This is a genomic window from Dietzia natronolimnaea (genome assembly GCF_002289575.1).
GTDB classification, from domain to species: domain Bacteria; phylum Actinomycetota; class Actinomycetes; order Mycobacteriales; family Mycobacteriaceae; genus Dietzia; species Dietzia natronolimnaea_A.
The window spans coordinates 57,672-169,954 of record NZ_NTGA01000001.1; the positions used below are offsets into that span (position 1 = coordinate 57,672).

A 112,283-nucleotide genomic window follows, 5' to 3' on the forward strand; every position below is an offset into this window, starting at 1 on the left:
CGAACCGGACCGCATAGACGAGCGCGGGGTCCACCGGTGCAACCTCGAGGGAATGCGCCGCGCGGTGGCAGCCCTCGACCCGCCGCCGGGCTTCGTCCTGACCGACGGGTTCGCCGTGGACGGGCTCGGATGCCAGTCCACCGCGGTGATCGGGGGCGACGAGGTCGTCGCATCGATCGCCGCCGCGAGTGTCCTCGCAAAGGTCACCCGGGATCGGATTATGGTGGACCTCGACCCGAGGTACCCGGGCTACGGTTTCGCCGCCCACAAGGGGTACAGCACCCCGGGTCACGCCAGGGCGATCGAGCAGCTCGGTCCCAGCGACATCCACCGGATGTCGTACGCCAACGTCCGTCGCGCCGCCCAGGCGCATTCGAGGAGCAGCACTAGATGAGCGCCGAGGATCTGGAGAACTACGAGACCGAGATGGAGCTCTCGCTGTACCGCGAGTACCGCGACATCGTCGGCCAGTTCACCTATGTCGTCGAGACGGAGCGGCGCTTCTATCTCGCCAACGCGGTCGAACTGATCCCGAGGTCCGCGGACGGCGAGGTCTACTTCGACGTCCGGATGTCCGACGCCTGGGTGTGGGATATGTACCGGCCTGCACGTTTCGTCAAGTACGTGCGGGTCCTGACCTTCAAGGACGTCAACATCGAGGAGCTGGACAAGCCCGAACTCCGCCTCCCGGAGTAGGGCTCGACAGCTCGTCCTCCACACCCTCCCGCGCCTCCACAAGCAGCGCCCGGCCCGGTCCGTGTCCAGCGGATCGGGCCGGAGTCGTCCGGCATGGTGAGCCGCGGTGGCCCGGATGGGCCGGGCTGCCGGGGAGGGGCTCGCGATGGCGGGGGACAGGGCGGGATCGGTCGCCGGCACGCACGGGGGCGACGGTCGCCGGCGGACCGGGGCGATCGGGGAGGCGCACGCCGCGGGGCTGATCGAGGCGCGTGGGGGCGCGGTGATCAGCCGGAACTGGCGGAGCCGGACGGGGGAACTCGACCTGGTCGCCCTGGACGCAGGGGGCCGGTTGCGTTTCGTAGAGGTCCGCACGCGGACCGGCACCGGGTTCGGGACACCGGCCGAATCGGTGACGGCCGCAAAGCGGCGCCGTCTGCGCCAGTTGGCGGGGGAGTGGCTGGCGGCCAATCCGGGTCCCTGGCGGCAGGTCTGCTTTGACGTGATCGGAGTAGACCTGGCCGACTCCTCCCGTCCACGCCTCGAGCTGTTCGAGGACGTGTTCTGAGATGGCGCTCGGACGGACGTGGGCGGTGACTCTCTCGGGGATCGGCGGCCAGCTCGTCGAGGTCGAGGCCGACGTCGGGCGCGGGCTTCCCGGCGTGAGCATCGTGGGGATGGGTGACGGCGCGGTCATGCAGTCCAGGGAGCGGATGCGGGCGGCGGTGGTCAACTCGGGCCTGTCCTGGCCGAAGGGAAAGGTGGTGCTCTCGCTGTCGCCGGCGGCCCTGCCCAAGCGCGGGTCGGGGTTCGACGTGGCACTCGCGGTCGGGGCGCTCACCGCGTCCGGAGAGCTCCCGGCCGGCGGGTTCGAGGGCACACTCCTGGTCGGCGAGCTGGCGCTCGACGGGCGCATCCGGCCGGTCCGCGGAGTACTCCCGGCGGTGCTCGCGGCGCGAGAGGCGGGTCTGCGACGGGCGATCGTCCCGGCGTGCAACCTGGCCGAGGCGAGGCTGGTGGGCGGCATCGACACGGCGGGGGTGGAGTGCCTGGCCATGTTGGCGACGTGGAGCCGGGGTGCGGGTGACCTGGTCACCGTGGCCCCGGAGCCGTCCGCCGCAGATGCGGACGACGGAATGGACCTGGCGGAGGTGCACGGCCAGGACGACTGCCGTCGCGCCGTCGAGGTGGCGGCGGCCGGTGGGCACGCGATGCTGCTGCGGGGTGCGCCCGGGACGGGCAAGACCATGTTGGCCCGACGTCTGCCTGGTCTACTCCCGGATCTCGGTGAGCGGGACGCGCTCGAGGCCACGGCGATCCACTCGGTGATGGGCCGTCTGTCGGATAATGACCCGCTCCTCCGGCGCCCACCGTTCGTCGCCCCGCATCACACCGCCTCGGCGGCGTCGCTCGTCGGCGGTGGGACCAACACCGCCACGCCCGGAGCCGTGACTCTCGCGCACCGGGGGGTGCTCTTCCTGGACGAGTGCGCCGAGTTCTCCGGAAGGGTCCTCGACAGCCTGCGGACCCCACTCGAGGACGGGGAGGTCCGGATCGCGCGTCGGGACGGGGTGTCGGTGTTCCCCGCCCGATTCCAGCTGGTGATGGCGGCGAACGACTGCCCGTGCGGCTCACCGCGACCCTCGGACTGTTCGTGCACTCCGGACGCACGGCGCCGCTACGGAAGGGCCCTGACCGGCCCGCTGCGCGACCGGGTGGACATCCTGGCCCGGACGATGCCCGTGGGGTCGGGGCTGTTCGCGGTCGGCGAGGAGGAGGACAGCGCCGCGGTGCGGGACCGGGTGGCGGCGGCGAGAAGGGCCGCCGCCGAGAGGTGGGCGGCGTGCCCGGGCGCCGCGGGTGCGCGGACCAACGCCGGAGTCCCCGGAAGGGTACTGCGGGCCGGGCGTGGATTGGATCCGCGCGCACTTCGCCCCCTGAACCGCTCTCTCGCACTCGGGGTGTTGTCTCCCCGCGGTGTGGACCGCTGCCTGCGGTTGGCGTGGACGGTCGCGGATCTCGACGGTGCCGGGGTGCCCGGGGAGGCACACGTGTCCGAAGCGCTGGTCTTGAGGGGGGAGGACTGATGGTCGGTGAGGACGACATGGTGGTGGCGCCGGAGGTTCGGAGGGCGTACGCGTACCTGGGGGCGGTGACCGAACGCCCGACGGCGGAACTGTGGGATCTGGTGGACCGGGTCGGGCCGGTGGAGGCCGGTGACCGCATCCGGTCCGGCCGGGTGCCGGCCAGGCTGGCTGAGCAGTCGGAGTCCCGCCGTGACCGGGTGGACGGTGCGGCGCTCATGGAGGCCGCCGGCGAGGTCGGCGCACGCCTGGTGGTTCCCGGGGACCCGGGGTGGCCCGCGCAGGCCCTCGAACCGTTGGACAGGCCGAGGTGGCTGCGGACCGGCGGCCGGGGCGGGGTGGCCACGGCGCTGCGCCCACTGGGCCTGTGGTGGCGGGGTGCCGCGGATCCCTTGCGGACGCTCGGGAGATCCGTCGCCGTGGTGGGTACCCGTGCCCCCACCTCGTATGGGAGAGCGGTCACCGCCGACCTCGCCTCCGGCGTCTGCGCGGAGGGGTTCACGGTGGTCTCCGGCGGCGCGTTCGGGATCGACGCGGCAGCCCATCGTGCGGTCCTCGGTGCGGGCGGGAGCACGATCGCGGTCCTCGCCGGGGGAGTGGACCGGTTCTATCCCCGCGGCAACGACGGAATGCTGCAGGCGGTCGCGGAGTCCGGCGCGGTGGTCTCGGCTCAGGCTCCGGGTACCGGGGTGACCCGGTACCGGTTCCTCGACCGGAACAGGCTCATCGCGGCTCTGGGCAGGGCGACGGTGGTGGTCGAGGCGGCCGCCCGCAGCGGCGCGCTGAGCACCGCGGCGTGGGCGGCTGCCCTGGACCGTCCTGTGGGCGTCGTTCCGGGCCCGGTCACCTCGGTCGCGTCGGTGGGGTGCCATCTGCTCGCGCGGGACAGGGGAGCGGTGCTGGTCACCAGGACGGCGGACGTGGTCGAGCTGGCCGGCGACATGGGGGAGACCGCCGACCCGCCCCACGGGCGTTCGAGCACCTGGGACGGGTTGGACGACGTGACCAGGCGGGTCCTGGAGGCGCTGCCCATCACCGGTGGGTCCGCACCGGCCGAGGTCGCGGCATCCGCGGGGACGGCGCCGAGTGTCACCCGCGCCGTACTGGGCCGGCTACTGTCCGCGGGCGCGGCGGTCCGCGGTCCCGAAGGGTGGCGCAGATCCGGGGACGGCGGCGTCCAGCTGACGATCCCGGTGGCGTGAGAACCCTCATGCCGGCATTATTCTTGCGCGCCACGGTGGCGGGCGTGACAATTGTTTCTCATGGGGCACACGCATGGCGCGACAGGCGGTCACGGCCCGCTCCCGCTCGCCCTCGAGGACGTCGTCGACGACTACGTCACTGATCTCAGAACCGGACGATCGCGCTCCGAGGCCACCGCCCGCTCGTATCGCTCCGATGTGCGGGCACTGCTCACTCATCTCGGATCCGACGGCGACGGCCCGGACACCGCGGCCGACCTCGCCGGATCGCTCACCCTGCCCGCGCTGAGGGGGTGGCTGGCCGCGCAGGTCGGCGCCGGGGCTGCCCGGTCGACCATTGCGCGGCGCGTGGCCGCCGCCCGGTCGTTCAGTACGTGGGCCTTCCGCAGGGGTGTCCTTTCCATGGATGTCGCGGCCCGGCTGGAGGCGCCGCGGGCTCGGCGTCATCTGCCTCAGATCCTCGATCGGGTCCAGGCCTCCGAGACGATCCGGACCGCCGACCTCGGGGCCGCGGAGGGCGACCCGATCGCCCTTCGGGATCGGCTGGTCGTGGAGTTGCTCTATTCGTGCGGAATCCGCGTGGCCGAGCTGTGCGGACTGGACGTGGACGATCTCGACACCGAGCGGCGACTGTTGAGGGTGGTCGGCAAGGGGGACCGGGAGCGCGCGGTCCCCTACGGCCCGCCCGCCGACCGGGCACTGCGCGCCTGGCTCGAGGGAGGACGACCCGCGCTGGCCACCCCCGCCTCCGGACCGGCCCTGCTCCTGGGGGCACGCGGGGGCCGCCTCGACCCCCGGGCGGCGCGGCGGGCGGTCAACGAGGTCACGGCCGCCACCCCCGGGTCACCCCAGGTCTCGCCCCACGCACTGAGGCACAGCAGCGCGACCCATCTGCTCGAGGGTGGCGCGGACCTCCGCCACGTCCAGGAACTCCTGGGCCACTCGACCCCGGCGACCACCCAGGTGTACACACACGTCTCAGCGGAGCGGCTCCGCGCCGCCTACCGGGGCGCCCACCCGAGGGCCTGACCGGGTCGGCTCTGCCTGGGTCGGATCTGCGCGGTCGGCTCTGCGTGGGTCAACTCAGCATGGGTCAGCCCAGCCTGGGTCAGCTCGGTGCGGGTCAGGCGGCCCCGTCGCCGGGCAGTGTCGGCTTGAGGCGGATCGGCCGGTCGTGGACCGAGAGAAGGCTCAGCGGGTCGATGTAGTCGTCGTCACCCGGCGGCCCTCCCGACGCGAGGCGCGCACCCCAGTGCAGACACGCCTGAACGGGACACCCGGCGTGGCCGGCGACAAGATGTCCCACCGTGTCCCCGGTGGTGACGCCATCCCCGGTGCGCACGGTGGCCCGGACCGGTTCGTAGGTCGTGCGGAGCCCCCCGCCGTGATCGATCGAGAGCACCGGACGACCGCCCACGGCGCCCGCGAACACCACGGTGCCGGCGGCAGGTGCGCGGATGACCACGAGGGGAGGCGCCGCCAGGTCGACACCACGGTGCCCCGACAGCCAACGCTGCGCGGGAGGGTCGAAGGGCCTCACCGCCGACACCGGCCCGGGAAGCGGCCCCCGCAGGTCCCGGCGCGGAGGTTCCGGGACCGCCGCGGCCTGAGGCGCCACCGCCAGGATCCCGACTACTGCCACCAACGCCGCTGCGGACACGACAGTGGACGCCCTGGTCGGGCGTGAGGGCGTCGTCGCGGTGGCCGGTCTCGTGGATCCCATGGTGTGAGTACACCCGTCGGACCAGGGTGAAGCCCGCCCTCAGGCCGAAGCTGTGGAAGGGGCGGACGACGATCCACAGAAGGGCCGGCTGGTGAGGCGTGTTGGAGCGCGGGCGCAGGCGGGTTATGATTTTCGACGCGGTCGACTGACGTCGATTGACTTCGCGTGTCCTGCGCCCTTCACGCAAGGGGGCATCCGGACCCGGGGCGAGCAGCCCCGGCTTCACCGGACAGCGGACCTGTAGGTGCCCCTGCTCGTCGGGGGTTCGGTCCGCTGCGGACACCAGGGCCCGAGACCACCCGGTCTCACGGGCGTAACCCGATACACAGAAAGCGAGGACGAGGGCCTCGCGGTCCGGCTGCTTCCAAGCCGGACGAGCCCTCAACCCATCATGGCAGTCATCTCCATGAAGCAGCTGCTCGACGCAGGTGCCCACTTCGGCCACCAGACCCGTCGCTGGAACCCGAAGATGCGGCGGTTCATCTTCACCGACCGCAACGGCATCTACATCATCGACCTGCAGCAGACCCTGACGTACATCGACCAGGCGTACGAGTTCGTCAAGGAGACCGTCGCCCACGGCGGCACCGTCCTGTTCGTCGGCACCAAGAAGCAGGCCCAGGAGGCCATCGCCGAGGAGGCCGCCAAGGTCGGTATGCCGTACGTCAACCAGCGGTGGCTGGGCGGCATGCTCACCAACTTCCAGACCGTGCACCAGCGCCTCATCCGCCTCAAGGAACTCGAGGCGATGGAGCAGTCGGGCGGGTTCGAGGGTCGCACCAAGAAGGAGATTCTCATGCTCACGCGTGAGATGACCAAGCTGGCGCGCACGCTCGGCGGTATGCGCGACATGACCAAGGTGCCGTCCGTGGTGTGGATCGTCGACACCAACAAGGAGCACATCGCGGTCGGCGAGGCTCGCAAGCTCAACATCCCGGTCGTCGCCCTGCTCGACACCAACTGCGATCCCGACCTGGTGGACTACCCGATCCCGGCCAACGACGACGCGATCCGTTCGGTCAGCGTCCTGACCCGGGTCATCGCCTCCGCCGTCGCCGAGGGGCTCAAGGCCCGCTCCCAGGCCGGCAAGGCCACCGGCGAGGAGGCCGAGCCGCTCGCCGAGTGGGAGGCCGAGCAGCTCGACCAGGTGACCGGCTCCGCCGCGGCCGAGGGCGCCGAGACGCCCGCCCAGGTCACCGGCACGGAGTCGCCCGTCGCCGACGCCCCCGAGGCCGATGCGCAGGAGATCGCCGCCGCCACCTCCGAGGCGCCGGCCCCCGAGGCCTGACCTCCGAACGCTCGAACACCTCGGGCCCGGCCGCCCACGATCCCTGCGGGGATCTCCCGGGGCGCCGGGCCCGAGGTGTCGGTGAAGGCGGGCGAGGGGTCCACCGGCGCCACGGCGTCTAGGGTGGAGTCGATCGCGCCCGCCGGCCGACGCCAACAACTTCCGATACATCACGAAACTCTTTTAGGAGGGTCGCCCCACCATGGCGAACTACACCGCTGCCGACGTCAAGCGTCTGCGTGAGCTCACCGGCTCCGGGATGATGGACTGCAAGAAGGCACTCGAGGAGACCGACGGCGACTTCGACAAGGCCGTCGAGGTCCTGCGCATCAAGGGCGCCAAGGATGTGGGCAAGCGTGCGGAGCGCACCACCGCCGAGGGCCTGGTCGCCGTCAAGGACGGCGTCATGATCGAGCTCAACTCCGAGACCGACTTCGTCGCGAAGAGCGCCGAGTTCATCGCGCTGGCCGACAGGATCGTCGCCGTCGCCGCCGCGCAGGGCATCTCCGATCTCGACGCGCTCAACAACGCCGACCTCGACGGCTCGCCGGTCGCCGACGCGGTGGTCTCGTTCTCCGCGAAGTCGGGCGAGAAGCTGGTCCTGCGTCGCGTGGGCAAGCTCGACGGCCCGGTCGCCGTCTACCTCCACAAGCGCTCCTCCGACCTCCCGCCGGCGGTCGGCGTCCTGGTGGCCTACGAGGGCCAGGGTGAGGCCGCCGAGGCGGCCGCCCGCTCGGCCGCCATGCAGATCGCCGCGCTCAAGGCGCAGTACGTCTCGCGCGACGAGGTCCCCGCCGACATCGTGGCCAAGGAGCGCGAGATCGCCGAGGCCACCGCCCGCGAGGAGGGCAAGCCGGAGCAGGCTCTGCAGAAGATCGTCGAGGGTCGTCTCAACGGCTTCTACAAGGACGTCGTCCTGCTGGACCAGCCGTCCGTCACCGACAGCAAGAAGACTGTCGGCGCTCTCCTCACCGAGGCCGGCGCCACGGTGACGGCCTTCCTCCGTTTCGAGGTCGGCCAGGCCTGATCCACCCCTGGTATCCGCGGTGGCGGATCCTTGTCCGACGGCGGCACCCGGCTCCCGGGTGCCGCCGTCGGCGTATGTCGGACGGCTGCCGTCTCCGAACGCGCGGGGTGCGGTGTGGCGCCCTGGGCGATAGGGCAGAATAGACGAGGTCCCACCAAGGGCCGTACGGCCTCTCGACGACGGCGTCGGGGGCGTTGACGCACGAGACGGGCGTGATCCGTCCGGGACGAGGAGAGCGATGACCGACCCGCGGGACGGCTACAAGCGTGTGATGCTCAAGCTGGGCGGAGAGATGTTCGGCGGGGGCGGCGTGGGGATCGACCCCGATGTGGTCCAGTCGGTCGCCAGGCAGATCGCCGAGGTGTCCCGCACCGGCGCGCAGATCGCGATCGTCATCGGCGGCGGGAACTTCTTCCGCGGCGCCCAGTTGCAGCAGCGTGGCCTCGACCGCGCACGAAGCGACTACATGGGGATGCTCGGCACCGTCATGAACTGTCTGGCGCTGCAGGACTTCCTCGAGCAGGAGGGCGTGTCCACGCGGGTGCAGACCGCCATCCACATGGGTCAGGTCGCGGAACCGTACATCCCCCTTCGTGCTGAGAGGCATCTGGAGAAGGGGCGTGTGGTGATCTTCGGCGCCGGCATGGGAATGCCCTACTTCTCCACGGACACGACAGCCGCCCAACGGGCGCTCGAGATCAAGGCCGAGGTGCTGTTGATGGCCAAGGCCGTCGACGGGGTCTACTCCGACGACCCGCGGACCAACCCCGAGGCCGAACTCTTCGCACGGATCGAGCACCGCGAGTGCCTGGAACGGGGACTGAAGGTCGCCGACACGACCGCGTTCAGCCTCTGCATGGACAACAAGATGCCCATCCTGGTCTTCAACCTCCTCACCGAGGGCAACATCGCGCGCGCCGTCGCCGGTGAGGAGATCGGAACCCTCGTCAGCAGCCCGGCCTGAGGCGCAGGGCCCGCCCACCTCACTCACGTAGAGAACGGAAGACACCACATGATCGACGACACCCTGCTCGAGGCCGAGGAGAAGATGGAGAAGGCAGTCGAGCACGTCCGTGACGAGCTCGCCGGCATCCGCACCGGTCGCGCCAACCCCGGCATGTTCAACCGGGTGCTGTGCGAGTACTACGGGACCCTGACCCCCATCACCCAGATGGCGAGTATCTCGGTACCCGAACCCCGGATGCTCATCATCAAGCCGTACGAGATGTCCCAGATCGGTCCGATCGAGAACGCCATCCGCAATTCCGATCTCGGCGTCAATCCGACCAACGACGGCCAGGTCCTCCGCGTGACGGTTCCGCAGCTCACCGAGGAGCGGCGCCGCGACCTGGTCAAGCAGGCCAAGTCGAAGGCGGAGGACGGCCGCATCGCACTGCGCGGTGTCCGTCGCAAGGCGATGGATGAACTCAAGCGCATCGTCAAGGACGGCGAGGCCGGCGAGGACGAGGTCAACGCCGCCGAGAAGGAGCTCGACAAGCTCACCCATCGGTACGTGGCCGACGTGGACGAGCTCGTCAAGGGCAAGGAAGGCGAGCTCATGGAGGTGTGACCACCGACGCACCCGCCGACCGACCACCGAGATCCGAGGAGAATGCCGTGGACACCGCCCCGCCCGGCCCACCCGGGCCCACAGCCGCGGCCGCTGCTCCGCCGTCGCGGGCGGGAAGGGACCTGACCCGCGCCATCCCGGTGGGCGTCGGGCTCGGGGCTCTGGTGATCGCGAGCATCGCGTTCAACCCCCGGGCCTGGTACCTGGTCGCCGCAGGCGCGGTGGCCATCGGGACCTGGGAGGTGTTCAAGCGGCTGCGGCAAGCCCAGTTCCGGCTCCCGCTCGTGCCTCTGCTCCTGGGCGGGCAGGCGATGGTCTGGGCCGGGTTCTTCGCCGGGGCCAGGGGTGCCTTCGCGGCGTTCGCCGCCACGACGGTTCTGGTCCTGGTCTGGCGGCTGTTGATGGCGGGCCTTACCACGGCGCCGCAGAACTATCTCCGTGACGTCTCGGTCGCCGTCTTCGTCCTCGTGTGGATCGCGGTCCCGGGCTCTCTCGGGGCCATGCTCGCGGATGGCGACTTCGGGGCCCAGCGGGTCGTCGCCCTGATCCTGTTGGTCGTGTGTTCGGACGTCGGGGGATACGTCACCGGCGTGCTGTTCGGCAAGCATCCGATGGCGCCCGCGGTGAGCCCCAAGAAGTCGTGGGAGGGCTTCGCCGGCTCGATGGTGTTCGCCATCGTCGGTGGTGCGCTCGTCGTGGTGTTGTTGTTCGACGACAACGTCTTCAAGGGCGTTCTGTTGGGCGTCCTCACCGTGTTCACCGCGACCCTGGGCGACCTCATCGAATCGCAGGTCAAGCGGGACCTCGGGATCAAGGACATGGGTACCATGCTGCCGGGTCACGGCGGGTTCATGGACCGCCTGGACTCGGTCCTGCCCACCGCCGTCGTGGTGTGGATCATCTTCACCTTCGTCGTCCCGACCTGACCGCACCCGGCACCGCGGGCAGGTCAGTGCCCCCGGGCGCCGACCTTTCGCGCCCGGCGGGCACGCATCCGCAGCTGAAGGATGCGGAACCCGGCGAACAGGGCCATGATCAGCGCCCCGGCGATCGCGGCGAACAGGATCAGCACCCCCAACGGGAGGCTGAACTCGAGGCCGAGGTAGCGGACGTCCGTGGACGTGGTGTTCTGCGCGATGAAGATCAACAACAGGATCGTCACCAGGGCGCCGAGGACCAGTCCCACCCAGGCCGACCCCAGCTTGCCGCCGTGGGTGTCCATGACGTCGTCGTGGGTCCCGCGACCGCCGCGTGGGTCCTCGGCGGGGACCGTCGCAGGAGCCGAGGCGTGGGTGTCCTCGACCGGCGCGATCTCCCCCGCTCCGGCGGTGTGCTCGGTGTGCTGGGGATCAACTGGTTCGTGCGAACGCGTGGGCATGCCAGGACTCTATTCCCTCCGCCCGGCCCGCGGCATCCGCTGGCGGTGTGTCGTGCAGACCGGTTTCTGACACAATGGCACCCATCATGGTTGAGCCACTACCCCTCGTCTTCGACGCCCCCCGGCGGGGTCTTCCCCCTCGTCACTTCGCAGATCTCGACGCCGCGGGCCGGGCCGAGGCGATGGGCGAACTCGGGGTCCCCGCGTTCCGGGGCAAGCAGCTCGCCAACCAGTACTTCGGTCGCCTCGAGGCAGATCCGGGTGCGATGACAGATCTGCCGGCCGGTCTGCGCGAGCAGATCGGTTCGGAGCTGTTCCCGCGCCTGGCCTCCTCCGTCCGGCACATCGAGGCGGACGGGGGCACCACGCGCAAGACGCTGTGGAAACTCCACGACGGCTCACTGGTCGAGAGCGTCCTCATGCGTTACCCCGATCGCGCCACGCTGTGTATCTCGAGCCAGGCCGGGTGTGGAATGGCGTGCCCGTTCTGTGCAACCGGGCAGGCCGGCCTCCAGCGCAATCTCTCGGCCGCCGAGATCCTCGAACAGGTCAGGGAAGCGGCCCGGGCCATGCGGGACGGTGAGGTCCCCGGGGGGCCGGGCCGACTGTCCAACGTGGTGTTCATGGGGATGGGGGAGCCGCTGGCCAACTACAAGCGGGTTCTCACCGCGGTCCGGGGGATCGTCTCCCCGCCGCCATCCGGGTTCGGACTGTCTCAGCGGTCGGTCACGGTGTCGACCGTGGGAGTGGTGCCCGCCATCCACCGGCTCGCGGAGGAGGGGCTGCACGTCACCCTGGCGGTGTCCCTGCACACTCCCGACGACGAACTGCGCGACACCCTGGTCCCCGTCAACAACAGGTGGCCCGTCACCGAGGTCATGGACGCCGCGCGGCACTACGCCGACGCCACGGGTCGTCGCGTGTCGATCGAATACGCGCTCATCCGCGACGTCAACGACCAGACCTGGCGCGGGGAGATGTTGGGTCGGCTGCTCACCCAGCGGCTCGGGCCCATGGCTCATGTGAACCTGATCCCGCTCAACCCGACTCCGGGCAGTGAGTGGGACGCCAGCCCGAAGCACCAGCAGGACGCGTTCGTGGCGGCGGTTCGGCAGTCCGGGGTGTCCTGCACCGTCAGGGACACCCGGGGGCAGGAGATCGCGGCCGCCTGCGGCCAACTCGCCGCTGAGGAATGAACGCTGAGCAGTGAGAGCCCGGGGGTGAGGCTCGCGAGGTGAGGCCAGCCGGCCCAGACCACAGACGAGGCCGCCGCCCGCGGACAATGCGGGCGGCGGCCTCGTCGTGCAGGTGCTCTCAGCGCTTGGCGGGAGCGGTCCCGACCGCGCCGGACGCCGCGGCGCCGACTACAGAGTAGTGATCGGCGGGCACCTCGTACACCTTGGACTTCTTCAGGCTGTCGTCCTTCTTCGGGCGCAGCGAGTGGAACATCCAGGCGGCGAGGAAGAGCGCGATGGCGACCACCCAGATGTCCTCGACCCGGCCGATGTGGTTGCCGAAGAGCATGGCCAGGAGGAACAGCACGAAGAAGCCGCCCACGGCGAGGCCGACCTTCCTGCTGTGCTGGTGCCAGCCCCATTCGACGGAGGGCTCGTCCAGCGAGCTGATGCCCCCCACGACGATTTCCTTGCTGGTGTGGTGCCCGTCCGCGCTCATGCTCCCCGGTTCTCCTCACGGCTCGCTGGCAGCCCCGCGGGCCGCCGACATCGCGTCCAGTCTGGCACACGCCCGGTGCGGGACTGTGGGTAACCCGCCCGCATCTGGGCAGGACCGGACCACGCGATGCGGCGCCGGGGGCTCCGGACGTGGACAATGACGAGGTGACCACGCGCGTTCTCATCCTCGGAAGCACCGGTTCGATCGGTACCCAGGCACTGGAGGTGACCTCCGGGGCCGGTCCCGGCCGGTTCGACGTGGTGGGCCTGGCCGCGGGCGGCGGTCGGGTGGGGCTGCTCGGCGACCAGATCGCCGCCACGGGCGTCGGACACGTCGCCGTCTCCGATCCCGCCGGAGCCGCGCGTATCCGGGCGGAGTTCCCGGAGCTGGCAGTCTTCGAGGGACCGGGGGCCGCGACCGAGCTGGTCGGGGCGGTGGAGGCGGACGTCGTGCTCAACGGCATCGACGGCTCGATCGGCCTCGGCCCCACCCTCGCGGCGCTGGGGACCGGCGCCCGTCTGGCGTTGGCCAACAAGGAGTCCCTCGTCGCCGGCGGTGCGCTGGTCACCGGCGCCGCTGCTCCGGGGCAGCTGGTGCCCGTTGACTCCGAGCACTCGGCCATGGCGCAGTGCCTGCGCTCGGGCACGGCGGACGAGGTCGCGGGACTGGTGCTCACCGCGTCGGGAGGTCCGTTCCGCGGCAGGACGCGCGCTCAGCTCGCGGACGTCACCGCCGAGCAGGCACTACAGCACCCCACCTGGGCGATGGGGCGGATGATCACGCTCAACTCGGCCACCCTGGTCAACAAGGCGCTCGAGCTCATCGAGGCGCATCTGCTGTTCGGGGTGCCCTACGACAGGATCGAGGTGACCGTCCACCCGCAGTCGGTGGTGCATTCGGCCGTGACCTTCGTCGACGGCGCCACGATCGCCAAGGCTTCTCCTCCTTCGATGAAATTGCCCATCGCGCTGGCCCTCGGGTGGCCGGACCGGATCCCCGGTGCCACGACCCCCCTGGACTTCTCCGCCTCCCACACCTGGACGTTCGAGCCCGTGGACGAGCAGACGTTCCCGGCGATCTCCGTGGCCCGCGGGGCGGGATCGGCGGGGGGGCTGCGGACGGCGGTGTTCAACGCCGCCAACGAGGAGGCCGCGCCGGCCTTCCTCGACGGCAGGATCGGCTTCACCGAGATCGTCGACGTGGTGGCGGAGACGGTCGGGGCGGCGGACGAGTGGTCGTCCGATCCCCGCGATCTGGACGACGTGACGGCGGCGGAATCCTGGGCGCGACGGCACGCCGCCGCCCTCGTCGCGGGTCGGGAGGGCTGAGCCGTGATGGTGCTCGGGATCGTGCTCTTCGCACTCGGGATCATGGTGTCGATCGTGCTCCACGAGTACGGGCACATGAGAGTGGCGCAGTGGTCGGGCATGAAGGTCCGTCGATTCTTCGTCGGTTTCGGGCCGACACTGTGGTCGGTGCGGCGCGGCGGGATCGAGTACGGCCTCAAGGCGGTCCCGCTGGGCGGGTTCTGCGACATCGCCGGGATGACCGCGTACGACGAACTGGCCCCGGAGGACGAACCGAAGGCCATGTGGCGTCAGGCGTGGTGGAAGCGCGTGGCGGTCCTGCTGGCCGGCCCCTTCATGAACATCGTCCTGGCGATCGCGCTCTTCTACACGGTGGCCCTGGGGTGGGGGCTGGTCAACAGGGATGTCCAGCCGATCCCGACCGATCAGGTCGCGGCGGTGGTGGGCGACACCTGCGCGTCGGCGGACCGGTGTGGGGTCGGGCTCGGCCCCGCGGGCGAGGCGGGGATCCTGCCCGGCGACCGGATCACGTCCGTGGACGGACAGCCCGTGAACTCCTGGTCCGACCTGTCCGAGGTGGTCTCCGCGCGTCCCGGCCAGACCGTGCCGGTGACGGTGGACAGGGCGGGGGACACCCTGACGACGACGGCGAGCCTGACCTCGTCCTCCGAGGGGGGCCAGGCGAGGGGTGCGCTGGGGGTGCGACTGTCCGAGGACGGCATCCCCGCGGAGATCCTCGACGATCCCGCCTATCAGTCGGTCCACACCTACGATGCGCTCGGAGCCGTCCCGGCGACCTTCGTCTTCACCGGGGAGATGATCGAGGCCACGATCGAGGGGCTCATCTCGTTCCCGTCCAAGATCCCGGCGGTGGCGGCGTCGATCTTCGGTGCCGAGCGGGCCGAGGACTCGCCCGTCTCGGTTGTGGGCGCGAGCCACATCGGCGGCCAGGCGGCAGAACAGGGAGCATGGTGGCTCTTCCTGCTTTTCCTCGCCGGGCTGAACCTGTTCCTCGGGGCGTTCAACCTGGTCCCGCTCACCCCGTTCGACGGTGGACACATCGCGGTGGTGTTCTACGAGAAGATCCGGGACGCACTGAGACGACTCCGCGGCCTGGCGCCGGGCGGGCCGGCCGACTACGAGAAGCTCGCGCCGCTCACGATCGGCGTGTTCGTGCTGTTGATCGGCGTGTCCGCCATCGTCATCACCGCGGACTTCGTCAACCCCATATTGCTGACGGGATGAGCACGCGGACTCCGGTTCTCGCCCCCGCGCCCCGGAACGCGGATAATGGCGGACGCCGATCAGCGTGCACCCGGCTGTGACTCCTACGGAAGGCCCTGTTGTGAACGACTCCTCCTCCATCCCCGTCGGTCTGGGTATGCCAGACGGTCCGCCGCCGGTGCTCGCGCCGCGTCGCAGGACGCGTCAACTGGCCGTGGGCCCGGTCGGTGTGGGCAGCGATCATCCGGTGTCGGTCCAGTCCATGACCACCACCAAGACCCACGACGTCAACGCCACGCTTCAACAGATCGCCGAACTCACGGCGTCGGGCTGTGACATCGTCCGCGTGGCATGCCCCCGCCAGGAGGACGCCGACGCCCTGTCGACGATCGCCCGCAAGTCGCCGATCCCCGTCATCGCGGACATCCACTTCCAGCCCAAGTACATCTTCGCCGCGATCGACGCCGGATGTGCGGCGGTGCGGGTCAACCCGGGGAACATCAAGGAGTTCGACGGGCGGGTCGCGGAGGTCGCGAAAGCGGCCGGTGCGGCCGGCATACCCATCCGGATCGGGGTGAACGCGGGGTCCCTCGACCCACGACTGCTCGCCAAGTACGGCAAGGCCACCCCGGAGGCCCTCGTGGAATCCGCGCTGTGGGAGGCCTCTCTCTTCGAGGAGCACGGGTTCGGGGACATCAAGATCTCGGTCAAGCACAACGATCCCGTGATCATGGTGGAGGCCTACCGTCAGCTCGCGTCGAAGAGCGACTACCCACTCCACCTCGGGGTCACCGAGGCCGGGCCCGCGTTCCAGGGCACCATCAAGTCCGCTGTCGCGTTCGGGGCACTGCTGTCGGAGGGGATCGGCGACACCATCCGGGTCTCCCTCTCCGCGCCGCCGGTGGAGGAGATCAAGGTCGGTTCGCAGATCCTGCAGTCCCTGAACCTGCGTCCCCGCAAGCTCGAGATCGTCTCCTGTCCGTCGTGTGGGCGCGCCCAGGTGGACGTCTACAAGCTCGCCGACGAGGTCACCGCCGGACTCGAGGGGATGAGCGTCCCGCTGCGGGTCGCGGTCATGGGGTGCGTGGTCAACGGGCCCGGTGAGGCGCGTGAGGCGGATCTGGGTGTGGCCTCGGGTAACGGGAAGGGCCAGATCTTCGTCAAGGGCGAGGTCATCAAGACCGTCCCGGAGGCGGTGATCGTCGAGACCCTCATCGAGGAGGCCATGCGGATCGCGGAGGAGATGGGCGAGCCCGTCGGGGAGGCCGTCGCCGGACAGGGCCCCCAGGTCAAGGTCACGCGATAGGCCATGACCGATACGGCCGCGCCCGCGGCAGCGACCGGCGGATGCCGCGGGGTGGGCCCAGGAGAGGCCCGCGCACTCCTCGCTGTCCTCGAGTCCGATCCGCTGGTGTCGTGTCCCGCGGCGGAGAAGTTCGCCACCTCCGGTGCGGTCCCCGGGCCGGAGGGCAGGTTCCTCACCCTGGGCGGCCCCGAGAGGTCGTTGGTGTTCGTGGGGAGCTCGGTCCTGCCCCTGCGCGGTGACGCACACGATCACCGCGCGCTCGGAGCCGCCGTGGCGGGGCTGGGTGTCGGTCCGATGTCCGTCCACGGGCGACGGGAGCAGGTCTCCGCACTGTGGGATGCCCTCGGCGTCTGCTGGGGTCCGCACAGGGACTACCGGGATGCGCAGCACCTGATGTCCCTACGCCGCCCGGTGGACCGGGCCCTCGTGCTCGGCGGCGTCCGGGCCGCGACCCTGGTCGAGTTCGAGCCGGTCCTCGCCGCCGCGGCGGCGATGTACCGCGAGGAGCTGGGTTCCGATCCGTTCGCGGTGGGTTCGGGGATCCCGTTCCGGCGCCGGGTAGCGCGTTCCCTGGCCAGGGGTAGGACGTGGATCGGGGTCGACCGCGGCGAGGTGTTCTTCAAGGCCGACGTCGCGGCGGTCTCGTCGTGGTCGGCGCAGATCCAGGGGGTCTGGGTCCGACCCGAGCGCAGGGGAGCAGGGCTCGGAACCGGGGGTATCGCCGCGGTGTGTTCCGCCCTCCAGGCCCGCCGGCTGACCCCGTCGCTCGTCGTCAACGGATCCAACACCGCCGCCCGAGCGACCTACCGCCGGGTCGGGATGACCGACGCCGTCGACTACGCGACGGTCCTGCTGTGACCTCCCGGACCACTCCGGTCGCGCGAGCGGCCCTATCCTGGAGACCATGACCACCCCGACCCGCCAGCCCCTCGTCCCCGGTGAACCCACCCCGATCCGGACGGTGCCCGAGTCGATCCCACGGCCGGAGTACGTCTGGCGCGACCGCGTCGACGAGGCGAACGGTGAGCCGTGGGTGCAGACCCCTGAGGTGATCGAGTCGATGCGCACCGCGTGCACCATAGCGGCCGACGCCCTCGCCGTGGCGGGACGAGCGGTGGCGCCCGGCGTCACCACCGACGAGATCGACCGGATCGCCCACGAGTACATGTGCGATCACGGCGCCTACCCGTCGACCCTGGGGTACAAGGCCTTCCCCAAGTCCAGCTGCGTCTCTCTCAACGAGGTGATCTGCCACGGCATCCCGGACACCACGGTGATCATGGACGGTGACATCGTCAACATCGACGTCACCGCCTTCATCGACGGGGTGCACGGTGACACCAACGCCACGTTCCTGGCCGGCGACGTCTCGGAGGAGAACAGGCTGTTGGTCGAGCGGACCAGGGAGGCCATGGACCGGGGGATCAGGGCCATCCGGCCCGGCCGGGAGGTCAACGTGATCGGGCGCGTCATCGAGTCCTACGCACGTCGGTTCGACTACACGGTCGTCCGGGAGTTCACCGGCCACGGGGTGGGGCCGACGTTCCACAACGGCCTGGTGGTGCTCCACTACGACGACCCGTCGCGGACCGAGGTCCTCGAGCCCGGTATGACCCTGACCGTGGAGCCGATGATCTCCCTGGGTGGTCCCGGGTTCGACGTCTGGGACGACGACTGGACCGTCACCACGGCGGACAAGGCGTGGACCGCTCAGTTCGAACACACCGTGCTGGTCACGCAGGACGGCGTCGAGGTGCTGACGGTGCCGAGCGGGGGCTGACTCCGCGTGGTCAGGGCCGTGGCCCTGACGTCGGCTCAGAAGCCCCGGTCCGGGAAGTCCAGACCCAGCAGTGCGTTCTCGACCACCTCGGCCATCGCGGGGTGGATCCAGTACTGACGACGCGCGAGCTCGGGGACGGTGATCTCGAACTCCATGGCCTGGATGAGGATCTGGATGAGGGACGGCGCGTGGGCGCCCATGATGTGGGCGCCCACGAGTAGTCCGGTTGCCCGGTCAGCGATGAGCTTGCAGCAGCCGACCGAGTCCTCCATGGCCCAGCCGTACGCCACGTCGCCGTAGTCCTGGACCTTCACCGTGATGTCGAATCCCGCCTCCCGGGCCTCGGCCTCCGTCAGACCCACCGAGGCGATCTGCGGCCAGGTGAACACCGCCCAGGGGACGTGTCGGTGGTTCACGGGATGGAGGTCGTCCGGGTTTCGCAGGTTGTGCCCGACCACCCGCTGCTCGTGATTGGCCACGTGCTTGAGCTGGTACGGCGAACTCACGTCCCCGAGGGCCCACACGCCGTCGGCGGTGGTGCGGCCGTACTCGTCGACCCGGACCCGCTCGATGTCCATCTCCACACCGGCCGCCTCGAGTCCCAGGAGGTCGCCGTTGGGGATCCGGCCGGTCGCCACCAGGAGCGCGTCGCCGGAGCAGGTCGACCCGTCCTCGAAGGTGACCTCGACGCCGCGCCGGTCCGCGCCGGTCGCGGTCATCGTGGTGATCTGCTGTCCGAGCCGGACGTCCCACCTCCGTCGGGCCTGGTCGGTGAACCGCTCCGCCAGTTCCCGGTCCACGTGCTTGAGCAGGACGTCCGACCGGCCGATCACGGTCACCTCGACGCCGAGAGCCGAGAACACGTGCGCGAACTCGCACGCGATGAAGCCGGAGCCCTGGATCACCATCGACCTGGGAAGCTCGGGGATCCTCATGACGTCGTCGCTGGTGTAGTAGTCGACACCGGCGTCGGTGACGATCCGGGGGATCAGGGGTCGGGCCCCCGCGGCGATCACCACGGAGTCGGCCGTGATGATCTCCCCGGTCCCCGTGTCGATGGTGCGCGGACCCACGAACCTCGCGTGACCGTCGTACACCGTGACGTTGTCGCACCGGTTCCGCCGGTAGTCCTCACCGCTCGAGGCGATGGGGTCGATCCGACGATCGAACACCCGCGAGACGATGTCGGGCCACCGGACGCCGTCGAGGGTGGAGTCGATCCCGTACGTGCTCGAGTGGGTGATCGAGACGGCGGTGTCCGCGGCGTAGACGAACATCTTCGTGGGGATACAGCCCACGTTGAGACACGTCCCGCCGAAGGTTCCCTTCTCGCAGATCGCCACGGACTTGTCCGCGAACGACTCGTCGATCAGCGAGTTCCCGCTGCCGGTACCGATCACGACGAGGTCGAAGTGACGGGAGGGGGTCTGGGTCATTGTCGTCAGGACTCCTTGGTGTGGGGTGCGAGGGTCTGGTCCAACCAGTCGCCGAGGTGTCGGAAGACCACCTCGAGCACGTCCGCGCGGGAGAGGAACACGTCGTGTCGGGCGCCGTCGACGGGGATGTCCGTGACCTGGTGCGAGACCCGGTCGGCGAACCGCTCCATCGAGCGCACGTCCAGGATCAGGTCGGTGTCGACGTCGAGCACCCCGTCGCCGCGGTGGGTGCCCACTGAGGAGGCCGTGGACCGTAGCAGGAGGACCGGCAGCGGAAGATCGACCCCTGCCTGCAGGCGCTTCTGCGCGCGGCGGACGGCCGCGAGCCAGCCGGCCCGGACCCCCACCCCACCCGGGGGTTTGAGCTCGGTGTCGAAGTGGAAGTCCCCGTCGTGGTCGATATGGGTGCTCACCACGTACCGGTCCGAGGTCTTCAGCGGGAGCCGATAATAGGGCCTGGCGGAACCGAGGGCACGGATGACCGGGTCCACCAGCCGGCGCGCGCGGTCGGGCAGGTCGAGTTGGAACCAGGGAGAGTTCAGGACCAGCCCCACGACGGGATCGAGCGCGCCCCTGTCCCGGCGTCGGGCGAGCCACAACGGCACCACGAGCCCCCCGGTCGAGTGCGCGGCCACGAGGACCGGCAGGCCCGGGTGGTCGGCGGTGATCACGTCCAGCGCCTGGTCGAGTTCCTCGTCGTATCTCTCGAGGTCGGTGATGAAGTGCGGCGTCAGTCCGTCCCGCCTGGAGCGACCGCACTTGCGCAGGTCCACCCCATAGGTGGCGATCCCCCGGTCGGCGAGGAACTCGGCGAGGTGGGTGTGGAAGAAGTAGTCGGACAGTCCGTGGACCACCAGCAGCGCCGCGACAGGCTGATCCGGTGAGTCCTCGTGCCGGACCAGGGTGGCGGAGATGGGTCCCTCACCGTCCGGATCGGTCCCGAGCGGCAGCTCGAGTCGCCGGTAGGACGGCCCCAGCAGGTCCGGGATCCACCGCGCATCGGATCCGGTGGGGGCGACGGCATCGGGGGAGGGCGGAGACACGACGACCACCCTAGTCCGGTGTGCCGAGGGGGCGGCCCGGTGAGTAGTCTTGGGACCCGGTGGACGCGGGGTCCCAGGACGGGCCCGTGACGTGTCCGATTCGGGTCCACGACCAAATAGCGAGGGTAGCCGGTGACTTCAGACCAGGTGGCAAAGCACGGAACGACTGATGTGGCGCTCATCGGCGCGGGCACCATGAGCGCGACGCTCGGTGCTCTCCTGCGTCGCCTCCAGCCCGACTGGCAGATCGAGATCTTCGAGCGACTCGAGGGCCCCGCGCTGGAGTCGTCCGATGCGTGGAACAACGCCGGCACCGGTCACTCCGCGCTCTGCGAGCTCAACTACTCGCCCAAGACCGCCGACGGCGACGTGGACATCTCCAAGGCCGTCAGCGTCAACGAGAAGTTCCAGGTCTCCCGGCAGTTCTGGTCCTATGCCGTGGAGAACACGATCCTCGGTGACCCGACGGAGTGGATCCGCCCGGTCCCGCACATGAGTTTCGTCTCCGGCGAGGCCGGCCAGGCGTACCTGCAGAAGCGGTACGACAAGCTCGCGGGTCACCCCCTGTTCCCCGGGATGGGCCACACCACGGACTTCGGAGAGCTCGAACGTCGCGTCCCCCTCATGGCCAGGGGCCGTTCCCCGGAGCAACCCTTCGCCCTCAGCTATTTCGACAACGGCACCGATGTGAACTTCGGCGCCCTCACCCGGCAGTTCGTCAAGTATCTGACCAGGACCGGCACCGAGGTCCACTACCAGAACCAGGTCAAGGACCTCGAGCGCAACACCGACGGGACCTGGCGGCTGACCGTGGCCAACCGCCACACCGGGGACGAGCGCACGGTGGACGCGAAGTTCGTCTTCGTCGGTGCGGGCGGCGGGGCGCTGCACCTGCTGCAGAAGTCAGGGATCCCGGAGATCAAGGGCATCGGCGGGTTCCCCGTCGGTGGCCAGTGGCTCCGCTGCACCAATCCCGACCTCGTCGATCAGCACCAGGCCAAGGTCTACAGTCAGGCGTCGGTCGGTGCGCCTCCGATGTCGGTGCCGCACCTCGACACCCGCGTCATCGACGGCAAGAAGGGCCTGCTCTTCGGCCCGTTCGCTGGATGGACCCCGAAGTTCCTCAAGATGGGCAGTTGGCTGGACCTGCCCTCGAGCGTCCGGCCGGGCAATCTGTTGCCCATGGCCAACATCGGACTCACGGAGATGGGTCTGGTCAAGTACCTCATCACCGAGTTGGCCAAGAATCACGGCGCGCGCGTCGACGCGCTCCGCGACTTCGTCCCGTCCGCGCAGGACGGTGAGTGGGAGAAGGTCGTCGCCGGGCAGCGCGTCCAGGTGATCAAGCCCAACGGTCGCGGTGGCACCCTCGAGTTCGGGACCGCGGTGGTCAACGCGGCCGACGGATCGATCGCCGGTCTGCTGGGCGCGTCCCCCGGTGCCTCCACGGCGGTCGACGCGATGGTCGACGTGCTCCAGCGTTGCTTCCCGAGCCGGTTCGCCGACTGGAAGCCCGCGCTCGAGGAGATGATCCCGTCGCTCGGGCGCGACCTGGCCGCCGAACCGAGTCTGTTCGCCGAGCAGTTCGAGCGGTCGACCCGCACACTCAAGCTCGACCAGAAGGTCTGACGCCGGGCCGGACCCGCCACGAACGACCCCGCCATCCCCCGGTCGCCGCGCCATCGCGGCCGGGGGATCGCCTGTTCGGGCCCCCGGGGGCGAGGCGGTCCCGGCCACCGGTGGCCGATAGGATCGGCGGCATGATCCGGCCCGTGAACCCGTACCCCGTCGGCCTGGACCTCGAAGGCCGCCGGGTCGTGGTGATCGGCGGTGGATCGGTGGCCCAGCGGCGGATTCCCGTGCTCCTGGACTCCGGTGCCGTCGTCCACCTGGTGAGTCCTGAGATCACACCGACGCTGCAGGGGCTGGTCGACTCCGGGCGGATCCGCTGGGAGGCCCGCGAGTTCCGCTCGGGCGACCTCGACGGTGCCTGGTACGTGGTGGCGGCCACCAAGGACTCGCTGGTCAACGCGAGAGTCGCGGCGGAGGCGGAACAGGACCGCACCTTCTGCGTGCGGTCGGACGCCGTCCACTCCGGCACCGCGGTGACGCCTGCGGTCGTCCGCCGCGACGAGATGCTGGTCGCGGTGCTCACCGGCGACCGGGCGCGTACCGCAGAGGCCCGCGACGTCGTGGCCCGCGCGCTGGACGGCGCGAGCGCCGGGACGCCGGACGCCGAGGAGGAGCTGCGGGGCACGGTCGCGCTGGTCGGCGGTGGCCCGGGAGCAGACGACCTCATGACGGTGCGCGGCAGAAATCTGCTCTCGCGCGCCGACGTCGTGGTGGCCGACCGGCTCGCGCCCCAGCGGCCGCTGGGGGAGCTGCGTCCGAACGTGGAGATCGTCGACGCGGCCAAGATCCCGTACGGCAGGTCCATGGCCCAGGACGCCATCAACCAGGTGCTCGTGGACCGGGCGCGGGAGGGCAAGTTCGTCGTCCGGCTCAAGGGCGGCGACCCGTTCCTCTACGGGCGGGGATACGAGGAGGCACAGGCCTGCGCGGAGGCCGGGATCCCCTGCAGCGTCGTCCCCGGGGTGTCCAGCGCGCTCAGCGTCCCCGCTCTGGCGGGGATCCCCGTGAGCAACCGCGGCATGACCCATGAGGTCACCATCGTCTCGGGTCATCTACCGCCGGGCCACCCGGGCTCTCTGATCGACTGGGAGGCCCTGGCACGGATGCGGGGGACGCTGGTCATCCTCATGGGGGTCAAGAACTCCCCGGCCATTGCGGAGTCGCTCATGGCCGGTGGGCGGTCGGCGGACACGCCCGCCGCGATCATCGTGGACGGAAGCCTCGACGGTCAGATGACGCACCGGTGCACCCTCGGGACCATGGCGGACACCCTGGCCGGCCGTGACGTACGGCCACCGGCGATCGTCGTGGTCGGCGCGGTCGCCGGGCTCCCACAGTTCCTGACCCGGGCCTGAGGTGGCTCTCTAGGGGAGGGTCACCATCGTCAGGGTGGTGGCCGAGTCGTGCTCGAGGGTGTGCCCCGCGCGCCTGGCCACCCGCAGTAGCGCCGGTATGTCCGTCATCTCCGCGCGTGAGGTCGCGAGCGATCGGGCGAGGAGCCCCTTGTGGTGCTTGGAGAAGTGGGAGACCACCTTGCGGGTGCCGTCCGGATACTGGGTGACGACATCGACCGTGACGGCGCCCGGAACCGGCCCCAGCTGCTGGTAACCCCCTGACCGGAGATCGATCACGAGGTCGTCCGCCCACTCGGAGGTGGCGGCGGTGAGCGAGGGCTTCCACACGGAACGGAGCGTGCCGAGTCCGGGTAGTCGGGTCCCCGCGGAGAGTCGGTAGTGGGGGATGGGGTCGCCGGCGGCGAGCAGTCCGAACAGCGCCGACCCGATCCACAACCGCGATTCGGCGCGCGACCGGGTGGCCCGGGTGAAGGAGGACTGGTCCAGCGCGTCGTAGAGCACCCCGGTGTACCGGCTGAGCGCGGGCGCGGTGGGTGAGGACCACAGGTGCGCGTCGTACGTCACCTCGGCGGCGAGCGAGTCGCCCAGGCCGAGGGTGGCTCGTGCGCCGTCCGGATCGTCGACGCACATCGCAACCAGGGCTCCGGCCACCGTTCGCCGGGTGTCGGTGAGCGCGGGGAGCGACAGTGCCGCCAGATCCAGGGGGGCGCCCGACCCGCCGACGGACTTGGTCTCGGAGGGCGAGAGGAGGATGCGCACCCGGCCGAGGCTACCGTCGCGCCGGAGGCGGGCCCCCGGGCGGCTAGGCTTGGCCACCGTGATCACGCGTCTGTCCCACCTCTTCCTGCGTACGCTCCGCGACGACCCGGCCGATGCCGAGGTCCTGAGCCACAAGCTGCTGGTCCGTGCCGGCTACGTCCGGCGCGTCGCGCCCGGCGTGTACTCGTGGCTCCCCCTCGGTCTGCGCACCCTCCGGCGGATCGAGCAGGTCGTACGAGAGGAGATGAACGCCTCCGGCGCCCAGGAGATCAGCCTGCCCGCGCTCCTGCCCCGCGAGCCCTACGAGGCGACGGGCCGGTGGGCCGAGTACGGGCCGGCGCTGTTCCGTCTCAAAGACCGCAAGGGCAACGACATGCTTCTCGGCCCCACCCACGAGGAGTTGTTCACGCTCACGGTGCAGGGTGAGTACTCCTCGTACAAGGACCTGCCCGTCACCCTGTACCAGATCCAGTCCAAGTACCGGGACGAGGAGCGGCCCCGCGCGGGAATCCTCCGGGGGCGTGAGTTCACCATGAAGGACTCGTACTCCTTCGACCTGGACGACGCCGGTCTCGAGCGCTCCTACCAGGTGCACCGGGAGACCTACCAGCGCATCTTCGACCGTCTGGGAATCGAGTACGTGATCTGCGCCGCCACCTCGGGGGCGATGGGCGGTTCGGCGTCCGAGGAGTTCCTGGCGATCTCCCCGGCGGGTGAGGACACCTTCGTCAGGTCGACGGACGGGCGTTATGCGGCCAACGTCGAGGCCGTTGTGACCCCGGCTCCGCCCGCCCGCCCGCTCGATGGACTACCCGCCGCCGTCGTCCACGACACCCCGGGGACGCCGACGATCGCGTCCCTGGTCGACTGGGCCAACGGAGCGGGGCTCGGCCGCGAGGTGACCGCGGCGGACACGCTCAAGAACGTGATGCTCAAGGTCCGCGCCCCGGGTGCGGACTGGGAACTGTTGGGCGTGGGCCTGCCCGGGGACCGCGAGGTCGACATGAAGCGCCTCGAGGCGGCGCTCGAACCCGCCGAGGTCGCGGTGCTGGACGAGGCCGACTTCACCGCCAACCCGTTCCTCGTCAAGGGGTACATCGGCCCCGGGGCCCTGGCCGCCAACGAGGTCCGGTACCTGGTGGACCCCAGGGTGGTCGAGGGGACCGCGTGGATCACCGGTGCGGATGAGCCCGGCAGGCACGTGGTGGACCTGGTCTGCGGCCGCGACTTCACCCCCGACGGCACGATCGAGGCCGCGGAGGTCAGGGAGGGTGACGAGGCACCCGACGGCCACGGCACGCTCACCCTCGCACGGGGGATCGAGATCGGCCACATCTTCCAACTCGGTCGCAAGTACACGGACGCCTTCGGATTCGACGTTCTCGGGGAGAACGGCAAGCCCGCGCGGGTGACGATGGGCTCGTACGGCATCGGGGTGTCCCGGCTGGTGGCCGTGCTGGCGGAGCAGTACGCGGACGAGAAGGGTCTGGTCTGGCCGGCCGCCGCGGCGCCGGCAGACGTCCACGTGGTGATCGCCAACAAGGACGAGGCGGCGATCAGCGGGGCCGCGACGCTCGTCGAGGCGTTCGACCGGGCCCGCCTCGAAGTGATCTTCGACGACCGCAAGGCCTCGCCGGGAGTGAAGTTCAAGGACGCCGAGCTGATCGGTGTCCCGTGGGTCGTCGTGGTGGGCCGTGGCTGGTCGGAGGGGACGGTCGAGCTCCGCGAACGCGCGACGGGGGAGGTCACCCAGGTCCCGGTGGACGGCGCCGCCGAGGAGATCGTCCGCCTGATCGGGGCCGGGCGCTAGCCGGCCGGGACCGGGCGCTGCCCGGTCAGGCCTGGGGCGGGAAGCCGGGTAGCGCCTCGAACGGGGCGCCCGGGACCAGCGTCCGCCACCGCTGGAGCTGGATCGACGCGGCCGTGAGGGCGTCGAGACAGAACCTCCGGATCTCCGGCGACCGCGCGGTGCCGATCTCCGCCCGCCACGCCTCGCAGCAATCGGACTCGAGACGGATGGCGAGGAGCACGGGCGAGGTCGGGGTGTCGGTGGTCGTCAGATAGCCGACCGGGGCGGCGGGGGCCCCGGGCCAGAGTTCCTCCGCGGCGTCCCGCCGGGCGCGGTGGGCGGCGAGTTCACGCAGGACCGCGGCGCGGATGGAGCCGTCGGCAGCGGCCAGGACGAGGCCGTAGCCGTAGACGGCGGCGTCCTCGGCCGCCAGGCCGGGTGGAGTCGTCATGCCAGCACCACCTCGACCGCGGTGGTGCAGGCGGCGGACACCGAGGCCGCGAGTTCGGACCGGTATCCGCGGGAGTCCACGGCGACCTCGCCGGCGCGACGCGCGTCCTCGCGTAGACGCTCCCGGACCTCCCCGATGGGGGGACAGACCGCTGGTGACCCGGCCCCGGGTACGTCCGCAGTGTCGATGGGCTCCGCTGTGTCGCCGGGCTCCACCTCGGCGGCGTCGATCTCAGAGGCCCCGATCTCGGCGTAGAGCCGCTCGGCGTGGATGCGGCGGGCATCGGCGATCCTGCGCAGCCTGGGGGCGTCGTCACCGTGCGAGGCGTCCGCGGCGGCGAGCTCCCGGGCGTCCCGGGCGGCGGCCACGGCCAACGCCAGCAGGGGATCCGGTTCGTCGTCGGCCGGGGGTAGGGCACACCCTCCGGCGAGCGCCATCCCGGTGGCGACCGCGGTCACGGCGACGAACCGTCGGCGCGACACGGGGGCGGTGAAGGAATCGGGCACCCCGACATCCTGCCAGGGCCCGTCGGTAGCCGGGCCCGGGGGCGGTACAGTGATCCGGCCCGTCTGCAATTCGGATCGGCACCCACCAGCCGCGACGCCAGGAGCACAGTGATCGTCCCCGAGCCCGACAGGGCGCACATCCGCAGAGCGGTCGTCGACCGCGGACTCGAACTCGAGGAGATCCGGGAGGACTCCCGGGCGGCCGCCTGGCACGTCACCGTCGTCGTCGACGGCGACTCCGGTGTGACCCTGGACGATCTCGCGAGCCTGTCGACCGATCTCGATGCGGTCGCCGAGCAGTGGGGGGCACCCGACCGGGCGGTGACGTTCGAGGTGACGAGCCGCGGTGTGGACGCCCCTCTGGAGGCTCCCCGGCACTGGAGACGGGCTCGCGGACGCCAGGTCGACCTGACCTACGTCGAGGGTGTGGGCGGTCCGGCCCGTGGGCGGATCGGTGACCTCGACGAGGAGAACGGGATCGTCCGGCTGGTCTCGAGGTCGGGTCGTGGGATGCGTGTGGACTCGGTACCGTTGGACGGCGTGGCACGCGCTGTGATCCGGGTCGAGTTCCGTCCCGCTCCGGAGGACGAACTCGCCCTCCTGTCGGAGCCCGCGAACCCCGGACGTGGCGGGCGAGAAGGAGAAGACAGTTGAACATCGACATGGCGGCGCTGAACATGTTGTCCCAGGAGCGGGAGATCCCGTTGGACGACCTGGTGCGGACCCTCGAGAACGCCCTGCTCACCGCGTACAAGCGCACTGAGGATGCGCACCGCGTCGCGAGGATCCAACTCGACCGGAAGGCCGGGACCGTCACCGTGATGGCCGCCGAGGTCGACGAGGAGGGCAACCGGATCGGCGAGTTCGACGCCACGCCCTCCGATTTCGGCCGGGTGGCGGCGGCGACGGCCCGGCAGATCATCCTCCAACGCCTGCGGGAAGCCGAGACCGAGCGGGTCTACGGCGACCTCGTGGCCCGCGAGGGCGAGGTGGTCAGCGGGGTCATCCAGTCGGACTCACGCGCGAACGCCCGAGGGATCGTCGTCGTGCACATCGGGCCCGAGAACGGAGGGACCGAGGGCACCATCGCGCCGGCCGAACAGGTTCCGGGCGAGACCTACGAGCACGGTGCGCGCATCAAGTGCCACGTGGTGGGGGTCCACAAGGGCCCGCACGGTGCCTCGGTGTCGCTGTCCCGTACCCACCCCGACCTCGTCCGTGGCCTGTTCGCCCTGGAGGTGCCCGAGATCGGCGACGGCTCGGTCCGCATCTCGGCGATCGCGCGCGAGGCCGGCCACCGGACCAAGATCGCGGTGGAGACCACCGTGTCGGGGCTCAACGCCAAGGGCGCGTGCATCGGGCCCAACGGCGCCCGCGTACGGGCGGTGATGGCGGAACTGAACGGCGAGAAGATCGACATCGTCGACTTCGACGAGGACCCGACGGTCTTCGTCGGCAACGCGCTGTCGCCTGCCAAGGTCATCTCCGTGACCGTGGCGGACGCCGAGACCAGGGCGGCGCGGGTCGTGGTCCCCGACTACCAGCTCTCGCTCGCGATCGGCAAGGAGGGCCAGAACGCTCGCCTGGCCCACCGCCTGACGCAGTGGCGGATCGACATCCACAGCGACGCGGAGTGACCTCCGGCGCGTGCGCGGTCCACGCGGTCGGGCGCGCCGTTAGTCTCGATGGTCAACGACCTGTAGACTCATCTGATGTCACAGTGACTTCACGTTCACCCACTCGCGTGGGGGAGCGGTGAGAAACCGAGGCGGCCTCATGCGGGTGCGACACGACCAGCAGCAGAGCGCGGCCGAGGTGCGGGGTCCGGTTCGGACCTGCGTCGGCTGTCGCCGTCGGGATTCAGATTCCCGGCTCCTGCGGATCGTCCTCGATCCACGGGCGGCGGCCCTCTCACCGGACCCCGGCCGGCGAGCGGTCGGACGGGGAGCCTGGGTGCACCGTGACCAGCGGTGCATCACGACAGCACTCGACCGCAAGGCCTTCACCAGGTCGCTGCGGATCACCGGGAACGTGTCCCACGACGCGATCTCGGAGGTGCTCGAGACGCTATCGTCGTGAGCACGAGACCACCCGTCGGCCGCATGGGCCGATCGGGGGAGCACATGAGAAGGAACGGACCAGACACGATGAGCACACCGTGAAGCTCCAGCGATGAACGTCCATCGAATGTAGACCGAGGTCGCGCGGCCAGCCCTGCCGTGGAGACCTCGCAGTGAGGAGAGCAGTGGCAGGCAAGCCCCGGGTACACGAACTGGCAAAAGAGTTCGGTATCACCAGTAAAGAACTTCTGACGAAACTCCGCGATCAGGGGGAGTTCGTCAAATCCGCATCCTCGACCCTCGAGGCGCCGGTCGTCCGTCGCCTCCGTGAGTCGCACGCACCGGCGGCCGGAGGATCCGACGCCGCGACCGCGACGCCCGGCACGGGTGGGTCGACCGCACCCAAGCCCGGCGGGGCCTCCAAGCCCTCGCCGGGACCCCGTCCGGGTGCGGATCCCCGCAAGGCCGCTCCCAAGCCCGCGGCGGACCGGCCCACCCCCGGTGCCAGGCCCGCGGCCCCGGGTCCCAAGCCCGCGGCGGACCGGCCCACTCCCGGTGCCAGGCCCGCGGCACCGGTGCCCGGACCCGCGCCCGAGCGCACGGCACCGAGCGCCCCCGAGGCGCCGGCTGCCTCGCGTCCGGCACCCGGACCACGTCCGGCCGGACCGAAGCCGGGCCCCAAGGCCCCGCGCGTCGGAAACAACCCGTTCTCGAGCGGCACCACCCCGCCGCCGCGACCGCAGGGCGGTGCACGGCCGACCCCCGGCCAGGGCGGTCCCCGTCCGGGCGGCCAGCGTCCGGCTCCGGGGCAGGGCGGCCCCCGTCCGGCTCCCGGCCAGGGCGGTCCCCGTCCGGCGCAGCGTCCGGGCGCAGCGGGTCCGGGTGGTCCCCGTCCCAGCCCCGGCCAGATGCCCGGGCAGGTCGCACGTCCCGCCGCGGGCCGTGGCAGGCCGGGCGGCCCGGGCGGTCGTCCGGGTGGCGGAGGTTTCCGCCCCGGTGGCGGCGGTGCCGGTGCCCCAGCGGCGGGAGGCGGCGGTTTCCGCGGTCGCCCCGGCGGTGGAGGCAACCGTGGCCGCAGCGGTGCGGCCGGTGCGTTCGGTCGGCCCGGAGGCGCGCCCCGCAGGGGACGCAAGTCCAAGCGGCAGAAGCGTCAGGAATACGACTCGATGCGGGCCCCCGAGGTCGGCGGCGTGCGGCTCCCCGACGGTCGTGGGCAGGTCCTGCGGCTGGCACAGGGTGCCTCGCTGAGCGATTTCGCGGACAAGATCGACGTCAACCCGTCACAGCTGGTCCAGGCGCTGTTCAACCTCGGCGAGATGGTCACTGCCACGCAGTCCGTCACGCCGGAGACCCTGCAGCTCCTCGGCGAGGAGATGGGCTTCAAGGTCCAGGTCGTCAGCCCCGAGGACGAGGACCGCGAGCTGCTCGACTCGTTCGATCTGTCCTTCGGTGAGGATGAGGGCGGCGAGGACGATCTCGAGATCCGTCCCGCGGTCGTCACCGTCATGGGTCACGTCGACCACGGCAAGACCCGCCTGCTCGACAGCATCCGGTCGGCGAAGGTCGGCGAGGGCGAGGCCGGTGGCATCACCCAGCACATCGGTGCGTACCAGATCACAGTGCCGGTCGACGAGGTCGACCGGACGATCACCTTCATCGACACCCCGGGTCACGAGGCGTTCACCGCCATGCGCGCCCGGGGCGCCAAGTCGACGGACATCGCGATCATCGTGGTCGCGGCGGACGACGGTGTGATGCCGCAGACGGTCGAGGCGATCAACCACGCGCAGGCGGCCGACGTGCCGATCGTCGTGGCGGTCAACAAGATCGACAAGGAGGGCGCGCAGCCCGACAAGATCCGCGGCCAGATGACCGAGTACGGGCTCGTGCCGGAGGAGTACGGCGGCGACACGATGTTCGTCGACATCTCCGCCAAGCAGGGGCTCAACATCGACTCGCTGCTCGAGGCGGTCGTCCTGACCGCGGACGCGTCGCTCGATCTGCGTGCCAACCCGGACATGGACGCGCAGGGCGTGGCCATCGAGGCGCACCTCGACCGCGGACGCGGTCCGGTCGCCACGGTGCTCATCCAGCGTGGAACGCTCAGGGTCGGCGACTCGATCGTCGCGGGCGACGCGTACGGGCGGGTCCGCCGCATGGTCGACGAGCACGGGGAGGACGTCGAGGAGGCGACCCCGTCCCGTCCGGTCCAGGTGATCGGTCTGACCAGCGTCTGTGGCGCGGGTGACACCCTGATGGTGGTCGACGAAGACCGCACCGCACGGCAGATCGCCGACAAGCGCAACGCGCGCAAGCGCAACGCGCTCGCCGCTCGGTCCCGCCGCCGGATCAGCCTCGAGGACCTGGACTCGCATCTCAAGGAGACGAGCCAGCTCAACCTCATCATCAAGGGCGACAACGCCGGTACGGTCGAGGCCCTCGAAGAGGCCCTCATGGGTATCGAGATCGACGACGAGGTGCAGTTGCGGGTCATCGACCGCGGTGTCGGTGCGGTCACCGAGACCAACGTCAACCTGGCTGCCGCATCCGACGCCGTCATCATCGGGTTCAACGTCCGCGCGGAGGGCAAGTCGACCGAGTTGGCGAACCGCGAGGGCGTCGACATCCGGTACTACTCGATCATCTACCAGGCGATCGACGAGATCGAGAGCGCGCTCAAGGGCATGCTCAAGCCGATCTACGAGGAGAAGAAGCTCGGGCAGGCGGAGATCCGCCAGTTGTTCCGTTCCTCCAAGCTCGGCAACATCGCGGGCTGCATGGTCCTCGACGGGATCATCCGACGCAACGCCAAGGCCCGGCTCATCCGCGACGGCAAGGTCGTCGTGGAGGAGATGACGGTCTCCTCGCTGCGCCGCGAGAAGGACGACGTGACCGAGGTCCGCGAGGGCTTCGAGTGTGGTCTCACCGTGACGTACTCCGACATCAAGATCGGTGACGTCATCGAGACCTACGAGCTCGTCGAGAAGCCGCGCGACTGACGTCGACGGCGACACCCCTGGGGGCAGGTTCCGTGGTCTGCGGGCCTGCCCCCACGGCATTCTGGGAATCGAACGGCCGCCCGGCGGCCGCATCACGTCAAGGAGGATCGCCATGGCCGGAAAGGGACGGGCCGGACGGCTCGGCAAGCGGATCGGGGAGATCGTCGCAACGGCGATCGAGCACGAGATCAAGGACCCGCGTCTGGAGTTCATCACCATCACGGACTCCCGGATCACCGCGGATCTTCGGGTGGCCACCCTCTACTACACGGTCCGGGGCGAGACGCTGGACGAGGACCCGGACCTCGAGGCCGCGGAGGACGCGCTGGCCACGGCCCGGGGTCGCCTCCGGACGATGGTCGGTAAGCAGACCGGAGTGAAGTTCACCCCCGAGTTGACCTTCGTCCTGGACTCCGTGCCGGACGCCGCGCGTCAGATGGAGGAGTTGCTCGCCCGGGCACGGGCGCAGGACGAGGAGGTCCGACGCGTGGCGCAGGGCGCACGTCCCGCCGGCGACGAGGACCCCTACCGCAGGGACGACGAGGTGGAACGGCCGGAGGACGACGACCGGTGATCACCCTGGTGGACGCGGCCGGCGCGGCGGGCGTCCTGGCCCGGCACCGCGAGGTGACCGTGCTGTGCCACGTCCGCCCCGACGCCGACGCCCTCGGCAGTTCCGCGGGTCTCGCCCGCGCTCTGCGCGCGGACGGCGTCGTTGTCCACCACTCGTTCGACCCCGGGGCCGTGCCGGACCCGCTCCGGGTCATTCCGGGCACGGACCGTGTGGTACCGATCGACGAGGTACCGGAACACGACGGCCTCGTGGTGGCACTGGACTGTGCCAGCCCGGATCGGGTGGGCGACTGGGATCGGCTGACCCGATCGGCGTCCGAGGTGCTGGTGGTGGATCATCACCGTTCCAACCCCGGCTTCGGGACGCACCTGTTCCTGGATCCCGGGGCGGCCTCGACCGCGAGCATGGTCCTCGATGTACTCGATGCTGGTCGCTATCCGGTCGACCCCGAGTTGGCGACCAGCCTCTACGCGGGTCTCGTCACCGATACCGGGTCTTTCCGGTGGGGTGGCGCGGGGTCGCACGACACGGCCCGGAGACTACTCGCCGCGGGTGCGGAGTCCAGGGCGGTCGGTTTCGCGCTGCTCGACGCGCACTCCTTCCCCTGGCTCCGCGTGCTGGGGCAGCTCCTGAGCACGGCCCGACTCGACCCCGGCGCGGTCGGGGGACGAGGAGTGGTCTGGCTGACGGTCCCGCACGAGGTCGTGGCGTCCGCGGACGAGGCCGACGTCGAGTCGCTCGTGTCCCACCTGCAGGGGGTGAGAGAGGCGCAGGTCGCGGTTCTCGTCAAGGAGATCCGGCCGGGAGAGTGCGCGGTATCACTCCGTTCCCGTCCCGGTGTCGGCGGCGACGGCATCGATGTCTCGGCCGTCGCCTCGGCGCTCGGCGGGGGAGGGCACCCTGCAGCGGCCGGTTGTACCGTACGCGGAGACATCGCACACGTCACGGCGAGGCTCAGTGAACTCCTCGTCTGACCCGGAGCCGCGGCCCACCGCTCCGGAGACGGGCGTGGGGGAGCTCGGCCGCCGGCTGTGGTCGATCGCGCTACCGGTCCTCCCGGTGCTGGCCGCCGAACCGATCTACCTGCTCGTCGACGGGATCGTCGTGGGCCGACAGGGCCCCGAGGACCTCGCCGCGCTGGGTGTCGGCGCCCTGGTGTTGCTAGTGCTCGGCACCCAGATGAACTTCCTCTCGTACGGGACGACAGCCCGGGCCGCCCGACTCCACGGAGCCGGACGGCGGTCGGACGCGGTGGCGGAAGGGGTCCAGGCCACCTGGATCGCGCTCTCGGTCGGTGTGGTCGTGGTGGCCGGCGTCCACGCGTTCCTCGGCCCGTTGACGCGTGTGCTCGCGGCCGACGCCGAGGTGGCCGCCAGCGCCGCGGACTGGCTGAGGGTGGCGGTGTGGGGTATCCCGTGCATCCTGGTCGCGTCCGCCGGGCACGGGTGGATGCGGGGAGTCCAGCGTGTCAGGACGCCCCTCGCGCTGGTCGCGGTGGGGATAGGGGTCTCCACGATCGGCTGCGTGGTGCTCGTGCCCGGTCTGGGACCCGCGCCCGCGCTGGGTCTGGTGGGCAGTGCGTGGTCCAACCTGGCGGGGCAGCTGATCATGGCCGGTGGATTCCTCGGAGCCCTGGTGCTCGAGCACCGCGGGTTTCGGGAGCACAGCGGGTTTGAGGAACACAGTGGATCGCTGCGTCCGCGGTGGAGCGTGATAGTCGGGCAGCTCCGTCTGGGAGTGAACCTGGTCATCCGTACCGCGTCCTTCCAGGTGACCTTCGCCGTGGCCACCACGGCCGCCGCGGCGGCGGGCGTCGACTCACTCGCCGCACATCACCTCGCGCAGCAACTGTGGGCCCTGTACACCCTGGTACTCGACTCGGTGGCGATCGCGGCGCAGTCACTCGTCGGTGCCGCGTTGGGCGCCGGCCTGGCCTCCCAGGGCCGCGCCCTGGCCCGCGCGGTGGTCGTGTGGTCGGTGGGGCTCGGCGTCGGGCTCGCCGTGATCACGGTGCTCTTCCGGGACCCGATGTCGACCCTCCTGTCGGGAGACACGGAGGTCGCCGGCCGACTCGTCGTGGCGTTGACCGGCATGGCCCTCGTGGTGATCCCGGCCGCCCTGGTGTTCGGGCTCGACGGCGTCCTGCTGGGCGCGGGTGACGCCGCGTACCTGCGCACGAGCACCGTGATCGCGGCCCTGTGCGGCTTCCTCCCCGTGCTCTTGGCCACGAGACACTTCGGCTGGGGGCTCGCGGGCATCTGGTGGGGTATGGGCGTGTTCGTGGCGATGCGACTCATCGCGGTCGTCGCCCGGGTCCGCGGTGACCGCTGGCTGGTCCTGGGAGCACAGACTCCAGCCGGTCGACCGTCGGAGGAGGCCAGGGCATGACCCGTGACCCGAGCCTGCGCGCGGTGTCCGACCTGCACGTCGGCCACCGTGGCAACGCCGGCGTCCTCGACGACATCCAGCCGGCCCACCCGGGGGACTGGCTGATCGTGGCCGGAGACGTGGCGGAGAAGGCCGATCACGTGATCGGCGCACTGGAGCGTCTCGTGGACCGGTTCGAGCGAGTGATCTGGGTGCCGGGCAACCACGAGTTGTGGATCGGCTCCGACGACGACGGGATCAGCTCCACCACCAAGTACGACCGGCTGGTCTCCGCATGCCGCTCGATCGGGGTCGACACCCCCGAGGACCCCTACCCGCTGTGGACCGGCCCGGGGGGACCGGCGTGGGTCGTGCCGATGTTCCTGCTCTACGACTACTCATGGACCCGATCCCCCGGCCAGTCGCGGCAATCGGCTCTCCAGGGCGCCCGGGAACGACGGGTGGTGGCGACGGACGAGTTCCTCATCGACCCGGCCCCGTACCCGGATGTCGCTGCCTGGTGTGCCGCTCGCCTGGTCGCCACGACGACCAGACTCGCGGCCCTGGACCCGGCGCACCCCACCGTGCTGGTGAACCACTGGCCACTGCTACGCGCCCCGACGGAGGTCCTGCGCCACCCGGATTTCGCGCTGTGGTGCGGCACCGGGCAGACCGCGGACTGGCACCGTCGATATCGGGCCTCGGCGTGTGTCTACGGACACCTGCACATCCCGCGCAGCACCGTCCACGACTCGGTGCGCTTCGAGGAGGTCTCGCTGGGATACCCGCGTGAGTGGGCGGCCCGTGGCCGACCCGATCCTCTGGCCCGCCAGGTCCTCCCGGTCCCGGCCCTCCGTCAGGTGCGGTGGATCCGGGGAGAGATGGGTATGCCGAGAATCGCGCGACCCGGTGAGACCGGACCCGACCTGGAGGAGGAACGGTGATCAGGGACCTGCTGCCCGACGACGTGGTGGCCGTCGCGTTCGACGAGCTCGGCATGACCGACGAGGCGGCGTTGGCCGCCATGTACCCGGTCGAGGCCGAGCAGATCGCCCGGGCCGTCGAGAGCCGGCGGATCGAGTTCGCCGCGGTCCGGGCCTGCGCGCGGGAGGCGATGAGCAGGCTGGACGTTCCCCCCGGCCCGATCACGCGAGGCGGCAGGGGGATGCCTATCTGGCCCGCGGGGGTGGTGGGCACCCTGACCCACACCGGAGGCCTGCGGGCCGCGGCGGTGGGGCCGGTGGCCCGGATCCGCTCCCTCGGACTGGACGTCGAACCCCACGGGCCGCTGCCCGAGGGGGTCCTCGAGGCGATCTCGTTACCCGAGGAGGCCGCCTGGGTGACCGCGGCGCGGGAGGAGGAGGGGACGGTCCACTGGGACCGCCTGCTGTTCACGGCCAAGGAGGCGACCTACAAGACCTGGTATCCGCTCACCCGGAGATGGCTGGGATTCGCCGACGCACACATCACCCTGACGCCCACCCACGTCGACGGCCGGTCCGCCTCGGGTGAGTTGCGGTCGAGGATCCTCGTCGACCCGCGCGCGGTCGACGGGGGACCCGACCTGGGGGAGTTCCACGGCCGGTGGGCGCTGCGGGACGGTCACATCGCCTCGGCGATCGTGCTCCGGCCGGGCGGTGGGGGATAGCGTGTCCGGCGTGACCCCGCGCAGACCCGACCCCCGCCCCGCTCCCGCCCCCGGACTCGTCGTGGTCGACAAACCGGGCGGCATGACCAGTCACGACGTGGTCGGGCGCATGCGCCGGTACTTCGGCACCCGCAAGGTGGGGCACGCCGGAACACTCGACCCCATGGCCACCGGCGTCCTGGTGGTGGGGATAGAACGCGCCACCAAGCTCCTGGGGCTGCTCGCGCTGGAGACCAAGTCCTATCGGGCCACGATCCGACTCGGGGAATCCACCACCACCGACGACGCGGAGGGCGAGACCACGGCGCGGGTCGACGCCTCGGCGGTGACCGTCGAGGCGATCGACGCCGCGGTCGCGGCACTCACGGGAGAGATCGAGCAGGTGCCGTCCTCGGTGAGCGCGATCAAGGTGGCCGGCCGACGTGCCTACGACCGGGTCCGGGCGGGGGAGGACGTCCGGCTCGACGCGCGCACCGTGACGGTGTCGCGATTCGAGATCCTCGAGCGCATTCCTTCCGGAGCGGTGGTGGACCTCGTCGTCGTCGTCGACTGCTCCACCGGCACCTACATCCGCGCACTGGCCCGCGACCTCGGTGCCGCGCTCGGGGTGGGCGGGCATCTCATTGCACTGCGCCGGACGTGCGTCGGACCGTTCGGACTGGACGTCGCCCGCACGCTCGGAGAGCTCGAGGAGGAGCCGCGGTTGTCCCTGGACCTCGACACCGCCGCGTTGACCGCCTTCCCCCGCCGCGACGTCGACGCGGACGAGGCGGAAGGACTGCGACACGGGCGGTGGCTGGAGGCCAGGGGTGACGACGGGGTGGTCGCGGCAGTGGGTCCGGACGGACGGGTCGCCGCCCTGGTCTCCGAGTCCGGAAAGCGCGCCGCTCCGGTCGTCGTCATGCGACCGGCGGGCCTGTGACGCCCGGGCGTAAGGTGGTCGCCGTGCAGCTGTGGCGGACGTTCGACGAGATCGTGATCCCCGACGGCGGGACCTCCGTCGCACTCGGGGTGTTCGACGGACTCCACCGGGGCCACCGGAGCCTGGTGGACCACGCGGTGGCGGCCGGGCGCGAGTCGGGGGCGAGCCCGGTGTTGGTGACGTTCGATCCGCACCCGGTCGAGGTGATCCGACCCGGCACCCATCCCCTCGTCCTGACGCCGCTTCGCAGACGCGCCGAACTGGCCGGTGGTCTCGGTGTCGACGCGGTCTTCGCCCTGCCCTTCGACACCGACATGGCCTCGTGGGACCCCGAGGAGTTCGTCGACCGCGTTCTGGTCCGGGGGTTGCGCAGTCGCTCCATCACCGTGGGGAGCAACTTCTCCTTCGGTCGACGAGCCGCGGGAACACCGGAGACGCTGCGTGAGCTGGGTTCCGAGCGGGGGATCGACGTGCGCGTGATGGACCTGCTGGAACTCGGTGGGGAACCGGTCTCCTCCTCCCGGATACGTCGACTGCTCGCGGAGTCGGACGTGGCCGGCGCGGCGACGATCCTCGGTCGTCCCCACCGCGTGTCCGGCACCGTCGTGCACGGGGCCGGACGCGGTGGACGCGACCTGGGGTACCCGACGGCGAACCTGGACCTGCCGGAGTACACGGCCGTACCCGTCGACGGCGTCTACGCCGGGTGGTTCACCCTTCTCGACGACCACGACGTCGACGGGACGATCCTCCCCGGCCGGCGCTATCCCGCCGCGATCTCCGTGGGCACCAATCCGACCTTCGGGGAGGCGGCGCGCAGTGTCGAGGCGTTCGTGCTCGACGAGTCGGCGGACCTCTACGGTCGGGTGGCCGCCGTCGACTTCGTGGACCACGTCCGCGACATGGAGAAGTTCTCCTCGGTCGACGACCTGCTGGTGGCGATGGACCGTGACGTCGCCAGGACCAGAGTCGTCCTCGACGTGGGGGCCGCGCGCCACTGACGCCGATTGGGGTGTCGGCTCCGGGCGCTGGTAACGTCTTCTCTCGGCCCTCCTGCGGTCCGCGGCGGCGGGGTCACTCATTTTCGCGGACTGGAACAACCAGGAGTCACCCATGGCGTTGAGCACCGAAGAGAAGAAGGCCGTCCTGGCCGAGTACGGGATCCACGAGACCGACACCGGTTCGCCCGAGGCCCAGGTCGCGCTGCTCACCAAGCGGATCAGCCAGCTGACCGAGCACCTCAAGACCCACCAGCACGACCACCACTCCCGTCGCGGCCTCCTCCTGATGGTGGGCCGTCGTCGTCGACTGCTCAAGTACATCGCGAAGGTCGACATCGCGCGCTACCGCTCGCTCATCGAGCGCCTCGGCCTGCGTCGCTGAGCGGACTCCGCCCGCACCGCCACCGTTCCCCGTCCTCGTCGAGGGCGGGGAACAGTGCTGTGTGGGGGCGGTGCCCGGAGTGTCAGCGATGACCCGGGGGAGTTGCCACTGGTAGCCTGATCACGGCCGGTGCGCGTGCACCGGGTGTCGACAGGTCCGATTGACGGTCCTCGGTAGTGGCTGCCGGAACCGCGGGTGCCCCGGGAGGGGGCGCCGGCTCCGGCCGCTTCGATCGAAGACCGGAATCGCCACCGGGACACCCTGACGCGTGATCCGGCGGGCCCGGCGGGGACGTCTCCGCCGTGAGGCCCCAGTCACCGACAGAACAGGACTACACATGCCAGAAATCACGGCCGTCGAGGTCGAAGACGGGGTCTTCGAGACCGTCGCGACCATCGACAACGGCGACTTCGGTCGCCGCGAGGTGCGATTCGAGACCGGGCGCCTTGCCAAGCAGGCCGCCGGGTCGGTCGTCGCGTACCTCGACGACGACACCATGCTGCTGTCCGCCACGACGGCGGGAAAGCATCCCAAGGAGCATTTCGACTTCTTCCCCCTGACGGTGGACGTCGAGGAGCGGATGTACGCCGCGGGGCGCATCCCGGGCTCGTTCTTCCGCCGTGAGGGCCGGCCCAGCACCGACGCCATCCTCACGTGTCGCCTCATCGACCGCCCGCTGCGGCCCACCTTCGCGGACGGCGTCCGCAACGAGGTCCAGGTCGTCGTGACCGTCATGAGCCTGGACCCCAAGGACCTCTACGACGTCGTGGCGATCAACGCCGCCTCGGCCTCCACGCAGCTGTCCGGCCTCCCGTTCTCGGGGCCGGTCGGTGGCGTGCGGATCGCCCTCATCCCCACCGCCGCCCGTCCCGAGGGGCAGTGGGTCGCCTTCCCGACCGTCGAACAGCTCTCCGAGGCGGTCTTCGACATGGTCGTCGCCGGCCGTGTCGTGGGCTCCGGTGACAGTGCCGACGTCGCCATCATGATGGTCGAGGCCGAGGCCACCGAGACCGTCATCGAGAAGATCGCGGGAGGCGCGCAGGCGCCCACCGAGGACGTGGTGGCGCAGGGTCTCGAGGCGGCCAAGCCGTTCATCTCCGAGCTGTGTGCCGCGCAGCAGGCGCTGGCCACCGCGGCACCCGCCGAGGCCCGTGAGTTCCCCCTCTTCCCGCCCTACCAGGAGGATGCGCTCGCCGCGGTCTCCGAGGTGGCCGAGGCCAAGCTCGGCGAGATCATGTCGATCGCCGACAAGCAGGAGCGCGACGGCGCGACCGATCAGCTCAAGGCCGAGGTCCTGGCGTCGCTGGAGGAGAAGTTCTCCGGGCGTGTCGGGGAGCTGGGTGCCGCGTTCAAGTCGCTCACCAAGAAGATCGTGCGGAAGCGGATCCTCACCGACCACTTCCGTATCGACGGCCGCGGCGTCAGGGACATCCGCGCGCTGTCCGCCGAGGTCGAGGTCATCCCGCGGGCCCATGGTTCCGCCCTGTTCGAGCGCGGTGAGACGCAGATCCTCGGCGTCACCACATTGGACATGGTCAAGATGGCCCAGCAGATCGACTCGCTCGGTCCGGAGACCAGCAAGCGCTACATGCACCACTACAACTTCCCGCCGTACTCCACCGGTGAGACCGGCCGGGTCGGCTCCCCCAAGCGACGCGAGATCGGCCACGGAGCCCTCGCGGAGCGTGCGCTCGTGCCGGTGCTGCCCAGCGTCGAGGAGTTCCCGTACGCCATCCGCCAGGTCTCCGAGGCGTTGAGCTCCAACGGTTCCACCTCGATGGGCTCCGTCTGCGCCTCCACCCTGTCCCTGCTCAACGCCGGTGTCCCGCTGCGGGCGCCGGTGGCGGGCATCGCGATGGGCCTGGTCTCCGACGAGGTCGACGGCGAGACCCGCTACGTCGCCCTGACCGACATCCTCGGTGCCGAGGACGCGTTCGGGGACATGGACTTCAAGGTCGCCGGCACGGGCATGTTCGTCACCGCTCTACAGCTCGACACCAAGCTCGACGGCATCCCGTCCGAGGTCCTGGCCGGCGCGCTCACCCAGGCCCGCGAGGCCCGCCTGACCATCCTCGACGTGATGGCCGAGGCGATCGACGAGCCCGACGAGCTGAGCCCGTTCGCTCCCCGCATCATCGCGATCAAGGTCCCGGTCGACAAGATCGGCGAGGTGATCGGGCCCAAGGGCAAGATGATCAACTCGATCACCGAGGAGACCGGTGCGTCCGTCTCGATCGAGGACGACGGCACCGTCTACATCGGTGCCACCGACGGGGAGTCGGCCCAGGCCGCGATCGACAAGATCAACGCCATCGCCAACCCGCAGCTGCCCAAGGTCGGCGAGCGGTTCCTCGGAACCGTCGTCAAGACCGCCCCGTTCGGCGCCTTCCTGTCGCTGCTGCCGGGTCGCGACGGCCTGGTGCACATCTCGAAGCTCGGCCAGGGCAAGCGCGTCGGCAAGGTCGAGGACGTCGTGAACGTCGGCGACAAGATGCAGGTCGAGATCGCGGACATCGACAACCGCGGCAAGATCAGCCTCGTGCCCGTGGGCGACGAGTCCGCCGCGTCCGAGGCATCCTCCGACGCCGAGGGCGACGACAACTGATCCACCGCCGGGGTCGGCTCGCGCGCCCCGGCACCCAGCGAGGCACGTACCCCGGATCCCGGGGTGCGTGCCTCGCATCGCTGGAAGGGAGAGCCATCGTGGACCCCACGATCAGGGTGGACAGGTCGATCCCCGGGCTGCGTGTCGTCACCGAGGACCTCCCGTGGTGCCACACGGCGGCGGTCGGGGTGTGGATCGCGGCGGGATCCGCGAACGAGGCGCCAGGGGAGCACGGCGCCGCGCACTTTCTCGAACACGTCCTGTTCAAGCGGACGGCCACGACATCGGGCCGGGAGCTCTCCGAGCGGATCGATCTCCTCGGGGGCGACCTCAACGCCTACACCGGTCGTGAGCACACCTGCTATCACGTGCACGTCCCGGCCGAGGGCCTGGGGACGGCGGTCGACGTGCTGGTCGACGTGGTGGCGAACGGGTCCTGCGCGGCGGACGACGTGGAGATCGAGCGGGACGTGGTGCTCGACGAGCTCGCGGGCCGGGCCGACGACCCTGAAGATCTCGCCTGTGAGCTGGTCACGGAGGCAGTCCTCGGTGACGACCCGTTGGCCCGCCCGATCATCGGTACCGAGGAGTCGGTGGCGGCACTGGACGCCGACACCCTGCAGTCCTTCCACCGGAGGGTTCTCCGCGCAGGTGATGTCGTGGTGGCCGCGGCGGGTCGCGTCGACCACGAGGAACTGGTCCGGCGCATCGCCGACGGACCGCTGGCCGCCGTGATCGCCGACGGGTCCGACGGCGCGGCATCCGCACGGCCTGACCCGCCCTCCGGCCCGGCGACCGGGCACGAGGGGTGGGCGCCGACGTCGGTTCTCGTGGGGGAGGACGACGACTCCGAACAGGTCCTCCTGGCGCTGGCCAGGCGAACCCCGTCGCGTGATCACCGGGACCGCGCGTCGGCGCAGGTGGCAACTGCCGTGCTCGGCGGCGGGCTGAGCTCCAGACTGTTCCAGCGGGTCCGCGAGGAGCTCGGGCTGGCCTACACGGTGTACGCGTCGATGGATCAGTTCCGCACCACCGGCCTCGTGTCGGTCGTCGCCGGCAGCCCGGTCGGTCGGGTGGACGCCCTGGGCGATGCTCTGGCCGAGGTCGTGTCCGGGATGGTCCGACGCCCCCCGTCCGTCGACGAGGTCGACCGGGCGATCGGGCACCTCACCGGGTCGATCAGGCTGGGGTTGGACGATCCGTTGTCGCGGATGACGCGGATCGGCCGCCACCTGTTGGACCGCGACGCGGTGGTGACCGTCGCCGACTCGCTGTCCCGCCTGCGCGCCGTGCGCCGCGACGACGTCGCAGACTACTGGACGGGCGAGATCGCGCCGTGGTGTCTGGCGGCCGTGGGTCCGGGCATGCCCGGCGCCGACGGTGCGGCTGGTCTCCTGGCCCGGGTGGGCGGATAGGCTGGTGGACGGTTCGCCTGATGGGCGGCTCGTCTGGCGGGCGGCTCGGCGACCGGTGAGGAGACTGGGGAGACGATGACGGTGACGAAGGTCGGAGTGCTCGGTGCACGCGGCAAGGTGGGCACGGCGATATGTGAGGCGGTCCGCGCGGCGGAGGACCTCGAACTCGTCGCCGAGGTGGACCACGGTGACCCGCTGGGGATGCTCACCGACGCCGGAGCGGAGGTTGTCGTCGACTTCACCCACCCCGACGTGGTGATGGACAACCTCGAGTTCTGCATCACGCACGGCATCCACGCGGTGGTCGGCACGACCGGATTCACCGACGAACGTCTGGAGACCCTGCGGGGGTTGCTCTCGTCCCATGCCGAGACCGGGGTCCTCGTGGCACCCAACTTCGCCATAGGAGCGATCCTCATGATGCGTTTCGCCGTCCAGGCCGCCAGGTACTTCCCCTCGGCCGAGATCGTGGAACTCCATCACCCGAACAAGGCCGATGCCCCGTCGGGAACGGCACACCGCACCGCCGAGATGATGGCCACCGCCCGCACCGCAGCCGGGATGGGCCCCTGCCCGGACGCCACCTCCACCGAGCTGGAGGGGGCGCGGGGCGCCGACGTCGGTGGGGTGAGGGTGCACTCGGTCCGCGTGACCGGCCTGGTCGCGCACCAGGAGGTGATCCTGGGGACCCAGGGAGAGACCCTGACGATCCGTCACGATTCCCTCGACCGCTCCTCCTTCGCGCCCGGTGTCCTCCTGGGAGTGCGCTCGATCTCGCGTGCGCCCGGGCTCACCGTGGGGCTCGACGCCTTCATGGATCTGTAGGCCGACCGTGGACAGAGTCGTCAAGCCCCTGGTCATGGCCCTCACGGCGGCCGGTCTGGTGGTGGCGTTCGCTTACCTGGTGTACCTCGGATGGTCCATGATCAGCCGATCCGAGTACCTCGCCATGCGTGGGTTCGGAGTCGGGATCATCCTGCTGACCGCCGTCGGGGCATGGGCGACGTGGGCGATCCTGCGGAACGGGTTCGAACTCCAGAAGATCTCCGCCGCCGCCGCCGCGGAGGGGATAGAGCTCGACGTCTCCACCCTGGACCACCGTCCCTCCGGCCGTCTCGAGCACGCCGCGGCGGACGAGCTGTTCGACCGGGTCAGTGCCGAGTACCAGGCGACCCCGGACGACTGGCGCGCCAACTATCGCCTGGCCCGGGCGTACGACCACGCGGGCGACCGCGCCCGCGCCCGGGAGATCATGCGCGTGGCCATCACCCTGCGCGAGGCGGACACCTCCGGTGCCCGGGATCAGCGATGAGCACCGTTCTCCTGGTGCACCACGCACCGTCCCCGAGGCTCCGCCGCATCCTGGAAGCCCTGGAGCGCGGGCTCGCGCATCCCGAACTCGAGGGCGTCGAGGTGGAGTCGGTACCCGCTCTGGCCACGACCGACGACCACGTACTCCGGGCGGACGGATACGTCCTGCTCACCCCGGCCAACTTCGGCTACATGTCCGGTGCGCTCAAGCACTTCTTCGACCGCACCTACTACACGTGCGAGGGCGCCGTGGCCGGTCGGCCCTTCGCACTGTGCGTGCACGGGGACGACGACACCTCGGGGGCCGTCACCTCGGTCGAGCGGATCACCACCGGGTGGGATTTGCGACCGGTGGTGCCGGCCCTGCATCTGACCGGCGAGCCCGGCGGCGAGGATCTCGACGCCGCGTCCGAGATCGCCGCGACGGTGGCCGCACACCTTCTCGGCTGACCCGCCGGGCGACACGACACCACGAGGAGTCCACCATGTCCGAGCTCGTCCGGCGGCAGGTCCGCTTGGTCGCGCACACCGCGTTCACGCCACCCGACGAGATCGGGTGGGAGACGGACGCCGACGGCGGATCCGCACTGGCCGAGTTCGCGGGCCGGGCCTGTTATCAGAGCTGGGACAAGCCCAATCCGCGCACGGCGTCGAACGCCGGTTACCTGAGGCACATTCTCGAGGTGGGGCACCTATCGGTGTTCGAGCACGCGAGTGTGACGTTCTACATCACCGGCATCTCCAGATCGTGCACCCACGAACTCATCAGGCACCGCCACTTCTCCTACAGTCAGCTGTCGCAGCGGTTCGTCCCGGAGCACGATTCGAAGGTGGTGCCCCCGCCGGCGATCGCGGACGATCCGGAACTGGTGGAGATCTTCCGCCGGGCGACCGACGCGTCCCGGGAGGCGTACGCCGAGATGCTCTCCAAGCTCGAGGAGAGATTCGCCGACGTTCCCAACCCGATGTTGCGGCACAAGCAGGCGCGACAGGCCGCGCGTTCGGTGCTGCCCAACGCGACCGAGACCCGGATCGTGGTCACCGGCAACTACCGCTCGTGGCGCCACTTCATCGGGATGCGGGCGACCGAGCACGCGGACACCGAGATCCGTGGGCTGGCCATCGACGTCCTGCGGCAACTACGGGAGGCCGCGCCGGCGGTGTTCGCGGACTTCGAGATCACCTCGCTCGAGGACGGTTCGGAGATCGCGGTGAGTCCCTACGTCCTGGAGGGCTGAACCGGAACGCCGGGTCGGAATCGGGACTTCCCGTGGTCTGAGGGTAGTCTGGGAGGCCATGACACACGTGACCACAGGGGGCCCGACGTCGGCGGCCGGTCGACAGGCACTCTCCCCACCCGGGCGCCCCACGCCGTTCGGCACGGTGCTCACGGCGATGGTCACCCCGTTCGGGTCCGACGGTTACGTCGACCTGAGCGCGGTCGCGTGTGTCGCACAGCACCTCGTGGACTCCGGGTGCGACGGTCTCGTCGTCTCCGGGACCACGGGAGAGTCACCCACCACCACGGACGCGGAGAAGATCGCGGTTCTCGAGGCCGTTCTGGCCGCGGTGGGGGACAGGGCGTTCGTGGTCGCCGGGGTCGGGACATACGACACCGCGCATTCCGTGCATCTCGCGCGGCAGGCGGCGTCAGTCGGTGCCCACGGCATGCTCGTGGTGACGCCGTATTACTCCAAACCCACCCAGGCCGGCCTCGACGCCCATTTCCGGGCGGTCGCCGACGCCACCGATCGACCGGTGATGCTCTACGACATCCCGCCGAGATCGGTGGTCCCGATACAGGCGGATACGCTCATCGGACTGTCGTCCCACCCGAACATCGTCGCCGTCAAGGACGCCAAGGGTGACTTCCATGACGCGGCCACCGTGATGTCCCACTGTGACCTCGTCTACTACTCGGGAGACGACCAGCTCAACCTCCCGTGGTTGGCCGTGGGAGCGAGCGGTTTCGTCAGCGTGATCGGCCACGTGGCCGCCGCGCATCTCGTCGAACTGCGCCGTGCGTTCCTCGCGGGCGACATCGAGACCGCGCGTCACATCAACCTCGGACTCCTCCCGCTCTTCGACGCCCAACGGGCACTCGGTGGCGTGTCGATGTCCAAAGCAGCACTAGAACTTCTCGGGATCCCGGCCGGAGTGCCGCGACTCCCGCAGTTACCACCGACCACCGAGCAACAGGACGCGTTGGCGTCGCTGTTGCACAGAGCAGGAGTCACCAGATGACAGAAGAACCGACCACCAACCGGGGACGCGGCCGCACACGGCGCGCCGCCGGCCGCCCCACCGGCGAACCCGCCCCCGCGACCGCCGTGCAGTTCACCGAGCCCACGGCCACCTCGACCGCGCCGTCCACGAGTGGCGCCGACGACCGCCCGACGCAGGACCAGAACCGTCAGGGGCAGGGGAAGCAGAGCAAGTCCCAGCAGAGCGGCTCCCAGAAGAGCAGGGGACAGCAGGGCAAGGGACAGCAGGACCAGAAGCAGCAGGACCAGAAGCAGGATTCGCCCAAGGGCGGTTCGCGCGGTCGCGGGCGTGGGTCCTCGACCGGTAGGAACCAGGGCGGCGGCAACCAGTCCGGAAGTCAGGGTCGTGGCCGCGGAGGCCGGGGCCGTGGGCGCGGCAACGGCAACACCTCCACGGCCGAGTTCGGCGGGGTCAAGACCATGCAGGGCGGCGACATGACCGTGCGTCTGCCCAGCCCGCCCAAGCCCCGCAAGGGAGCGCTGCGGATGGTGGCCCTCGGTGGTGTGACCGAGATCGGCCGCAACATGATGACCTTCGAGTACGACTCGAAGCTGCTCATCGTCGACTGTGGCGTGTTGTTCCCGAGCTCGACCGAGCCGGGAGTGGACCTGATCCTCCCCGATTTCGGGCACATCGAGGACCGCCTCGACCAGGTCGAGGCCCTCGTGTTGACCCACGCCCACGAGGACCACATCGGGGCGATCCCGTTCCTGCTCAAGCTCCGACCGGACATCCCGGTCCTGGGGTCCCGCTTCACGCTCGCGCTGGTCGCGGCCAAGTGCCGTGAGCACCGCATCAAGCCCGTCTTCCGCGAGGTCGACGAGTCCAGCGTGAGCACCCTCGGCAAGTTCGAGGTGCGCTACTTCGACGTCAACCACTCGATCCCGGAGTGCCTCGGCCTGGTCATCCGCGCCGGTGGCCAGTCGGTGATGATGACGGGCGACATCAAGCTGGACCAGCTGCCGACGGACAAGCGCCCCACCGACCTGCCCAAGATGGGCAGGTTCGGTGACGAGGGCATCGACCTCCTGCTGATGGACTCGACCAACGCGACCACTCCGGGGGTCAGTCGGTCGGAGTCGGAGATCGGTCCCGCTCTCCAGCGGCTCATCTCGGATGCCCGTCAGCTCGTAGTGGTGGCGTGCTTCGCCTCCAACGTCTACCGCGTCCAGTCGGTCATCGAGGCGGCTGCCGCGAGCGGACGCAAGGTCGCCCTCACCGGTCGGTCGATGATCCGGAACATGGAGATCGCGCTCGAGATGGGGCTGCTCTCCGATCCCAAGAACGTGATCGTGGACATGGATACGGCGGCGAAGCTCCCGTCCGAGAAGGTCGTCGTGATGACCACCGGCACGCAGGGCGAGTCGATGGCGGGACTGTCCCGGATGGCGCGCCGTGAGCACCGCCAGATCAACCTCTCCGAGGGCGACACCGTGATCTTCTCCTCGTCCATCGTCCCGGGCAACGAGGAGCCCGTCTTCGGTGTCCAGAACAGCCTGTCCCAGATGGGCGTGAACGTGGTCACCAGCCGCGACGCGAACGTCCACGTGTCGGGTCACGGCGACGCGGGGGAGTTGCTCTTCGTCTACAACGCCGTGCGACCCAAGAACGCGATGCCGGTTCACGGCGAGTGGCGCCACCTGCGTGCCAACAAGGCACTGGCGATCGCCACCGGGGTACCGGAGGAGAACGTGGTGCTGGCCCAGAACGGCGTCGTGGTGGAGTTGGTGGACGGGAAGGCCTCGGTGGTCGGCCAGGTCCAGGTGGGCAATCTCTACGTCGACGGCCTGTCGACCGGCGACATCGGTGACACCGTCCTGGCTGACCGCACCGCGCTCGCCGAGGACGGCTTCATCGTCGCGACCGTGGTGGTGGATCCCCGCACCGGGCGGCCGGTGAGCAAGCCCCAGATCATCGGGAAGGGTTTCACCGACGAGCCGGGGGCTCTGGACCCTGTGGTCGAACTCGTCGAGAACGCATTGTGGGACCTGGCGGGGGAGGGTGAGACCGATCCCTACCGCCTCGCGCAGTCGGTGCGCCGCACGGTCGGTTCCTGGGTGTCCGAGAAGTGGCGCCGCAAGCCGATGATCGTGCCCACCGTCATCACCTCCGTGGCGGCGGAGGACTGAGCCCGGTGGACTCCGACCGGCGGACGCTGGCGCAACGGGAGCGAAGCGCTCTCGTCGAGACGATGCGTGCCGCCGGTCCGGAGGCGCCGACACTGTGCGACGGGTGGACGACCCGGGACCTCGCCGCGCACCTGGTGGTGAGAGAGGCGCGCCCCGACGTCGCCGCGGGGATCGTCCTGCCGGTGCTCGCCTCGCGCATGGAGGATCTGCGCCTCCGGGAGACCGAGACCCCGTGGGACGAACTGCTGGAGAAGATCGCCGCGGGGGCCCCGTGGTACTCACCGCTCCGCTACGCGGACCGTGTGGCCAACGCGGCGGAGTACCTCGTGCACCACGAGGACGTCCGGAGGGCCGACGGGCAGTGGACGGCGCGGGAGTTCGGCATCGAGGACCTCGATCGCATCTGGGCGCTCGGGACGACCGTGGCGAAGACGTTCCTGCGACGGGTGACCGCGCGCGTCGATCTGCGGACCCCTCCGGGGATGAGCCTGAGCAAGCCCGGTGCGGTGTCCACCGGGGCCGCGCTCGCCCCACTCGTCAGCGTGACGGCCGCCCCCGTGGAGCTCCTCCTGTGGGCGTTCGGCCGGGGTGCGGTCGACGTGGACATCTCCGGTTCGCAACAGGGGATCGCCGCGCTGGAGGCGGTGCCGAGGGGCATCTGACCCACCGTCCCCCCGTGTGGCTGCTGTTACCAATGGGGTGCGAGAAGATAGAGTGACCCCCATGGCACCCAGCTCGAACACGCGATCCACCCGTGCCCCCGGTGGACGGCGCCCGGCTTCGAAGTCCGGCGGACAGCGAACCACCGCGTCCACCTCGTCGTCGTCCCGCGGGGGTGGTTCCCGGCGCGGTGCCGTCGTCTCCACACCGAAGACCGGTAGCCGCTCACGGTCCCGCGCGGCCACCCCCGCCCCGGAACGGACGTCCGGGGCGTTCGGGGCGGTCGGGCGCGGCCTGAGGGGTGGATGGGCCGGGATGGCGAAGGGCCTCGGTCACGGCGTCCGCGGTCTGCGGGGTGACGCCGACGAGGACCGTGTGGCACCGCCCCACAGGCGGGACGGGCTCGGCCTGACCCTGCTCGGTATCGCGATCGTGTTCGCCGGAGCGGTGTGGTTCGGCGCGGCCGGTCCGGTCGGGGAGTGGGTCGACACGGGCATCCGGACGGTCGTCGGAACCCCCGGCGCGCTCCTGCCCCTGGTCCTCGGCGTCTGGGGCGTCCTCGTGATGGCCCGGGAGCCACGGCCCGACGTCCAGTCCAGGTGGGTGGTGGGGACCACCGTGACCACACTCGGTGTGCTGGGTCTGTGGCACCTGGGATCGGGTTCACCCGCAGACCCTGAAGGCGTCCGTGGCGGGGCCGGCGTCCTGGGGAGGATCGTCGGGGGCACGCTCGAGGCGGGCCTGTCCGTCTTCGTCGCCGTCCCACTGTTGGTGCTGCTCGTGGCGTTCGGCGTCCTGGTGCTGGTGGGTCGACCGGCCAGGGAGATCCCGGGAGTCGTGCGCGGGTTCTTCGGCTGGGACGGAAGCGGGGACATCGTCGATCACGAGAGCCCGGGAATCGACTGGGACGGCCCCGACCCCGACGCCACGACCGCGTACCCGATCTCCGAGAACGGGATCCCGGACGACCGCGAACGTCCCGCACCACGACGTCCGGCGCGCCGCAGGGTGGCCGCGTGGTCGGATACGCCGAGCACCGGGGAGACGGTCGAGATGCCGGCGGCCGCCGGTGCGGCAGAGGGTGCCGGCGCAGCAGGCGAGTCGGTCGCCGAGGACGACGAGTCCCCGGGGGCCGTACCCCGGCGCCGGCCCCGGAAATCGGACGCTCGCACCGCCGTACTGCCCTCGACCGACCCCGACGTCGTCGCCGGAGCAGCCGACACAGCGGTGGTGCCGCAGACCAATTCCCCGTCCACCCACACCGCGGCGGACAGCGACGTCGACAGGCTCGATTCTCAGAAGCAGTTGCTGAGCGGTGTCGAGTACACCCTCCCGCCTGTGAGCCTGCTCACCGCGGGAGACCCGCCCAAGGAACGCAGCGAGTCCAACGACCAGATGATCGAGGCCATCCAGGGCGTCCTCGAGCAGTTCAAGATCGATGCCGCGGTCACCGGCTTCACGCGCGGGCCGACGGTCACACGGTACGAGGTCGAGCTGGGCCCCGGCGTGAAGGTGGAGAAGATCACCGCGTTGCACCGGAACATCGCCTATGCGGTGGCCACAGACAACGTCCGGCTCCTCGCCCCGATCCCTGGGAAGTCCGCCGTGGGTATCGAGGTCCCCAACCTCGATCGCGAGCTCGTCAGACTCGCAGACGTGCTCACCGATCCCAAGACCGCCACCAAGCACAACCCGATGCTCATCGGGCTGGGGAAGGACATCGAGGGCGATTTCGTCACCGCCGACCTGGCCAAGATGCCGCACCTGTTGGTCGCGGGTTCGACGGGCTCGGGCAAGTCCAGTTTCGTCAACTCGATGCTCGTGTCGTTGCTCACCCGGGCCACCCCGGACGAGGTGCGGCTGATCCTCGTGGACCCCAAGATGGTCGAACTGACGCCGTACGAGGGCATCCCGCACCTGATCACCCCCATCATCACCCAGCCCAAGAAGGCGGCAGCGGCGCTGGCATGGCTCGTCGAGGAGATGGAGCAGCGCTATCAGGACATGAAGTCGACCCGGGTGCGCCACATCACCGACTTCAACGATCGCGTGAAATCGGGCGCCATCACCACCCCGCCCGGCAGCGAGCGCGTCTACCGCCCGTACCCGTACATCGTCGCCGTCGTGGACGAGCTCGCCGATCTCATGATGACCGCGCCGCGGGACATCGAGGACGCGATCGTACGGATCACGCAGAAAGCCCGTGCCGCCGGCATCCACCTCGTACTGGCCACCCAGCGTCCGTCGGTCGACGTGGTGACGGGTCTGATCAAGACGAACGTGCCGTCGCGCCTGGCCTTCGCGACCTCCTCGCTCACCGACTCCCGGGTCATCCTGGACCAGGCGGGGGCCGAGAAGCTGATCGGTATGGGCGACGGGCTGTTCATCCCCATGGGTGCGTCCCGGCCGATCCGTATGCAGGGCGCCTTCATCACCGACGAGGAGATCCACGAGGTCGTCGACTACGCCAAGAACCAGGCGGAGCCCGACTACGACGACACCGTCACCGCCGCCAAGGAGGAGTCCACGAAGGAGATCGACGGGGACATCGGAGACGACCTGGACGACCTGCTCGCCGCCGTCGAACTCGTGGTCTCCAGCCAGTTCGGGTCCACCTCGATGCTCCAGCGCAAACTCCGCGTCGGATTCGCCAAGGCCGGGCGCCTCATGGACCTGATGGAGTCCCGCGACATCGTCGGCCCCTCGGAGGGCTCCAAGGCCCGTGACGTCCTGGTCAAGCCGGAGGAGTTGGCGTCGGTCATCTGGATGATCAAGGGGGGCACACCTCCCGACGAGGACGCCGGCGATGTGGGGGCCGCGAGCGAGACCCTCGACGAGGCGCCGGTGGGCTGAACCGGCGAGGGTCAGGCCAGCGCACCATAGACGGGCATCCACCCCCGGACTGTGACGTCGGATACCAACCCACGCAGACAGTGGGGGTCCTCGGCGACCAGTGTCCTGGCGGCGCCGGCCTCGGAGGCTTCCACGACGAGAAGAGCCCCGGAGCCGTCGGTATACGGTCCCACGGTTCGGATCGTCCCCGCCTCGACCTGGGCGGACAGCCACTCGCGGTGCGCGGGCTTGTTGGCCTCCCGGTCCTCCGTCTGCGCTGGTTCGTACCGGTAGCTGACTGCGAAGAGCGGCATCGGTGATGTCCTTCCCGATCATGGTGAGAGCGTTTTCGGATCCAGGGTATTGGCCCGGGTCTCGCTAAGGTGTGGGGGTGACACTTCCCTTCACCGACGACGGCCGCCCCGGTGCCGAGGTCCCCCTGCTCAACATTGCCAACGTGCTCACCGTCCTGCGGATCCTGCTGGTCCCGGTGTTCGTGGTTCTGTTCTTCGTCTCCGACGCCCAGGATCCGTGGTGGCGGGTCGGCGCGTTCGTGGTCTTCGCTCTCGCGATGGCGACCGACTACGTGGACGGGTACCTCGCCCGGCGACTGGGCCTGGTCACCGACTTCGGCAAGATCGCCGACCCGATCGCGGACAAGGCCCTCATGGCCGCGGCCATGATCTCGCTGTCCCTGGTCGACGAGTTGTTCTGGTGGGTGACGATCGTGATCCTCGTCCGAGAGGTGGGGATCACCCTCTGGCGACTGTTCGGTGTGGACCACGTGGTGGCGGCCAGCAAGGGTGGGAAGCTCAAGACCGTCACCCAGACCCTGGGGGTGGGGATGTTGATCCTGCCGCTGCCGTACTGGTTCTGGCCGGTCGAGTGGGCGGTGATCGGCGTGGCGCTGGTGCTGACCGTTTACACGGGTCTCGATTATCTGGTCAAGGCGCGTCAGGCCGCGCGGGCCGGGAGCTGAGGGGCCGGACCCGTGTCCGACACGACATCCCCCGTGCTCAGCGGGGCAGAGCCCGGTCCCGATCCCTCAGCCGCGGCCGCGGTGGCCGCGCTCGCCGGCCGAGGGTGGACGCTGGCGACCGCGGAGTCGCTGACCGCGGGGCTGCTCGCGGCCACGGTGGCCGGGGTCCCGGGCGCGAGCGCGGTCCTGCGGGGCGGCCTGGTGGTCTACGCCACGGACCTCAAACACGACCTCGCCGGGGTTCCCGAGGACGTGCTCCAGAGGCACGGGGCGGTGTCGGGGGAGACGGCTCGCGCCCTCGCCGCGGGCGCGGCCCGCCGGTGCGGGGCCGACGTCGGGGTGGGGCTGACCGGCGTAGCGGGGCCCGACCGGCAGGATGGGCGTCCGGTAGGGACCGTCTACCTGGGGTTCTGTGCACCGGGAGTCGCTCCGTGGTCGATGGAGCTGGCACTGCGAGGGGGCCGCGACGCGATCCGCCGGGCCGCCTGTCAAGCGGCCCTCGACCGGCTGGTGGGGATCGTCGGCCACCGCGGGAACGAATCGGGTGGATGGGGCGTTGTACCCCGTGATGCCGAACATCCAGATGACCACGCTGCCCCACCCGGACCACCGGAGTGGCCCCCCGCTGCTCCGGGAGACCCTCGGGACGGTGCTCCGCGGGCTGAGGGGCGAGACCGGACGGACCCTGAGGGACGTCGCCGACGCGGCCCGGGTGAGCCCCGGGTACCTCTCCGAGATCGAGCGCGGACGCAAAGAGGCCTCGAGTGAGCTCCTCGCGTCGATCTCGGGTGCGCTCGACGTGTCCCTCGGCGAGATCCTGATCAGGGCCGCCTTTGAGGTCTCACCCCCGGGCACCGTCTCGCCCCCCTGCACTGACTCATCCAAAGGCACCGACTCATCCCCTGGCTCCGTGTCGGCGCGGGAGCCGGTACTCGCGGCCTGAGCACAGCCGCGGCAACGCCCGGTGGTCGCCCCCCGGCGTAGTTCGGTACCGTGGTGAAGACCCGTCGTCCGAATCGGCAGAAGGACACTACGCAGCGATGGCCAATCCGTTCACCAAGGCATGGCGCTACCTGATGGCGTTGTTCGATTCGAAGATCGACGAGAATGCGGACCCCAAGGTCCAGATCCAGCAGGCGATCTCGGACGCACAGCGGCAGCACCAGCAGCTGTCCCAGCAGGCGGCCGCCGTGATCGGCAACCAGCGGCAGCTCGAGATGAAGCTCAACCGACAGCTGGCCGACATCGAGAAGCTGCAGGGCTCCACGCGGCAGGCGCTCCAGATGTCCGAGCAGGCCCGCCAGAACGGCGACGCCCAGAAGGCGACGGAGTACGAGAACGCCGCGGAAGCGTTCGCCGCCCAGCTCGTCACCGCCGAGCAGAACGTCGAGGACCTCAAGGGCCTGCACGACCAGTCGCTCCAGGCCGCGGCCCAGGCCAAGAAGGCCGTGGAGCAGAATGCGATGGTCCTCCAGCAGAAGGTGGCCGAGCGGACCAAGCTGCTCAGCCAGCTGGAGCAGGCCAAGATGCAGGAGCAGGTCAGCGCGTCGCTGCAGTCGATGTCCGAGGTCTCCTCCGGTGGCAACACCCCGAACCTCGACCAGGTGCGGGACAAGATCGAGCGACGGTACGCCAACGCCCTCGGATCGGCCGAGCTCGCCCAGAACTCCGTTCAGGGCCGGATGCTCGAGGTCGAGCAGGCGTCCACGCAGATGGCCGGGCACAGCCGTCTCGAGCAGATCCGCGCGTCGATGAAGGCGGAGGGTGGCCAGCTCGGGCAGGGCACCGGTTCGGCGTCCCAGCTTCCTCAGGGGCAGCCCCAGGCCGCGACGCCGCCGGAACAGCAGGCGCAGACCGAACAGCAGTGAATCGTCCGAGGACGGGCCGCCGGCGAGGACGCCGACGGCCCGTCCTCGTCCGTCGTGAAAGGGTGGGCACGTGACTCTGACCGAGTTCAGGGCCCGGGCAGTCGAGGCCTTCGGGGACCTACGAGCCGATCATCTCGTACGGTCCCACCACCTCGGGGCGTTCGACGGACGCACGGCGGAGGAGGCCATCGACGCGGGCGCCCCGGTCAAGCAGGTCTGGATGGCCCTGTGTGCGGAGTTCGAGGTTCCCGACTCGTTACGTTGACACCCGTGCGGCGTGTCGTTACTCCTCGAACACGCGTTCGCCTATAGTCGGGGCATGTGCTGACGGGAGAGCCCGTCCACAGGGCGCCGTCCCTCCACAGCGACGGGGTGCCGGGCTCGCGCGAGGCGTTCGTGTCGTACCCGACCCGTAGCGTCCGCGAGAGAGCAGACCACACAGACCATCCGGCACGACACCGGTGGTCGAGCACGAACGGAGAACATCATGGCCCCCAAGAACACCGCCAAGTCGGGAACCCGGACCGGCGTCGCCCCGAATCGCGAGCAGGCACTGGAGCTGGCGCTCGCCCAGATCGACAAGGCCTATGGCAAGGGGTCGGTCATGAGGCTCGGGGACGACACCCGCCCGCCGGTCCAGGTGATCCCCACCGGCGCCCTGTCGCTCGACGTCGCACTCGGGGTCGGCGGGTTTCCCCGCGGGCGTGTCGTGGAGGTCTACGGTCCGGAGTCGTCGGGTAAGACCACGGTCGCACTGCACGCCGTGGCCAACGCGCAGGCCGCCGGCGGTATCGCCGCGTTCATCGACGCGGAGCACGCGCTGGATCCCGAGTACGCCCGCAAGCTCGGCGTGGACACGGACAACCTCATCGTCTCCCAGCCGGACACCGGCGAGCAGGCGCTCGAGATCGCGGACATGCTGGTCCGGTCGGGGTCCATCGACATCCTGGTCGTCGACTCCGTCGCGGCGCTGGTGCCGCGGGCCGAGATCGAGGGCGAGATGGGCGACAGCCACGTGGGTCTCCAGGCGCGGTTGATGAGCCAGGCTCTCCGGAAGATGACAGGTGCGTTGCACAACACCAACACCACCGCCATCTTCATCAACCAGCTGCGCGAGAAGATCGGGGTGATGTTCGGCTCGCCCGAGACCACCACCGGCGGTAAAGCGCTCAAGTTCTACGCGTCGGTCCGCCTGGACGTGCGCAGGATCGAGACCCTGAAGGACGGCGCGGACGCGGTGGGTAACCGCACCAAGGTCAAGGTGGTCAAGAACAAGATCGCCCCGCCGTTCAAGATCGCGGAGTTCGACATCCTCTACGGAGAAGGAATCAGCCGTGAGGGTTCGCTGATCGACATGGGCGTGGAGAACGGGTTCGTCAAGAAGTCGGGTTCCTGGTTCACCTACGGTGCCGACCAGCTGGGGCAGGGCAAGGAGAATGCCCGCCGGTATCTGAAGGAGAACCCCTCGGTTCGCGACGAGATCGAGCGGAAGATTCTCGACAAGCTCAACATCGGGGCTGGTGCGGAGCTCGCGGAGATCGAGGCGGAGGCGGATGAGGACGCACCGATCGACGTGGTGCCTGTCGAGTTCTGATGAGTGTTCAGGGCCCGGATCCCCACGAGGGGGGGCGGCGGATCACGTCGGAGCGGTTACGTACGGCGGTCGCCGCGGTGGAGGCGAGGTCGTCGGGGAGCTCGGATCTGCCGCCTCTGGCTCCCGAGGCCCACGACGCGGCGACTGCGGCCCTCCGTCTCCTGCGCCACCGTCCCCGTAGCGAGCACGAGCTCCGGGAGAGGCTTCTGGGTAAGGACCACACACCGGACGCTGTGGACGAAGCGTTGGGCAGGGTTCGCGTCTGGGGCCTTCTCGACGACGCCGACTTCGCGTCGGAGTGGGTCAGAGGCCGCCGACGCCGACGCGGACGCTCGCGTGGCGCCCTCGAGCGGGAGCTCCGCGAGAAGGGTGTCGCCGAGGTCCACATCGCCGGGGCGGTGTCCGACATCGACGAATCCGACGAGCACGAACACGCCACCGAGTTGGTGCGGGCGCGGCTCGCGCGCCGGACGGCCGCCTCCCGCCGCGACGCCGACCTCCAGGGGGAGCGGCGCAGGTTGGTGGCGTTCCTCGGACGACGGGGTTATCCCACGGGGTTGGCGATGACGGTGGTCGATGCCGAGTTGGCGGCCCAGGTGTCGCCCTGAGTACCCTGGCCTGCGTGGATACTCTCGTGACCGACCAGCAGACGACAGCCGGAGACGCCGGTGTCGAGCGTGTCGAGCGTGTGGAGGGGCGCACCTACCAGGTGCGGACCTTCGGATGCCAGATGAACGTCCACGACTCGGAGCGGCTCTCGGGTGTGCTCGACGAAGCGGGATACGTCCCGTTCGAGGGAGAGGCGGATCCCGCACGGGGCGCGCTGCCGGACCTCGTCGTGTTCAACACCTGCGCCGTCCGTGAGAACGCCGACAACCGCCTCTACGGCACGCTCGGCCATCTGCGCCCGTGGAAAGACGCCAACCCGCGAATGCAGATCGCGGTCGGGGGTTGCCTCGCGCAGAAGGACAAGGACGTCGTGGTCTCGCGGGCGCCGTGGGTCGACGTCGTCTTCGGCACCCACAACCTCGGTCACCTCCCCACCCTGCTCCAGCGGTCGCGCCACAACGAACGTGCCGAGGTGGAGATAGCCGACTCGCTCCAACACTTCCCGTCAGCCCTCCCCGCCACGCGCGAGTCCGCCTACGCCGGCTGGGTCTCCGTGTCGGTCGGCTGCAACAACACCTGCACGTTCTGCATCGTCCCCTCCCTCCGCGGCAAGGAGGTGGACCGGCGTCCCGGCGAGGTACTCGCAGAGTTGCGGGCACTGGCGGACGAGGGTGTCCTGGAGGTCACCCTCCTGGGCCAGAACGTCAACGCCTACGGGCGCTCGTTCCACGACCCTTCCGAGCCGTCCGACAGGGGAGCCTTCGCGAAGCTGCTGCGCGCTGCCGGTCGGGTCGAGGGAATCGAGCGGATCCGGTTCACCTCGCCCCATCCGGCGGAGTTCACCGACGACGTCATCGAGGCGATGGCCGACACCCCCGCCGTGTGCCCGCAGCTGCACATGCCCCTGCAGTCGGGCTCGGATCGTGTCCTCCGGGCGATGCGACGTTCGTACAGGTCGGAGCGCTTCCTCGGCATCCTGGACAGGGTGCGTGCCGCGATGCCGCACGCGGCCATCACCACGGACATCATCGTCGGGTTTCCCGGTGAGACCGAGGAGGACTTCCAGGCCACTCTCGACGTCGTCGAGAAAGCCCGGTTCACCAGCGCTTTCACGTTTCAGTACTCGCCGCGACCGGGGACGCCGGCGGCGACGATGGACGACCAGATCCCCAAGTCCGTCGTGCAGGAGCGCTACGAGAGACTGATCGCGCTGCAGGAGCGGATCACCCTCGAGGAGAACGAGAAGCAGGTCGGTCGTGAGGTCGAGCTGCTCGTCACGGCGGACGAAGGGCGGAAGGACGCCGCCACCGCCCGGATGACCGGACGGGCCCGCGACGGCCGCCTGGTGCATTTCGCCCCGGTGGGGGAGCACGCCGGGCGGATCCGTCCCGGCGACGTGGTCACCACCCGTGTCACCTCGGCGGCACCACACCACCTGCTCGCTGACGACGGAGTACTGACCGTTCGGGCGACCAGGGCGGGCGACAGGCACGAAGCCGGTGAGAAGCCGGAGACGCCACCGATCGGGGTGGGGCTCGGACTGCCCACCCTGCGGAGAGCCGCCGACACCCCCGACACCACCCCGAAGGGATGCCCTACGTGAACACCGCTGACCGCCCCGACCCGATCGAAGGGATCCTGGAGTCCAGCACCGTGAACTCGGAGCTCCGGCAGAAGGACAGGGTCCTGGGCCACACTCTCGTCATCGGCAAGGCCTATCTGGCGTCGGCTCTCCTGATCGTGCTGCTCGCGGCCGCGCTGGTGTTGCCCCACAGTGACGGGGTGCGTGGCCTCGATGTGTTGTTCTTCACCGAGGCGGCCAGGGCCCAGGAGACGTCGCTGCCGTCCCACGTGTTCGTCCTGATCTATTCGGTCGGTGCCATCCTGTTCGGCGCGGTCATGATCATCACCCAGAAGTGGTGGGCGGCGGGCGTCGCGTGGGGTGCGAGTTGTGTGGCCGCCGTCTACGGGATGCTCGCGATCTGGCTGCGTCAGTCCGGACGAGGGCCCGACCCCGACTTCCGGGACTTCGGCGCCCCCGGGATCGGGATGTACGTCAGTGTCATCTTGGTGCTCCTGCTGGTGATGACACTGGCCGGGGTGCTGTGGGCGCGAACGCCGGAGCAACAAGAGCTCGAGGACTCGCTCCGCCACCGCGAGTGAACCGGGGCCCCACCGTGCGGGGCCGGGACCCTGCCATGCAGAGGCTCCCGCCCACCTCTCCGGCCCCGTCGGTCGGGCTTGACTGACGACCGGCGTGGTCAGCGGGTGTCGACCGCGTTCTCGGCGGCCTCGGCCCACTCCCTCCACTGCATAGCCTGCGCGCGGGCCTTCTCCGCATCCTTGGACCTGCCCGCGGCCTCGGCCTTCGCCGCCTGCTCCTCGAAATCGTCCACGCGCACCCAGAACTGGGCGGCGCGGGCCTTGGCCTCGGGGTCGGTCCGTCGCCACTCCGCGTCCGCCGCATCGGACACGGACTTCTCCAGGGCCCGGATCCGTCCCTCGAGGTCTCCCATCCGCTCCCGGGGGACCTTGCCGATCTCCTCCCAGCGGGTCTGGAGCTCCCGCAGGGCCGTGCGCGCTGCGGTGAGGTCCTTCTGAGGGTCGATCCGGCCCGCATAGGCGGCGAGCAGCGCCTCCTTCGCGTCCGCGTTGCCCGCGAACTCGGCGTCCCTCTCGGCGGCCGCGGCGTGGCGGGCGTCGAAGAACGTGTCCTGGGCAGCCTTGAACCGCTTCCACAGCGCGTCATCGGCCTCGCGCGGGGCGCGGCCGGCGGCCTTCCACTCGTCCATGAGCCGTCTGAAGGCGGTCGCCGTGTCGTTCCAGTCGGTCGAGCCCGAGATCGCCTCGGCGCGCTCGACCAGCTCCTCCTTGACCCGCTTCACCGATGCCCGAGTGCGGTCGAGTTCCGCGAAGTGCGAACCCCGGCGTCGATTGAACGCCTCGCGCGCCTTGGAGAAGCGCTTCCACAGGGCGTCGTCGGTCTTGCGATCGATACCACGAATGGTCTTCCACTCGTCGAGGATCTCCCGTAGGCGATCGCCGGCGGCCTTCCACTGGGTGGACGCCTCCCCGATCTCCTCGGCCTCGACGGCCAGCGCCTCTTTGCGTGCGATCGAGGTCGCGCGCTCCTCGTCCTTGCGGTGGCGCGCCTCGGCCTCCACGTCGCCGGACCGTTCGATCACTGTCGCGAGCCGGGCCGCGAGGGAGTCGAGATCGCCCACCGCGGCCGCGGTGGGGAGCTGTTCGGCGAGCGTTTCGGCGGACGCGCGCGTCTTGCGTGCGTCCTGCGGGTGAGACTCGAGACGGGCCTCGAGGAGCGTGACCTCGGCTACTAGGGCGTCGTACCTGAGGCCGAAATGTGCCAGACCCTCTTCGGGAGCTCCGGCCTGCCAGGATCCCACCTGCCGCTCGCCATCGGAGGTCCTCACGAACACCGCGCCGGAGTCGTCGACCCGTCCCCACTCGGATGGATCCGACGCCCGGATGATCCTCGTGTCGGGGGTCGCCGACGCCCTCGGGGCAGCTTTGCGGGCGAGGGCGGCGGGGGAGGGCGCACCGGGACGTGGGCCCGGCGTCGGCGTGCGGCCCGGGTTGGGGGTCGGTGCGGCCGTTCCGGGGTTCGCCACGCCAGGGCTGGTCGGTGACTGGTCGCTCATCTGGTCCTCATCTCGTCCCGCCGCGTGACACGGCACCATCGCCGGAAAATCCCACCGGTCGTCGCCTCGCCGGCCCTGTGAGGGGATGGCATCCCCCTAGTGTGTACCAAGCTCCGCCCGGGCGCCGGGGTATCTTCCGCGAGTCCGGCAGAGTCCTGGGTCCGGGCTCCGGTGGTGGTCAGTAAGGTTCTCGGTGTGAGCACCTCTGTCGTAGTGGTACCCGGAGCGCCGGTCCTGGTGCCCGAGCTGTCAGGGGGAGCGGCCGCGGAGTCGGCCGAGCAGGTCGACGCGGTGGTGGCGATGCTCCGGGCTGCCGGGAGCGGCGTCGACAGTGTGCTGGTGTGGGGAGCGGATACCGCGGGCCGCACGATCGGTGACGTGAGTTCGTCCCTGGCGCGATGGGGTGCGGCGGCGCCGGTCGGGCGCCCCGGGGCACCGGAGGCCGATCATGAGGAGGTCCCCGACGCCGCGCTGATCGCCTGGTGGCTGCTCGACCGCGCCGGGATCGACCTGCCCCGGTCCTTCGTGGCAGTCACCGGTGCCGGGCGACTGCCACGGTGCGCGAGCCCGAGCACCCTCGTCGTCGTCGTGGCCGACGGCCCCGCCTCACTCTCCCCCCGCGCGCCCGTCCCCGAGGACCCGCGCGGCGTCGCCCTCGACGCCGACCTGACCGGGTGGCTACGGAACGGCGGCCCGCTCCCGGATCCCGGGGAGGCGGTGGCGCAGGCAGTGGGGTGGTGGAGCAGGCCGGCGTGGCTCGAGCTCTCCGGGCTGGTCGGGGAACGGGCGGCGGTGGAGTCGATCTCGTGGGCCCCCTTCGGGGTGGGATACCACGGTGCTCGATGGTCGGGGGACCACGAGTGAGCGGCCCAGTGCCGATCGCCGTGGTGGGGCCGACCGGGACCGGGAAGTCCGAGCTCGCCCTCGATCTTGCGGAGCGGCTGGGCGGGGAGGTGATCAACTGCGATGCCATGCAGCAGTACCGGGGCATGGACATCGGCACGGCCAAGCTCCCGCTGGCCCTGCGGCGCGGCATCCCACACCACAGGCTCGACGTGCTCGACGTGACACAGACCGCGAGCGTCGCCGACTTCCGTCGCGAGGCCGAACGCGAGGTCGCCGAGATCCGGCGACGCGGGCGAGTGCCGATCCTGTGCGGGGGGTCGATGATGTACATCCAGGCACTGGTCGACGACTGGGCCATCCCGGACACCGACCCGCAGGTCCGGGCGTCTTACGAAAGGCGCCTCGAGGAGATCGGGGTACAGGCGTTGCACGCCGAGCTCGCCCGCGTGGACCCCGAGGCCGCGCAGACCATCCTGCCCACCGATCCCCGCCGGACGGTGCGGGCACTGGAGGTGATCGAACTGACCGGGAAGCCGTTCTCCGCCTCCAGGCCGACGATCGGTGACCCCCGCTGGGGTACACGCCTGCTGGGCCTGCGCTGCGGGCTCGCAGAACTCGATGAACGGCTGGAGGCGCGTACCGGGCGGATGTTCGATGACGGACTGGTCGCGGAGGTGCGGGGGCTCGTCGGACTAGGACTGCTCGAGGGCGTGACGGCCCGTCGGGCGATCGGGTATGCGCAGGTACTCGACGAGATGGACGATGACCTGGCGATCGACGAGGGGGCAATGGCCCGTGCCCGCGAACGCACGGTGGTCGGAACCCGCCGGTACGTCCGCAGGCAGCGCTCCTGGTTCGGGCGTGATCACCGCATCAGGTGGATCGATACCGACACCCGCCCGGTCGGCGGGGCGCCCGCCGGTGGCCGGACGCCCCTGGACGTCGCGCTCGAGATTCTGGACGGGGTACAGCGGTGAGCTCCTCGAACGGTAATCGGGGCCGCGTCCAGTCGGTGGACCGGGCGTTCGCCCTGCTCGAGTCGCTGGCCCGCCGAGGCGGTCGCGCCTCTCTCGGCGAGTTGTGCGCCGATACCGGCCTGGCCGCGGCGACCGTCCACCGACTCTGCGGGACCCTCGCCGAGACGGGTCACCTCCGTCGGGACACGCGCCGCGACTATCTCCTCGGCCCCCGGCTACAGCGGATCGGTGAGGTGGCGGGACGGGCGACGTGGTCGTGGGCGACACCGGTCCTCGAGGCCGTGGTCGAGGGGACCGGCGAGACCGCCAACCTCGCCGTTCGCGACGGGGACGGCGTGGTGTATCTCGCCCAGGTCCCGTCACCGCATTCGATGCGGATGTTCACCGAGGTGGGACGCCGGGTACACGTGCACTGCACGGCGGTAGGCAAGGCGTTGGCCGCCCTGGACCACGACGACGAGGTCCGCGCGATGCTGGCCAGGACCGGTATGCCCGGGTACACGGACTCCACGATCGTCGAGCCGGACACGCTGATCCAGGAACTCGAGCGCATCCGCCGCGTGGGATTCGCCACCGACGAGTCGGAACAGGAAGAGGGGGTCCGCTGCGTCGCGATCACGGTGGGGGCGGGGGCCGCCGCGGTCGCCGTGTCCGCGTCGGGTCCCGAGGCGAGGTTCACCGAGGAGCGTCGCGACGCCGCGGTGGACGTCCTGAGGGCCGCTGTGGCCCATCTGCACCCCTGATCGGCCGGCCGGACCGCCTGATCGGCCGGACAGACCGACCGCCTGCGGGACCCGCTATCCGGGGGTGCGGACAGCGGGTCCCGCGGGGTGCGTGGTCGGAACCGATTACAGCCCGTTGGCCGCCTTGAACTCGCGACGGCGGCGATGCAGGATCGGCTCGGTGTACCCCGACGGCTGGCGGGTTCCCTCGAGGATGAGTTCGCGGGCCGCCTGCCACGCGATCGAGGACTCGACGTCCGGTGCCATGTTCCGGTACGCCTCGTCACCGGCGTTCTGCCCGTCGACGATCTCCGCCATCCGTCGGAGCGAGTCCTCGACGTCGTCGGCCGTGATGACGTCATGGCGGATCCAGTTGGCCAGCATCTGCGAGGAGATCCGCAGGGTGGCGCGGTCCTCCATGAGGTTGACGTCGTGGATGTCCGGGACCTTGGAGACACCGATTCCCTGCTCGACCCACCGGACCACGTACCCGAGGATGGTCTGGCACGAGTTGTCGACCTCCTCCTTCTTCTCGGCGTCCGACCAGTCGGTGTCCGGTGCGAGCGGCACGGTGAGGATGTCGTCGACACTCGCGCGGGCGCCGCCGGCGAGCAGTTCCTCCTGGCGGGTCATCACGTTGACCCGGTGGTAGTGGGTGGCGTGCAGCGTGGCGCCGGTCGGGGAGGGGACCCATGCGGTGTTCGCGCCGGCGCGGGGCTGTCCGATCTTCTCGGCGAGCATCTCCGCCATGAGGTCGGTCTTGGCCCACATGCCCTTGCCGATCTGCGCTCGGCCGCGGAGTCCGCACGCGAGACCGGTGTCGACGTTGAAGTCCTCGTAGGCGGTCATCCACCGGGCGGACTTCATCTCACCCTTGCGGATCATCGGCCCGGCCTCCATGGAGGTGTGGATCTCGTCGCCCGTCCGGTCGAGGAACCCGGTGTTGATAAAGACGACGCGTTCCGTCGCCTCGGCGATGCAGGCCGCGAGATTGACCGAGGTGCGGCGCTCCTCGTCCATGATCCCCACCTTGAGGGTGTTCGCCGGCAGGCCGAGGAGCTGCTCGACCCTGCTGAACAGCTCGGTGGTGAACGCGACCTCCTCGGGCCCGTGCTGCTTGGGCTTGACGATGTAGATCGAACCGTGCCGGCTGTTGCCGCGCTCATTGCCCTCGGCGATACCGTGCATCCCCGCCAGCGAGGTGATCACAGCGTCCAGGATCCCCTCCGGGAGCTCATCGCCGTTCGCGTCGAGAACCGCCGGGTTGGTCATCAGGTGGCCGACGTTGCGCACGAAGAGCATGGAGCGGCCGTGGAGCCGGACCTCGCCCGCGCCGTCGGGAGCGGTGAAGACCCGGTCGTCGTTCAGGACGCGGGTGAAGGTCTTGTCGCCCTTCGTGATCTCCTCAGACAGGTCACCCTTCATGAGACCCAACCAGTTGCGGTACCCCTGGGTCTTGTCCCGGGCGTCGACGGCGGCGACGGAGTCCTCGAAGTCCATGATGGTGGAGACGGCGGACTCCAGGACGACGTCCTTGACGCCCGCGGCGTCCGTGGAACCGATCGGGGAGTCCGGATCGATCTGGATCTCGATGTGCAGCCCGTTGTTGCAGAGCAGGACGGACGACGGGGAGGAGGCCTGGCCGAGGTACCCCACGAACTTCTCCGGAGCCTTCAGGCCGGTGGTCGATCCGTCGGCCACGGTCACCTGGAGACTGCCGTCGACGACGGCGTACCCGGTGGACCCCACATGGCTGCCCGACGCCAACGGAGCGGCGTCGTCGAGGAATCCGCGGGCCCAGGCGATGACCTTGTCGCCGCGGACCTTGTTGTACGACGAGCCCTGCTCCGCCCCGTCCGACTCCGGGATCGCGTCGGTCCCGTAGAGCGCGTCGTAGAGCGATCCCCACCGGGCGTTGCCGGCGTTGATCGCGAAGCGGGCGTTCATGACCGGGACGACGAGCTGCGGTCCGGCGACGGTCGCGATCTCCGCGTCGACGTTCTCCGTGGTGACGGAGACGGAATCCGGCTCGGGCACCAGGTATCCGATGTCCCGCAGGAACTGCGTGTAGGCGCCCTGGTCGATCGGAGCCGGGTTCTCGTGATGCCAGGCGTCGATCTTGGACTGCAACGCGTCGCGGGTCTCGAGCAGTTCACGGTTGCGGGGGGCCAGATCCGTGAAGATCTCGGAGACACCCGCCCAGAACGCGTCGGGATCGACCCCGGTGCCGGGGATCGCCTCGGTGTTGACGAAGTCGTAGAGGACCTCGTCGACCTGGATACCGCCGACTGTGATGCGTTCGGACATCGATGCTCTCCTCACATAGGGACCGTTCCTCCTCGTCGACTCTAGTGCTCGCACGCCCTGTGATCATCCGGCTTTTCCGCAGGGTGGAACGGGGTGGCGGGGTCGCTAGACTCGGGAGCCATGACCTCCACGCCCGTGACCGAATCGCCCGAGGGCCTGATGTTCCTCAAGGGTCACGGAACTCTCAACGACTTCGTGATCCTGCCCGATGACCGCGCGGACGTGGAACTCCACGACGACCTGGTGAGGGCGCTGTGCGACAGGCGGGGCGGGATCGGCGCGGACGGCGTACTCCGGATCGCCACGGCCGGTGCCCTGGTCGACCGGGGTGTCCTTGCCGCGCTGCCGGACGGCGTCGGTGCCGCGGACTGGTTCATGGACTACCGGAATGCGGACGGGTCGATCGCCGAGATGTGCGGCAACGGGGTGAGGGTGTTCGCCCACGCCCTCGTCTCGACCGGCCGTGCCGGGGTCGGCCGGATCGCCGTCGGGACCCGCTCCGGTCCTCGACCCGCCGACATCCTTCACCACGACGGCACCCACGCCGTGGTCCGTGTCGACATGGGTGAGCCCGTACTCCTCGGGGTCTCCTCGGCGGAACTCTCCGGACGCGTGTACGCGGGCCTCGCGGTGGACATGGGCAACCCCCACCTCGCGTGCGTGGTCCCGGGGTTGGGGCCAGCGGAGTTGCGCGACCTGCCGGTGCACGAGGCGCCGGTGTACGACACCGGGTTCTTCAGCGAGGGTGTCAACGTGGAGATCGCCACCCCGCTGGTGGACGGACGGGTCTTCATGCGCGTCCACGAGCGAGGATCGGGGGAGACGATGTCCTGCGGCACCGGCATCGTCGCCACCGCCGTCGCGGCTCTGGCCGACGCAGGAGAGGCCACGGGCGAGGTCCTGGTGTCCGTGCCGGGGGGCGAGGTCGGGGTGGCCCTGACTGATTCCGGTTCCACTCTCACCGGACCGTCCGAGCTCGTCGCGCACGGGTGGTACACGCATTGACGCCCGGCTCCACTCGCGGAGGCGTCGTGACCGTTTCTGTGAGATGATGCAGGTGAATGACTATCGATGACGCCGCCCCTGACCGGGCTACACGAGACCATGACCCTTCGGTCGGAGACTTCCAGCTCGAGGAGCGCTCGTCGCTGCGCCGAGTCGTCGGTCTGTCGACCGAGCTCCAGGATGTCAACGACGCCGAGTACCGCAAGCTCCGTCTGGAGCGCGTCGTCCTGGTCGGGGTCTGGACCGAAGGCACGTCAGCGCAGGCCGAGGCCGCCATGGCCGAGCTGGCCCAGCTCGCCGAGACCGCGGGCTCCGAGGTCTGCGATGCGCTGATCCAGCGCCGCGACAAGCCGGACCCCGCCACCTACATCGGTTCCGGTAAGGCCAAGACCCTCAAGGATGTCATCGTCGCGACGGGCGCGGACACGGTGATCTGCGACGGTGAACTGACACCCGGTCAGCTCATCGCCCTCGAGAAGGTGGTCAACGTCAAGGTGATCGACCGCACCGCCTTGATCCTCGACATCTTCGCCCAGCATGCGACCAGTCGTGAGGGCAAGGCCCAGGTCTCTCTCGCGCAGATGGAGTACATGCTCCCGCGGCTGCGCGGCTGGGGCGAGGCGCTCTCCCGGCAGGCCGGCGGCAGGGCGGGGAGCAACGGTGGCGTCGGGCTCCGTGGTCCCGGTGAGACGAAGATCGAGACCGACCGCCGTCGGATCAGGGAGCGCACCGCCAGACTCCGCCGGGAGATCAAGGGGATGAAGCAGGCCCGCGACACCAAGCGGCACCGACGACGCGCCACCCCGGTCCCGTCGATCGCCATCGCCGGGTACACCAACGCCGGCAAGTCGAGTCTGCTCAACCGACTGACCGGCGCGGGAGTACTGGTCCAGAACGCGCTGTTCGCGACCCTGGACCCGACGACTCGGCGCGCCGAGCTCCCCGATGGGCGTGTGGTGGTCTTCACCGACACCGTCGGATTCGTCCGACACCTCCCTACCCAGCTCGTCGAGGCGTTCCGGTCGACGTTGGAAGAGGTCGTTGATTCCGAGCTCCTCCTGCACGTGGTGGACGGATCGGACACCTTCCCGTTACGCCAGATCGAGGCTGTCCGGACAGTCATCAACGACGTCGTGGAGGAGCAGCACGCCCAGAGACCGCGCGAACTGGTGGTGATCAACAAGATCGATGCGGCCGACCCCGTCGTCCTTACGGAATTGCACCACGCGCTACCGGACGCGGTGTTCGTGTCGGCGGCGACGGGCCAGGGTTTCGATGAACTCCTCGAGCGGATCATGGAGGTGGTCGCCTCGGGGGACACCCGGGTCACGCTCGAGATCCCCTTCACGAGGGGCGACGTGGTCGCCCGTGTCCACGCGGAGGGCGCCGTGATCGCCGAGGATCACACGACGGACGGTACCCGGATAGAGGTTCGGCTTCCCGCCTCAGTGGCGGGAGAGCTCGGCGAGTATCGCGTCGCCGACCAGCGTGACGGGGTCGCCTGACCAGAGCGCCGTGCGGGTCGGAACCGCCCCGGCTCTCGTGGTGATGGTGGCGCCCGCCTCGGTCGGGTGAGGTCAGGCGACGCACCATCGGCACAGGCTCAGAGCTTGCGGAAGACGGTCACGACCTTTCCGAGGATCGTCGCGTGCTCACCGGGGATCGGGCGGAACGACGGGTTGTGGGGTAGGAGCCACACCCCGGTCGAATCCCTGCGGAACGTCTTGACCGTGGCCTCGCCGTCGATCATCGCCGCCACGATCTCGCCGTTATCGGCGACATTCTGCCGACGGACCACTACATAGTCGCCGTCACAGATCGCGGCGTCGATCATCGATTCGCCGACAACCCTGAGCATGAACAGGTCCCCGGATCCCACCAGGTCGGAGGGGAGGGGGAAGACCTCCTCCACAGCCTGTTCGGCGAGGATCGGACCGCCCGCCGCGATCCGCCCCAGGACCGGGACGTAGACCGGTTCGACGGCTCCGCCGGGCCGCACGTCCTCCTGCGCGGGTGCACGTCGCCCCCGCGATCGCTGACCAGGGACACCGTGAACGTCGACCGCCCGCGGCTTGTGGGGGTCGCGGGTCAGGAAGCCCTTCTTCTCCAGGGTCCGCAGCTGATGCGCCACGGAGGAGGTCGACTGTAGGCCGACCGCATCACCGATCTCCCGGATGCTCGGCGGATACCCCCTCTCCTTGACGGTGTCGTGGATGTGCAACAGCACGCTCTTCTGGCGTGTGGTCAGGGCCTCGAAGTCTGGTTTGGGCATGCGGCGGTCCCTTCAGCGAATGGGTGTTCGACGTCTTCTGTCTGTGTATACCCTACGTCGCACCGGGCGGGTGCGCCACACAGGTGTTCGAAAAATGTGCTCGCGAGTGTCGACTCTGTCGGACCCGCGTGATACAACTCTAGTCACGTTCGAGTTCGAACAGATGTGCACAATAAGGCACACGCGTGTGCGAATAGGGTTCGCACATCGTATCGAGTGGGGAGTTGTCATGACCGTCCTGGAGATGCAGCAACGATCGCGGACGTCCATCCCGTGGACAGAGGTCTGCCTGGCCGCGCACGACCGGTTCGATCCGCCTAGGGTAGGGACCCGCGTCCACGCCGAGGTCCCGTCCGTCACCCGCACCCTCGACCGTGGCCGGAAGGTGCCCACGCGGTCGGTGGCGCCCGGTCGCCGGGTGAGCGTGCGGCCGGCGTCCACGGGTCAGGTCAGGGCGTGCGGAGTGGAGGCGCGATCGGTCGCACCGGTGGTGGACGACGTGCCGACCTGGGCACTGGTGGTCGGGGGCATCGTCTTCGGAATCCTGATGTTGTTGGCGTTGGCCCTCGTGGGTGGGCCCGCCTACGCGTGACCCACGGCATCGCCTTCTAGAATGGTCCCGGGACGGCGGCCCGTCGCCCTCGCACCGCCGTCGGCTCCGGCCGGTGGACAGGTTCGGACCAGGTCGACGAATGGCGAAGCTGGAATGTACTGCCCCATATGTCACCACGAGGACTCTCGGGTGATCGACTCGCGGTCGGTCGACGAAGGGCAGGCGATACGGCGTCGACGCGAGTGCCCCGATTGCGGTCACCGGTTCACCACCCTTGAGACGCCGCTGTTGACCGTCCTCAAACGCAACGGCGTGACGGAGCGTTTCAGCCGCGACAAAGTGGTCCGCGGCGTCCGCCGTGCGTGCCAGGGCAGGTCGGTCGACGAGGACGCGCTCCGGCGGCTCGCTCAGCAGGTCGAGGACGCCGTCCGGGCCGGCGGGGCTTCCGAGGTCCCGGCTCATGAGATCGGGCTTGCCATCCTCGGACCTCTCCAGGACCTAGACGAGGTCGCCTATCTGCGTTTCGCCTCCGTGTACAAGCAGTTCAGTTCTGCCGCGGACTTCGAGAGGGAGATCATCGCTCTTCGAGAGCGACACGCCGCCCACCGGTGATCGAGCATTCGTCGCCGTAGCGTCGAGCGCGGGTGCGCCGCGCTGAGCCCCGTTTCGCGGCCCTGTTCTACTCTCAGACCATGCTCCGCGTGGTTGCGAGCGCCGTGCTGTCGGTGCTGTTCGTCGTGAGCGCCTGGCTTGTCATCGGGCCTCACCACCCGGTATTCCCGTGGGCGTTCTCGGCCGGAGTCTTCGGGATCCTGGGCGTCATGGGCCCCGTGCCCGAAGCGGTGATTCCGAGATGGGTGACCACGACGTCGCAGCGGACGATCCCCCGCGCCCGGTTGTTCGGTATCCCCTCCACCCTCCGTGTGCTGGATCGGGTCGGGTGGAACCGCGCTCTGGGGCGACGAGGCAACAGCGGTCGCGGTCGAGCCGGTCTGGTGGGGATCCGCGCGGACGCCATGCAGAGCCAGATCGCCCACGGGGTCGGCGCGGGGATTCACGCCTTGGTGGCCATCCCACTCGTGTTCGTGAGCGCCTGGTCGAGCGCGGTGATCGTGGTGGTACTCGGTGTCCTGGTGCACCTGCTCCCGGTCGCGATGCAGCGGTACGTGCTGGCGCGGGTGGACCGGGTCGCCCGAGTGACACAGGGTCGCGGGGCGGGCGACACTCGGGACTGGTGACGGTGGTGACGCACGGCGGGCGTCGTGGGCTCACCGCCCGGGGCGACGGGAGAGAGAGGCGGCCACCGCCTTGTCGATCCTCTCGGCGGAGACAGGGCGCGAGGTTCCCAGGGACTGTGCGAAGAGTCCGACGCGATACTCCGCCAGCATCCATCGCAGATCCCGGGACGTCCTCGCCCCACCCGGCCGCCCGCGAAGTGCCGCCGTCGCCTGCGCAACGGTCGCCTCCGACTCCTCGAGCCGGGCGGTGAGCTCCCGATACCTCGACGGTGACTTCTCCGCCATGTCGAGCCTGAGATCGATCGCGCTCACATGGCGTTCCAGTTCCGGCAGGACCTCGACGGGGTGTCGCGCGAGGAACCCCTTGCCCACGAGGAAGTCCAGCGCGGGCCGGACGTCGTCTGCGACGTCACGCGGAGCCTGCTCCAACCGCGCCATCACCGATCGCGCGGCAACCAGTGCCGGGAGAGCGGCGGTAATCGACGCCGAGACGGCGGCCGGCGCTTCGGCCCTGGCCCTCGCACGCAGCTCCTCGAACTCCTGAACGGTGAGGACCGGCACTCCCTTACGTGCGGCGACGATCCGTCCACACGCAGCCAGGGCCGCGTCCGAGACCAGTCCGTCGGCGCCGCCGTGGGGATACTGGGTGAGCGCGAGGCGCTGCTCCACCGGACGGCCCCGGACTATCGACGCCGCGGAGATCACGTCCTTCGAGATCATCGTCAACACGGCCGCGGTCTGAGCGGCTCTCCTCTCCTCCTCGGTGGCGCACGCGATCCGGTGGAGGCCGTCCGGGCGCACCTGCAGCGCCGGATAGACCGTCACCTCGACGCCGTCAACGGTCCCGCTGATCGAGGTCTCCAGGTCCCCGATCGTGTCCGCGGTCCAGTTCCGATGAGGCCCGTCATCGGGGACGAGTCGCGAGTTGAGAGTGGCTCGGACCTTCTCCACCAGGCGGCTGCGCAGGGCGGCCAGATCGGTACCCGAGGCCACCACCTCGTCGCCGTCGACGATTTCGAAGCGCATGCGCAGATGGTCGGGGAGGCGTTCCGGATGGAACTCGCGGGGATCGACGGTCGTCCCGATCCTGGCCGAGAGGGCCCCGGCGAGCGCCACCGGGAGAGGAGCCGAGCGTGGGGTGAGATCCCCGGCCAGCAGGGCCGCGTATTCGGCGGGCGGGGAGCACAGACGCCGGAGGTACTTGGGCAGAGTCCGGAGCATCTCGGTGTACAGCTCCTCCCGAAGGCCGGGGACCAGCCACTCGAAACCGGAGGTCGCGACCGACGACAACTGGGGGAGAGGGATGCGCACGGTGATGCCATCGGAGTCGACACCCGGGTCGAATGCGTACCTGAGCTCGAAGTCCCGCTCTCCCTGCTTCCAGATCGGCGGGAACTCGGAGGCGGCCGGAGCGGTGTCCGAGGTGCGGATCCGCTCGGGCGTCAGACGTAGACGGTCCGGGTCCTTCCGTCCCTCCCTCTTCCACCACGACTCCAGGTGCCGCCCGGAGGTGACGTCGGCGGGGAGTCGCTCGAGGTAGAACTCGACCATCGCGTCGTCGTCGATGACCAGACCCCGGCGCCTGCTCCGGGTCTCCAGTTCGCGCGCCTGCTCCACCGCCGCGGCGTTCTCCGTGATGACCGGTATGCGGGTCGACCACCGGCCCTCGACGATCCCGTGCCGGACCAGCATCTCCCGGGCCAGCGGGGCGTCGACCCGGGACAGGAGGATGCGCCGCGACTCGACCACTGGCAGACCCAGGAGGAGAACCTTCTCGTAGGCCATCGCGGCGCCCTGGGCGTCGGACCAGTGCGGCTCGGAGTACTGGGACCGGACCAGGTGCTCCCCGAGGGTCTCGATCCACGCCGGGTCGATGCGGGCGACGTCACGGGCCCACAGTCTGGAGGTCTCCACCAGCTCGGAGGCCATGAGCCATCGTGGTGGCTTGCGGGCGAGATCGGAACCGGGGAACACCTGGAAGCGGATGCCGCGGGTGCCGCGGAACTCCCTGGTGTCCTCGTCTTTCATCCCGACGTTGGTGAGCAGTCCGGTCAGGATCGCCTTGTGGAGGTCGTCCTCTGCGGCGTGGCCGGACGGTGGGTGCCATCCCCGGTCCCGGCACATGCTGGTCAACTGGGCGGTGAGGTCCTGCCACTCCCGGATCCGCAACCAGTGTAGATATTCGGCCTTGCACATCTTGCGGAACGCGCTGCCGGAGAGTTCGCGGCGCTGTTCCGTGAGGTAGCGCCACAGGTTGAGGTAACCGAGGAAGTCCGAGGACTTGTCGGCGAACCGGCGGTGGAACTGGTCCGCCTTCTCTCGCTCCTCGGCGGGTCGCTCCCGCACGTCCTGAACGGTCAGCGCCGCCACCACCACCAGAACGTCCCCCAGCGACCGGTTGCGGTGGCCCTCCACCACCATCCGCGCCAGTCGGGGATCGAGGGGGAGGGACGCCATGTCGCGACCCACCCTCGTCAGGTGCGGGCGCTCGTCGTCGTCGATCCTGAGCGCACCGAGTTCGGTGAGCAGTGTCATCCCGTCCCGGACGGCCTTGCGGTCGGGTGGTTCGACGAACGGGAAGTCGTCCACGGCGCCCAGGTCGAGATCGGCCATCGACAGGATGACCGACGCCAGATTGGTGCGCAGGATCTCCGGGTCGGTGAACTCCGGCCGGGAGTCGAAGTCGTCCTCCGAGTAGAGGCGGATGCAGATGCCGTCGGCCAGGCGTCCGCAGCGGCCGGCGCGCTGGGCGGCGGAGGCCTGTGAAATGGGTTCGATCGGCAGCCGCTGGACCTTGGTGCGTGTCGAATAGCGGGAGATCCGCGCGAGGCCGGTATCCACGACGTACCGGATCCCCGGAACCGTCACCGAGGTCTCCGCGATGTTGGTCGACAGGACGACGCGCCGGGTCGAGTGCTGACGGAACGCCCGGTGCTGCTCGGCGGTGGTGAGCCGGGCGAAGAGAGGGAAGATCTCCGTTCCCTTGAATCTCCGGCCCCGGAGTACCTCCTCGGCGTCGCGGATCTCACGCTCCCCGGACAGGAACACGAGGACGTCGCCATCCCCTTCGGCGAGGAGCTCGCCCACGGCATCGGCGAGCGCGTCCAGTGGATCCAGGTCGACGGTGCGGTCCGCGTGGTCGACCTGCAGTGGCCGGTAGCGGATCTCCACCGGGAACGTGCGACCGGAGACCTCGATGACAGGGGCGGGCCGGCCCGCCGAATCCGCGAAGTGGCGCGCGAAGCGGTCCGGGTCGATCGTGGCGGAGGTGATGATGACCTTGAGGTCCGGTCGCCTGGGCAGGATCTGCCGGAGGTAGCCCACCAGGAAGTCGATGTTGAGACTGCGCTCGTGCGCCTCGTCGATGATGATCGTGTCGTAGGCGCGCAGCAGCCGGTCCCTCCGGATCTCGGCGAGCAGGATGCCGTCGGTCATGAGCTTGACAGCCGTGTCGGCACCGGTGCGGTCGTCGAATCGCACGGCGGAACCGACCAGGTGTCCGGGCTCCGTTCCGAGCTCCTGGGCGATGCGTTCGGCGACCGTCCGGGCCGCCAGACGGCGGGGCTGGGTGTGTCCGATCATCCCGCGGACGCCTCGGCCGAGTTCCAGACAGATCTTGGGGATCTGCGTGGTCTTGCCGGACCCGGTCTCACCGGCGATCACCACGACCTGGTGGTCGTGGATCGCCGCCGCGATCTCGTCCTTGCGGGCGCTGACGGGGAGGTGCTCGGGGTACTCCGGTGTCGGGATCGACTCGGCGCGGCGGCGCAGTCGGTCGGCGGCGTCGTCGATCCTCCCGCCCAGGTCGGCCAGTTGGTCCGCGCGCGCCTTCCGGATCCTCGACCGGAGCCGGTGGGCGTCGAGGATGCCGACGTCGTCGAGCCGGACCAGGAGATCGTGCCGGGCCCGGCGCAGGTCGGGGGCGGGCTCGGAGGGCGTCGTCATGGTGTGGACCAGCGTATCGCCACCCGGTGACGCGACAGACCCGGGTGTCAGCCCGATGAGCCGTCCCGGCGGGACTGCAGGCGGGTGTAACGCTGGTGGAGCCGCTCCCGTATCTCGTCGGGCTCGTAGGCCTGCCGCCGGCGTTCGGTCCGTGCGGCGAGGATCCCGGTGGCGGCCACGCCGACCACTCCGGCCGCGCCGACCACCTTGAACCACTGCCGTCCGCGGGGTGCCATGGTCCAAGGGTAGGTCCTGGGCCCGCGTCGCCTGGCAGGATCACGGCATGAGCCTCGACACCGTCCCGCTCGCCGCCGCAGCCCACCGCACCCGTACCGGCGACCTCTGGCTCTTCCGTGGGCGCACGACCGCCGACCGGCTCATCCAGACCCTCACCAATTCCCCCGTGAACCACGTGGGGGTGGCCGTCGTGCTCGACGACCTACCCCCGCTCCTCTGGCACGCGGAGATGGGGCGCGCGCTGACGGACGTCTGGACGGGTCGCAGGCAACGCGGCGTCCAACTGCACGATCTCGAGGCGGCGGTGCGTCACTGGACCGGGCCGTACGGACAACGCGCATGGTTCCGGCAGATCAGTCCGGAGACCGGTGACGCGCAGGAGGACGCGGTCCTGGAGACGATCGCCCGACTGAACGGTGTGTCGTTCCCGTCCGCGGGGCGCTTGACCGCCCGGTGGGCCCGGGGCCGGTGGGCGGCTCGGGGACGGCACCGATCCGACCGCCACGCCGACACGGGGTCCGGGTCCGGAGGGGACGGTGAGGCCGGCGCCCGGGGGAGGCGGGGCATCGGTCTCCCGTGGCGCAGAACCGTCGACACCGGGCCGGTTCTGCGCATGGAGGCCGCCTACTGCGCCGAGGTCGTCGGGATGACACTCGAGGCGATGGGCGTCCTGCTGCCGGCCGGCGATGCCAGCTGGTACGACCCCGGTCGGTTCTGGAGCGGAGACGCACTGCCTCTCGCCCCGGGGTGGGACTACGGGCGGGAGGTCGCGGTCACCGTTCCCGCGGATGCCGACCGCGAACCCTGAAGAAGGTTCCCGGAAGGGCTGCCGGACAGGGCTGCTCGAGCGGGCGTTGAGGGAGTCAGCCGCCGAGGATCGCGGAGCTCAGGTCCTCCTCGGCCGTCTCCGGGGCCACGACGAGCAGTTCGTCGCCGGGTTCGAACGGCACGTCGGGTTCGGGAGTGATCACCCTGCCTCCCCGGAGGATGGCCACCAGCGCCGCGTCGCGGGGGAGCCGGACGCGGGAGACGGGTCTGCCCGCGAGGGGGGTCTGGTCCGGCAGCGTCACGCTCACCAGGTTGACGCCGCCGCGACGCAGGGTCATCAGCCGTATGACGTCCCCGACGGCGACGGCCTCCTCGACCACCGAGACCATGAGCCGGGGGGTGGAGACGGCCACGTCTACCCCCCAGCGGTCGTCGAACAGCCACTCGTTCCGCGGGTCGTTGACGCGAGCGACCACCCGGGGCACGGCGAACTCCGTCTTGGCCAGCAGGCTCACGACCAGGTTCACTTTGTCGTCGCCGGTGGCCGCCACCACGACGTCGGACTCCTCCGCCCGGAGCCGGTCGAGGACGCTCAGCTCGCACGCGTCCCCCACGATTTGCCGGGCATCGGTGACCGCGTCGCGGTCGAACACCGCCGCGCGTCGGTCGACCAGCGTCACGTGGTGGTCGTTGGCCAGGAGTTCGCGGGCGATCGATCGCCCCACCACGCCGGCGCCGGCCACCAGCACCCGCATGGTGGAGGCGTGGAACGTGCGGGTGGGGGCGCGGTCCAACAGGCCCGCACCGTCCGCGTAGTCGGGGACCGGGCCGCCCGGGACCGGGGGCCCGGGGTCCGCCGCCCCGGCGACGGGGTCGCTGCCGACGGGCCGGTCAGTCATCAGCTGGTCCTCGCTTCACGATGTCGTCGAGATCGTCCACCACGGCGGAGGGTACGGCCAGGTGGATCAGGTCCTCCGCCTGGGCGAGCGTGCCGCCATCGGGGACCCGGCACTCGCCGAAGCGGGTGAGCGCGACCGCGGTGCCACCGACGGACCCGGCGAGAGAGGCGAGCGTGGTCCCGACCCACACCGGGGGAGGGACCACCGCGACCAGCGAGACCTCACCGGTCTGATCGCGCCAGACCACCGGGCTCGAACCGGACGTGATGTATCTGATGAGGCGGCCGGTCGCCCAGGGGACCGTCGCGACGGTGGGGATGCCCAACCGCTCGTAGACCTCGGCGCGTCCGGCGTCGTAGATCCTGGCGATCACCCGCTCGACGCCGTAGGTCTCGCGGGCCACCCTCGCGGCGATGATGTTGGAGTTGTCCCCCGAGGAAACCGCCGCGAACGCGTCGGCGCCGTGGAGCCCGGCGTCCACGAGGACCTCACGGTCGAAGCCGAGCCCGGTGACGGTGCGGCCGCCGAACTGCTCGGGCAACCTGGCGAACGCCGCGGGGTCCCGGTCGATCACGACCACCTCGTGACCGGCCTCGTCGAGTTCGGTCGCGAGCTCCGCCCCGACCCGCCCGCAGCCCATGATGATGACCCTCATGGCCAGTACCGCTCCTCACGGTCCGCGACGCGCGGACCCGTCCCGATCACGCTACTCCCGTCGGCAGAACTGTCCCTGCGGCACGCGGAGCCCTACGATGTGTCGGTGTCCAGGATCTCCCGGGTATCGGTTGGAACCAAGCGCCTGCTGCTGGGGCGCCCTTTCCGCAGCGACACCTCCGGGGACTCGCCGTTGCGCAAGCGCATCGCGCTGCCGGTCTTCGCCTCGGATGCGTTGTCGTCGGTCGCCTATGCACCCGAGGAGATCTTCCTCATCCTGTCGTTGGCCGGGATGTCGGCCCTCGTCTTCACCCCGTGGGTCGGCCTCGCGGTGGCGGGCGTCATGGTGGTCGTGATCGCCTGTTATCGCCAGAACGTCCGCGCCTATCCGTCCGGCGACGGCGACTACGAGGTCGCCACCGTGAACCTCGGGCCCAACGCCGGCCTGGGTGTCGGTGCGGCCCTGCTCATCGACTACGTGCTCACCGTGGCGGTGTCCATCTCGGCGGCGGCCGCCAACATCGGCTCCGCGATCCCGTTCGTCTACTCGAACGAGGTGGTCTTCGCCGTCATCGCGATCGTCCTGCTCACCGCGATCAACCTCCGGGGCATCCGGGAGTCACGAGCGATGTTCGCGATTCCCGTCTACGCGTTCATGGCGGCCATGACCGCACTGGTGGTGTGGGGGTTGTTCCAGGTGGACGTTCTGGATCGTGACCTGAGAGCGGAGTCCGCGGACTTCGAACTCGTCACGCCCGACGGGGTGGCCGTCGCCGGGCTCGCCCTCGCGTTCGTGGTGGCCAAGTCCTTCGCCTCGGGCTGTGCCGCACTGACCGGCGTGGAGGCGATCCACAACGGTGTGCCCGCGTTCCGCAGTCCCCGGGCCCGGAACGCCGCCACGACCCTGGTCATGCTCGGGGTGGTGTCGATCTCGTTCCTGCTCGGACTGATCGTGTTGGCGAACAAGCTCGGGGTCCAGATCGCGGAGGACCCGGCCGCCCAACTGATCGGCGCCCCGGAGGACTACCACCAGAAGACGATGATCGCGCAGCTGGCCGACCCCGTCTTCGCGGGCCTCCCGGTCGCCTTCTACGTGATCATGACCATCACCACCCTCATCCTGGTCCTCGCGGCCAACACCGCGTTCAACGGTTTCCCCGTCCTCGCCTCGGTCCTCGCGCGGGACAAGTACCTCCCGAGGCAGCTCGCCACGCGCGGTGACCGCCTCGCCTTCTCCAACGGGATCGTCCTGCTCGCCATCGCGGCGATCGTCCTCGTGGTGGCCTTCGACGCCCAGGTCACCGTGCTCATCCAGCTCTACATCGTGGGCGTCTTCGTGGCGTTCACCCTCAGCCAGCTCGGGATGGTCCGCCATTGGACGCGGCGGCTCGAGACCGAAGAGGCCCCGGCCGTCCGACGACGGGTGCAGCGCGCCCGCGCGGTCAACGCGGTCGGTTTCGTGCTCACCTCGGGCGTCCTGGTGATCGTCATGTCCACCAAGTTCTTCGCGGGCGCCTACATCGCGGTGCTGGCGATGCTGGCCGTGTTCGGGGTCATGAAGCTCATCAAGCGTCACTACGAGTCGGTCGCGCGGGAGCTCGAGGACTCCTCCTGGGAGGTCGTGCTCCCGAGCCGCACCCATTGCGTCGTGCTGGTGTCCAAGCTCCACCTGCCCACCCTCCGGGCCCTGGCCTACGCCCGGGCGACCAGACCGGACACCATCGAGGCACTGACGGTGAACATCGAGACCGCGGAGACCCGGGTGCTGGTGCGGGAGTGGGAGCGCAGGCGCATCTCCGTACCGCTCAAGGTGGTGGAGTCCCCGTACCGGGAGATCAACCGACCGGTGGTCGACTACGTCAAGCGGCTGCGGGACCAGTCGCCCCGGGACGTGGTGATCGTGTACATCCCGGAGTACGTGGTGGGCCATTGGTGGGAGCAGCTGCTGCACAACCAGAGTGCGCTGCGCCTGAAGACCCGCCTGCTGTACGAGCGGGGCGTCATGGTGACCAGCGTCCCGTGGCAGCTGTCGTCGTCGGACGGCCGCGCGGAGCAGGCGCGTGACGAACCGATCATCGGGCGCTGGGGCGCGCCGGAGGACCGATGACACCGCCGACGAGGACCGACTGGACGGGGCGTGTGCTGCGCCTGCGCATCGAGGGGCCGGCGCAGGGCGGTGAGTTCGTGGCCCGGCACTCCGGACGAGTGGTGTTCTGCCGTGGCGGGATCACGGGGGAACTGGCCGAGGTGGTGATCGACGACGACCCGGGGCGGGCCTTCTGCCGCGGAACCGTGACCCGGGTCCTCGAACCGTCACCCGACCGGGTCGACCCCGTCTGTCCGGCGGCGGCGGCGGGTGCCGGGTGTTGCGACTGGAGCCACATCGGCCCGTCGGCCGCCCGGGTGTTCGCGGGAACCGTCCTGGCCGACCAGGCTCGTCGTATCGGGCGGATCCAGTCCGTCCCGGATCGCCTCTCCGTGGAGGTCCCCGGTGGCGACGACGCGACCACCGGGTGGCGAACGGTGGCCCGGTGGGTGACGGGGGACGACGGCGTACCGGGTGTCCGACGCTCGCGCTCGCGCGAGGTGGTGACCCATCCGTGCGTCCAGGCGGACCCGCGGATCGGCGAGGCCATCCGGGCCGCGGGCGTGGGACCACACCGGGAGATCCTCGGTGTGCTGGGGGACGACGGGCAGGTGCACGTCGCTCACCGACCGGTCACCGACCCGGTGTCGCGAGGTCGCGACCGCCGGTCCCGGCGGGGCGCGGCGACCCGGGCGCGGGCCAGGGCCTCGCGAGCCGGGCGATGGGAGCACGTCTCGGGCGCGCCGACTGTGTCCCGAACAGTGGGTGGGCGTACCTGGCGGTTGCCCGTCGACGCGTTCTGGCAGGCGCACAGGTCCGCCGCGGCGCACTACAGCGATCTCGTCCGCGGTGCCGTGTCCGGTGCCCCCGCGCTCCCCGGCGACCCGGTGGTCTGGGACCTCTACGGGGGAGCGGGCCTGTTCTCCGCCGCCGTCCTCGACGTGGTCCCTCGGGCCCGTGTGACCGTGGTCGAATCCTCGCGCGCCTCCTTGGAGGCCGTGGGATCCGCCCTCGAGATCGGCCCCGCGGTCGTCCCGGTGGCATCGAGGGTGGAGCAGTTCCTGGAGCGGTCGAGCGGTGCTGCCGACCGCGGCGGCGACCCCGACCTCGTGATCCTGGACCCGCCGAGAGGCGGCGCGGGGATCGAGGTGATGACCGCGCTCGCTCGTGGCACGGCGTCCCGGATCATCCATGTCGGGTGCGACCCGGCCAGCCTCGCGCGCGATGTCGGTGTGCTCGTGTCAGCCGGGTGGACACCTGCGGGGATCCAGGGCGTCGCGGCGTTCCCCGCGACACATCACGTGGAGGGGCTCGCCGTCCTCGACTCGCCGCGGGCGCGCTGAGCCCGGAGAGACGCGCTCGCCCGATCAACGTAGTCGGCCGGAAAACTGGCCCGTTCGGCCGGCGGCGGGCGCGCAGACCGTTTCCCCGTAGACTGTGGGTTCGACCCTGCGGGGTGCGGCCAGGGAAGGGGCAGTCGACGGCAATGAGTGTGCTCGATCAGGTGAACGGCCCCTCCGACCTCCGTGCACTCGGATCCGACGAGCTGGTCCGGCTCTGCGGTGAGATCAGGGAGTTCCTCATCCGGAAGGTCTCCGCCACGGGTGGGCACCTGGGGCCCAATCTCGGCGTGGTGGAACTGACGGTCGCGCTTCACCGGGTGTTCGACTCCCCGCGGGACCCCATCGTCTTCGATACCGGACACCAGTCGTACGTCCACAAGATCGTCACGGGCCGGAAGGACCAGTTCGACGGTCTCAGGACGCGCGGGGGCCTGTCCGGATATCCGTGCCGTGCGGAGAGTGAACACGACATCGTCGAGTCCTCACACGCGACCTCGTCTCTCTCGTACGCCGACGGACTCGCCAAGGCGTACTCCCTCAGCGGCCAGGACGACCGGACCGTCGTCGCGGTGATCGGCGACGGAGCGATGACCGGGGGCATGGCCTGGGAGGCGCTGAACAACATCGCCGCCGGCAAGGACCGGCCCATGGTGATCGTCGTCAACGACAACGGCCGGTCGTACTCGCCCACGATCGGCGGACTGGCCGAGCGGCTCGGGGTCCTGCGGCTCCAGCCCGCCTACGAGAAGGCGATGGACCACACCAAGCGCACGCTGGGCGCGCGCAAGGACCTCATCGGCAAGGCCGTGTACTCGATCCTGCACGGGATCAAGACGGGGCTCAAGGACGTGGTCTCCCCGCAGGAACTGTTCGCCGACCTGGGACTGAAGTACATGGGGCCCGTCGACGGGCACAATCTGGCGGCCACAGAATCGGCGTTGCGGTTGGCAAAGGACTTCGGAGGACCGGTGGTGGTCCACGTGGTGACACGCAAGGGGATGGGCTACGTCCACGCCGAGAACAACGTCGCCGACCAGATGCACGCGACCGGGGTCATCGACCCCGACACCGGCCGCCCGCTCTCGCCGTCGTCGTCAGTCGACTGGACGTCGGTCTTCTCCGAGGAACTGTGCGAGATCGGGGCGGAGCGCGACGACGTCGTGGCCATCACCGCGGCCATGGCCGGACCGACGGGGTTGACCGCCTTCGGTGACCGTTTCCCGGATCGCATGTTCGACGTGGGCATCGCCGAGCAGCACGCGATAGCCTCGGCCGCCGGCCTCGCGCTCGGTGGGCTGCACCCCGTGGTGGCCGTCTACTCCACGTTCCTCAACCGGGCGTTCGACCAGCTGCTGATGGACGTCGCCCTTCTCGGGCAACCGGTCACCCTGGTACTCGATCGCTCCGGGGTGACCGGCCCCGACGGTGCCAGCCACAACGGGATGTGGGACCTGTCCCTGACCGGGATCGTCCCGGGCGTGCGGGTGGCCGCACCGCGCGATGCCGAGACCCTCCGCGCGGAACTGCGTGAAGCGGTGGAGGTGACGGACGGCCCGACCGTGGTGCGGTTCCCCAAGGGGTCCGTCGGCGAGCCGCTGCCGGCGTTGGAGACGTCGTCGGACGGTGTGGACCGGGTGTTCGGGACCGGGGACGCCGACATCCTGGTCGTCGCGGTCGGGTCGATGGTCGCGCCGTCGACGGCGGCGGCGCGGGAACTCCGGGCCGAGGGGGTGTCGGTCGACGTGGTCGATCCGCGGTGGGTCTATCCCGTCCCGCAGTCGATCATCGACTCCGCCCGGGATCGTCGGCTCGTGGTGACGGTCGAGGACAACGGGATCCACGGCGGCGTCGGTTCGGCGGTCTCGGCGGTGTTGGAGCGCGCAGGGGTCAGGGTGGACCGACTGTCGCTCGGCCTCCCGCAGGAGTTCCTCGATCACGCCTCCCGTGGCGAGATCCTCTCCGACATCGGGTTGACCGCGGACGGGATCGCCGACGGGATCCGCCGCCGGCTCTACGACCGGGTCGAGAGCTGAGGGACGCCGGGCCTCAGCCGTCCGCTCGGAACCGGTGCACCGCCTCGAGCAGCGGCGTCTGCGTCAGGTCGATCTGCCATCGGCGGGCACCCTCGTCCCGGAGGACCCGGTGCAGCAGCTCCGCGTCGTCGCCCGGGTGGGTGGTGGCCGCCCGCCACGCCCACAGTCGTAGTGATGACGGCTTGAGCAGCAGGCCCTGGTCGATGCCGAGCTCACCGGCGAGCGACCCGATCGCCTCGCGAGCGGCATCCAGCAGCGCGGCCGCCTCCGGCTCCGTGCGCTTCCAGGTGGTGTGCGGAGGATGCTCGCCGCGCGGCGCCTGACGGGCGGGTAGGTCGCCACGCCCGAGCTCGGCGGCCCACTCCAACGCGGCCAGCCAGTCGTCGGCCAGTCGTCTGCGATGCGGACCCTCGAAACCCTCGATGGCCAGAAGGTCCGACCGGTTCGTCGGCGCGGTCCGGGCCGCCTCGATGATCGCCGCGTCCGTGAGCAACCTCTTGGGCGCGATGTCCCGCTCTGCGGCCACCCGGTCACGCGCCATCCACAACTCCCGCGCCCGGGCGAGTTGCCGAGCGTCACCAAGTGAGCTCAGGCGGTCCAGACGACGCCATGGCTCCGGCGCGGTCGGAGCCGGACCGGAGTCGACGAGGTGTCGGCATTCCGCCTCGAACCAGTCGCGCCGACCGAGCTCGTCGAGGCGGGGGAGTACCGCGTCCGCGAGGTCGTGGAGGAACAGCACGTCGTAGGCGGCGTAGTCGAGCCACGACGCGGGTAAGGGGCGTCGTGACCAGTCCGCCGCCGAGTGCGCTTTGGCCAACCCGATCCCCAGGTACACGGAGATCATCGTGCCCAGGTTGACCCGCTCCAGGCCGAGGAATCGCCCGGCGAGTTCGGTGTCGATGACAGCGCTCGGGCTGATCCCGAGCCCACGGAGTGAGGGCAGGTCCTGGCTCGCGGCGTGCAGGAGCAGGGGGCGCTCGGAGAGCAGGCCGGCGAGCGGCCCGACCGTCCGACCCGGTGTCTCGGGGTCGACCAGCAGCGCGGGCCCGTCGGCCGGACGCAGCTGCAGCAGGAAAGCACGCTCGGAGTAGCGGATCCCTGACGCTCGTTCGACGTCCACCGCCACGGGTCCGGCGGAGGACGTGATCACGGAGGCGACCGACCGGAGGCCGGGGGCGTCGTCGACGAAGTCGTACTCGGCCGGGGGCGGTGGGGCCCCCGGTGGGGTCTCGCCGCGACGTCGGCCGCTCACGCCCGACGGGGCAGTGACGTCACACCGACCGGCGGGAGCCCGGCAGCGAGCGACAGGGTCTTGCAGAACGCGGCCGCGTGGCCGGTCAGGTCGGGGTCGAGCGCGGTCCACGATGCACGCAGCTCGAGCTGGTGGGCCTGCGGTGGCCCGGAGATGTCGCCGTAGCGCACCGAGGCGGTACTGGTGACGGTCCCGCCCAGTGACGTGTAGGGGCCGGCGTCCTCGTCGAGGGCCTCGGTGAGCCAGCTCCAGGCGACCCGGGGCAGCAGCGGATCACCGGCGAGCGAGGCCTCCATGTCGGCCTGGATGTAGGCGACCAGTCGGAGGGTGCCGTTCCACGCGTCGTCCCCGGAGGGGTCGTGGAGGAGGATCAGACGGCCGAAGGCGTCGCCGTCGGAGAACTCGGGCACATCGTCCCCGTTGGGCGGGATGATCTCCACGCCGAGCGCGTGACTGTACGGCGCCAGTCTCTGCGGCGGACGGATCGGGCCGACGGAGATCTCAGGGCGGACCTCGAGCCGGGACAGCGACTCGACCGCTTCCCGGAAGACCTCGGGCTCGCCGTCATTGACCGATGTGCTCACGGGACCTCACGCTAGCGACCGGCCGACGGTGGCCCGAGGAGGCGCGCCGTCCGCCACCGGGGTGGGGTGGACGGCCCCGGTGGCGGACTCATGGGACCATGGGGGTGTGCTGAACTCCGATGTGCCCTCGAATTCCAGGCCTGTTGACCCCCAGGGTGCCGGGCCGGCCACGGCTCGACGAGCCGGGACCGGACCCTACCTCGACGAAGTCAGGGGCACCGGCGCCGCCCACACCCCGGTGTGGTTCATGCGTCAGGCGGGACGCTCGCTCCCCGAGTACCGCGAGCTCAGGGCCGGGAGCACCATGCTCGAGGCCTGTTTCGACCCCGAGATGACCTGCGAGATCACGGTGCAGCCCGTCAGGCGACACGGGGTGGACGCCGCGATCTTCTTCTCCGACATCGTCATCCCGCTCGCGGCGGCGGGGGTGGACATCGACATCGTCCCGGGCACCGGGCCGGTGGTCGCCACGCCGATCCGTGACGAGGCCGGGGTCGCCGCCCTGCCCGACCTCACCCCGGACCGCCTCGAGAAGATCGGCGAGGCCGTCCGCCTGGTGATCGCCGAGCTCGACCCGCACGTCGCGCTCATCGGATTCGCCGGCGCCCCGTTCACCCTGGCCTCCTACCTCATCGAGGGAGGCCCCAGCCGCAACCACGAGCACACCAAGTCCCTGATGTACTCGCGACCCGATGTCTGGCACGCGTTGATGTCCAAGTTGGCGGATCTGACCACGGTGTTCCTGCGCGCGCAGATCGGCGCCGGGGTGGACGCGGTGCAGCTGTTCGACTCCTGGGCGGGGGCGCTGAGCCTGCGCGACTACCGTTCGATGGTGCTGCCGCATTCGGCCGGGATCTTCGCCGACGAGGTGATCTCCACCGTTCCCCGCACGCACTTCGGGGTGGGCACCGGGGAGTTGCTCGGCGCCATGGGGGAGGCCGGCCCGGAGGTGGTCGGGGTGGACTGGCGCATCCCGCTGGACGACGCCGCCGGGCGGGTGCCGGGGAAGGTGCTCCAGGGCAACCTCGACCCCGCCATGCTGTTCGCCGATCGTTCCGCTCTGGACTCCGAGGTCCGCCGGATTCTCGACGAGGGTTCGCGCGCGCGCGAGCTCGGCGCCTGCGGCCACGTGTTCAACCTCGGGCACGGGGTCCTGCCCGCCACCGACCCGGGTGCCGTGACCCACGTGGTGGAGTTGGTCCACGAACTGTCCGGGAAGTAGGGATGGCGCCTCGTGTCGCGGTGATCGGTGGTGGCCTGAGCGGCCTCACCGCCGCCTATCAGCTCGCCCTCGACCTTCCCGACGCCCGGATCACGGTGCTCGAGGCGTCCGACACCCCGGGCGGGGCGCTGCACACGGTCGACTTCCCGTCCGGCCCCATGGAGCTCGGGGCCGAGGCCTTCATCGGCCGTCGCCCGGAAGCATCCGAGCTCGTCGCCGAGCTGGGCCTGACCGACGCCCTGCGGCATCCTGGCCCGCTCGGCCCGGCGATTCTCACCGGCGGCCGCCTGATGTCGATGCCGGTCGGCACCGTCATGGGGCTGCCCTCCGACGTGACCGCCCTGACCGGCGTCCTGACCCCCCCGGAGACGGACGTCGCCGCCCGCGAGAGGGACACCCCACTGGAGTGGGAGCCCGGCGGGGACGTCTCGTTGGGCCGCCTCGTCGCCGAGAGGTTCGGGGACGCGGTGGTCTCGCGACTCGTCGACCCCATGCTCGGCGGCGTGTACGCGGCGCCCAGTTCGGGGCTCGGACTGCGTCAGGTGGTCCCCGGGCTCGCCGAGGTGTTGGACCGGGGTGCCCCGACGCTGACCGATGCCGTCGGTCAGCTGGTGCGTGACCGCGTCCCGGGGCCTGTGTTCGCCACCCTCGACGGTGGATACAGGACACTCGTGGCGTCGCTGATCGAGGCCTCGGGGGCGCGGGTGCGCACGCAGGCCGCCTGCACCGCGATCCACCGCGAGCCCTCCGGCTACGCCCTGACGGTCACCGGTGAGCGCGGGTCTTGGGTCGAGGACGCCGACCTCGTCGTCGTCGCCGTCCCCGTCCCCCACGCCGCGCCGCTCCTGGCCGCGGCCGGTGGTGTGGACGACGCGGTGACCGGCCTGACCGGCATCCGGACGGCCTCGTCCGCGGTGGTGGCGATGGAGGTGGACAGGGGGCTGGACCTACCCGGGTTGTCCGGCGTGTTGGTGGCCACCGACGAGCCGGTGCCGTTCAAGGCGATGACCTTCACCAGTCGCAAGTGGCCCCATCTCGACACCCGACCCGGCCACCTAGTGCGGGTGTCGTTCGGGCGGCTGGACGACGACGAGGTGCTCCTCGCCGACGACATCGCGCTCGCCCGGATGGCTGAATCCGCCCTGGCCGGGGTATGCGGATCCGCGCCGAGGATCCTGCACTCCCGCGTCCGGCGCTGGGAGGACTCCCTCGCTGAGATCGGGCCGGCGCACGCCGACCGGATCGCGGACGTGCGGGCCGGGCTGGCGGACCGGCTGCCCGGGGTGGAGTTGGTCGGAGGGGCGACCGAGGGGGTCGGCGTGCCCGCGTGCATCGGTTCCGCGCGGGCCGCGGCCCGGCGGCTGGCGGCAGGGTGGCAGGATTGAGCCATGGCACGCCTCGACTACAAGAAGCTCAACTCGACCCTCCGGTACCTCATGTTCTCGGTCTTCACCGTGACCCCCGGGGAGCTGGGGGAGGACCGGGCCGCGGTCACCGCTGACCTCGAGCGGTTCCTCGCCCGGTTCGACGGCACGGACGTGGTGGTCCGCGGACTGTACGACGTCTCCGGGCTCCGGGCCGAGGCCGACTTCATGATCTGGACCCACGCCGAGCACATGGAGGATCTCCAGCGGTTCTACAACGAGTTCCGGCGCACCACCATCCTGGGTCGAGCCAGCACCGCCTACTGGTCCAACACCGCCCTGCACCGTCCCGCGGAGTTCAACAAGAGCCACATCCCGGCCTTCCTCGCCGAGGAGGAACCGGGCGCCTACATCTCCGTGTACCCGTTCGTCCGGTCCTACGAGTGGTATCTGCTCCCCGACGAGGAGCGTCGCCGGATCCTTGCCGAGCACGGGCGGGCCGCTCGCGAGTACCCGGACGTCCGCGCCAACACCGTGCCGTCCTTCTCGCTCGGCGACTACGAATGGCTCCTGGCCTTCGAGGCCCCGCAGCTGGATCGGATCGTCGACCTCATGCGCGTCATGCGCAGCACCGAGGCGCGCCGTCACGTGCGCGAGGAGATCCCGTTCTTCACCGGACCCCGGGTCAGCGCCGAGCAGCTCGCCACCTCGATGCCCTGATCAGTCCTCGGCGGGTTCGAGGGTCATGCTCACCGAGTTGATGCAGTACCTCAGATCGGTGGGGGTGGGGTAGCCCTCGCCCGAGAAGACATGCCCCAGGTGGCCGTGGCAGTTCGCGCACAGCACCTCGGTCCGGGTCATCCCGAGGGAGGTGTCCGTCCGCTCGATGACGGCCCCGCCGGCCAGGGGCGTGAAGAACGAGGGCCAGCCGCAGTGGGAGTCGAACTTGGCGTCACTGCGGAACAGCTCGGCCCCGCAGCCACGGCACCGGTAGACCCCTTTGGTCTTGGTGTCGGTGTACTCGCCGGTGTACGGCCGCTCGGTGCCCGCCCGGCGTAGGACCTGGTATTCCTCCGGGGTCAGCCTGCGGCGCCACTCGGCGTCGTCGAGGGTGAAGGAGGGGTGCGGAGTGCTGGAGGGGGTGTCGGTGCGTTCACTCATGTCCGCAGGCTACGCCGCGGCGGCGGCCGGTGCGATCCGCTCGTGCCGGCGCGGGTCCGTCCGCCGCCACAGCAGGATCGTCAGCACGGTGCAGAGCAGCAACAGCCATCCGAGAGTGGGGTGGGCGAACTCCAGCAGACGCCCGTAGTACGGCCATCGCGCCGACTCCCAGAAGTCGAGTGTGAAGAACCCGTACGCCGCCAACCAGGCGGGCCAGTTGCGGACGAACGACTTGTCCAGCACCACGGTGAGCATGATGGGGATGAGCATCATCGAGTAGTACATCTGGCCGAGGCTGGAGACCAGGAACACGCCGGTCAGGATGACCCCGGAGGTGGTGGCGAGCCATAACACCTCGTGGTTGTGCCGGTAGTCCAGCAGAAGATACACGGCCAGCAGGGTGGCCACCACGATGAGGATCCGGGCCACCAGGATGAGCGGCTCGGGGACGCCGTAGTACAGACCGAGCCCGGCGATGGAGCTGTTGTAGTAGTCGCGGACCTCGCTCATGTAGGGCGCGGTGACCTCGAGATACCGGCCGGCGTCCACGGTGAGCGCCCACCCCGCGGCCATCGCGGCGGCGGGGATCGCCAGGGCGGCGACGAAGGGCTGCCACTGTCGACGGATCAGGGGGAGGACCAACAGTGGCGCGAGCATCGGCTTGATCGCCAGTGACAGCCCCATCGCGACCCCGGCCCACCACAGTCGCCTGCGGTACAGCAGATAGAGGAAGGCCACCTGGCACAGGAAGATCACGCCGTTGACGTTCGTGAACACCAGGGTGTTGGTGACCGCCTCGGTACAGAACGCGCCCAGCAGGATCGCCGGGGCGGCGAACGACCGCACGTCGAGGTCGAACAATCGCATGAGGAGCCACAGTGCGGCGATGATCGCGGCGGTGTTGAGCAGGATGAACAACCACCGGGCCACCGTGTAGTTGTCGATCACGCCGAAGGGGGCCAGCAGGAACGTGCCGCTCGGGGCGTAGAGATAGTGCGGTTGAACCGTGAGCAGGTTCTCGCTGTAGACGGGTTCGCCCGCGAGGAAGCGCCTGGTCGCGGCGTAGACGGTACCGAAGTCGTTCGTGATGGATCCGTTGACGGCCTTGATGAGCACGCGATGGATCACTGTCATGATCGCCAACGGCCACAGGATCTGGTTCAACAGGCGGGGCACGGAGTCAGTGCTTCGGGTCGGCAACGGCACGGTGTGCAGGCTACCGGTCGGGGGTGCGTCCCTCTCGGAGGCGCCCCGGGTCAGGATGGGCAGGCCACAGATCGGTCGACGGTGGTCGGGTCGGCGAGGAAGTCCGAGAGGGTCGACCGGGCGCACGCCGAGTGGAGCACCACCCGCGATCCGGGAGCGCCCCAGGTGAGAATCCGGATGTCGCCCGCCCCGGCGCCGGTCAGCATGCCCGCGGTGGGTTCCAGGGCGGCGGCGCCGGCGACGGGGTCCGCGATCCCTCCCATGAGGAGCACGGGCACGGTTCCGGGCAGCTCCACGGGCGTGCCTTGCGGGACGGGCCAGGTCGAACACGCTGAGAGCTGGGCGGCCAGGATCTCGCCGAAGGGTGGGGCGTCCGCCCACTCGGTGGCGAGCTCGGGTACTCGGTTGACCGGAACCCGCCTGGGCAGGTCCGAGCACTCCGCGACGTACGGCAGTGAGGAACTCCCCAACGCCTCTGCCCGGGCACGCACCAACGGCCCGGGAGCACCCACGCCGGGGTCCGTCCCCGCGATCTCACCGAGGATCTCGTCCCCGTCTGACGCCTGCTCGCCGGAGGCGCCGGACAGGTCGGCGAGTGCGGATCGGACCACGTCGGACAGGAGCGCGGCCGGCACGCGGGCCCCGGGATCTCTCGCGGCGTCGAGGGCGCGGGAGACGGCCTCGACCCTCTGCTCCCCGTCACCCGGGCCGCACTCGGGCCGAGTGCAGGACGCCGCCCACAGTCGCAACGCGGTATCGGAGCCGTCGAGCGCGGATCGTGCGGCGGTCTCCTGGTCGCCGTCCCACGGTGCGGGGGAGTCCAGGACCAGGAGCGACAACCGATCGGGGTGCGCCCCGGCGTAATCCAGGGCGGTGCGGGCGCCCGAGCCCAGGGCGAGCACCGCGAGCCCCGGCACATCCCACGACTGCCGCAGTTCCTCGAGATTCTCCGCCGCACCGGCGGCTCCGAAGTCGAGTTCCCGCCCGGTGAGCTGGTCCGTGCAGGACTGTGCGGTCTGCGCGAGGTCACCGCGGAGCTCCGGCGCCCCGGGGTCCGTACCCCGCTCGGCGAGTCCGTCCAGGGTGCGGCGCGCCGCCGGGGTCAGGCAGGTCCCGGCGGGCCCGGTGCGTCCGATGTGGTCGACGATCACCAGCGGATGCGATCGCACGATCTCGCCACCTGCCGAGGCGAGCCTGATCGCGAGCGAGTCGGCGGGATCACCGGGGCCGGCCACCACGACCAGGGGGGCCGCGTCCTGCGGGGTGTCCCCGGTGGTGAGGCGGAGGACCGGGGTCTCCCCGAGCAGCGCGCAGTCGACCCGGGTGTTCTGGGGAAGCCCTCGGGTCCCGCCCTCCGCACAGGGGATCCACTGGAGCTCGGATCGGGGCGTCTCCCAGCTGGGCGGGGTGATGAGTCCCGCTTCGCTGTCGGGAGCGGGGGCGCGACCGGGCCCGTCGCCGGTGGCCAGTCGCGGACCCGAGGCGGGTAGGGGAGCACACCCGGCCACGCCCACGGCCACGACTGCCGCGAGTGCGGTGATCACCGCGCCGGTGGAACGGGCGGCACGTCTCCCGGTCAACGGCTGGCCTCGCCGACAACCCAGCGGGTGTACAGGCCCCCCAGGGGGCAGGAGAACGCCGAGACGACGCGCATCGGGACCCGGGTGTAGCCATGCTCGTGCCCCGGGGTCAGAGTCGAGTCGTCGCCACCGACGATCGCCTCCGGCGCCACCGACAGGACGAGATCGTCCACGGCACCTTCCGCGAGAAGCTCCCCGAGGAGTCGGGGGCCACCCTCGAAGTCCACCTCGGCGGCGTGGAGGCGGGTTGCCAGCGCACGGACCGCGGCTCCGGTCGGGCCCGGGTCGAGAACATGGACCGTCACGCCCCGTGCCCGCGCGACCCCGACGAGCCGGGGGTCCGTCTCGTGCGCCGCCGCGATCTGCATCCTGTCGTCGGTGTCAGCGCAGAGGTCGATCAGCTCATCCGGAAGGGACCGGGTGAGTACCAGAATGATGGGCGCGGGCCCCGTCCGTCTGTCCGCCCAGACCGGGCTCACCTCGGCGGGGCCGTAGTCCTCGGCCACGGCCGTACCGGAACCCACCAGGACGAGATCGGCGCGGGCCCTCATGGCGTCGTAGACCAGGCGGTCGGTGGGCGTTCCCAGGCCCCCACTCCGGCCGTCGACGGTCGTGGTGCCGTCGACGGAGGCGATCATGACGGCACGGATCACCGGGGCCGCGGTAGGGCTCTCCGGCCGGAGCGCGGCCCAGATCGCGTCGAGCGACGCCGGGTCGTCGCCGATCGCTGGTGGTCGTGTCGACAGCACCTGGGGCTCCTTCCGTTCTTCACGTCTGTCGCCCCACGATAGGCTCATCGCATGGTCTCCCGCCTCGTTGACGTCACTCCAGTGGTCCCTGCCGACCAACTCGTGGCGCAGATGGTCCCGCCGTCGATGTTCGACGACGTGAGTTTCGATTCCTACATCCCCGACCCTGCCGAGCCCTCGCAGGAGGCCGCTGTCACCGCGTGTCGGCGATTCGCGGAGTCGGTGGTGGCCCGTCGCACCCCGAAGAAGGGACTGTTCGGGCGTCGGCCCAAGTCGGCGGAGGGTGCGGGGATCTACCTCGACGGTGGCTTCGGGGTGGGCAAGACCCACCTGTTGACCTCGATCTATCACACGTGTCCCGAACCGAAGGCGTTCGGCACGTTCGTCGAGCTCACGCACGTCGTGGGTGCATTGGGCTTCAACCGGGCGGTCGAGGAGCTGTCCGGGCACTCCGTCCTGTGCATCGACGAGTTCGAGCTCGACGATCCCGGTGACACCATGCTGGTGTCCCGGCTGCTCGCGGAACTCACGACGGCGGGGGTCAGCGTCGCCGCGACCTCTAACACCCTCCCCGAGCAGCTCGGAGAGGGGCGTTTCGCGGCCAAGGACTTCATGCGCGAGATCCGCAAGATGTCGGGGATCTTCGAGTCGATCCGGGTCGACGGCCCGGACTACCGGCATCGCAACCTGCCTCCGGCGCCGGACCCGATGTCCGACGAGGCACTCGAGTCGGACGCCGAGGCGGAACCCGGGGCGACGCTGGACGACTTCGACGCGCTCTGCGGGCACCTGGCCACCCTCCACCCGTCCAAGTACAACCGCCTCGTCGACGGGGTGACCAGGGTGTGCCTCCGGGACGTCGTCCCGCTGCCGGACCAGGCCATCGCACTGCGCCTGGTCGTCCTGGCGGACCGCCTCTACGACGCCGGTATCCCCGTCCGTAACTCGGGGCAGAAGCTGGACGCGATCTTCACCGAGGAGATGCTCGCCGGCGGCTACCGGAAGAAGTACCTCCGGGCCACGTCCCGGCTCCTCGCTCTGTCACGCTTCGAGACGGTCGGCGGCTGAGCCGGGCTCGAGAATGTCCGTACCGGCAGTCCACCCATCCGGCCCACCCTGGCCCATCGCTCACAGTGGTCGCTGGACCGGACGTTCCAGGACGACGTCGAGGTTCCGCACGCCCCCGACCATGAAGTCGCGGTGTCCCCGCCTCTCGAAACCGCTCCGGGCGTAGAAGGCGAGCGCTCTCGAGTTCGCCACGTTCGTCGCCAGCCACAGACTCCGCGCCCCGGAGTCCTGTGCGAGCCGTATCACCACGTCGAGGAGCCGACCGGCTTCGCCGCTGCCGTGCAGGCACGGGTGCAGATAGAATTTGCTGACCCCCACGGTCGGGCGGCTCGAGATCACCCGCGCGCAGGACTCGTCCATCGCGGTGCCCTCGATCAGCAGGGCGTAGGCCAGGACGTCGCCATCGGGCCCGACACCGGCGAGGAGTCGATGGGTCGGGTCTTCCAGGTACCCGCGGAACGAGGTGGGCCCGAGACTGTCGCGCACGAACGCCTCCACCGAGGCTCGGGGCAGGTCGGGCGGACACGCGAGCGGGAAGGTCAGCGCGGCCAGGGCCGAGAGGCCGTCGACATCGGTCGCCAGCGCCGGTCGGATCGTGAGCGTCATCGTCGACAAGGCTAGACCCCGCCCGGGTCACACCGGGAGCGCGTCCGCCAGGATTCCGACGGCCCGGATCTGCGCGACGCCACGGTGAAAGCACGACGCCCCGGCGGGGAACCGGGGCGTCGTGTCGTGGTGCGCGATACTGGGATTGAACCAGTGACCTCTTCCGTGTCAGGGAAGCGCTCTCCCGCTGAGCTAATCGCGCGGGACTCACCAACCGGATCGCTCCGGCGTGGAGGTGGAGACGGGAATCGAACCCGTGTTGACGGCTTTGCAGGCCGCTGCCTCACCACTCGGCCACTCCACCGAAAAGGTATCGAGCCCGGTGAGGACTCCTGGCTCCTCGATCCCTCCGAGCGGATGACGGGATTCGAACCCGCGACCCTCACCTTGGCAAGGTGATGCGCTACCAGCTGCGCCACATCCGCACTGCTCCCCGGCGTGCTGTTGCTCACCGCGTTGCGAGAATGAACATTAGCCGACGGCGATCTTGGAACACAAATCGGGGGATAAATACCGCTTCCCACCAGCGCCGACCATCCGTTCCGGCCGATCGCCACCCGGTACAGTCCGGAAGCAGGCCGCGCCCCGCCGCCACCCAGCCGCGGCGCCCACCACCGACGGCGGCCCCGAATTGGGGCCGCCGGATCGGCTTGCTACAGTGTTGCGGTGCCGATCGAGAGATCGGGCCACGTACGGTCCTATAGCTCAGTGGAAGAGCGCTCCGTTCACACCGGAGAGGTCACTGGTTCGAACCCAGTTAGGACCACACTTCGCCTACAGGTACAGCCCCCGCCCCGGTATCCGGGACACGGGGGCTGTATTCGTGTCCACCGACTCGGCGGCGGATGCCCTGTCCGGTACGTCTGCAGTGCGGTCTCGCTATGGCGTGTGCCGATCCACCAGGACGGGCAGACGACGTCTGACCAGATGTCTATGCGCATGGCGGCTACAACGGTTCGAGGCGGTCTGGGATCCCGGGAGCCGCCGGGTAGCATGAACCGGCCCAGGTCCGACACCGGAGTTGGGCGCCGCATCACGGGTGGCCGAGGGCCGCCCGTCGTCCACTGCCGAGGAGATCGCCCCCCGTGTCCGAGAACCGCATGCCGGAAGCCGACGTCGACGCAACGGATGCGGGCACCGTGACCACCACCGTCATTCCGGCGGGGGAGCCGGCGGGCAAGATCCTCGCCGAGCGGGAACTCCAGTCGAGGAGCGGCCCCGAGACCATCGTGGTGGTGCGCGACTCCACAGGTGCGCTCCGTGACCTGTCATGGGCGCCCAAGGCCGACACCGAGGTCGAGCTCGTCCGCGCCGACACCGAGGACGGCAGGTCCGTCATCAGGCACTCCTGTGCCCACGTCCTGGCGCAGGCCGTGCAGGACAGGTTCCCCGAGGCGAAGCTGGGAATCGGCCCGCCAATCGAGAACGGCTTCTACTACGACTTCGACGTGGCCGAACCGTTCACCCCCGAGGACCTCAAGGACCTCGAGAAGCGGATGAAGAAGATCGTCAAGTCGGGCCAGCGGTTCTCCCGGCGCGAGTACGCCTCGCTGGACGAGGCCCGCGCCGAGCTCGCGGGCGAGCCCTACAAGCTCGAGCTGGTCGAGGACAAGGGCCGCGCCGACTCCGGTGACGCAGGGGGCGCCGAGGCGCTCGCGGACGCGGAGATCATGGAGGTCGGGGCGGGAGCGCTGACCGCGTACGACAACCTCAATCCGCGGACCGGTGAGGTGATCTGGTCGGACCTGTGCCGGGGGCCCCACACGCCGACCACCAAGTTCATCCCCGCGTTCACCCTCACCCGTTCCTCCGCGGCGTACTGGCGCGGGGACCAGAAGAACGCCTGCCTCCAGCGCATCTACGGCACGGCGTGGGAGAGCACGGAGGCGATGGACGCCTACCTCGATCGCCTCGCCGAGGCGGAGAAGAGGGACCACCGCCGGCTGGGCACCGAGCTCGACCTGTTCAGCTTCCCGGACGAGATCGGTTCGGGGTTCCCGGTGTTCCACCCGCGCGGCGGGATCATCCGCAACGAGATGGAACAGCACTCCCTGCGCCGCCACCTCGCGGCCGGATACTCACTGGTCAACACGCCCCACGTGACCAAGGGGGACCTCTTCCGCAAGTCCCAGCACCTGAGCTGGTACTCGGAGGGGATGTTCCCCCCCATGGTGCTCGACGCGGAGTACGACGCCGAGGGCAACGAGACCAAGCCGGGCCAGGACTATTACGTCAAGCCCATGAACTGCCCCATGCACAACCTGGTCTTCGACTCCCGCGGCCGCTCGTACCGCGAACTACCACTGCGGATGTTCGAGTTCGGCACGGTCTACCGCTACGAGAAGTCCGGCGTCATCCACGGCCTCACCCGCGCACGTGGATTCACCCAGGACGACGCCCACATCTACTGCACCGAGGACCAGATGGAGGGCGAGATCGCCTCCGTCCTGTCCTTCATCATCTCGCTGCTGCGCGACTACGGACTCGAGGACTTCTACCTCGAGCTGTCCACCAAGGACCCCGAGAAGTACGTCGGGGGCGACGAGATCTGGGAGCGGGCCACCGAGACGCTCCGTCGGGTCGCCACCAACTCGGGCCTCGAACTGGTCCCGGACCCGGGCGGGGCGGCGTTCTACGGCCCCAAGATCTCGGTCCAGGCGCGGGATGCGATCGGCCGTACCTGGCAGATGTCCACCGTGCAGCTCGACTTCAACCTGCCCGAGCTGTTCGATCTCACCTACAACGCCGCCGACGGCACCAAGAAGCGTCCCGTCATGATCCACCGGGCCCTCTTCGGCTCGATCGAGCGGTTCTTCGCCGTCCTGCTCGAGCACTACGCGGGGATGTTCCCGGCGTGGCTGGCCCCCGTGCAGGTGGTCGGGATCCCCGTGGCGGAGGCCCACGAGAAGCACCTCGAGGACGTGATCGACGAGCTCCGGGGCCGGGGGATCCGCGCCGAGCTCGACCTGGCTGACGAGCGGATGCAGAAGAAGATCCGCACCCACACGACCGGCAAGGTGCCGTTCATGCTGCTGGCCGGCGACCGGGACGTGGAGGCGGGGGCGGTGAGCTTCCGGTTCCCCGACGGCACCCAATTGAACGGGGTCTCGCGAACCGCCGCGATGGACAAGATCGGCTACTGGATCAACTCGCGTCGCAATGACGTGCCCACCGCGGAGCGGGTGTGACGCCCCGGGAGCCGACCCGGTCGGAAGGCTACCGCCAGTACGGGGCGGGGGAGGACCGCCTCCAGCGGCTGTGGACCCCGTACCGCATGTCCTACATCGCGGAGTCGGCCCCCCCGCCCGTCGAGGGTATGACCGGGGAGCCGTTCCTCGACATCCCCCGGATGAGTGACGAGGACGGCCTGGTGGTCGCCCGCGGCGCGGCTGTCTATGTGGTGCTCAACCTGTACCCCTACAACCCGGGGCACGCCATGGTGGTGCCGTACCGCAAGGTGGCCGACCTGGAGGATCTCGACGACGACGAGTCGCGCGAACTCATGTCCTACACGCAGCACCTCATCCGGGTCATCAAAGCGGTCTCGCGTCCGGATTCCTTCAACGTGGGGCTCAATCTGGGGAGCGCCGCGGGGGGATCGCTGTCCGACCATCTCCACCAGCATGTCGTGCCGCGCTGGATCGGGGACGCCAACTTCATTACCGTGACCGGCGACACCAAGGTGCTGCCGCAACTGCTCCGCCAGACCCGACAGCTCCTGGCCGAGGCGTGGTCGACGGTGCCCGGTCCCGACCACACCTGATTCGGGGGAAGAGATGCTCAGCGAGTTCGGAAGGTCGGGCGTCACCAAGGTGGCGCACCCCTTCGCGGCGTTCCTGGTCCGGATCGGGGTCACGGCCAACGGCATCACCCTGACCGGGCTCATCCTGACCTGCGCGGCGGCTGTCGTCCTCTTCGGCAACGGCCATCTGGTCGCCGGGGCGATCGTGATCGCCCTGTGCACCCTGCTCGACCTGGTCGACGGCGCGGTCGCCCGGGCGGGAGACGGGGGGTCTCCGTACGGCGCACTGGTCGACGCGGTCTCGGACCGGGTGGCGGACGGCGTCATACTCGCCTCCCTGCTGTGGTGGCTCGTGGACGCGCACCCCGACGACAAGTACGCACTCGGCATGCTGCTGGCCTGCCTCGTGCTCTCGCAGGTGGTCTCCTATTCCAAGGCGCGTGCGGACGCCGGCGGTCTGCGCACGCCCGGTGGCCTCATGGAACGCGCCGACCGTCTGGTGTTGATCCTCCTCGGCGCCGGGCTGGAGGGACTGGGGGTGCCCTGGGCCCTCGCGGTCGCGCTCACGGTGGTGGCGGTCGGCAGCCTCGTCACCGTCATCCAACGGGTGTGGGGCGGGCGGGCCGACTACCTCGGGCGGCCCGACCGGCTCGGGTCACCGTCGGCGGGCGACCTGTGACCCGCACGGGCCAGCGCCTCTCGGACCTCGGATACGCCGCGGGGTGGGCTGTGGTCCGCGCGCTTCCCGAACCGGTGGCGCGAGCCCTGTTCCGGGCCGGCGCGGATCTCGCCGCCCGACGTCAGGGCGAGGACTCCCAACTACGCAGGAACCTGGCGCGGGTCCTCGGCGTCGAGCCGGCGCAGGTTCCGGACGACCTCGTCCGGGACTCCTTCCGGTCCTACGCCCGCTACTGGCGCGAGGCGTTCCGACTCCCGTCGATGGACCGCGAGGCGGTGGCCCGCGAGATGGATCGGACCATCGAGGGCGTCGAGCATCTCGATGCGGCACTCGCCGGGGGCCGCGGCGTGATCGTGGCCCTCCCGCACTCGGCCAACTGGGATCTCGGCGGGACCTGGTTGGCCCGCCGGTACGGCACCTTCGCGACGGTCGCGGAGAGGTTGGAGCCGGAATCGCTCTACCAGCGTTTCCTGGCGTACCGGGAGAGCCTGGGCTTCACCATCTATCCGCACACCGGTGGCCCGACGCCTCCGTTCGAGGCGCTGCGCGAGTTCCTCGCCCGGGGCGGGATCGTGTGCCTGCCCGGCGAGCGCGACCTGCGACACACCGGCGTCCCCGTCACCTTCTTCGGTGAGACCACCCGAATGCCCGCCGGGGCCGCCAGGCTCGCGGTCGAGACCGGGGCCCCGCTCCTGGTGGCGCAGTTCTGGTACCCCGACGAGGAGACGATGCGCGTGCGGATCACCCCGCCCGTGGACGTCTCCGGGGGCGTCGTGGCGGGCGTCCAGGCGATGGCCGACCTGTTCGCCGAGGGGATAGCCCGTCACCCGGCGGACTGGCACATGCTCCAACCCCTCTGGCTGGCCGACCTGTCCGCCGACCGTCGCGCACGGATCGAGGGTTGATCGACCCGTGCGCATCGGCATGATCTGCCCCTATTCCTTCGATGCGCCGGGGGGCGTCCAGGCGCATGTGGTGGACCTGACCGAGGAGCTGCGTCGGCGCGGCCACACGGTCCGGGTACTCGCTCCCGGTCGCGCCGAGAACGCCCCCGTCTCCGGCATGACGCTGACCGGCCCGGGGGTGCCGATCCCGTACAACGGGTCCGTGGCCCGGTTGAGCTTCGGCCCGGCGGCCTGGCGCGCGACCCGTCACTGGCTGCGTGACGAGCCGCTAGACGTGTTGCACATCCACGAGCCCAACGCCCCCGGGGTGGGGATGTTCGCCCTGGCCATGTCCTCCGGGCCCATCACGGCCACGTTCCACACGTCGACCACGGGGTCGATGATCCTCGGTGCGGCAGACGGGGCCCTCGCGCCACTGCTGGAGAAGATTCGCGGTCGGATCGCGGTCTCGACCCTGGCCCGGCGGTGGCAGATGGAGGCCCTGGGGTCCGGCGCGGTGGAGATCCCCAACGGGGTCGACGTATCGGCGTTCCGCGAGGTCGACGCCTCCGACGAGTACAGCGACTCACCCACGGTGGCCTTCCTCGGACGCTACGACGAACCGCGCAAGGGTATGGACGTGCTCGTCTCCGCGCTCCCGGACGTGCTGAGGGCCGTGCCCGGCCTCCGGTTGCGGATCATGGGTGACGGTGACGAACGGACCCTCCGCGCCCGGTTGCCGTCAGGCCTCGACGTGGAGTTCCTCGGCCGGGTAGACGACACCCGCAAGGCAGCGGTACTCGCGGCCGCGGACGTCTACTGCGCGCCCAACACCGGCGGCGAGAGCTTCGGGATCGTCCTGGTGGAGGCCATGGCCGCCGGGACCGCCGTGGTGGCCTCGGACCTCGACGCGTTCCGCCGTGTCCTGAGCGACGGGGAGTGCGGAGAACTCGCCCCCGTCGGGGATCCCGACGCGCTGGCCCGCGCCCTCATCCGTGTCCTCGGCGACCCCTCGCACCGCGCCGATCTGTGCGCCCGCGCGTCGGAGGCCGTCCGGGAGTTCGACTGGCCGGTCGTGGCCGAGCGCGTGATCCGCGTGTACGAGACCGTCCGCGCCCCCGGGGAGACGCTTCATGTCCGCTGAGGTCGTCCTCGTCGTCGTCGTACTGGCCCTCCTGCTGGTCGCCGCCCTGATCACCGCCTACGTCACCGCCCACCGTCTCGACCGGCTGCACATCCGGACGGATCTCGCCCGGGCGGCCCTGATCGGCGCGCTGGAGCGCCGCCACACGGTGACCGCGGCGATCATCGCCGAACTGGGGGGCAGGGACCCCGTGGCGGCCCAGCGTCTGTCGCACGCCCTCGTGCGGGCTCGGGCCCACCCCTCGGACACCGTCACCGGGACCGACCCCCGTCCGGAGCCGGCGCCGGACAGACCCGGGCGATCCGGTCGGGCCGGTCGGCCCGGTCAGGGGGAACGGCCCCCGGACGACAGTTCCCCGGCCGACGGTTCCCCGGACGCCGAACGGGCGGAGAACAGCCTCGGCACGCTGCTGGCGGGGCTGGACGTGGCCGCGCTCCCGACCGACCTCGCCGCGGAGCTCGAGGACGTGACCGACAGGGTGGCGATGGCCCGGAGTTTCTACAACGACGCGGTCCGCGACACGAGGAACCTGCGCGAGAAGGCCACCGTGAGAGCGCTCCGGCTGGCGGGACGCGCACCGATGCCCGACTACGTCGAACTCGTCGACCACCCACCTGCGGGAGGCTGACCCCGCACGGTGGGGCGGCGGTTGGGGAACCGAGGTCAGGGCGACCTACACTGGACGCCTACTACGAGTCATCGACGCCAGGAAAGGCCTATTTCGTGAGCGAGCCGCAGTCCACCGAGAACACCACCGGAACCGCACGCGTCAAGCGAGGTATGGCCGAGATGCTCAAGGGTGGCGTCATCATGGACGTCGTGACCGCCGAGCAGGCGAAGATCGCCGAGGACGCCGGCGCCGTGGCCGTCATGGCCCTCGAGCGCGTCCCCGCCGACATCCGCGCCCAGGGCGGGGTCGCGCGGATGAGCGACCCGGACCTCATCGACGGGATCATCGAGGCCGTCTCCATCCCCGTGATGGCCAAGGCACGCATCGGTCACTTCGTCGAGGCGCAGATCCTCCAGGCGCTCGGGGTCGACTACGTCGACGAGTCCGAGGTCCTCACGCCGGCCGACTACGCCAACCACATCGACAAGTTCGCGTTCACCGTCCCGTTCGTCTGCGGTGCGACCAATCTCGGTGAGGCGCTGCGCCGTATCACCGAGGGCGCGGCGATGATCCGGTCCAAGGGCGAGGCCGGCACGGGCGACGTCTCCAACGCCACCACCCACATGCGCAAGATCCGCCAGGAGATCCGCCGCCTGCAGAACCTGCCCGAGGACGAGCTCTACGTGGCGGCGAAGGAGCTCCAGGCGCCGTACGAGCTGGTCAAGGAGGTCGCGGAGAAGGGCAAGCTCCCCGTGGTGCTGTTCACCGCCGGCGGCATCGCCACCCCCGCCGACGCCGCGATGATGATGCAGCTCGGCGCCGAGGGCGTGTTCGTCGGGTCGGGCATCTTCAAGTCTGGCAATCCCTCCGAGCGCGCCAAGGCGATCGTCAAGGCGACCACCTTCCACGACGACCCCGAGACCCTGGCGAGCATCTCCCGCGGTCTGGGCGAGGCCATGGTGGGCATCAACGTCGACGACATCCCGGAGCCGCACCGGCTCGCCGAGCGGGGTTGGTGACCCGCCGGTGGCCAAGATCGAGGACATCCTCGCGATCGAGCGGATCGACCGCGACCTCTACCGCGGTCACGCGATCGAGACCCACCTGCAGCGCACCTTCGGCGGTCAGGTCGCCGGCCAGACACTGACCGCCGCGGTCAATACCGTCGACGACGACAAGCACGTCCATTCCCTCCACGGGTACTTCATCCGGCCGGGGGTCCCGTCGGCACCCACCGTGTTCCAGGTGGACCGGCTGCGGGACGGGAGGAGCTTCGCCACCCGGCGGGTCACCGCGATCCAGGAGGGTGAGCCGATCTTCTCGATGTCGGCCTCCTTCCACCTCCGCGACCAGGAGGGGATCGAGCACCAGGACCCGATCCCCGACGTGATCGACGCCGAGGAGATCCCCGCGCCCCGGTACGAGGACCTGGACGAGACCCACCGCGTCTTCGTCGACGAGTGGGCGCAGTGGGACATCCGGATGGTGCCGCGGGAGAGACTCCGCGGATCCTCGCAGATCGCCTCACAGCAGCGGGTGTGGTTCCGGTGCGTGGACGAGCTGCCGGACGACCCCAACTTCCATGTCTGCACCCTCGCCTACATGTCGGACATGACGCTGCTCAGCTCGGCGAAGGTCATCCATCCCGACGAACCGACCCAGGACGCCTCCCTCGATCACGCCATGTGGTTCCTGCGCCCGTTCCGTGCCGACGAGTGGCTGCTGTACGACCAGACGTCGCCGTCCGCCTTCGGGGGGCGGGCCCTCACGCAGGGCCGCATCTTCGACCGGACGGGGCGCCTGGTCGCGGCGGTCACCCAGGAGGGGCTGTCGCGACGGCTCCGGGAGGGTGCTCAGCCCTTCCCGGTCAACCTGTCGGGTGGCACCGGCTCGGACCGAGGGTGAGCGCCTCGCGCCGACCCCGGATCGGTGTGCTCGCCCTCCAGGGCGACGTCGCCGAGCACCTGCGGCACCTCGAGACCGTCGGCGCCGAGGCCGTCACGGTGCGCCGCCGGTCGGAACTGGACTCCGTGGACGGGCTGGTGCTCCCGGGCGGTGAATCGACCGCGATGAGCCGCCTGTTGGACGTGTACGACATGTACGCCCCGGTGTCGACGCGCATCGCGGACGGTATGCCCGTCTACGGATCGTGCGCGGGCATGATCCTGCTGGCGTCATTGGTGCTCGACACCCGCCCGGACGCGACCTGGTTCTCCGCCATCGACATGACGGTCCGTCGCAACGCCTTCGGCCGGCAGGTCGACTCCTTCGAGGCCGACCTCGTCATCGACGCCCTCGGCCCCGACCCGCTGCGTACCGTGTTCATCCGCGCACCCTGGGTGGAGAGCGTCGGACCGGACGTGGACGTCCTCGCGGGCGTCCGAGCGTCGGACGGCCGGGAACACGTGGTCGCCGTGCGCCAGGGCAACGCCCTGGCCACGTCGTTCCACCCCGAGGTCACCGACGACGTGCGCGTCCATCGGTACTTCCTCGACATGGTGAGGGCGGCGACCTCGTAGAGTGGGCCGTCAGCGGCACCTGTAAGTCACCCGGAGGTCATCCAGGCCTCATCCCCAGACACCCGGAGGGCGGAACTCCCCATGTCAGGCCATTCCAAGTGGGCCACCACCAAGCACAAGAAGGCGGCGATCGACGCCAAGCGCGGCAAGCTCTTCGCCAAGCTCGTCAAGAACATCGAGGTGGCGGCCCGCACCGGTGGTGGTGACCCCGACGGCAACCCGACCCTGTTCGACGCCATCCAGAAGGCCAAGAAGAACTCGGTCCCGGGCGACAACGTCGAGCGGGCGCGTCGGCGTGGTGCCGGCGAGGAGGCGGGTGGCGCCGACTGGGAGACCATCATGTACGAGGGCTACGGGCCCAACGGCGTGGCGATGCTCATCGAATGCCTGACGGACAACCGCAACCGCGCGGCGATGGAGGTCCGGACGGCCATGACCCGGGGCGGCGGCAACCTGGCCGACCCGGGTTCCGTGGCGTACCTCTTCACCCGGAAGGGCGAGATCATCCTGGACAAGGGCGATCTCGAGGAGGACGACGTCCTCATGGCGGTGCTCGACGCGGGGGCCGAGGAGGTCAATGACCTCGGTGACCGTTTCGAGGTCATCTGCGAGCCCACCGATCTCGTCCAGGTCCGGACGGCCCTCCAGGCCGCCGGGATCGACTACGACTCGGCCGAGTCGGCCTTCCGGGCCTCCGTCGAGGTGACGGTCGATGCCGAGGGGGCGGGGAAGATCTTCCGCCTCATCGACGCGCTCGAGGACTCGGACGACGTCCAGAACGTGTACTCGAACGTCGACGTACCGGACGACGTGCTGGCGTCGCTGGAGTCCTGACGACGCCACCGCTGGTACGCTATCGAACGTAGGTTCTACCACCGATCGGCGGAGGTTCGATGCGCGTCATGGGAGTGGACCCCGGGCTGACCCGGTGCGGTCTCGCGTTGATCGAGACCGCACCCGGCCGCGGCGTCACCGCCCTCGACGTGGATGTGGTGCGGACCAGAGCGGACGAACCCATCGAGCGCCGCCTGCGTGCGGTGCACGAGGTCGCCGACGAGTGGATGGACATCCACCGCCCTGACGTGGTGGCCATCGAGCGGGTCTTCGCCCAGAACCAGGTGTCCACCGCGATGGGCACGGCGCAGGCGGCCGGGGTCGTGGCCATGGCAGCGGCCTACCGGGACATCCCGGTGGCGTTCCACACCCCCTCCGAGGTCAAGGCGGCCGTCACCGGGAGCGGTCGCGCCGACAAGAAGCAGATGACACTCATGATCACCCGGATACTCGGCCTGCAGAAACCCCCGAGCCCGGCGGACGCCGCCGACGCGTTGGCGTTGGCCGTCTGCCACAGCTGGCGGGCGCCCATGCAGGGTCGGGTGGCCGCCCTCGACGCGCAGGTGTCGAGATCCCGCGCGGGCTTCGAGGCCAAGGTCGTCGAGGGCAGGGCGGCGGCGACCCGCACCGCCGGGGTCGGTCGGTCGCACGGCGGGACGAGTACCGCCGACCAGGAACGCGCGCGGGCGGCGGCACGGGGGATGGCTCGAACGAAGGGAGTGCGCTGGTGATCGCCTCGATCAGGGGGACGGTGGCCGAGATCGGTCTGGACCGCTGCGTGGTGGAGGCCGGCGGCGTCGGCGTGCTGGTCCATGCGACGCCGGCCGCGCTGGCCGGACTGCGCCGGGGTGCGGAGGGCACACTGCACACCGAGCTCGTGGTGCGTGAGGACTCGCTGACGCTCTACGGTTTCGACTCCGTGGACGCCCGTCGCCTCTTCTCGACGGTCCAGACGGTCTCCGGTGTGGGACCGCGTCTGGCCCTGGCGATCCTGGCCACTCTCGAACCCGACCAGCTGGTGAGAGCGCTGGGAACCGAGGACGTCGCGGCGCTCACCCGCGTCCCCGGGGTGGGCAAGCGCACCGCCGAGCGGATGGTGCTCGAGCTCAAGGACAAGGTCGGGCCCGTACACGACGCCGACAGCAGCGGCGCCGGGCCGGGCTCGTCCGCGGCCCCGGCGGCGACCGAGGTGGCCGGAGCGCTCGAGGGACTCGGCTTCTCGGCCACCGAGGCGGAGAAGACGGCGGCCGCCGTCCTGTCGAGCGACCCTGACCTGGGGCCGGCGGAGGCCCTGCGGCTGGCACTGCGGTCGCTCGGTAGGCGCTGATGACCGGGCCGTACCGCGATGCGGACGGAGACGAGACGGAGGTCGAGCTGTCCGCCGCGTCGACCCCCTTCGACTCCGATGTCGAGGGCGCCCTGCGTCCGCGGAACCTCGGGGAGTTCATCGGTCAGGAGACGGTCCGCGAGCAACTCGAACTCGTTCTCACCGCGGCGACCCGGCGCGGAGTGGTCCCGGACCACCTGCTGTTCTCCGGCCCACCGGGACTGGGAAAGACGAGCCTGGCGATGATCGTCGCGGCCGAGCTCGGGGGATCGCTCCGCATCACCTCCGGCCCCGCCCTGGAACGCCCGGGGGACCTCGCCGCCATGCTCTCCAACCTCATCGAGGGCGACGTCCTGTTCATCGACGAGATCCACCGGATCGCGCGTCCTGCTGAAGAGATGCTGTACCTCGCCATGGAGGACTTCCGGATCGACATCATGGTGGGCAAAGGGCCCGGCGCGACCTCCATCCCGCTGGAGATCGCCCCGTTCACACTGGTCGGTGCCACCACCCGGTCAGGTGCGCTCACCGGCCCGTTGCGCGATCGCTTCGGCTTCACGGCGCACATGGACTTCTATACGGACGAGGACCTGGCCCGCATCGTCTCCCGGGCGGCCGAGATCCTCGAGATCCCGGTGCAACCGGACGCGGCGATGGAGATCGCCGGGCGCTCCCGCGGCACACCGCGGATCGCTAACCGCCTGCTGCGCCGCGTCCGCGACTACGCCGAGGTCCGGGCGGACGGGCGGGTCACCGTTCCGGTTGCCCGCGCGGCGCTCCGGGTCTACGAGGTCGACGAGCTGGGCCTGGACAGACTGGACCGTGCGGTCCTGCGCGCGCTGCTCGTCCAGCACGAGGGCGGGCCGGTCGGACTGAGCACGCTCGCCGTGGCCGTGGGGGAGGAGGCGACGACCCTCGAGGAGGTCTGCGAACCGTTCCTGGTCCGTGCCGGCCTCCTCGCCCGCACGCCCCGTGGCCGGGTCGCCACCGCCGCGGCGTGGGAGCACCTCGGACTGCGCCGATCGGACAGGGATCCGATCGAACCGATGCTGCCGGTGGAGACGGAGACGGGACCCGGCCCGCGCGGATGACCACCCGGGTGGCATCCTCGGACGAGACCGGTCCGACGCCCGGACCCGACACCTTCGGACCCACCGACGGGTCCCGACACGAGAGGACCGCCATGGGACTGGAACTCCTGTTGCCACTCATGATCATCGCGCTCGTCGCGCTGATGTTCTTCCAGAGCTCCAAGCAGCGGAAGGCGATGAAGGAACTGCAGGAGATGCAGGCCTCACTCTCGGTCGGTGATCAGGTGCTCACCACCTCGGGGCTACACGCCACGGTCGTCACGGTCGGCGAGGAGACCCTGGTCCTGGAGATCGCCCCCGGGGTCCGGACGCAGTGGGACCGTCGGGTGATCCGCGAGAAGCTCGACCCCGGCACGACCCCGGGTTCGGCCCCCGGCTCGACCACCGGTGAAGACGGCGCTGATTCCGGACGAGGGGCTACCGGCGAGTAGTGTGATGGGGCCGTCCAGCCGGAGGCCCCTGCAGAAGACCGAGAGAGATCACCCGTGTCACCAGTCCGTTCTCGGCGTGTAGACGCCCGCCCCAGGCCCTGGGCGCTGCTGTCCTCTTTCTGCTTGGTGCTTTTCATCCTCTTCCTCGCGGCGTTCGCCGTCGCTGACCGGGGACTCGCACCCAAGCTCGGCATCGACCTGCAGGGCGGTACCCGGGTCACGTTGATCCCCATCGGGCAGCCGGACGAGCAGGACCTGCGTCTGGCCCAGGACATCATCCGCGATCGGGTGGATGGTCTCGGTGTGGCCGGGACCTCGGTGGTCATCGAGGGCAGCAACATCGTCCTCACGGTCCCCGGCGAGGACTCGAGCCAGGCCCGGGACCTCGGGACCACCTCGCAGCTGACGATCCGGCCGGTGCTCGAGGTCCAGCCGGTGGCAGAAGGCGACGTGGAGCCCGTCGATGCCGCGGTCGGTGACCGCGAGGCGGTCGCCCAGGCTGTCGAGGAGGCCCTCGAGGTACGGCAGGGCGACCCCCAGGAACTCATCCAGCGCCTGCCGGAGTTCCGGTGCCCCGAGAGGGAGATCACCGCGGGATTCGAGGATCAGTCCCAGGCGTTGATCGCGTGCGGAGAGGGCGCGAAATACGTTCTCGGCCCAGTGCCGTTGCTGGTCGGCGAACCGGAGGACGGCGAGCGCCTCGACGGCCAACAGATCGTCAAGGACTCGGTGAGCTCCGGCTTCAGCCAGCAGGCCGGTCAGAACGAGGTGTCGTTCCGGTTCAACGCCGGACCCGGACAGCAGGGCAGCGCCACCTGGTCGCGACTGACCCAGGAGTACCTGCAGCGCCAGATCGCCATCCTCCTCGACGGCGAGGTGATCAGTGCCCCGGTGGTCCAGGGGGTCACCCCGGTCGGGTCGGCCACGTCGATCACCGGCAGTTTCACCATGGACGAGGCGGCGACGCTCGCCGGGAACCTCCGGTTCGGCGCGCTGCCGATCTCGTTCGAGGACCCGAACGTCGACAACGTGCCGGCCTCGCTGGGCCTTGCCTCGCTCGAGGCCGGCCTGCTCGCCGGCGCGATCGGTTTCCTGCTGGTGCTGGTGTACACGGTGCTGTACTACCGGTTGCTCGGCGTGATCGCGTTCTTCTCCCTCGTGGTCTCGTTCCTCGTCACCTATGTGATGCTCGTGTTCCTCGGGTACACGGTGGACTACAGCCTCGATCTGGCCGGGGTGGCCGGGCTGATCATCGGCATCGGCATGACCGCGGACTCCTACGTCGTGTTCTTCGAGAGGATCAAGGACGAGCTCCGCGACGGTCACCGGTTCAGATCCTCGGTACCCAGAGCGTGGAAGAGCGCGAGTCGCACCATCATCACCGGCAACGTGGTCAGTCTGATCGGCGCCGTGGTGCTGTACCTGCTGGCCACCGGAGAGGTCCGTGGCTTCGCCTTCACCCTGGCACTGAGCACCGTCATGGACGTCCTCGTCGCCTTCACCGTCCTGTGGCCGCTGGTCTACCTGGCCTCGACCAAACCGCTGTTCACCAAGCCGTGGGCCAACGGCCTCGGCCGGATGGAGTCCCTGCGGGCCGACTCCGCCGAGCGACGCCGGCTCGAGCAGGACGCCGAGAAGGCCGGCGCCGAACCGGGGCCCGACGGGGGCCGTGGGGTGTCTGCGACCGTCCGGGGTCCTGATGGGCGACCCACCGATCCGGGGCCGGCGTCCCCGGGCGTGACGATGATTCTGCCGCGCCGCGACGACTCCGAGGAGGAGGGCCGATGAGCGCCCCGGGAACGATCGACACCGACGGCACGGCGGGTCCGGACCAGCCGGAGAGCCTGTTCAACCGTCTCTACACGGGGACCGGCGCGTTCCCGATCGTGCAGCGCCGCCGCCTGTACTTCCTCCTGACCGGGGCGATCGTCGCGATCTGCCTGGCGAGCATCATCTTCCGGGGGTTCACCTTCGGCATCGACTTCACCGGCGGCACCAAGTTGACGATGCCGGCAGGGGATGCGGACACCGGCCGGGTGGCCACCGTCGTCGAGGAGACTCTCGGTCAGGAGCCCCAGACGGTCCAGATCGTGGGCGCCGGCAACGCGCGCATCGTCGAGGTGGAGACCGGCTTCCTCACCAGTGACGAGATCTACGCGACCAAACTCGCGCTCGTCGAGGAGTTCCAGCCCGTCGCGGCGAGCGGCGAGGTCTCGATCGAGGCCGTCGGCGACTCCGCGCGCAGCGAGAGCTGGGGTGGACAGGTCACCCAGCAGATGATCATCGCCCTGGTGGTCTTCATCGTCATCGTGTTCGGCTACATGGCGCTGCGCTTCGAGTGGCGGATGTCGGTGGCCGGCGTCGTCGCGCTCTTCTTCGACGTCATCACCACGGCGGGCGTCTATTCGCTACTCGGATTCGAGGTCTCACCCGCCACGGTCATCGGCCTGCTCACCATTCTCGGTTTCTCCCTCTATGACACGGTCATCGTGTTCGACAAGGTGGACGAGAACACCCGCGGCAGCAAACACTCCTCGAGCAGCACCTACGCCGAAGAGGCGAACCTCGCGGTCAACCAGACGCTCATGCGATCGATCCACACCACCACCATCGGCATCCTCCCGTTGCTGGCGCTGCTGGTGGTCGCGGTGTGGATCCTCGGGGTGGGCACGCTGCTCGACCTCGCCATCGTCCAGGTGGTCGGCATCATCACGGGCACGTTCTCGTCGATCTTCCTCGCGACCCCGCTGCTGGTGTGGCTCAAGGAGTTCGACCCCGCCACCAAGCGCCAGACCGCCAAGGTCCTGGCCCGCCGGGAGAAGGCCGGGGCCACCGCATGAGGGACCACGGGACCTCGGGGGTCTCCCCGGGGGTCGTGGCCGCCGTCGAGCGCCTGATGCGCCGGGTCGAGGACTTCCCGGTGGCCGGCGTCCAGTTCTGCGACCTCACCCCCGTGCTGGCCGACCCCGAGGGTTTCGACGCCGTGGTGGCAGGCCTCGCCGCAGGCCACGAGATCGGGTCGGTGGACTACGTGGCAGGGCTGGACGCGCGTGGCTTCCTGCTCGCCGGGGCGGTCGCGCTGCGGCTGCAGACGGGTGTGCTGGCCATCCGTAAGGCGGGCAAACTCCCACCACCGGTGCACTCGCGCTCCTACGAACTCGAGTACGGGGCGGCGACGCTCGAACTCCCCGCCGACGGCCTCGACCTCAGCGGCACGCGAATCCTGGTGGTGGACGACGTCCTGGCCACCGGCGGCACTCTCGGAGCGGCCGTCGGGCTCCTCGACGACTGTGGCGCCGTGGTGACGGGCCTGTCGGTGGTGCTCGAAGTTCCCGGACTGGGGGGTAGGGATAGACTGTCCGGCACACCGCTGACCTGCCTCACGGTCGCGTGACCACCGCCCGTCGTTGACGGACCGGACATGGAGGGAGAAGCCGGAATGACCGATCGGCAGGATCCCACCGCGAACCTCGGAACCGGCCCCCAGCCCGCACCCGCGGAGCAGACCCGGTCCACCACCCAGCCCAACCCCCAGCCCAACACCCAGCCGCTCCCGGTGATCCCGGGCGCCCGCCCGTCCGCCGGCCGGCGTGTCCGGGCCAGATGGGCTCGGCGCCTCACCTCGGGGTTGACGGTGACGTCCACTCCCGCCGTCCTGGAACCCCTGGTGCGGGTGCACCGTATCCACCACGCCAAAGCCGACGTGGCGCTGCTCTCGCGTGCCTACGCACTCGCCGAACGCCAGCACGAGGGCGTGTTCCGCAAGTCCGGCGACCCCTACATCACCCATCCACTGGCGGTGGCGACCATCTGCGCCGAGATGGGCATGGACACCACCACCCTCGTGGCAGCGCTGTTGCACGACACCGTGGAGGACACCGACTACTCACTCGACTCCCTGGCCTCGGATTTCGGTGACGAGGTCGCACATCTCTTGAACGGGGTCACGAAGCTGGAAAAGGTCGACTTCGGCGAGGCGGCCGAGGCGGAGACGATCCGCAAGATGATCATCGCGATGGCGCATGATCCGCGGGTGCTGGTGATCAAGGTCGCCGATCGCCTGCACAACATGCGGACCATGCGGTTCCTGCCACCGGAGAAGCAGGTCAAGAAGGCCCGCGAGACCCTCGAGGTGATCGCTCCTCTGGCCCACCGCCTCGGTATGGCCACCGTGAAGTGGGAACTCGAGGATCTGGCGTTCGCGATCCTGGAGCCCAAGAAGTACCAGGAGATCGTGCGACTGGTCGCCGACCGGGCGCCGAGCCGGGACGTCTACCTGGGGACGGTGATCACCCGGGTCAGGACCGAGCTGGAGAACGCCCACATCCAGGCCCGGGTCGAAGGCCGACCCAAGCACTACTGGTCGATCTACCAGAAGATGATCGTCCGGGGACGCGAGTTCGACGAGATCCACGACCTGGTGGGCATCCGCGTGCTGTGTGAGGACGTCCGGGACTGCTACGCCGCGATCGGCGTGGTGCATTCCGCGTGGAAGCCGATGCCGGGGAGATTCAAGGACTACATCGCCCAGCCCCGTTTCGGCGTCTACCGCTCACTGCACACCACCGTGATCGGACCCGACGGCAAGCCGTTGGAGATCCAGATCCGGACCCACGAGATGCACCGGAACGCCGAGTACGGGATCGCGGCGCACTGGCGGTACAAGGAGACCCGCGGCAAGCACCACGGCGATCCCGCCGAGGTGGACGAGATGGCGTGGATGCGCCAACTGTTGAGCTGGCAGCGGGAAGCCGCGGATCCGGGGGAGTTCCTGGACTCGCTCCGTTTCGAGATGACCAGCAAGGAGATCTTCGTCTTCACGCCCAAGGGCGACGTGATCAACCTGCCCGTCGGTGCGACACCGGTGGATTTCGCCTACGCCGTCCACACCGAGGTCGGTCACCGGTGTATCGGTGCGCGCGTCAACGGCAAGCTCGTCGCGCTCGAGAGGCCCCTGGAGAACGGCGAGGTCGTCGAGGTCTTCACCTCCAAGGACCCCAACGCCGGCCCCAGTCTGGACTGGCAGAAGTTCGTCGTGTCCGGCAGGGCCAAGAGCTCGATCCGCCAGTGGTTCGCCAAGGAGCGGCGCGAGGAGGCCCTCGAACGTGGCAAGGACCTCATCACCCGGGAGGTACGCCGAGGCGGAGTGCCGGTCCACCGGGTCTTCTCCAATGAGTCACTGGCCGGCGTCGCACGTGAATTGGGCTACGCCGACGTCACCGCGCTCTACACGGCGATCGGGGAGAACCACGTCTCC

General features: G+C 70.1%; 107 protein-coding genes, 4 tRNA genes and 1 pseudogene (1 of these 112 only partly in view). 86 read left to right on the plus strand and 26 right to left on the minus strand.

Annotated elements, in window-relative coordinates:
* From CEY15_RS00275 to CEY15_RS00300, 6 genes are all read left to right on the plus strand, one after another.
* Positions 1-394, plus strand: the 3' portion of a protein-coding gene (locus tag CEY15_RS00275) for a ribonuclease HII (protein ID WP_017836977.1). The gene continues 284 nt to the left of window position 1, outside the view; the window shows 394 of its 678 coding nt (coding positions 285-678); its start codon lies off the left edge, out of view; it ends in the stop codon at positions 392-394.
* A complete protein-coding gene (locus tag CEY15_RS00280; RefSeq protein WP_007632861.1) occupies positions 391-696 on the plus strand; it encodes a DUF2469 domain-containing protein in 306 nt (101 codons plus the stop codon). Before CEY15_RS00275 ends, CEY15_RS00280 begins: the two co-directional genes overlap by 4 nt.
* 145 nt (positions 697-841) lie before the next feature.
* Positions 842-1,243 (plus strand): YraN family protein, encoded by a 402-nt coding sequence (locus CEY15_RS00285; protein WP_176474973.1) that lies wholly within the window; start codon positions 842-844, stop codon positions 1,241-1,243.
* A 1-nt stretch (position 1,244) separates the two neighbouring features.
* Positions 1,245-2,762 (plus strand): YifB family Mg chelatase-like AAA ATPase, encoded by a 1,518-nt coding sequence (locus tag CEY15_RS00290; protein ID WP_017836975.1) that lies wholly within the window; start codon positions 1,245-1,247, stop codon positions 2,760-2,762.
* Positions 2,762-3,961, plus strand: a complete 1,200-nt coding sequence (gene dprA, locus CEY15_RS00295) for a DNA-processing protein DprA (protein WP_095716799.1) — start codon at positions 2,762-2,764, stop codon at positions 3,959-3,961. The genes CEY15_RS00290 and dprA overlap by 1 nt, the downstream gene beginning before the upstream one ends.
* A 60-nt stretch (positions 3,962-4,021) precedes the next feature.
* A complete protein-coding gene (locus CEY15_RS00300; protein WP_095716800.1) occupies positions 4,022-4,990 on the plus strand; it encodes a tyrosine recombinase XerC in 969 nt (322 codons plus the stop codon).
* Between the two features lie 94 nt (positions 4,991-5,084).
* On the opposite strand, the gene CEY15_RS00305 is transcribed toward CEY15_RS00300, so the two are convergent.
* Positions 5,085-5,684 (minus strand): M23 family metallopeptidase, encoded by a 600-nt coding sequence (locus tag CEY15_RS00305; RefSeq protein WP_176474971.1) that lies wholly within the window; start codon positions 5,682-5,684, stop codon positions 5,085-5,087.
* A gap of 391 nt (positions 5,685-6,075) precedes the next feature.
* Between CEY15_RS00305 and rpsB the strand changes: the two genes are divergently transcribed.
* From rpsB to CEY15_RS00330, 5 genes are all read left to right on the plus strand, one after another.
* Entirely contained in the window at positions 6,076-6,972 is an 897-nt protein-coding gene (gene rpsB, locus CEY15_RS00310) for a 30S ribosomal protein S2 (protein ID WP_017836971.1), read from the plus strand.
* 202 nt (positions 6,973-7,174) lie between these two features.
* On the plus strand, positions 7,175-7,999 hold the full coding sequence (gene tsf / locus CEY15_RS00315) for a translation elongation factor Ts (protein WP_095716801.1): 825 nt from the start codon (positions 7,175-7,177) through the stop codon (positions 7,997-7,999).
* A gap of 238 nt (positions 8,000-8,237) precedes the next feature.
* Positions 8,238-8,963 carry a UMP kinase gene (pyrH, locus tag CEY15_RS00320; protein ID WP_095716802.1) on the plus strand — a complete coding sequence of 242 codons (726 nt, stop codon included), beginning with the start codon at positions 8,238-8,240 and terminating at the stop codon, positions 8,961-8,963.
* Between the two features lie 48 nt (positions 8,964-9,011).
* The gene (frr, locus tag CEY15_RS00325) at positions 9,012-9,569 is read left to right on the plus strand and encodes a ribosome recycling factor (RefSeq protein ID WP_095716803.1); all 558 of its coding nucleotides are present in this window, start codon (positions 9,012-9,014) and stop codon (positions 9,567-9,569) included.
* A complete protein-coding gene (locus tag CEY15_RS00330; RefSeq protein ID WP_245847031.1) occupies positions 9,566-10,495 on the plus strand; it encodes a phosphatidate cytidylyltransferase in 930 nt (309 codons plus the stop codon). The genes frr and CEY15_RS00330 overlap by 4 nt, the downstream gene beginning before the upstream one ends.
* A gap of 23 nt (positions 10,496-10,518) precedes the next feature.
* On the opposite strand, the gene CEY15_RS00335 is transcribed toward CEY15_RS00330, so the two are convergent.
* Positions 10,519-10,947, minus strand: a complete 429-nt coding sequence (locus tag CEY15_RS00335) for a LapA family protein (RefSeq protein WP_095716804.1) — start codon at positions 10,945-10,947, stop codon at positions 10,519-10,521.
* Positions 10,948-11,033: 86 nt separating this feature from the next.
* On the opposite strand from CEY15_RS00335, the gene rlmN reads away from it, so the two are divergent.
* The gene (gene rlmN / locus CEY15_RS00340) at positions 11,034-12,143 is read left to right on the plus strand and encodes a 23S rRNA (adenine(2503)-C(2))-methyltransferase RlmN (RefSeq protein ID WP_095716872.1); all 1,110 of its coding nucleotides are present in this window, start codon (positions 11,034-11,036) and stop codon (positions 12,141-12,143) included.
* 118 nt (positions 12,144-12,261) lie between these two features.
* On the opposite strand, the gene CEY15_RS00345 is transcribed toward rlmN, so the two are convergent.
* On the minus strand, positions 12,262-12,621 hold the full coding sequence (locus tag CEY15_RS00345; protein ID WP_095716805.1) for a DUF2631 domain-containing protein: 360 nt from the start codon (positions 12,619-12,621) through the stop codon (positions 12,262-12,264).
* A 164-nt stretch (positions 12,622-12,785) separates the two neighbouring features.
* On the opposite strand from CEY15_RS00345, the gene dxr reads away from it, so the two are divergent.
* From dxr to map, 5 genes are all read left to right on the plus strand, one after another.
* Positions 12,786-13,949: a 1-deoxy-D-xylulose-5-phosphate reductoisomerase gene (gene dxr / locus CEY15_RS00350; RefSeq protein WP_245847033.1), complete on the plus strand. Its 1,164-nt coding sequence runs from the start codon at positions 12,786-12,788 to the stop codon at positions 13,947-13,949.
* Positions 13,950-13,955: 6 nt separating this feature from the next.
* On the plus strand, positions 13,956-15,173 hold the full coding sequence (locus CEY15_RS00355; protein WP_095716807.1) for a M50 family metallopeptidase: 1,218 nt from the start codon (positions 13,956-13,958) through the stop codon (positions 15,171-15,173).
* A 136-nt stretch (positions 15,174-15,309) separates the two neighbouring features.
* Entirely contained in the window at positions 15,310-16,458 is a 1,149-nt protein-coding gene (ispG, locus tag CEY15_RS00360) for a flavodoxin-dependent (E)-4-hydroxy-3-methylbut-2-enyl-diphosphate synthase (RefSeq protein WP_176474974.1), read from the plus strand.
* 3 nt (positions 16,459-16,461) lie between these two features.
* Positions 16,462-17,316: a GNAT family N-acetyltransferase gene (locus CEY15_RS00365; protein ID WP_095716809.1), complete on the plus strand. Its 855-nt coding sequence runs from the start codon at positions 16,462-16,464 to the stop codon at positions 17,314-17,316.
* 46 nt (positions 17,317-17,362) lie between these two features.
* Positions 17,363-18,238: a type I methionyl aminopeptidase gene (gene map, locus CEY15_RS00370; protein WP_095716810.1), complete on the plus strand. Its 876-nt coding sequence runs from the start codon at positions 17,363-17,365 to the stop codon at positions 18,236-18,238.
* Between the two features lie 35 nt (positions 18,239-18,273).
* Here the strand turns inward: map and mtr are convergent, their stop codons facing one another.
* Both mtr and CEY15_RS00380 read right to left on the minus strand, forming a co-directional pair.
* Positions 18,274-19,674 carry a mycothione reductase gene (gene mtr / locus CEY15_RS00375; RefSeq protein ID WP_017836957.1) on the minus strand — a complete coding sequence of 467 codons (1,401 nt, stop codon included), beginning with the start codon at positions 19,672-19,674 and terminating at the stop codon, positions 18,274-18,276.
* Positions 19,675-19,679: 5 nt separating this feature from the next.
* Complete coding sequence (locus tag CEY15_RS00380) at positions 19,680-20,717, minus strand: alpha/beta hydrolase (protein WP_245847037.1); 1,038 nt, start codon at positions 20,715-20,717, stop codon at positions 19,680-19,682.
* Positions 20,718-20,849: 132 nt separating this feature from the next.
* On the opposite strand from CEY15_RS00380, the gene mqo reads away from it, so the two are divergent.
* Positions 20,850-22,346, plus strand: a complete 1,497-nt coding sequence (gene mqo, locus CEY15_RS00385; RefSeq protein ID WP_031264887.1) for a malate dehydrogenase (quinone) — start codon at positions 20,850-20,852, stop codon at positions 22,344-22,346.
* A 131-nt stretch (positions 22,347-22,477) separates the two neighbouring features.
* Positions 22,478-23,704, plus strand: coding sequence for a uroporphyrinogen-III C-methyltransferase (gene cobA / locus CEY15_RS00390; protein WP_017836954.1), 1,227 nt, complete (start codon positions 22,478-22,480; stop codon positions 23,702-23,704).
* A 9-nt stretch (positions 23,705-23,713) separates the two neighbouring features.
* Here the strand turns inward: cobA and CEY15_RS00395 are convergent, their stop codons facing one another.
* The gene (locus CEY15_RS00395; RefSeq protein WP_095716873.1) at positions 23,714-24,463 is read right to left on the minus strand and encodes a YaaA family protein; all 750 of its coding nucleotides are present in this window, start codon (positions 24,461-24,463) and stop codon (positions 23,714-23,716) included.
* Positions 24,464-24,521: 58 nt separating this feature from the next.
* On the opposite strand from CEY15_RS00395, the gene CEY15_RS00400 reads away from it, so the two are divergent.
* The gene (locus tag CEY15_RS00400) at positions 24,522-26,273 is read left to right on the plus strand and encodes a proline--tRNA ligase (protein ID WP_095716812.1); all 1,752 of its coding nucleotides are present in this window, start codon (positions 24,522-24,524) and stop codon (positions 26,271-26,273) included.
* 25 nt (positions 26,274-26,298) lie between these two features.
* On the opposite strand, the gene CEY15_RS00405 is transcribed toward CEY15_RS00400, so the two are convergent.
* A complete protein-coding gene (locus CEY15_RS00405) occupies positions 26,299-26,703 on the minus strand; it encodes a DUF4439 domain-containing protein (RefSeq protein ID WP_095716813.1) in 405 nt (134 codons plus the stop codon).
* Positions 26,700-27,209 (minus strand): hypothetical protein, encoded by a 510-nt coding sequence (locus tag CEY15_RS00410; protein WP_095716814.1) that lies wholly within the window; start codon positions 27,207-27,209, stop codon positions 26,700-26,702. The genes CEY15_RS00405 and CEY15_RS00410 overlap by 4 nt, the downstream gene beginning before the upstream one ends.
* A 108-nt stretch (positions 27,210-27,317) precedes the next feature.
* Here CEY15_RS00410 and rimP point away from each other — a divergent pair, with 108 nt between their 5' ends.
* The 22 genes from rimP to CEY15_RS00520 all read left to right on the plus strand — a co-directional run bounded on the left by rimP (position 27,318) and on the right by CEY15_RS00520 (position 52,400).
* Positions 27,318-27,863: a ribosome maturation factor RimP gene (rimP, locus tag CEY15_RS00415; RefSeq protein ID WP_095716815.1), complete on the plus strand. Its 546-nt coding sequence runs from the start codon at positions 27,318-27,320 to the stop codon at positions 27,861-27,863.
* Positions 27,860-28,846, plus strand: a complete 987-nt coding sequence (gene nusA / locus CEY15_RS00420; protein ID WP_095716816.1) for a transcription termination factor NusA — start codon at positions 27,860-27,862, stop codon at positions 28,844-28,846. Before rimP ends, nusA begins: the two co-directional genes overlap by 4 nt.
* Positions 28,847-28,985: 139 nt before the next feature.
* Positions 28,986-29,288: a YlxR family protein gene (locus CEY15_RS00425; protein ID WP_017836947.1), complete on the plus strand. Its 303-nt coding sequence runs from the start codon at positions 28,986-28,988 to the stop codon at positions 29,286-29,288.
* Positions 29,289-29,454: 166 nt separating this feature from the next.
* Positions 29,455-32,268 carry a translation initiation factor IF-2 gene (gene infB / locus CEY15_RS00430; protein WP_095716817.1) on the plus strand — a complete coding sequence of 938 codons (2,814 nt, stop codon included), beginning with the start codon at positions 29,455-29,457 and terminating at the stop codon, positions 32,266-32,268.
* Between the two features lie 112 nt (positions 32,269-32,380).
* Positions 32,381-32,842: a 30S ribosome-binding factor RbfA gene (gene rbfA / locus CEY15_RS00435; protein ID WP_017836945.1), complete on the plus strand. Its 462-nt coding sequence runs from the start codon at positions 32,381-32,383 to the stop codon at positions 32,840-32,842.
* Positions 32,839-33,816: a DHH family phosphoesterase gene (locus CEY15_RS00440; protein WP_095716818.1), complete on the plus strand. Its 978-nt coding sequence runs from the start codon at positions 32,839-32,841 to the stop codon at positions 33,814-33,816. The genes rbfA and CEY15_RS00440 overlap by 4 nt, the downstream gene beginning before the upstream one ends.
* 34 nt (positions 33,817-33,850) lie before the next feature.
* On the plus strand, positions 33,851-35,230 hold the full coding sequence (locus CEY15_RS00445; RefSeq protein WP_095716819.1) for an MATE family efflux transporter: 1,380 nt from the start codon (positions 33,851-33,853) through the stop codon (positions 35,228-35,230).
* A complete protein-coding gene (locus tag CEY15_RS00450) occupies positions 35,227-36,153 on the plus strand; it encodes a metallophosphoesterase family protein (protein ID WP_095716820.1) in 927 nt (308 codons plus the stop codon). The genes CEY15_RS00445 and CEY15_RS00450 overlap by 4 nt, the downstream gene beginning before the upstream one ends.
* The gene (locus CEY15_RS00455) at positions 36,150-36,857 is read left to right on the plus strand and encodes a 4'-phosphopantetheinyl transferase family protein (protein ID WP_095716821.1); all 708 of its coding nucleotides are present in this window, start codon (positions 36,150-36,152) and stop codon (positions 36,855-36,857) included. The genes CEY15_RS00450 and CEY15_RS00455 overlap by 4 nt, the downstream gene beginning before the upstream one ends.
* A gap of 10 nt (positions 36,858-36,867) precedes the next feature.
* Complete coding sequence (gene truB / locus CEY15_RS00460; protein WP_095716874.1) at positions 36,868-37,779, plus strand: tRNA pseudouridine(55) synthase TruB; 912 nt, start codon at positions 36,868-36,870, stop codon at positions 37,777-37,779.
* Positions 37,780-37,802: 23 nt separating this feature from the next.
* On the plus strand, positions 37,803-38,780 hold the full coding sequence (locus CEY15_RS00465; RefSeq protein WP_017836939.1) for a bifunctional riboflavin kinase/FAD synthetase: 978 nt from the start codon (positions 37,803-37,805) through the stop codon (positions 38,778-38,780).
* 112 nt (positions 38,781-38,892) lie between these two features.
* Positions 38,893-39,162 (plus strand): 30S ribosomal protein S15, encoded by a 270-nt coding sequence (rpsO, locus tag CEY15_RS00470; protein WP_017836938.1) that lies wholly within the window; start codon positions 38,893-38,895, stop codon positions 39,160-39,162.
* A gap of 337 nt (positions 39,163-39,499) precedes the next feature.
* Complete coding sequence (locus CEY15_RS00475; protein WP_095716822.1) at positions 39,500-41,767, plus strand: polyribonucleotide nucleotidyltransferase; 2,268 nt, start codon at positions 39,500-39,502, stop codon at positions 41,765-41,767.
* A gap of 98 nt (positions 41,768-41,865) precedes the next feature.
* Positions 41,866-43,182: a M16 family metallopeptidase gene (locus CEY15_RS00480; protein WP_017836936.1), complete on the plus strand. Its 1,317-nt coding sequence runs from the start codon at positions 41,866-41,868 to the stop codon at positions 43,180-43,182.
* A 75-nt stretch (positions 43,183-43,257) separates the two neighbouring features.
* Positions 43,258-44,007, plus strand: a complete 750-nt coding sequence (dapB, locus tag CEY15_RS00485) for a 4-hydroxy-tetrahydrodipicolinate reductase (RefSeq protein ID WP_095716823.1) — start codon at positions 43,258-43,260, stop codon at positions 44,005-44,007.
* Between the two features lie 7 nt (positions 44,008-44,014).
* On the plus strand, positions 44,015-44,494 hold the full coding sequence (locus CEY15_RS00490; RefSeq protein ID WP_017836934.1) for a hypothetical protein: 480 nt from the start codon (positions 44,015-44,017) through the stop codon (positions 44,492-44,494).
* Entirely contained in the window at positions 44,491-44,943 is a 453-nt protein-coding gene (locus tag CEY15_RS00495) for a flavodoxin family protein (RefSeq protein WP_095716824.1), read from the plus strand. The genes CEY15_RS00490 and CEY15_RS00495 overlap by 4 nt, the downstream gene beginning before the upstream one ends.
* Positions 44,944-44,978: 35 nt before the next feature.
* Positions 44,979-45,731: an FAD-dependent thymidylate synthase gene (gene thyX / locus CEY15_RS00500; protein WP_095716825.1), complete on the plus strand. Its 753-nt coding sequence runs from the start codon at positions 44,979-44,981 to the stop codon at positions 45,729-45,731.
* Positions 45,732-45,789: 58 nt separating this feature from the next.
* Entirely contained in the window at positions 45,790-46,737 is a 948-nt protein-coding gene (gene dapA / locus CEY15_RS00505; protein ID WP_095716826.1) for a 4-hydroxy-tetrahydrodipicolinate synthase, read from the plus strand.
* A complete protein-coding gene (locus CEY15_RS00510) occupies positions 46,734-48,887 on the plus strand; it encodes a ribonuclease J (protein WP_095716827.1) in 2,154 nt (717 codons plus the stop codon). Before dapA ends, CEY15_RS00510 begins: the two co-directional genes overlap by 4 nt.
* Positions 48,888-48,892: 5 nt before the next feature.
* Positions 48,893-49,549, plus strand: a complete 657-nt coding sequence (locus tag CEY15_RS00515) for a TIGR03085 family metal-binding protein (protein WP_095716828.1) — start codon at positions 48,893-48,895, stop codon at positions 49,547-49,549.
* A gap of 313 nt (positions 49,550-49,862) precedes the next feature.
* Complete coding sequence (locus CEY15_RS00520; protein ID WP_095716829.1) at positions 49,863-52,400, plus strand: FtsK/SpoIIIE family DNA translocase; 2,538 nt, start codon at positions 49,863-49,865, stop codon at positions 52,398-52,400.
* 11 nt (positions 52,401-52,411) lie between these two features.
* Here CEY15_RS00520 and CEY15_RS00525 read toward each other — a convergent pair whose 3' ends face one another.
* Positions 52,412-52,693, minus strand: coding sequence for a YciI family protein (locus CEY15_RS00525; RefSeq protein ID WP_017836927.1), 282 nt, complete (start codon positions 52,691-52,693; stop codon positions 52,412-52,414).
* Positions 52,694-52,770: 77 nt separating this feature from the next.
* Here CEY15_RS00525 and pgsA (CEY15_RS00530) point away from each other — a divergent pair, with 77 nt between their 5' ends.
* The 9 genes and pseudogenes from pgsA (CEY15_RS00530) (at position 52,771) to CEY15_RS00570 (ending at position 59,592) form a co-directional block, all read left to right on the plus strand.
* Positions 52,771-53,358: a CDP-diacylglycerol--glycerol-3-phosphate 3-phosphatidyltransferase gene (gene pgsA / locus CEY15_RS00530; RefSeq protein WP_095716830.1), complete on the plus strand. Its 588-nt coding sequence runs from the start codon at positions 52,771-52,773 to the stop codon at positions 53,356-53,358.
* Between the two features lie 12 nt (positions 53,359-53,370).
* Positions 53,371-53,871 (plus strand): annotated as a pseudogene (locus CEY15_RS00535) (CinA family protein); the annotation flags it as partial.
* A 55-nt stretch (positions 53,872-53,926) separates the two neighbouring features.
* The gene (locus tag CEY15_RS00540; protein ID WP_095716831.1) at positions 53,927-54,301 is read left to right on the plus strand and encodes a helix-turn-helix domain-containing protein; all 375 of its coding nucleotides are present in this window, start codon (positions 53,927-53,929) and stop codon (positions 54,299-54,301) included.
* A gap of 97 nt (positions 54,302-54,398) precedes the next feature.
* Positions 54,399-55,226 (plus strand): PspA/IM30 family protein, encoded by an 828-nt coding sequence (locus CEY15_RS00545; protein ID WP_017836923.1) that lies wholly within the window; start codon positions 54,399-54,401, stop codon positions 55,224-55,226.
* 70 nt (positions 55,227-55,296) lie between these two features.
* On the plus strand, positions 55,297-55,491 hold the full coding sequence (locus CEY15_RS00550; RefSeq protein WP_095716832.1) for a DUF3046 domain-containing protein: 195 nt from the start codon (positions 55,297-55,299) through the stop codon (positions 55,489-55,491).
* Positions 55,492-55,713: 222 nt separating this feature from the next.
* Positions 55,714-56,820: a recombinase RecA gene (gene recA / locus CEY15_RS00555; protein ID WP_017836921.1), complete on the plus strand. Its 1,107-nt coding sequence runs from the start codon at positions 55,714-55,716 to the stop codon at positions 56,818-56,820.
* Positions 56,820-57,428, plus strand: coding sequence for a regulatory protein RecX (locus tag CEY15_RS00560; protein ID WP_095716833.1), 609 nt, complete (start codon positions 56,820-56,822; stop codon positions 57,426-57,428). The genes recA and CEY15_RS00560 overlap by 1 nt, the downstream gene beginning before the upstream one ends.
* A 14-nt stretch (positions 57,429-57,442) precedes the next feature.
* A complete protein-coding gene (gene miaB, locus CEY15_RS00565) occupies positions 57,443-59,032 on the plus strand; it encodes a tRNA (N6-isopentenyl adenosine(37)-C2)-methylthiotransferase MiaB (RefSeq protein WP_371204353.1) in 1,590 nt (529 codons plus the stop codon).
* Complete coding sequence (locus CEY15_RS00570) at positions 59,020-59,592, plus strand: Rv2732c family membrane protein (RefSeq protein ID WP_095716834.1); 573 nt, start codon at positions 59,020-59,022, stop codon at positions 59,590-59,592. The genes miaB and CEY15_RS00570 overlap by 13 nt, the downstream gene beginning before the upstream one ends.
* A 98-nt stretch (positions 59,593-59,690) precedes the next feature.
* Here CEY15_RS00570 and CEY15_RS00575 read toward each other — a convergent pair whose 3' ends face one another.
* Positions 59,691-61,088: a DUF349 domain-containing protein gene (locus tag CEY15_RS00575; protein ID WP_095716835.1), complete on the minus strand. Its 1,398-nt coding sequence runs from the start codon at positions 61,086-61,088 to the stop codon at positions 59,691-59,693.
* Positions 61,089-61,283: 195 nt separating this feature from the next.
* On the opposite strand from CEY15_RS00575, the gene CEY15_RS00580 reads away from it, so the two are divergent.
* The 3 genes from CEY15_RS00580 to CEY15_RS00590 are packed head-to-tail and all read left to right on the plus strand — an operon-like array spanning position 61,284 to position 63,654.
* On the plus strand, positions 61,284-61,952 hold the full coding sequence (locus tag CEY15_RS00580; RefSeq protein WP_245847044.1) for a hypothetical protein: 669 nt from the start codon (positions 61,284-61,286) through the stop codon (positions 61,950-61,952).
* Positions 61,931-62,911 carry a tRNA (adenosine(37)-N6)-dimethylallyltransferase MiaA gene (gene miaA, locus CEY15_RS00585; protein WP_095716837.1) on the plus strand — a complete coding sequence of 327 codons (981 nt, stop codon included), beginning with the start codon at positions 61,931-61,933 and terminating at the stop codon, positions 62,909-62,911. The genes CEY15_RS00580 and miaA overlap by 22 nt, the downstream gene beginning before the upstream one ends.
* Positions 62,908-63,654 carry an IclR family transcriptional regulator gene (locus CEY15_RS00590; protein ID WP_095716838.1) on the plus strand — a complete coding sequence of 249 codons (747 nt, stop codon included), beginning with the start codon at positions 62,908-62,910 and terminating at the stop codon, positions 63,652-63,654. Before miaA ends, CEY15_RS00590 begins: the two co-directional genes overlap by 4 nt.
* Before the next feature lie 105 nt (positions 63,655-63,759).
* Here the strand turns inward: CEY15_RS00590 and CEY15_RS00595 are convergent, their stop codons facing one another.
* Positions 63,760-65,940 carry a malate synthase G gene (locus tag CEY15_RS00595; RefSeq protein WP_095716839.1) on the minus strand — a complete coding sequence of 727 codons (2,181 nt, stop codon included), beginning with the start codon at positions 65,938-65,940 and terminating at the stop codon, positions 63,760-63,762.
* A gap of 120 nt (positions 65,941-66,060) precedes the next feature.
* Between CEY15_RS00595 and dapF the strand changes: the two genes are divergently transcribed.
* Positions 66,061-66,945 (plus strand): diaminopimelate epimerase, encoded by an 885-nt coding sequence (gene dapF / locus CEY15_RS00600; RefSeq protein ID WP_176474972.1) that lies wholly within the window; start codon positions 66,061-66,063, stop codon positions 66,943-66,945.
* A gap of 56 nt (positions 66,946-67,001) precedes the next feature.
* On the plus strand, positions 67,002-68,450 hold the full coding sequence (gene hflX, locus CEY15_RS00605; protein WP_095716840.1) for a GTPase HflX: 1,449 nt from the start codon (positions 67,002-67,004) through the stop codon (positions 68,448-68,450).
* Positions 68,451-68,548: 98 nt separating this feature from the next.
* Here the strand turns inward: hflX and lexA are convergent, their stop codons facing one another.
* Entirely contained in the window at positions 68,549-69,217 is a 669-nt protein-coding gene (lexA, locus tag CEY15_RS00610) for a transcriptional repressor LexA (RefSeq protein WP_017836910.1), read from the minus strand.
* Between the two features lie 229 nt (positions 69,218-69,446).
* Between lexA and CEY15_RS00615 the strand changes: the two genes are divergently transcribed.
* The 3 genes from CEY15_RS00615 to CEY15_RS00625 all read left to right on the plus strand — a co-directional run bounded on the left by CEY15_RS00615 (position 69,447) and on the right by CEY15_RS00625 (position 71,008).
* Complete coding sequence (locus tag CEY15_RS00615; protein ID WP_095716841.1) at positions 69,447-69,809, plus strand: hypothetical protein; 363 nt, start codon at positions 69,447-69,449, stop codon at positions 69,807-69,809.
* A gap of 114 nt (positions 69,810-69,923) precedes the next feature.
* Positions 69,924-70,382 (plus strand): transcriptional regulator NrdR, encoded by a 459-nt coding sequence (nrdR, locus tag CEY15_RS00620; protein WP_031264877.1) that lies wholly within the window; start codon positions 69,924-69,926, stop codon positions 70,380-70,382.
* Between the two features lie 80 nt (positions 70,383-70,462).
* Entirely contained in the window at positions 70,463-71,008 is a 546-nt protein-coding gene (locus CEY15_RS00625; RefSeq protein WP_141244194.1) for a hypothetical protein, read from the plus strand.
* A gap of 30 nt (positions 71,009-71,038) precedes the next feature.
* Here the strand turns inward: CEY15_RS00625 and hrpA are convergent, their stop codons facing one another.
* Together hrpA and CEY15_RS00635 are read right to left on the minus strand one after the other, a co-directional pair.
* Entirely contained in the window at positions 71,039-74,953 is a 3,915-nt protein-coding gene (gene hrpA, locus CEY15_RS00630) for an ATP-dependent RNA helicase HrpA (protein WP_095716843.1), read from the minus strand.
* Between the two features lie 47 nt (positions 74,954-75,000).
* Positions 75,001-75,189 carry a hypothetical protein gene (locus CEY15_RS00635; protein WP_017836905.1) on the minus strand — a complete coding sequence of 63 codons (189 nt, stop codon included), beginning with the start codon at positions 75,187-75,189 and terminating at the stop codon, positions 75,001-75,003.
* 47 nt (positions 75,190-75,236) lie between these two features.
* On the opposite strand from CEY15_RS00635, the gene CEY15_RS00640 reads away from it, so the two are divergent.
* A complete protein-coding gene (locus CEY15_RS00640) occupies positions 75,237-75,998 on the plus strand; it encodes a hypothetical protein (RefSeq protein WP_095716844.1) in 762 nt (253 codons plus the stop codon).
* A gap of 55 nt (positions 75,999-76,053) precedes the next feature.
* Here CEY15_RS00640 and CEY15_RS00645 read toward each other — a convergent pair whose 3' ends face one another.
* A complete protein-coding gene (locus CEY15_RS00645; RefSeq protein WP_095716876.1) occupies positions 76,054-76,713 on the minus strand; it encodes a potassium channel family protein in 660 nt (219 codons plus the stop codon).
* 136 nt (positions 76,714-76,849) lie between these two features.
* On the minus strand, positions 76,850-77,512 hold the full coding sequence (locus CEY15_RS00650) for a potassium channel family protein (protein WP_095716845.1): 663 nt from the start codon (positions 77,510-77,512) through the stop codon (positions 76,850-76,852).
* A gap of 114 nt (positions 77,513-77,626) precedes the next feature.
* On the opposite strand from CEY15_RS00650, the gene CEY15_RS00655 reads away from it, so the two are divergent.
* From CEY15_RS00655 to dxs, 3 genes are all read left to right on the plus strand, one after another.
* Positions 77,627-79,618, plus strand: coding sequence for an APC family permease (locus CEY15_RS00655; RefSeq protein WP_095716877.1), 1,992 nt, complete (start codon positions 77,627-77,629; stop codon positions 79,616-79,618).
* Positions 79,615-80,940 (plus strand): class I SAM-dependent RNA methyltransferase, encoded by a 1,326-nt coding sequence (locus CEY15_RS00660; RefSeq protein ID WP_095716846.1) that lies wholly within the window; start codon positions 79,615-79,617, stop codon positions 80,938-80,940. Before CEY15_RS00655 ends, CEY15_RS00660 begins: the two co-directional genes overlap by 4 nt.
* Positions 80,941-81,083: 143 nt before the next feature.
* Positions 81,084-82,973 carry a 1-deoxy-D-xylulose-5-phosphate synthase gene (dxs, locus tag CEY15_RS00665; RefSeq protein ID WP_095716847.1) on the plus strand — a complete coding sequence of 630 codons (1,890 nt, stop codon included), beginning with the start codon at positions 81,084-81,086 and terminating at the stop codon, positions 82,971-82,973.
* Between the two features lie 13 nt (positions 82,974-82,986).
* Here the strand turns inward: dxs and CEY15_RS00670 are convergent, their stop codons facing one another.
* Both CEY15_RS00670 and CEY15_RS00675 read right to left on the minus strand, forming a co-directional pair.
* Entirely contained in the window at positions 82,987-84,225 is a 1,239-nt protein-coding gene (locus CEY15_RS00670) for an HRDC domain-containing protein (RefSeq protein WP_095716848.1), read from the minus strand.
* Positions 84,222-84,809 carry a DUF3000 domain-containing protein gene (locus CEY15_RS00675; RefSeq protein ID WP_095716849.1) on the minus strand — a complete coding sequence of 196 codons (588 nt, stop codon included), beginning with the start codon at positions 84,807-84,809 and terminating at the stop codon, positions 84,222-84,224. The genes CEY15_RS00670 and CEY15_RS00675 overlap by 4 nt, the downstream gene beginning before the upstream one ends.
* Before the next feature lie 106 nt (positions 84,810-84,915).
* Here CEY15_RS00675 and hemE point away from each other — a divergent pair, with 106 nt between their 5' ends.
* The 3 genes from hemE to hemQ are packed head-to-tail and all read left to right on the plus strand — an operon-like array spanning position 84,916 to position 88,115.
* On the plus strand, positions 84,916-86,031 hold the full coding sequence (gene hemE, locus CEY15_RS00680) for a uroporphyrinogen decarboxylase (RefSeq protein ID WP_095716878.1): 1,116 nt from the start codon (positions 84,916-84,918) through the stop codon (positions 86,029-86,031).
* A gap of 2 nt (positions 86,032-86,033) precedes the next feature.
* Positions 86,034-87,416, plus strand: a complete 1,383-nt coding sequence (hemG, locus tag CEY15_RS00685) for a protoporphyrinogen oxidase (RefSeq protein WP_095716850.1) — start codon at positions 86,034-86,036, stop codon at positions 87,414-87,416.
* Positions 87,417-87,419: 3 nt separating this feature from the next.
* Complete coding sequence (gene hemQ / locus CEY15_RS00690) at positions 87,420-88,115, plus strand: hydrogen peroxide-dependent heme synthase (protein WP_017836894.1); 696 nt, start codon at positions 87,420-87,422, stop codon at positions 88,113-88,115.
* On the opposite strand, the gene msrB is transcribed toward hemQ, so the two are convergent.
* From msrB to CEY15_RS00710, 4 genes are read right to left on the minus strand one after another with little or no spacing between them, the layout of a single operon-like run.
* Positions 88,116-88,556 (minus strand): peptide-methionine (R)-S-oxide reductase MsrB, encoded by a 441-nt coding sequence (gene msrB, locus CEY15_RS00695; protein ID WP_095716851.1) that lies wholly within the window; start codon positions 88,554-88,556, stop codon positions 88,116-88,118. It lies immediately after the preceding gene.
* Positions 88,557-88,565: 9 nt separating this feature from the next.
* Positions 88,566-89,762 carry a glycosyltransferase family 87 protein gene (locus CEY15_RS00700; protein ID WP_238556290.1) on the minus strand — a complete coding sequence of 399 codons (1,197 nt, stop codon included), beginning with the start codon at positions 89,760-89,762 and terminating at the stop codon, positions 88,566-88,568.
* A gap of 50 nt (positions 89,763-89,812) precedes the next feature.
* Positions 89,813-91,342: an alpha/beta hydrolase gene (locus CEY15_RS00705; protein WP_245847046.1), complete on the minus strand. Its 1,530-nt coding sequence runs from the start codon at positions 91,340-91,342 to the stop codon at positions 89,813-89,815.
* Positions 91,339-92,091 carry a dihydrofolate reductase family protein gene (locus CEY15_RS00710; RefSeq protein ID WP_095716853.1) on the minus strand — a complete coding sequence of 251 codons (753 nt, stop codon included), beginning with the start codon at positions 92,089-92,091 and terminating at the stop codon, positions 91,339-91,341. Before CEY15_RS00710 ends, CEY15_RS00705 begins: the two co-directional genes overlap by 4 nt.
* Positions 92,092-92,142: 51 nt before the next feature.
* Here CEY15_RS00710 and zapE point away from each other — a divergent pair, with 51 nt between their 5' ends.
* Positions 92,143-93,159 carry a cell division protein ZapE gene (gene zapE / locus CEY15_RS00715; RefSeq protein ID WP_095716854.1) on the plus strand — a complete coding sequence of 339 codons (1,017 nt, stop codon included), beginning with the start codon at positions 92,143-92,145 and terminating at the stop codon, positions 93,157-93,159.
* 60 nt (positions 93,160-93,219) lie between these two features.
* Here zapE and CEY15_RS00720 read toward each other — a convergent pair whose 3' ends face one another.
* From CEY15_RS00720 to CEY15_RS00735, 4 genes are all read right to left on the minus strand, one after another.
* On the minus strand, positions 93,220-93,765 hold the full coding sequence (locus CEY15_RS00720; protein WP_095716855.1) for a GNAT family N-acetyltransferase: 546 nt from the start codon (positions 93,763-93,765) through the stop codon (positions 93,220-93,222).
* A 127-nt stretch (positions 93,766-93,892) separates the two neighbouring features.
* Positions 93,893-93,967 (minus strand) — tRNA-Val (locus CEY15_RS00725).
* Positions 93,968-93,995: 28 nt separating this feature from the next.
* Positions 93,996-94,069 (minus strand) — tRNA-Cys (locus CEY15_RS00730).
* Positions 94,070-94,117: 48 nt separating this feature from the next.
* Positions 94,118-94,190: transfer RNA gene (locus CEY15_RS00735), tRNA-Gly, on the minus strand.
* A 269-nt stretch (positions 94,191-94,459) separates the two neighbouring features.
* On the opposite strand from CEY15_RS00735, the gene CEY15_RS00740 reads away from it, so the two are divergent.
* From CEY15_RS00740 to CEY15_RS00830, 19 genes are all read left to right on the plus strand, one after another.
* Positions 94,460-94,531 (plus strand) — tRNA-Val (locus CEY15_RS00740).
* 334 nt (positions 94,532-94,865) lie between these two features.
* A complete protein-coding gene (gene thrS / locus CEY15_RS00745; RefSeq protein WP_095716879.1) occupies positions 94,866-96,953 on the plus strand; it encodes a threonine--tRNA ligase in 2,088 nt (695 codons plus the stop codon).
* Positions 96,950-97,528, plus strand: a complete 579-nt coding sequence (locus CEY15_RS00750) for an HIT family protein (RefSeq protein ID WP_095716856.1) — start codon at positions 96,950-96,952, stop codon at positions 97,526-97,528. Before thrS ends, CEY15_RS00750 begins: the two co-directional genes overlap by 4 nt.
* A 13-nt stretch (positions 97,529-97,541) precedes the next feature.
* Complete coding sequence (gene pgsA, locus CEY15_RS00755) at positions 97,542-98,186, plus strand: phosphatidylinositol phosphate synthase (RefSeq protein ID WP_095716857.1); 645 nt, start codon at positions 97,542-97,544, stop codon at positions 98,184-98,186.
* Positions 98,183-99,091: a phosphatidylinositol mannoside acyltransferase gene (locus tag CEY15_RS00760; RefSeq protein ID WP_095716858.1), complete on the plus strand. Its 909-nt coding sequence runs from the start codon at positions 98,183-98,185 to the stop codon at positions 99,089-99,091. The genes pgsA (CEY15_RS00755) and CEY15_RS00760 overlap by 4 nt, the downstream gene beginning before the upstream one ends.
* Positions 99,092-99,098: 7 nt before the next feature.
* The gene (locus CEY15_RS00765) at positions 99,099-100,214 is read left to right on the plus strand and encodes a glycosyltransferase family 4 protein (RefSeq protein WP_095716859.1); all 1,116 of its coding nucleotides are present in this window, start codon (positions 99,099-99,101) and stop codon (positions 100,212-100,214) included.
* Positions 100,204-100,842, plus strand: coding sequence for an NUDIX hydrolase (locus CEY15_RS00770; RefSeq protein ID WP_095716860.1), 639 nt, complete (start codon positions 100,204-100,206; stop codon positions 100,840-100,842). The genes CEY15_RS00765 and CEY15_RS00770 overlap by 11 nt, the downstream gene beginning before the upstream one ends.
* A gap of 95 nt (positions 100,843-100,937) precedes the next feature.
* Positions 100,938-101,843: a pyridoxal 5'-phosphate synthase lyase subunit PdxS gene (gene pdxS / locus CEY15_RS00775; protein ID WP_017836881.1), complete on the plus strand. Its 906-nt coding sequence runs from the start codon at positions 100,938-100,940 to the stop codon at positions 101,841-101,843.
* 7 nt (positions 101,844-101,850) lie between these two features.
* The gene (locus CEY15_RS00780) at positions 101,851-102,729 is read left to right on the plus strand and encodes an acyl-CoA thioesterase (RefSeq protein WP_095716861.1); all 879 of its coding nucleotides are present in this window, start codon (positions 101,851-101,853) and stop codon (positions 102,727-102,729) included.
* On the plus strand, positions 102,726-103,343 hold the full coding sequence (gene pdxT, locus CEY15_RS00785; protein ID WP_017836879.1) for a pyridoxal 5'-phosphate synthase glutaminase subunit PdxT: 618 nt from the start codon (positions 102,726-102,728) through the stop codon (positions 103,341-103,343). The genes CEY15_RS00780 and pdxT overlap by 4 nt, the downstream gene beginning before the upstream one ends.
* Positions 103,344-103,424: 81 nt before the next feature.
* The gene (locus tag CEY15_RS00790; protein WP_017836878.1) at positions 103,425-104,177 is read left to right on the plus strand and encodes a YebC/PmpR family DNA-binding transcriptional regulator; all 753 of its coding nucleotides are present in this window, start codon (positions 103,425-103,427) and stop codon (positions 104,175-104,177) included.
* A gap of 59 nt (positions 104,178-104,236) precedes the next feature.
* Positions 104,237-104,908 carry a crossover junction endodeoxyribonuclease RuvC gene (locus CEY15_RS00795; protein WP_017836877.1) on the plus strand — a complete coding sequence of 224 codons (672 nt, stop codon included), beginning with the start codon at positions 104,237-104,239 and terminating at the stop codon, positions 104,906-104,908.
* Positions 104,905-105,504 carry a Holliday junction branch migration protein RuvA gene (gene ruvA / locus CEY15_RS00800; RefSeq protein WP_095716862.1) on the plus strand — a complete coding sequence of 200 codons (600 nt, stop codon included), beginning with the start codon at positions 104,905-104,907 and terminating at the stop codon, positions 105,502-105,504. The genes CEY15_RS00795 and ruvA overlap by 4 nt, the downstream gene beginning before the upstream one ends.
* On the plus strand, positions 105,504-106,595 hold the full coding sequence (ruvB, locus tag CEY15_RS00805; RefSeq protein ID WP_095716863.1) for a Holliday junction branch migration DNA helicase RuvB: 1,092 nt from the start codon (positions 105,504-105,506) through the stop codon (positions 106,593-106,595). Before ruvA ends, ruvB begins: the two co-directional genes overlap by 1 nt.
* Complete coding sequence (yajC, locus tag CEY15_RS00810; protein WP_245847048.1) at positions 106,592-107,026, plus strand: preprotein translocase subunit YajC; 435 nt, start codon at positions 106,592-106,594, stop codon at positions 107,024-107,026. The genes ruvB and yajC overlap by 4 nt, the downstream gene beginning before the upstream one ends.
* A 126-nt stretch (positions 107,027-107,152) precedes the next feature.
* On the plus strand, positions 107,153-108,814 hold the full coding sequence (secD, locus tag CEY15_RS00815; protein WP_095716864.1) for a protein translocase subunit SecD: 1,662 nt from the start codon (positions 107,153-107,155) through the stop codon (positions 108,812-108,814).
* A complete protein-coding gene (secF, locus tag CEY15_RS00820) occupies positions 108,811-109,866 on the plus strand; it encodes a protein translocase subunit SecF (protein WP_095716865.1) in 1,056 nt (351 codons plus the stop codon). Before secD ends, secF begins: the two co-directional genes overlap by 4 nt.
* Positions 109,863-110,420: an adenine phosphoribosyltransferase gene (locus CEY15_RS00825; RefSeq protein ID WP_017836871.1), complete on the plus strand. Its 558-nt coding sequence runs from the start codon at positions 109,863-109,865 to the stop codon at positions 110,418-110,420. Before secF ends, CEY15_RS00825 begins: the two co-directional genes overlap by 4 nt.
* 45 nt (positions 110,421-110,465) lie before the next feature.
* Positions 110,466-112,283: RelA/SpoT family protein (locus CEY15_RS00830; RefSeq protein ID WP_095716866.1), on the plus strand; the 1,818-nt coding region annotated here is incomplete at its 3' end.

Bases quoted from the DNA above. Each gene is read 5' to 3' on its own strand.
- CEY15_RS00280 (WP_007632861.1), top strand. From the start codon at position 391: ATGAGCGCCGAGGATCTGGAGAACTACGAGACCGAGATGGAGCTCTCG.
- CEY15_RS00285 (WP_176474973.1), top strand. From the start codon at position 842: ATGGCGGGGGACAGGGCGGGATCGGTCGCCGGCACGCACGGGGGCGAC.
- CEY15_RS00290 (WP_017836975.1), top strand. From the start codon at position 1,245: ATGGCGCTCGGACGGACGTGGGCGGTGACTCTCTCGGGGATCGGCGGC.
- dprA (WP_095716799.1), top strand. From the start codon at position 2,762: ATGGTCGGTGAGGACGACATGGTGGTGGCGCCGGAGGTTCGGAGGGCG.
- CEY15_RS00300 (WP_095716800.1), top strand. From the start codon at position 4,022: ATGGGGCACACGCATGGCGCGACAGGCGGTCACGGCCCGCTCCCGCTC.
- CEY15_RS00305 (WP_176474971.1), bottom strand. From the start codon at position 5,684: ATGGGATCCACGAGACCGGCCACCGCGACGACGCCCTCACGCCCGACC.
- rpsB (WP_017836971.1), top strand. From the start codon at position 6,076: ATGGCAGTCATCTCCATGAAGCAGCTGCTCGACGCAGGTGCCCACTTC.
- tsf (WP_095716801.1), top strand. From the start codon at position 7,175: ATGGCGAACTACACCGCTGCCGACGTCAAGCGTCTGCGTGAGCTCACC.
- pyrH (WP_095716802.1), top strand. From the start codon at position 8,238: ATGACCGACCCGCGGGACGGCTACAAGCGTGTGATGCTCAAGCTGGGC.
- frr (WP_095716803.1), top strand. From the start codon at position 9,012: ATGATCGACGACACCCTGCTCGAGGCCGAGGAGAAGATGGAGAAGGCA.
- CEY15_RS00335 (WP_095716804.1), bottom strand. From the start codon at position 10,947: ATGCCCACGCGTTCGCACGAACCAGTTGATCCCCAGCACACCGAGCAC.
- rlmN (WP_095716872.1), top strand. From the start codon at position 11,034: ATGGTTGAGCCACTACCCCTCGTCTTCGACGCCCCCCGGCGGGGTCTT.
- CEY15_RS00345 (WP_095716805.1), bottom strand. From the start codon at position 12,621: ATGAGCGCGGACGGGCACCACACCAGCAAGGAAATCGTCGTGGGGGGC.
- CEY15_RS00355 (WP_095716807.1), top strand. From the start codon at position 13,956: ATGGTGCTCGGGATCGTGCTCTTCGCACTCGGGATCATGGTGTCGATC.
- ispG (WP_176474974.1), top strand. From the start codon at position 15,310: ATGCCAGACGGTCCGCCGCCGGTGCTCGCGCCGCGTCGCAGGACGCGT.
- CEY15_RS00365 (WP_095716809.1), top strand. From the start codon at position 16,462: ATGACCGATACGGCCGCGCCCGCGGCAGCGACCGGCGGATGCCGCGGG.
- map (WP_095716810.1), top strand. From the start codon at position 17,363: ATGACCACCCCGACCCGCCAGCCCCTCGTCCCCGGTGAACCCACCCCG.
- mtr (WP_017836957.1), bottom strand. From the start codon at position 19,674: ATGACCCAGACCCCCTCCCGTCACTTCGACCTCGTCGTGATCGGTACC.
- cobA (WP_017836954.1), top strand. From the start codon at position 22,478: ATGATCCGGCCCGTGAACCCGTACCCCGTCGGCCTGGACCTCGAAGGC.
- CEY15_RS00405 (WP_095716813.1), bottom strand. From the start codon at position 26,703: ATGACGACTCCACCCGGCCTGGCGGCCGAGGACGCCGCCGTCTACGGC.
- CEY15_RS00425 (WP_017836947.1), top strand. From the start codon at position 28,986: ATGCGGGTGCGACACGACCAGCAGCAGAGCGCGGCCGAGGTGCGGGGT.
- rbfA (WP_017836945.1), top strand. From the start codon at position 32,381: ATGGCCGGAAAGGGACGGGCCGGACGGCTCGGCAAGCGGATCGGGGAG.
- CEY15_RS00450 (WP_095716820.1), top strand. From the start codon at position 35,227: ATGACCCGTGACCCGAGCCTGCGCGCGGTGTCCGACCTGCACGTCGGC.
- rpsO (WP_017836938.1), top strand. From the start codon at position 38,893: ATGGCGTTGAGCACCGAAGAGAAGAAGGCCGTCCTGGCCGAGTACGGG.
- CEY15_RS00475 (WP_095716822.1), top strand. From the start codon at position 39,500: ATGCCAGAAATCACGGCCGTCGAGGTCGAAGACGGGGTCTTCGAGACC.
- dapB (WP_095716823.1), top strand. From the start codon at position 43,258: ATGACGGTGACGAAGGTCGGAGTGCTCGGTGCACGCGGCAAGGTGGGC.
- CEY15_RS00495 (WP_095716824.1), top strand. From the start codon at position 44,491: ATGAGCACCGTTCTCCTGGTGCACCACGCACCGTCCCCGAGGCTCCGC.
- thyX (WP_095716825.1), top strand. From the start codon at position 44,979: ATGTCCGAGCTCGTCCGGCGGCAGGTCCGCTTGGTCGCGCACACCGCG.
- dapA (WP_095716826.1), top strand. From the start codon at position 45,790: ATGACACACGTGACCACAGGGGGCCCGACGTCGGCGGCCGGTCGACAG.
- CEY15_RS00510 (WP_095716827.1), top strand. From the start codon at position 46,734: ATGACAGAAGAACCGACCACCAACCGGGGACGCGGCCGCACACGGCGC.
- CEY15_RS00520 (WP_095716829.1), top strand. From the start codon at position 49,863: ATGGCGAAGGGCCTCGGTCACGGCGTCCGCGGTCTGCGGGGTGACGCC.
- CEY15_RS00525 (WP_017836927.1), bottom strand. From the start codon at position 52,693: ATGCCGCTCTTCGCAGTCAGCTACCGGTACGAACCAGCGCAGACGGAG.
- CEY15_RS00540 (WP_095716831.1), top strand. From the start codon at position 53,927: ATGCCGAACATCCAGATGACCACGCTGCCCCACCCGGACCACCGGAGT.
- CEY15_RS00545 (WP_017836923.1), top strand. From the start codon at position 54,399: ATGGCCAATCCGTTCACCAAGGCATGGCGCTACCTGATGGCGTTGTTC.
- recA (WP_017836921.1), top strand. From the start codon at position 55,714: ATGGCCCCCAAGAACACCGCCAAGTCGGGAACCCGGACCGGCGTCGCC.
- CEY15_RS00560 (WP_095716833.1), top strand. From the start codon at position 56,820: ATGAGTGTTCAGGGCCCGGATCCCCACGAGGGGGGGCGGCGGATCACG.
- CEY15_RS00570 (WP_095716834.1), top strand. From the start codon at position 59,020: ATGCCCTACGTGAACACCGCTGACCGCCCCGACCCGATCGAAGGGATC.
- CEY15_RS00575 (WP_095716835.1), bottom strand. From the start codon at position 61,088: ATGAGCGACCAGTCACCGACCAGCCCTGGCGTGGCGAACCCCGGAACG.
- miaA (WP_095716837.1), top strand. From the start codon at position 61,931: ATGGTCGGGGGACCACGAGTGAGCGGCCCAGTGCCGATCGCCGTGGTG.
- CEY15_RS00595 (WP_095716839.1), bottom strand. From the start codon at position 65,940: ATGTCCGAACGCATCACAGTCGGCGGTATCCAGGTCGACGAGGTCCTC.
- dapF (WP_176474972.1), top strand. From the start codon at position 66,061: ATGACCTCCACGCCCGTGACCGAATCGCCCGAGGGCCTGATGTTCCTC.
- hflX (WP_095716840.1), top strand. From the start codon at position 67,002: ATGACTATCGATGACGCCGCCCCTGACCGGGCTACACGAGACCATGAC.
- lexA (WP_017836910.1), bottom strand. From the start codon at position 69,217: ATGCCCAAACCAGACTTCGAGGCCCTGACCACACGCCAGAAGAGCGTG.
- CEY15_RS00615 (WP_095716841.1), top strand. From the start codon at position 69,447: ATGACCGTCCTGGAGATGCAGCAACGATCGCGGACGTCCATCCCGTGG.
- nrdR (WP_031264877.1), top strand. From the start codon at position 69,924: ATGTACTGCCCCATATGTCACCACGAGGACTCTCGGGTGATCGACTCG.
- CEY15_RS00625 (WP_141244194.1), top strand. From the start codon at position 70,463: ATGCTCCGCGTGGTTGCGAGCGCCGTGCTGTCGGTGCTGTTCGTCGTG.
- hrpA (WP_095716843.1), bottom strand. From the start codon at position 74,953: ATGACGACGCCCTCCGAGCCCGCCCCCGACCTGCGCCGGGCCCGGCAC.
- CEY15_RS00635 (WP_017836905.1), bottom strand. From the start codon at position 75,189: ATGGCACCCCGCGGACGGCAGTGGTTCAAGGTGGTCGGCGCGGCCGGA.
- CEY15_RS00640 (WP_095716844.1), top strand. From the start codon at position 75,237: ATGAGCCTCGACACCGTCCCGCTCGCCGCCGCAGCCCACCGCACCCGT.
- CEY15_RS00645 (WP_095716876.1), bottom strand. From the start codon at position 76,713: ATGCGGGTGCTGGTGGCCGGCGCCGGCGTGGTGGGGCGATCGATCGCC.
- CEY15_RS00650 (WP_095716845.1), bottom strand. From the start codon at position 77,512: ATGAGGGTCATCATCATGGGCTGCGGGCGGGTCGGGGCGGAGCTCGCG.
- CEY15_RS00660 (WP_095716846.1), top strand. From the start codon at position 79,615: ATGACACCGCCGACGAGGACCGACTGGACGGGGCGTGTGCTGCGCCTG.
- dxs (WP_095716847.1), top strand. From the start codon at position 81,084: ATGAGTGTGCTCGATCAGGTGAACGGCCCCTCCGACCTCCGTGCACTC.
- hemG (WP_095716850.1), top strand. From the start codon at position 86,034: ATGGCGCCTCGTGTCGCGGTGATCGGTGGTGGCCTGAGCGGCCTCACC.
- hemQ (WP_017836894.1), top strand. From the start codon at position 87,420: ATGGCACGCCTCGACTACAAGAAGCTCAACTCGACCCTCCGGTACCTC.
- msrB (WP_095716851.1), bottom strand. From the start codon at position 88,556: ATGAGTGAACGCACCGACACCCCCTCCAGCACTCCGCACCCCTCCTTC.
- zapE (WP_095716854.1), top strand. From the start codon at position 92,143: ATGGTCTCCCGCCTCGTTGACGTCACTCCAGTGGTCCCTGCCGACCAA.
- CEY15_RS00720 (WP_095716855.1), bottom strand. From the start codon at position 93,765: ATGACGCTCACGATCCGACCGGCGCTGGCGACCGATGTCGACGGCCTC.
- thrS (WP_095716879.1), top strand. From the start codon at position 94,866: ATGCCGGAAGCCGACGTCGACGCAACGGATGCGGGCACCGTGACCACC.
- pgsA (WP_095716857.1), top strand. From the start codon at position 97,542: ATGCTCAGCGAGTTCGGAAGGTCGGGCGTCACCAAGGTGGCGCACCCC.
- CEY15_RS00770 (WP_095716860.1), top strand. From the start codon at position 100,204: ATGTCCGCTGAGGTCGTCCTCGTCGTCGTCGTACTGGCCCTCCTGCTG.
- CEY15_RS00790 (WP_017836878.1), top strand. From the start codon at position 103,425: ATGTCAGGCCATTCCAAGTGGGCCACCACCAAGCACAAGAAGGCGGCG.
- CEY15_RS00795 (WP_017836877.1), top strand. From the start codon at position 104,237: ATGCGCGTCATGGGAGTGGACCCCGGGCTGACCCGGTGCGGTCTCGCG.
- ruvB (WP_095716863.1), top strand. From the start codon at position 105,504: ATGACCGGGCCGTACCGCGATGCGGACGGAGACGAGACGGAGGTCGAG.
- yajC (WP_245847048.1), top strand. From the start codon at position 106,592: ATGACCACCCGGGTGGCATCCTCGGACGAGACCGGTCCGACGCCCGGA.
- secF (WP_095716865.1), top strand. From the start codon at position 108,811: ATGAGCGCCCCGGGAACGATCGACACCGACGGCACGGCGGGTCCGGAC.
- CEY15_RS00825 (WP_017836871.1), top strand. From the start codon at position 109,863: ATGAGGGACCACGGGACCTCGGGGGTCTCCCCGGGGGTCGTGGCCGCC.